The sequence below is a fragment of the Candidatus Paceibacterota bacterium genome (genome assembly GCA_030583745.1).
Classification (GTDB): domain Bacteria; phylum Patescibacteriota; class Minisyncoccia; order Phycocordibacterales; family BOKC01; genus BOKC01.
Genome location: CP129473.1, coordinates 288358 through 403700 on the forward strand (window position 1 = coordinate 288358; position 115343 = coordinate 403700).

Genomic DNA, 115343 nt, shown 5'->3' on the forward strand with positions numbered 1-115343 from the left:
AAATTCCAAACTCGCCAAAAAGAAGAAAAGTCAGCAGTAATTTCTGTCGTATGTTCTTTACCCTCAAGACCACTGACTTTGGAAATTTCCGATACCTGGCCTGCACCAAAATAAAAACCTAAGAAAAAAAATAGTACCGATAAGACTATCGGCTTTAAAAAACTTCTCCTATTTTGGTCTTTATCTTCCATAGTCAAATCATTATTGCAAAAAAAAGAGCGCGCCGCAAGGAGCGACGCGCGCGACAAACTCACTCTGGACTGGAGAAGACCATGAGTGAGACAGGGAGTCCTATCATAAAGACCAAAACCCCAAAAATCCATCCAACGACCGGCTCTACTCCCAGTCCGAAGGTAAAGCCGGTTACAATAGACAGTGCTGTAGAGAAAGCTAGAACAGACAGGCAAATTCTTTGCTTGACCGCCCTCGGCATCTTCGCTGATCCGTGTTTCCTCATCGTATTCTCCTTTCTACTTCTTATTTTAGCACTAAAATATTTTTTGTCAATCTTTTGAAATAAAAGCATACAAGTTAAAATTAAAGCTCTGAAATCTCAATGATTAAATTTTTCAACACTCTGACTCGCAAAAAAGAGAATTTTCGTCCGATAAAAAAGAAAGCAGTACAAATCTACAGCTGTGGTCCGACCGTCTATGACCGCCAGCATATCGGCAACCTTCGTTCAGCGGTCATCTGGGATATTTTGCGCCGGACTTTGGAATTCAACGGCCTAAAAGTCCGGCAGGTCGTAAACATTACCGACTTTGGCCACCTGACCTCTGACGCTGATTCCGGCGAAGATAAGATGACTAAAGGACTTAAAAAAGAGGGGCTGGCCCTAACTCTTGAAAACATGAAAAAACTCGGAGAAAAATACGCCGAGTTTTATCTCGATGATAGAAAAAAATTAAATACTCTCTCCCCTTTCAAGTTTCCCTTTGCCAGCGACCACATATCTGAAGATATTGAGTTCATAAAAAAACTGGAAAAAAAGGGATATGTTTACATTTTAGACGACGGAGTATATTTTGAGACCGAAAAATTTCCGGCTTATGGAAAACTTGGCGGCCTGTCGGAAATTCAAGAAACCCGTATCGGCAAGAATCAAAAAAAGAAAAATCCGAGAGATTTTGTTTTGTGGAAAATGAATGAAAAAATCGGTTGGGATAGCCCTTGGGGCAAAGGTTTTCCCGGTTGGCACATTGAGTGTTCGGTAATGAGCGAGAAATATCTTGGTAAAACTTTTGACATCCATACTGGTGGCATAGAACACATTCCGATTCACCATAATAATGAAATTGCTCAAAGTGAATCGGTAAACGGAAAAAAGATGGCCAACTTTTGGATGCACAACGAACACCTGATAATGCCCGAAGGTAAAATGGCAAAGTCGCTCGGTAACACCATAACGCTAACAGAAATTGAAGAAAAAGGATTTGACCCGCTGGCTTTCCGATATTGGCTTTTAGGCGCGCATTATCGCTCCCCTATTTCTTTTTCTTGGGACGCTCTTGAGGCCTCGCAAACTGCTTTTGAAAAAATTAAAAATCAAATTCAAGAAATCAAAAGTAAAGGAAAAATGTCAGACAGACATTTGAAGAAATTTAAAGAAGCTGTCAATGATGATTTAAATACCCCAAAAGCTCTTGCAATTCTTTGGGAGGTCTTGAAAGATGAAAGTTTAACACCTCAAGACAAGAAAAAAACTGTTCTGGAAATGGATAAAGTTTTCGGGCTGGGCTTGGCGACTCTCAAAAAAGAATCGATCACAATTCCTTCTGAAGTCAAAAGTTTGGTCGAGCAAAGAGAAAAAGCCCGCCGAGAAAAAAACTGGGGTGAAGCCGATAGATTAAGGAGTGAAATAGAAAAGAAGGGTTTTGAAATTAAAGACACAAACAAAGGGCCGGTGATAAAGAATTGCTAATATTTAACATCGGATTCATCAACACGACGTGGGGATGTTAATACAAAAAATATAAAAAAAGCGTCCGACCGTAAGATGCGGGGACGCCTTGTGTCTTGACCATGTGAGTTCGACTAGATGATTTCATTTTCTCCGAGAAAACGTATGACACAGCCGAACTCAAGCGGAATTTCTTCACTAAAATTCTCAAGAACCTTGAGCGTACGGCGCCTCAAAGCATCCAGATCTTGAGCTGTCAGTTCCTTAGCCATCTCATTGTGTGCTGACCTCAGTATTCTTTGAATAAGAGGAGATTTAGGATCATAGAATCCTTGCCTGATAGACAGAGCGTATTCTGTATCATGCCACAACGAGAAAGATGCCTGGAGGAGAAAATCTGGTACTTCCATTCCTCTCACCCCTGCTCTCATCTTCTGATAGCGTTGCCTTCTTTCTAACACAAGAAGGAGAAGTTCATCTTCTGGCTTCAAGGCCATTGATCTGATCATCTTCATTCGCTGACGACCATTTTTTATGAACACTTACAATCTCCTTTCTTCTTTCTGAAGGGAGCTTTTTCTCCAGCACAATGCCAGAGATTACATCTCTTAAAAACCTAGCAGATTACTACCCTCTTGTCAAGTTTTGGATTCCCGAGTTCCAGAAAGCAATTCTTTCTCCGCTGTTTCCAAATCGTTCGGAGCTGTTTGGGAGAGCCAGAATTTGCTTTTAACAACTTTTATTGAGAATTTTCCCAAAAGTGGAATAAGTGTTTGCGGTAAACCATATTCTGTCTTGCCGGGAATTTGGACTAAATCATAATCAAAAATTTCCGGACCTAAAACATAAAGTCCGGCATTTACCAAAGCGTTGTGTTCGTGATGGTGCGCGCCTTCAACAATGTCTTTCAAACTGCCGTCCGGATTCAAAACAACTTTTCCGCCGGCTTCCAAAAAATCAACTTCTTTCACTAAAACCGCCCAATCTTCTTTGAGGCACGCATCAATATCTTCTTTGCAGTAAATATCATCACCCATCAAAACTAAAAATCTTCCTTTTAAAAGGCCTTTCGCCTGCCACAGGGCATGAGCGGTTCCCTTCAATTCTTTCTGCCAAACGTAAGAAATTTTTTTGTCTTTGTATTGGTCTCCCAGAGATTCAATAATCTGTTCGCCGTGATAACCAACAATAATAATTATTTCGTGAATGCTTTCCGGTAACTCATCAAGCTTCCGCTCAAGAAGGGTTTTGCCCAACACTTTTAAAAGTGGCTTTGGAGTTCCATTGGTCAAGTCCCCCATTCTGGTTCCCCTGCCGGCTGCTAAAATTACTGCTTTCCACATATTGCTAACAGCTTTTAAATACTAAAAACGTTGTCGGGTAATTGCCTTATGGTAATATGAGATTAATGGCAAAGCAACCTTTCAACCTAAGAATCCCACCGCAGTCTCTAGATGCTGAAAAAGCCCTTCTTGGTTCAATAATGCTCCGGAGTGATACTCTCTATGAAATTATAGACATCATCGCGCCAACGACTTTTTACGCCAGAAAACATCGCTTGATTTTTGAGGCGATGATGGATCTTTTCAAGAAAAACAATCCGATTGATTTACTCTCGGTCTCTTCGCGTTTGGCGGAGAAAAAAGTGCTAGAAGAAATTGGAGGGGCGAGCTATCTGACAGAAATTGCCAATGGCGTTCCAACCGCCACCAACGTCCGTCATTACGCTGAAATAGTCAGAAAAAAACACATTATGCGACTTCTGATTGAGGCCTCCGAACAAATCGCCAATTTGGGATATGACGAAGCGTCAGAATTGGAAGAAATTTTAGACCGCGCTGAAAAACAAGTCTTTGAAATAACATCCACAGGTAGCACTTTTCGTTTTTCCGAATTGAAAAACGAACTGTCAGAGGCCTGGGAGCGTTTGGATAGATTGCACAATATGAAAGGTGAACACCGCGGAGTACCGACCGGTTTTCCAGAAATTGACCACAAACTAGCCGGCCTACAAAATTCCGACTTGATAATTTTGGCCGCCAGACCGTCAATGGGAAAAACCTCCTTGGCACTTGATATCGCTCGACAGACTGCCGTCAATCATGGAAATCCAGTCGGAATCTTTTCTCTGGAAATGAGCTCGCAACAACTAGTAGATCGACTGCTTGCCGCTCAAGCTCAAGTTGACGCTTGGAAATTGCGAACTGGAAAACTCTCGCGTGAGGAAGATTTCGCCGCTATCCGTCAGTCTCTGGACAAACTCTCCCAAGCCCCAATCTTTATCGACGACCAGCCGGGTAGTAATATCTTAAAAATGCGAGCGGTAGCAAGACGACTAAAAGCCGAAAAGGGCTTGAAGCTTTTGATTGTTGACTATCTTCAACTTATGGTGCCAGTCGGCGCCAGAGCCAACGACAATCTGGTCCAGCAAGTGACTGAAATTTCAAGGTCCTTAAAACATTTGGCGCGCGAACTTGATATTCCGGTTTTAGCACTCTCCCAGCTTTCTAGAGCGGTGGAGTCGCGTGGTGGTCGGCCTCGACTTTCGGATCTTCGTGATTCAGGATCATTAGAACAAGATGCGGATGTTGTAATGTTTATCCACCGCGAAGATAGATACAAAGAAGATTCGGATAAAACCAACATTGCTGAAATTTTGATTGAAAAGCATCGCAACGGCGAAACTGGCAAAGTTGAACTTTATTTCAACGACAAAAAAGCGACTTTCCAAAATATAGATAAAAGTAATTTTGGTGGCGCCGAACTTTCATCTGAAGATTTCTAAAATGACCGAGCAAATTACAAAACTTGCCGAACTTTTTTCGCGTTTCCCCGGAGTTGGGCAGAAGCAAGCCAAAAGATTTGTTTATTTTTTGCTCGGGCAAAATCCGGTTTTCACAAAAAAACTGATTCAAGAAATAGATTTGCTGAAAAAAAGCGCTTCAGCTTGCCACGAATGTTTTCGTTTCTTCTTCAACCCAAATGATAAAAATCTCTGCTCAATTTGTAGTGACGGAAAACGAGAGAAAATTTTGATGATTGTCAGTCGAGATTTGGATATTGAAAATATAGAAAAAGCCGGTGAGTTTAAGGGGCGATATTTTGTTTTGGGCGGCAGTTTGCCGATTTTGGAAAAAGAACCGGCAAAAAAGATTAGAATCATAGAACTTCTAAATTATTTGGAAAAACTGGGACACGGAAAACATGTTGGCGAAATAATTTTAGCGACCGACTTCAATCCGGAAGGTGAAAACACCGCCGAGTTTGTCAAAAAACAAATAGAACCGCTTTCAAAAAAATTTGGCTTTAAAATTTCATCTTTAGGCAAGGGCTTGTCGCTTGGCACCGAACTTGAATACTCCGATCCGGAAACCATTAAAAATGCCCTGAAAAATAGACATTAAAAAAATCCCGATTTTAGCTATATTTTGAGACTACAGAAAAGAAGGAAAGAGAGAAAACTATTGGTTCCGACTGGCAGGGGGTTTCTTTTTCTTGCAACTTATTCCTTATTTGGTAATATCTCAACGGAAAAAAGGAGGGCTTGTGGCTTCTCCGAAAAAAAGGAGGCGAAGATGGGAAAGTCCGGCTCTCTCACAATGGATATCACTTTCGTTGCTTTGATACTCTTTATTTTTGGCGCTCCTGTTTTTTGGTTGCTCCTTGACTCTCCACATCAAGTGGCAACGAGAAAACAACCAGACAAACCACCGGTACTTCAAGAACAACAGCAAATTCAGAAGCCGGAGCCGGAACAGACAGAAAACCCATGGCACCAGTGGGAGAAAGAGATGGTCAAGCTGCTCGGCGGCAAGATCACAAATCTCTCGCCCGAGGACATCGAACGGATGAATTCGGGGATTGATGTGAGCCACTGGCGCCTCGGCGAAGCCGGCGATTTGGTCAGATTCCAAGACGGCTTCGTCTGGGTGGTTGAATCAGTCTGGCCGGAAGGGTTGAATCTCATCACCTTCCGCTCGAGGGATACTCTCGGAATCTTCCTGCCGATCTTCAAGTTCCACGTTCTCTCCGACACGGCGGACTTGATCAGCCGCGGAGATCCGAGCAATCCGGAGGAAGAGTGGCGAGAAGGGGTGGAAGAGCTCTTCCGTCAACAGTTTGACTGGCCCGGAGAAATCCAAAAGCCGTCATCCTAGACCGACGCATTCAACGCGCGGGCGAATTCTCGCCCGCGCTTTTTTTTGGTTGTAGAAAATGACCCGCAGATCCAATCAGCAATGTTTTACACTTGAGTTAAGGTTGAGTAAGCGCGGGGTTGTTTTTTAAATTTTATTAAAAAACCCGACCCACTAAACACTACTATACTATATAGTATGATAGTGCTCTGATTCTATAAAAATTTCGAAACATCAACAAAAATCGGAAAATGATATTTAGACAAAATAATCGATATCATATCCACAACAAAACATATATAAAAATTACATAAAAAGTTCAGTAAAAAAACACATTGCAACGATGGCAAACAATGGCAAACTTGATGTGAGGGCTTGCTAAAAAAAATGTTTTAATATATTACTTAATCCCATGACAACTACACTAGTCATAGTAGAGTCGCCTGCTAAAGAGAAAACAATTTCAAAATATCTGGGCAAGGGCTACACGGTTAAGGCCTCAATTGGCCATATCCGCGATCTGCCAAAAAGTAATAAAAAAGCTATAGATATTGAAGCTGGCTTCGTGCCACATTATGAAATTTCCCCGGGCAAAGAAAGAGTGGTTGCGGAAATTAAAAACTCGGCGAGAAAGGCCGACGAAATTTTGTTAGCAACCGATCCAGATCGAGAGGGCGAAGCCATTGCATGGCATATTTCTAAAGCCGCTGATTTGAAAAATCCTAAAAGGATAGTTTTTTATGAAATTACAAAAGATGCGGTGTTGGAAGCTTTAAAACATCCGAGGAAAATTGATATAAATCTAAAAGAAGCCCAAGAAGCGAGAAGGGTTCTCGATCGACTTGTCGGCTATGACCTTTCTGGGCTTATTTGGAAAAAAGTTCGGTATGGACTTTCAGCCGGCCGAGTTCAATCCCCCGCACTTCGAATAATAATGGAGCGCGAGCGAGAGATCAGAGCTTTTGAATCTCATAAATTTTGGGTCATAACGGCAGACGTATTAAATAAGAATAAAGAACCTCTCACCCTGACTTGTTCGGAAGAACCAACCGATTTTCAAGAGGTTCAAAGAATTCTGGAAAACGGCAAGGTGGCGAAGTGGCGAGTTAAGGAAGTAAAAGAGAGCGAAGCAAAAAGATCGCCGAGGGCACCCTTTATCACCTCAACGCTTCAACAAACCGCGAGCTCGCGACTCGGCTTTTCTCCGGCAAAAACCATGTCCGTCGCGCAAAAACTTTATGAGGCCGGACTGATTACATACATGAGAACGGACAGTACAAACTTAAGTTCGTCTGCTCAAGCCCAAATTGCCAAAATCATCAACGAAAAATACGGTAAAGACTACTTTTCACCAAGAAACTACAAGACCAAAAGCAAATCCGCCCAAGAAGCTCACGAAGCTATTCGACCATCAGATGCCAGCAAAGAAATGGCGGGCCAAAATGAAGACCAGAAAAAATTATATAGACTGATTTGGCAAAGAACTGTAAGTTCGCAAATGTCGGACGCTAAAATCTTGAGAAGCAAAATAACCGCAAAGACCACCGAATCTGACATACCGGAATTTTACGCCACTGGCTCCCGAATTATTTTTGACGGCTGGCTTAAAGTTGACTCGGCTGCCAAAGGAGAAGATCTGATCTTGCCCAAAGTTTCCGAGGGTGAAGAGTTGTTTCTTCAAGAAATCAAAACTGAAGAAAAAGAAACACAGCCGCCGTCGCGTTATACTGAAGCCGGCTTAATTAAGGAATTGGAAAAAAGAGGAATCGGCCGGCCTTCAACCTACGCTTCCATTATTAAAACCATTCAAGATCGCGGTTATGTTGAGAAACGTCCGGAAACTGGCGGAAAAGCCCTGTTCCCCACTGATACGGGCGACGTGGTCAGCACTTTTTTGGAAGAAAATTTTACTCAATACGTAAGCGATACTTTCACCGCGGAGATGGAAGATAAGCTCGACCTTGTCGCGCAAGGAAAATTAAAATACGAAGAAATTTTGGGGGATTTTTATAAACCTTTTCTTAAAGAAGTAAAATCAAAAGAAAAAATGGAAAAAATAACCAATCTGGGGAAAGCGGACGCGAAACTCAAATGTCCAAAATGTAAAAGTCCCATGATTATCAAACTTAGCAAGTCTGGAAAGTTTTTAAGCTGTGAAAAATTCCCAGAATGTAGCGGTGCTAGAACAATTGAAGGTGAGGAACTTCAAGGTCCAAAAGAAACCGGCGAAGACTGCCCAGAATGCAGTAAGGGTCGGCTCATAGAAAGAGACGGTAGATACGGCCGGTTTGTTTCTTGTAATCGCTATCCAAAATGCAAATTTATCAAAAAAGACCCGGAGGCAGAAAAGAAGGCCTCAACCGGTGTCAAATGCCCAGAATGTAATTCGCCAGATGGCGGAGGAGAGCTGACAGAAAAACGCGGACGTTTCGGAGTTTTTTACGCTTGCACAAATTATCCGAAATGTAAATTTACAATCAAATCAAAACCGACCGGCGAAATCTGTAAGCTCTGTGGTTCACTTATGATGGAAGGGACAAAAACAATCCCAGAAAGATGTTCGGATAAAAATTGTCCTAATCATAATCCGCATAAACTAAACAAATAGTCTTCAGGGGAGCACGCAACCTGCGTTGCGTGCGTAGATTGTTTTTGTCGGGCGGAGCGATGCCGAGCGAGCTCGCGAGGCAGCGAGCCGGGGTCGCGAAGTTTTACGAGCGGCGGCGAGTAAAATATTTGTGACCAAAAACAATCCCAGAAAGATGTTCGGATAAAAATTGTCCTAATCATAATCCGCATAAACCAAACGATAAAATACAAAAACCGACCACCTAATTAAAGTATAGGGGGGGGCTTGGGATCGCTCTTCACTCTCCCCTTTCGCAAGTTTATAGTATTATGAAAGAATGATTGTATCTAAAGAACCGAGATTAGAAGAAATTATTTCTCTAACTAGCGGTTTTTCCAAAAAAGACACAGAGCTTCTTAAAAATGCTTTTGAATTTGCTAAAAAAGCTCACGACGGACAAAAAAGAATGTCGGGAGAAGATTATTTTATTCATCCATTTGAAACGGCAAAAATTTTAGCCGAGCTCGGTGTTGGACCAAAAACTATTGCCGCGGGCCTGCTTCATGACGTTTTGGAGGACGCGCTTATCAGTAGAGAAGAGTTTGAGAAAGAATTCGACAAAGAAATTCTTTTTTTAGTTGAAGGCGTAACAAAACTCGGGAAAATTAAATATCGTGGTGTCAAAAGACATAGTGAAAGTTTAAGAAAACTTTTTGTCGCCATGTCACAAGATATAAGAGTTATATTAGTTAAATTAGCTGACCGGCTTCATAACATGCGGAGCTTGGAACATGTTCTACCTCACAAACAAAAGCGAATCGCCGAAGAAACTTTAGAAATTTATGCTCCTATTGCCTACCGCCTCGGAATTGGACAGCTAAAAAAACAACTAGAAGACTTATCTTTTCCTTATGTTTTTCCAAAAGAATACAAGGAAGTAAAAGAGTTGACCAAGCAGAAAAGCAAGGACACCCAAAAACGACTTGAAAAAATTTACCGAGCTTTACAAATAAAGTTGGCAAAAGAAGGGATACGGATACTAAAAGCTGATTTCCGACTTAAAGGAATCTTTAGTCTTTTTCGAAAACTGAAAAAGTACGATATGGATATAGAAAAAATTTACGATATTTATGCTTTGAGAATCGTGGTTAAAGATGTGGCTGATTGCTATAAAGTCCTAGGAGTAATACACGAGTTCTGGCGTCCTCTACCCGGCAGGATTAAAGACTATATTGCCGACCCAAAACCTAATGGGTATAGAAGTATTCACACCACAATTTTTACCGGTGACGGTGGTATAGCCGAAATACAAATAAGAACAGAAGAAATGCACAAAGAAGCCGAGTTCGGAGTCGCTTCCCATATTTCTTACAAAGGGGATGGGAAAAAAAACCCTTGGGGCTTGGCTTGGGTTTTTCATCTCCTACCTTACGTCGGCAAAAAAAATAAGAATGATAGTGAAAAAGAAAAAGATGACATCCCGCTCTGGGTCAAAGAATTAGCTGAATTTCAATCGGAATTTGGTCAGGAAAAATTTGAAGAAGAATTAAAATCTAATTTCTTCAAGGAGCGAATTTTTGTTTTCACACCTAAAGGAGATGTTATGGATCTGCCATTTGATGCCACGCCGGTTGATTTTGCTTACGCGATTCATTCAGATGTCGGTGATCATATGTTTGGGGCAAAGATCAATGGCAAATTTTCAGCCCTAAGTTCCAACCTGAAAAATGGCGATATCGTTGAAATTCTTACAAGACAAGGAAGTCACCCCAGTCAAAAATGGCTCGAAGATGCTAAAACAGCATTGGCGCAGAAAAAAATAAAATCGACATTATCCGATGCCAACAAAAGGTCGGAGTCTAAAAAGGAGTCTAAAAAAAAGCGCTAGACAGAAAAGTTTTTGATAAAATAAATTTCTTCGTTTTCTTTTTCCTCACGGCTTCTGTCATCCAACGGAGCAACCGCTTCTGTTTCTGGAGGTGTGTCCGTTTCAGCTAACTTACCCGCCTCCTCTCCACCCTGAACAACCTCACCTTGAGACGACAAATTAATCTTGCCAGCATTTATTAAATCCAAAATCGTTCCCAAATCTGAGTCAGAAAAGAAATCAATCAAAATTTTTCCGCCAATCTGCTTTTTCTCTATGAGAACTCTAGTACCGAAAGTCTCACTTAGCTCATTCTCCAGAGCTTTAATTTCAGGGCTTAAATCTCTTTTCCTAGCTCTTTCAACAGCAACTCTTCTGGCGATCGCCTCGCTGTCCCTAACTGTCAATTTCCTGTCTATGATTTCTTTAAAAAGAGCTGTTTGTTCTTCCGGTTTTTCAGAAAGCATCATCAGAGGTCGCGTATGGCCTTCAGAGATTTTACCTTGATTCAATGCGTCTAGAATTTCGTCCGGCAAAGTCAGAATTCTGATTGTGTTGGCAACATATTCCCTACTCTTTCCAACTTTCTCGGCAATTTGATTCTGCTTGAATTTGAATTCTTCAGCTAATCGATGAAAAGCTCTAGCCCTGTCCACCGGACTCAAATCCTCGCGCTGGATATTCTCGATAATGGCAAGCTCCAATTTCATCAAGTCCGTATCTTCTGACGCCCTAATTAGAGCTGGCACCTGCGAAAGACCGGCCAGTTTTGCCGCCCTCAAACGCCTCTCGCCAGCGATAAGCTCATATTCCGTTGAAAGACCGCCGTCCGGATGAATAATCTCTCTCCTTGTTACCACAAGGGCTTGAAGTACACCATATTGCCTGATTGATTCAGCCAGACTACGGAGTGCGATTTCGTCAAACTCCCTTCTTGGCTGGAATGGATTTGGCTTGATTTTGTCTACTTCAATCCAGAAAACTGAATTGTTGTAAAATTCTGATGGCTTTGGTTGCATACTATTATTTTTTTATAAGCTAATTTTAGCATAATTCCCTTTTATAGAAAATTGAAATTTACCCTGATTTAATATAATATTTTCATCAGACAAGCTGGAGTGGCGGAATTGGTAGACGCGCACGACTCAAAATCGTGTGGGGTAACCCGTGGGAGTTCGATTCTCCCCTCCAGCATTTTGTACGGAATAGTAAACCAAGAGAATTTGGTCTTTAACTTTGCTATAATTTAAAAATGGATATTTATTTGATTTTGAGAATCCTACATCTCTTGGGATTTGCTATCGGCATTGGTGGCGCCACGGCATCCGATGCCCTATTTTTTAGAAGTCTAAAAGACAAAAAAATTACAGATGACGAATTGAACTTGTTAAAAACTTTGTCGAGGTTGATGTGGGCTGGAATTTCTATCTTGGTCATTTCGGGAGCGGGATTTTTAATTTATTCACACGTCACAACAGGCAGTATACCGCTTCTGTCTAATCCCCGATTTTTAGCAAAACTGACAATTGTTGGTGTGATAATAACAAACGGTGTTGTCTTCCATTCTATTATTCTGCCTTTCTTGTCAAAATCAGTCGGTAAAAAACTAAACAAAAAATCCTTAGGTAATAAATTCATGCTTTTGGTTTCGGCGGGTGGAATTTCAATCGCCTCTTGGTACAGTACTTTTATTTTTGCGATGTTAAAGCAGTTTTCTATGCCATATTTCGTCTGGATAAATATCTACGTTTTAGCTGTTCTCTTGGCGATTACCGGGGGATATTTTGTTTTTTCCTTTAAACTGAAAAATAAAAACGAACAAAAAAAAGCTAATGCTAAAAACATAAATCCAAATCCCCCTAATAGCGGTAACAAAAACAAAACCGAAAAAATAATCTTTAGCGCGCTTGTTTTACTCGTTATTTTATCAGCTGTCTTAATCACAAAACCTTTTGCTACTTCCGACAAAAATTATTATGTTTGTATAGATGAAATTCCGCCATGGTTCCATCCTGAAGTTTTAGAAATAAAAAAAGGAGATACCGTCATTTGGAAACATTGCAAAAATACAAATAAATCAGAAAACGACCGTCACCTAAGAAATACTCTTGAATCGATTTTTTTAAAAAAAATAAACGCTCACGAAGAGAATGGTGGCGACAATTACAAGCATATCCACACCCACCCGATACTGGCGATCTCTGGACCAGAAATTTTTTCTAGTGGCTTTAGACCAATAGGCCACATTGAAGATAAAAACGAATTTTCTTTTAAATTTACTAAAGAAGGAATTTACGAATATCTCTGCCCTACCCATCCATATATGAAAGGAATAATCGCTGTTGGTGAAAAATCCCCAGTAGAATCACTCTGGCCGCCAAAAGAAAAACTTGATCAAAATTTAATGGTTTTGCCGAAAACTCCGGGAATTGGAGAAATTTGGGTTGATACCCAGTTTGAAATAGTCCCCGGACAAAGACATCCAGGAACAATAACCGTTATAGATGCCGAGACTTGGGAAATCAAAAATATAATCAAAGACCATGATTTTAATAACCCTCACAATCTTTGGAATACTCCGGATAACAAATTCATTTTCCAAACCCAGTGGCATCATAATATTGTGACAAAAATAGACGCAGAAACAAAAGAGGTTTTAAAAAACCTTCCGCTTGGTAATGCGCCGGCTCACGTTTTTGTTCACCCCAAGAAAGAGAGGGTTTACTGGACGATAAATAACGAAACGCAAATTATTATTACTGATTACGAACTGAACGTCCTAGAAGAAATTCCAACCTCATTCGGACCACATGGTGTTTGGATTGACCCTTCTGGAAAGTGGATGAGTGTCGCCGCTACTTTAGCAGAGGAAATAAACATAATTGACCTTGAAAAAGAAGAAATAGTGGCGACCTTTGAAGCGCCGGGTTTACCTCTAGCAACACAGATTACCAATGATGGAAAATACGCAATGGTAAGTCTTCTCCTTGAAAACAAAGTTAGGTTTATTGATTTGGAAAAAATGGAAATAGTAAAAGATGTGGAGGTCGGAACTTTCCCAATTTGGGCTATTCCAGAACCGACCGGAAAATATGTTTTTGTCGCAAACACCGGCACAGCCGACATCAGTATAATTTCCCTAGAAAGATTTGAGGTTGAAAAAACCATTCCAGCGGCAGCCGGCGCTCACGGCATTATCTTTGGCAAAAAATCAGGTGGCGGATATTATGGATACTTTTCCAATAAATTTGCCCGCGCCGTTGGCATAATTGACTTAGATACATTAGAAACAGTTGGTTTTATTCCTCTTGGTGAAAATCAATGGGGAGGCAATGGAATTTTGGTAATACCAAACCCTTATGACGAAATTAGTTTCTGACAAAAAATTTGTTGGGTTAATTTTGACTTTGATTATTTTGTTTTGTTTGACTCTGTTTTTGCAGATATTTTCAGCTCCAAATCAAACATTCAAAGAAAGAAATCTGGAAAATAATTTAACGGAAAATGAAAAATTAGTTTTTGTTGGAGAAATGTATTTTAAGCAAAAAGAACCGGAAATGCCAAGAAATGTTCTGAACTTTAAAAAAGGAGAAATAGTAAAATTCTATAATGAAGGAAGTGTTCCCCACACCGTCACGGTAGAGGAATTTGTCTTTGATGAGGTAATTAATCCCGGGGAATCAACTTATTTCTCGGCAGAAAAAGTCATCGAAAATACCTTGGTTACCTGTCGTTTCCATCCAGGTCATCGCTCTAGTCTTACTATAAGCCAGTCGTCGGATTAAATGCTCGGTAGTAAAATAGAAAAAAGAAAGGTTATTGTAATAATAGGCCCAACCGCAACGGGAAAAAGTGGGCTTGCTGTTGAGTTAGCAAAAAAATTTAATGGAGAAATTATTTCTGCTGACTCGAGGCAGGTTTATAAGGGGCTCAACATCGGTACAGGAAAAATAACAAAAAGAGAAATGCAGGGTGTGCCCCACTATCTACTTGATGTCGCTAATCCGAAAAGAAGATTCACTGTCGCGGAATACAAAAAACTAGCAGAAAAAATACTACCATATATGGTAGTGCGAAATAAACTGCCGATAATTGTTGGTGGCACAGGATTTTATATTGAAGCTCTAGTTGACGATTTAAATTTGCCGGAAGTTCCTCCGAATTTAGGATTGCGAGAGAAATTAGAGAAAAAATCTACTGAAGAGCTTTTTAAAATTCTCCAAAAACTGGATCCAAAACGTGCAAAAAATATTGATTACAAAAACCCCCGCCGCCTCATCCGTGCTATTGAAATCGCCAAACATCTCGGAAAAATTCCCCCCTATACCCTAAACCCTAGTGGCTATACCCCACTTTTTATCGGTCTAGATTTACCTGATAAAAAACTCAAGCAAAAAATAAAAAAACGTCTGGAAGAGAGAATAAAAAAAGGGATGATTTCAGAAGCCAAAAAACTTCATAAAAACGGCTTGAGTTACAAAAGAATGGAAGAACTGGGATTAGAATATCGCTTCTTGGCTAAATATTTGAAAGGAGAAATAAGTAAAGAAGAAATGAAAAAACTTCTGGAAACCGCCATCTGGCAATACGCCAAACGCCAACGCACTTGGTTTAAGAGAGATAAGAGAATTAAATGGATAAAGCCGAACGGACAAAATAAAATCGAGAAAGAAATAGAAAGATTCCTAAAAATCTGAGTTCTTTCATTTACCCATTCGTACGAATAGGTAAATGAAAAACAAACTGGATTAAAAATCAAAAAGAAATAGAGGGTTAAAAAAGAGGCGGGTCTCTTTTTTAAATAAAGACATCACCAATTCTGATTTGATATACTTAAACATGATGAGTTTTGAAGGACCAAAATTTAACACCGAGCCCAATAAATCTGAACAAGAACCCTTAAGCGGTGATTTTTTGAAGCAGCAAATTCGTCTTCCGGAAGCAGAATGGGATGAAAGGTTTAGAAAATTAGTTACAAGAAAGATAAAAGAGAAGAAGGATAGAGAATCTAAAGAACCAGAAGAATCTCCGGAAGTTCTTCGTGAAGAATCATACAGACGTTATTTAAAGGTATTAAATTTGGATGAAGAATTATTAAGGGGAAAAAAGATATTAGATTTTGGATCTGGTGAAGGTGAGTTTGTAAAATATCTTATAGATAAAGAAATTACTCAAGAAGCATACGGGATTGATGAGGACCTGGATCAAAATACAGTTGAAGAAGAATTTCAAAATCATTTCTTTCAGGGTGACTTCAGAGACGATCTTCCAGTAAAAGATGCAGACTACATTGTTTCTGTAGGCGCTATGAACGCGGTTTGGACAGATGAAGATGTCAGAGATGTAAAACGTATGGTTGACAAAACCCTTGCCTCTCTTAAAAAGAATGGGGAAATAAGAATAGCTGGTATAGCGGAACCCGCTAAGGCAAACCCTATCGAACTTGAGGGTCTCGATACTACCTTAAAGAGATGGCGCGAATTACTTAAAGATATATCTGAAAGTCAAGGAATAGAATGCAGACTTGAACCACAAGATATCGAGCTTATGGGTGAAGACAATCATATTGCATTGCAATATGTGTTGGTTATAAAAAGAAAGGAAAATTAATTTTATTTAAAATCATCCCGAATTTTCATCCAAATTTTCCCAACCATATTCTCTCCATCCCCTTCTGGACCAATACCCCAGAAGTTATCAACTGGTGAATTTTCTATAATTTCCTTGTTACCTGTTTTCTTCAATATTTCTCGTACATCTTTGTGCTGTTCGGCTTTGGCTTTTAATATTTCTTCCATAACAGAAACTTTTCTGTCGTGCCAGTCACTTGGTTGGTTTGATTTATTTGCATCAGAGATCTCTTTTACAAGATGCGGACTTTTTGCTTCTAAGATTTTATCGGCAATTTCAGCATCGGTTTCAGAAAATTTTTTCCATTGAAAAGCATGCTCGGCGGTCGAAAATTCTTTATCCCAAATATTTATTACGTGTGCTGAAAAATTATCCAGCGGATGAAATGCCGGAGTAAAAAAGTAAACAGCATTATCTGTCTCTTTATTTAAATCTTTATTAGATTTTGGATACATGATACATACCAAGCGATGAAAATTTTTATTTCCTATAACCCTCAAGGATCTTGGACCATTTTTCGTAATTTTCTCTAGCAATTTCTTTTCGCTTTTTTGAACTAATACGATTAAACATCCAGTCTAATTTTTCTTTTACCTCTTCATATCCTTCTATCGCGGCTTTTTCATTTACAAACAATTCAGCATTAGTTTCAAAAAAGCTCACCGAATCTGCATCCATAAGAGCATTCTGTTCTTCATCGCCACCAACTTCATGCTTACTTATTAAATGCCTAACAGTTTTGATAACATCTTCAGAGGATTTTTGAGATTTCAAAAACTTAGCCATAATCTCAGCGCCTTTCTCTTGGTGGACTCTTAAAAATTCCTTATCAAGATAATTTTTTAAATTATTTTTAGTTTTTTCATCTCGAAAAGATCGTTCAATATCATGACTATAAGCAGCAATTTTATGAGCTTCGTTTGCTTCCGGCAAAAATCTTTCAAGCCAAAATACTGTTCTCTCAAAATGAGGTTTCTGCTTCCACTGAAATGATTTGTCCACATACTCAATTGTTTTTGAAAAAAGATCCATATTTAATAGTTTTTATTTTGCGGGTCCAGCAGGACTTGAACCTGCAGTCCGGGATTTGGAGTCCCGTGGTTTACCAATTAACCGATGGACCCTTTCATATACTCTCTGGCTATAGCCAATAAATCTTGAGCCAGACGAGCATCATAATATCGAATATTAGCACAACCTTGATAATTTTTCCTTACCCTCTTTCCTCCATTATTTTTCTTATAGGATTTCATAAACTGACCTTGAGGAATCTTTGTTATTCTTGACCAGAAAGCTTTCTGTGTTTTTTCACTATGATAATTATGTAGATGAATACAAACTCTGAATTTTTTCTCGTTTAAAACGAAAGAAGCTCTTAAAAGTTTTAGAAAAGTAGAAATCAAATTAGGGTCTGAATTGATAAAACCAAAATATGAATCATTTTTTACCCCTTCACACCAATAAATAACAGCGCATATAACCTTTTTTGATTCTTTGTCTAGATCTACTACTTTTAAAATATCTAGAGCTTTTTGTTTTGATTCATCCAGGCGCGCTCTTTTCTTTGCTCTAAGAACTTCTTGGGAGGCAATTTGTCCTCTTGTATATTTTTTTCTTAACAACTCTTTCGCTTCATCAGATAATTCTACGTCCCTTACCCATAAAGATACAGAGCTTTTCGAAACATTTAAGTTATCCGAAATTTCTTTAAGTGAAAATCCTTTTCCCCTCAACTGCACCGCTTTGTGCCTTTCTTTTAATTTCATACTCTGAACCTACTAGTTAGTTCATATTAACTAATTATAACATAATAGATAATACCAAAAAGAGCGATAATTCTCTATCACCCCCCTATTGGCTATTGGCTAAACCCTATACCCTATCCCTATTTCTTGGTTTCTTTATGCACCTGCCTTTTTCTGCAGGTATTGCAATATTTTTTAAGTTCAATCTTCCGCTCCACCAATTTCTTATTCTTGGAGGACCGGTAGTTAATATTTTTGCACTTACTGCAAGCAAGTTTTATTAATCTGTCTTGACTCATGTTACTAGGTTTATTAAGCTCTAGGCTTTAGGCACTAGGAATTTTTATTAAAGCTAAAGAATAATAGAAAATGTCTAAAAAAGCAACTAGATGTATCCGTCCAGCACATATGAGACTGCTTTGCTGATAATATACTAAAAATATACTGCATCGGAATATTATCAAGGAAATTCCTTGATAAGGACATAAGGATATATGATGTTGAATATTATCAAGGAATTTTAAGGATGAATTAAATTATCAAACAATCTATGACGGCCGTCATAGATTGTTTGATGATTTCTGAAACTGGCATGTTATCTTTTTTGAATACATTAAAAAAACTGCTAAAAAAACCTGTATGTATTTTTTTGCAAATTTACATATAAGACTTTAAATTAAAGTCTTATATGTATCTGAACTTATGCACTAGACATAAAATCTTTTAATCAAAGGATTAATTCTAGTGATTATTTCATAGTTTGTGGTGTCAGCAAGCCGAGCTAGCTCGTCAGCCGAAACTTCCTCCCCACTTTGCCTTCCTAAAATCACCACCTCATCACCTATTCTAGGGTTTCGGATTTTGCCTGCCTGCCGGAGCTTTGACGCGGGCAGGGGGTTAGAGTTTGGGGAAATGCCTGATACGTCGACGGCAATCATATCCATAGACACCCTGCCTAAAACTCGGCACTTTTTGCCGCCAACTAAAACCCAACCAATAGACGAGAGCGAACGCGGAAAACCGTGCCAGTAGCCAATCGGGCAAATCGCGACCAAAGAATCTTTTGTGAGCGTCTCGGTTAGGTCATAACCAATTTTTGATCCCTTCGGCAATTTTTTAATCTCCCCCACCACAGTCTTCCAAGACAAAACCGGCTGTAATTTTAATTTATCTTTGCAAAAAGCTTCAACTTCCGGCGAAGGCCAGAGGCCGTACATTGCGATTCCGATTCTCACCAAATCAAAATGTGTATCTGGAAAAATTAAAGTGCCGGAACTGGCGGCTGCATGCTTGATTGGGTTAAATCCCACTTCTTCAAATGCATTAACCCACTTTTTGAATTCTTCTAGCTGACTGTAAGTATATTTTGGAAATGAAGGGTTTTTGGCCGCCGCAAAATGAGTATAGAGACCCTCGATCTCAACATTTAAGGCCTGACGATTGACTTTTAACTGGTTGAGAATTTTTGGCAAATCAGACACAAAAAACCCCTGACGTCCCATTCCAGTATCAACTTTTATATGAAGCTTTGCCGGCTTCTTTACCTTTATTTTTTTTAAAGCATCTAAAACTTCAAAAGAAGGGACTGTGATACTGATATCATTTTCAATCGCCAGCTTTAACATTTCTGGTAGAGTGTGTCCAAGAACCAGAATCGGCTTTTTGATTCCGGCTTTCCGTAAAGCAAGGGCTTCAATGACCGAGTCGACACCGAGCCAATCAATACCGAGCCAACTTATTTCTTTCGAAAAGTCAATAATTCCGTGTCCGTAAGCGTTTGATTTAACGACAGACATCAAGCGACATTTTTTTGGAACTATTGAGCGAAAAACTTGATAGTTATTTTTCAGAGCTTTTTTATCAACTTCTATCCAAGTCCTCAATCCAGCTCTTTTTCTTTTATCCATAATTAACACCAATTTATCAAAAAAACGGTTAACAAACAACAAAGCACCCCCGCGTCTCGGCGGGGGTTTTCAGAAGAAACAAACCAGAAAGAAAATGGTTGTGATGGAAAAACCGAGAAAAAGTCCGAGGATAAAGCAGAACTTCCCTCGGTGTTTGAAGACTCTGTCATACCGCGACCGATCCTCTGTATAATCCATATTTCTTTCCTCCTTTCTAAAATGGAGAGTACCATAAAAAAACCGAAAAATAAAACGAGTCAAATTCTGGTGCACGATATTAAAGATAGTTCGAACGCATTTCGCCGCCGCAGGCGGCGGGGAGGCCACCAAAAAATCGGAGCGGCTTCGCCGCGCACTTTGACAATTTCACATGCTTCTTTTGCGGCAAACTATTTTGAGTTCGCGAAGCGAACACAATTTCAGTATAGAAAATTTTTAATGGGCTGAAAAGAAAAGACCCGTCGCAAGTTGTTAGCTCACGACGGGTCAATGACCTTGTGGAGGAACGTCCGTTTCAGCCACGCCTGTCGAAGATCTTGACAACCTTCTTCTGCTCCGAGTTCCACTCCCAGCGTTGGCTGAGGTTGTCCTCGTTGTGCAGACGACTCATGGCGAGGTCGAGCTCGGCGATGGCGAAACTGATCGCGCGATCGCTGAACGGCTGTACCACTCCTTCGTCGGCCGGGCAAGGCTCGAACTTCCAGCCACTTGCGGTGCGAATGACCGAGTTACACCCGAACTCCGAGTACTCTGGGTGCCGGCCGACCAGTTCGTGATTGCCGCAGTAGAACACGCGATCCCACTTGCCATCGTTGTCGTAGTCGTGCCCTGTGATCCCGACGTAGCTCGGACTGTCGACAAGCCTCAGATGAACCAGTCGACGGAAACCGTAGCCATGATCGGCTTCGTCGATCTCCACGTTGTAGGCGATGTTCTCCGACTGGAGCTCTCCGTGATAGAGATTCCAGGTCACGAGATGCTCGCCCCGCTCGTCGATGACCGCCGTGTAGATCATGGCACCCACCGCGACGACGAGCGCGATGGCGGCCAGGCCCAAGGCCAGATTGTTTCGGTTGCGCATGGCATACCTCCTATCGTTTGGAATGTGCTGGCGATGAGTCACCATGACTCATCTATGAACCAAAATAAGCTTAGCATAAAACATTTTCTATGTCAAGGTCGAGCAGATAAACAAAAACAGCCCTCTTGGGCCGTTAAGATGAATTCAAAAAATTTCTTTTTTCAACCGAGAACCGCGTTTTAAATTTCGTGCCCAAAGAGCCGTACGATTTAATAGCCGAGGCCGCGAATGCGGCCGAGGCAAACTTGACTTTTCCATTCTGGTGCGCCGGGTAGGATTCGAACCTACGTAGCCCTAAGGGCGACAGATTTACAGTCTGTTGCGATTGACCACTCCGCCACCGACGCAAAAAGAACAAAGAACACTAAAAAAATACTATAAGTTCAGAGAAAAGACAATTAAATTTTAATTTCTTAGCTTTAGCTCTTTGTTAGCGCCTCATCCATAAACGGGCTTTTTTCTACCAAACTCCCCTTTCGGCCTTTTTTGATGTCAAACTTAAATTCCTTGTTCAAGACATCAACCACCACAAACCCACCCCTAACCAAACCTTTGGAAATAATTAGTGAAGCGACAGGAGAAAGAATCTTGTTCTGGATCAAGCGCCTCATCGGCCGAGCGCCGTACTGTGGGTCAAAGCCGATTTCTGCCAAATATTCAATCGCCGCCGGGGTTACTTCAAGTTTAATCTCTTTCTGTTCAAGGCGTTTCGCAATCTCCCCAACTTGAATTTGTGCAATTTGCTTTATAGCTTCTTTGCTTAAAGTGTCAAAGACAATAATATCGTCCAGACGATTCAAAAATTCCGGCTTGAAATGATCTTTCAAGCTTTCCAATACTTTTTCTTTCATTTCTTGATAATTTCCAAATCCATCTTTCTCACCGCCAAAGCCAATTTTTTGCATCCGATCAATATATTGAGCGCCGACGTTAGAAGTCAGAACAATAACGGTATTTCTAAAATTAATTGTCCGACCTTTGGCATCGGTCAGTCGTCCGTTGTCTAAAATCTGAAGCATGATATTAAAAACTTCCGGATGAGCTTTTTCAATTTCATCAAATAAGACAACGGAGTAAGGCCTGTGTCTTATTTTTTCAGTAAAAGTTCCGCCTTCTTCAAAACCAACGTAGCCCGGTGGCGCGCCGATAATTTTTGAAACAGAATGTTTTTCCATATATTCCGACATATCAACTCGAATCAAAGCTTTTTCATTGTCAAACATAAACTCAGCGAGGGCTTTGGTCAATTCAGTTTTACCAACTCCAGTCGGACCTAAAAAGATAAAAGAACCAATTGGTCTTTCCGGATCAGCAATACCGGCGCGAGAGCGTTTGACGGTATCGGTGATTCTCTTTACCGCTTCATCTTGACCGATAATACGATTTTTCAACCAATCTTCCATCCTATTCAATTTTTCAGCTTCCGCTTCAAGCATCTTTGAAACCGGCACTCCAGTCCAACGAGAAACAACCTCGGCAATATCAGTTTCAGTAATTTCTTCTTTTAAAATCCGGCGGAAACTTTGGAGTTTCTTTAGACGCTTTGTTCTTTGATCCAACTCCTTTTCTAGAGCTGGTATCTTGCCGTATCTAATTTCGGCCACCAGAGTTAAGTCCGCTTGGCTTTCGGCTTTTTCGGCTTGAATTTTCAAATCATCAATTTCTTTCTTGACCGACTTCATTTCCGAAACTGTTTCTTTTTCATTTTTCCACTTTAGCTCAATCTCAGAGGTTTTTTCTTTCAAATCTGCAATTTCTTTTTCTATTTCTTTTATTCTGGCTTTGACCTTGCTACTTTTGGAGTCTTTGGAAGACTTGGCTTCTTTCGTTAGAGCCTGTCTTTCTATTTCTAGCTTCATTATTTTTGACTGTGCTTCTTCAAGAATTGGCGGCATATTTTCCAAAGAAATTTTCAACTGTGAGGCCGCTTCATCTATCAAATCAACCGCCTTGTCTGGCAAAGATCTGTCAGTGATATAGCGACTTGAAAGATTGACAGCCGAGATAATCGCGTCATCAGTTATCCTAACACCATGATATAGCTCGTACTTTTCTTTAAGACCACGAAGAATTGTAACAGCATCTTCGATTGAAGGTTCGCTGACAAAAACCGGTTGAAAGCGCCTGGTCAAAGCCGGGTCTTTCTCTATGTATTTTTGATATTCTTTCAGGGTGGTCGCGCCAATTGCCCGAAGTTCTCCTTGCGCAAGCGGAGGTTTCAACATATTTGACGCATCAATTGATCCTTCGGCTGCGCCAGCACCTACAATTGTATGGATTTCATCAATAAAAAGAATTATCTTACCGTTTGAACTTTCTATTTCTTTCAGAATTTTTTTCAACCGATCCTCAAATTCTCCGCGGTATTTGGTTCCGGCAACCAAAAGCCCAAGATCCAAAGAAACAAGCTCTTTGTCTTTTAATGATTCAGGCACGTCGCCTTTTGCAATTTTTATTGCCAAACCTTCGGCAATAGCGGTCTTGCCAACTCCGGCTTCTCCAATCAATATCGGATTGTTTTTTTTCCTGCGAGACAAAATCTGAATTATTCTTGAAATTTCAATATCTCTGCCAATCACCGGATCTAATTTGTTTTCCGAAGCCATTTTCGTCAAACTTCTAGTATATTTCGGCAAGAATCTGTATTTTTTAGTCTGACCAACATCAGTAATCTTGCTATGACGTAATTCCTCAAGAACTTTCAAAACCCTGTCTTTGTCTATTTTAAACTTAGACAATATTTCTTTAGCAACAGACGGCACCTCGCAAGCGGCAATAAACAAATGTTCCGTTGATACAAATTGGTCGTTTAAGCCCGAAGCGATTTTTGGGCTCAACTCTATGGTTTGAGCCAGCTCCGGAGTTATGTAGATTTGATAAGAAGGCGCCATGGTTGTTGAGCCTTCCGGCGCTTCGGTCGCGTCCAGAATAGAATCTGTCAAAAGAATGGTGTCCACTTCCAAACGCTCCAAAATTGAAAACACGATACTCTCTTCCTGCAAGATTAAAGCGGCCAGCAAATGAAGCGGGTTCACATGATTTTGACCTCGCTCAATTGCCATCTCGTGAGCTTTTCTGATGGCTTCTTTGGCCTTAGTTGTAAATTGATTGAATGGCGGCATATTTAAAAAAGATTAAAACAAAAAAATCTTAATCTAAATTGTAAGTTTTTTTAATATGTTTGTCAAATTTAATAATCTAATCTAGTTAGTTTCCTTTTTCAGCTTTCAATACATTTATCGGAATAAAAATCGAACCTCCTACTGAATTTAGACCAACGACTTCCCCCTTCAGATTGACTATAGGGCTCAAACTCTCGTTGTTCAAAATATCAGTTTCAATTGAAGAAAATTTTGAGACCGCACCTTCTTCGTTTCTAGACAAACTCAAAATCCGTCCGATTGAGACAGAAGTCTTAGATTCTCCCCTCATCGAAATAACCGTTTGTCCGAGCTGAAGACTGTCTGAATTGGCCAAAACCGCCGGCTTCATTACCGAATCTCCCGGCACCTGCTCGGTCTTAAAAAAAGAGAAGTGTGTAGTATTGAGAGTGCTGTTGATTTTGGAAATTGAACCATCTGGCAAAACCGCTTCGAAAAACAAACCTCCTGCGGTATCAAGCTTGCCAGTCGCAATAAGCCCGTCTTTGTCCAAAAGCAAACCCAAACCGACAAAAACTTTTTCTTCGCCAGAAACTCTAAAGATTCTCACCAAACTCGGTTCGTTATTAGCAATAGCTTCTATAACCAAATCCTCCTCTTGAACAACAACTGTCACTTCTCTTGTCACCACATCTCTAGTCTGTTGAGGCACAATCGTCTCGACAGTTCTCTCAACGACTCTGTTTACTGTTTGAGTTACGGTCGGCGGAGCTTCTACTAAAAGAGAGTAGGTCATAATACTTGTTGCGACTGAACCAACAAAACTGACTAAAAGTGCCAATAAGATTATTTGGTTTTTATTAAGATCTTCCATATTTTAAATTATAGCAAAAAACAAAAAAAGATATACAGTGTTTGCAAACCCCTAATCCAAAATCTGTTGATAAATTAATGTTTTACATTTAAATCGGCAAAGGATAAAATACATTCCATAAAAATGGAAAAATTTACAACACTCAACAACGAAACATTCTTTATTTTGGCACTAGCATTATCATTCGTCGTCGTGTTTTCGCTTTTTTTATGGATTTGGCGGTTAGAAAGAAAAATTAAAAAAATTTTGGGCGGAGGAGTGAGCGCAAATATTGAATCTGTAATTCTAGAAAACCACAAAAGAATAAAAAGGGTGGAAGAGCAACAAAAAGTAACTATCGAGAGATTAAGTCTGATAGAAAACAAATTAAGAAAAAGTGTCAGGGCAATAGAAACCATCAGATTTAATCCTTTCAAGGGGGTTGGTGTTGGTGGTAATCAGAGCTTCTCTTCGGCTTTCTTGAACGAAGATGGGGACGGATTAGTCTTGTCAGGACTATACTTGAGAGATCGGGTCTCAATTTACGCCAAACCACTAAAAAACCTACAAGCAGAATTTGAACTTTCCGAAGAAGAAAAATTGGCTATTAAAAAAGCTCTGGACTCTACTAAAAACTAAATACAGGTTTTGCGAATTAGGTTTTTCAAGCCGATTTTTGTTATTGGACAATAACACTAAAAAATGTAAACTCTATTGAATATGCCCGAAAAAAAACAGAAAAAACAAGGAACGAAACAGCGCTCGCCTATTGTTGTGGTTATGGGGCATATTGATCATGGCAAATCAACACTTCTTGATTACATCAGGAAAACCAAAATTACAGAAAACGAAAAAGGTGGAATAACACAACATATGGGTGCTTACGAAGTTGAAACTGCACCAAACAAAAAAATTACTTTTCTAGACACCCCGGGGCATGAGGCCTTTCAAGCCATAAGATCGCGAGGGGCCAAAGTCGCTGACATCGCTGTATTGGTTGTGGCGGCAGACGACGGCGTCAAACCCCAAACCCTTGAAGCACTGAAGTGTATTCGCGAAGAAGAAATGCCCTTTGTCGTCGCCATCAACAAAATCGATAAACCAGACGCAAATATAGAAAAAACAAAAAATGATCTAGCCGAAAACGAAATTTTTTTGGAAGGATTCGGCGGAGATGTGCCTTTCGCCGCCATCTCTGCAAAAACCGGAGAAAATATAAACGAGCTTTTAGATTTACTCTGGCTTATGGCTGAAATGGAAGAATTGAAGGGTGATCCAGAAATCTTGGCCGAGGGCGTTGTTCTTGAAAGCCATTTAGATCCCAAAAAGGGTGTGGCGGCGACGCTCGTCATCAAAGACGGAACTTTAAAAAAAGGATTGTTTGTTGCGACTAGCGAAGCGTTAGCCCCGGTCCGAATTATGGAAAGCTTTCTTGGAGAAAATATTTCGGAAGCCAGTTTCTCAAATCCAATTAGATTAGTTGGCTGGAATGTAATGCCAAAAGTCGGAGAAATTTTTAAAGCTTTTAAAACCAAAAAGGAAGCCGAAGTGTTTATTATCTCATCAAAATTGATTGGAAAAAACCCCGACCGAAGTGAGAATGGTGCAAGAGAGCAAAACAGAAAAACAATAGTTCCGGTAATAATAAAAGCTGATACCGCCGGAGGTGTCGAAGGGGTTGAACATGAATTGAAAAAACTTGGAAACGAACATCTGGAGTTTAAAATTTTAAGCTCCGGAATCGGAATAATAACCGAAAAAGACGTGCAGAAAGCCACCGCCGGGCAACAAAAAGGCACAATAATCGGCTTTAACGTAAAAATAGACAATTCGGCAAAAAATTTGGCGGAGAGGGACGAAATAATGATAAAAAATTTTGAAATAATTTATAAAATCACTGAATGGTTGAAAACTGATCTCTCGCAATATTTGCCGAAAATTGAGGTAGAGGAGATCACGGGTAAAGCCAAGATTCTTAAACTCTTTGGCGAACAAAAGGGACGCCAAATAGTCGGGGGAAAAGTTCTGGAAGGAGAGATTCCGGCTGACGGACTATTTAGAATTATCCGCCGAGAAAATATTTTAGGAGACGGTCGGATAAAAGAATTACAACAGAAAAAAGAAAAATCTGGAAAAGTGGAGGCCGGCAACGAATTCGGAGCCCTTTTGGAAGCAAAACAGGAGGTAGCCGCCGGTGACACTTTAGAAATTTATAAGAAGGTCTTCCAGACAATAAAAATCTGATGCGGCCTTACAAAAAAGAAAAGGTGGAAGAGATTTTGCACCATGCGGCCGCTGAATTTTTTAGAAAAGAATCAGGACCGCAATCGCTTTTGACGGTCGTTGGTGTCAATTTTGACGAAAAGAAAAAAAGAGCAGTTATTCTTTTCAGTATTTTGCCTGTAGAAAAAACAAAATCAGCAATTGATTTTATTGAGAGACAGAAAAGAGATTTTATTGACTATTTAAAGAAGAATACAAAAATGAAAATTATTCCGTTTATTTCTTTTGAGTTGTCACCAATAATTGCATAAGTTCAGATACATATAAGACTTTAAATTAATCTTATATGTAAATTTGCAAAAAAATACATACAGGTTTTTTTAGCAGTTTTTTTAATGTATTCAAAAAAGATAACATGCTAGTTTCAGAAATCATCAAACAATCTATGACGGCCGTCACAGATTGTTTGATAATTTAATTCATCCTTAAAATTCCTTGATAACATTCAACATCATATATCCTTATGTCCTTATCAAGGAATTTCCTTGATAATATTCTGATGCAATATATTTTTAGTACGTTGTCAGCAAAGGGGTCTCGTATGCGCTGGACTAGTACAATAATTTGACTATCGGCTTTTTGCTCAATAGAATAGTAACTGTCGATAGGTGGTGGCGTAGACAAGTGGTAAGTCAAGAGTCTGCAAAACTCTTATGCGGCGGTTCGATTCCGCCCGCCACCTCATGTGCCCGGGTGGCGTAATTGGTAGCCGCAATCGACTTAAGATCGATCGCCGTAAGGCATGCGAGTTCGAGTCTCGCCCCGGGCATCAGACCGCCCATAGCTGTCTTGGTAGATATGAAGTTAGGTAACCGCTATAGCTGTCTTGGTAGATATGAAGTTAGATGACCGCCCATAGCTGTTTTGGTAGATATGAAGTTAGATGACCGCCCATAGCTCAGTTGGCAGAGCAGTCGCCTCTTAAGCGAACGGTCGTAGGTTCAAATCCTACTGGGCGGATAGCCATGATTTAGAGTTTAGAAATTAGAAATTAAGTTTTGGGCGAGTGGCGTAATTGGTAGCCGCGCTGCGCTTAGGACGCAGTGGAGTAATCCGTGGAGGTTCGAGTCCTCTCTCGCCCATAAAATATCAAAAAAAAAGAAGGCCACGCGAGGTGCGTGGCCTTTAGGGTTACGTTGTTGCTTCAGGAGGTTACGAACCGCCGGACCTGGAGGTGGCACCGGAGTTGGAGTCGGCATTTCCACCTGCTCCGCCCTGTCCCGTGGCCGTGGCAGACGACCCACCTCCTTCCTGTGTCACGTTCGTCCTCGCGGGGCGAAGCACGTATGCACCACCCACAATTCCTGCCGGCATTGCGACAGACTCCAGGATGCTCCGAGAATTAGCGTCCGAAGCGCCGAGATGCCAAGACTCCCCTGTAAGTTCGTTGAGAAGGTGGCTGTCGAAGCGCTTCAGTCCCGGAGAAAGGAGACCAGCCGGGGAATTGCTCTCCACCGTCTGATGCCACAAACTCCAATGTCGAACAACTGGGATCATCATCTGAGACGTGGTTTGAGACATGCCCTGAGACATGCCTTGGACGTCGGCGTAGTTTTGGAGAGTGTCCGGGTTCGAGTCGTTGTTGGTGTTGTTGTGGGCCATGCCCCTGGCTTCTGCCAGGTCCACGGCAGAGAAAAGCTCCACCGGACGATGAGCTGTGACCGTAGTGGAACATCCACTCACGACGACAGTCACGATCAGTCCGAACAGACAGACAACAATCTTCATCATCACTGATCTCCCTTTCTTTTGTTCTGTTGATTCTCTTTTCAACTCCACACGATGTGGATTCTGAATGGTGGAGGCCATCTCCGCCACATACCTTCTACGAAAAAAATGAAGCCCTCGTCAAACTCACGAATCGGCACGTCTTTGAAGATCAGTTTTTCTTCGGGAAAGTTGTCGTGAGTAAGTACCACCATTTTTGCCCTCCGGTCATTTAGGGTCGGTGGTGACTGAGAAGAAAGTGTTTCGGGCTTCACCTTTTCATTCAGCCGGTTTTCTAGACGACTGACAGCTGAGTTGACCTCGGCGATTTCTTGCCGAAGCTTCTCCTGCTCTGCCCGGTCGCCTTGGCCGGCAACGCTTAGAGCAAAGACGTCGCTAAGTTTAGTGTTGATGTCTTGTAGTGTGCCGGTGAGAGCCGAGAGATTTTCCCGAATTTCTCCGAGAGAATCCTCGACGCTTCCCTGCTGACCTTGGAGTTGCGAGAACTCCAACGCCAGCTGATTGACCCTGATCGTGAGATCCTGAACGGACTTCGCGATCAGGTCTTCTTCCGGTTCCGGCTCAACAGCCAGAGCTTTGACTTCTTCGGACTTCTGCTCTACTTGATCTTCTTCCGGTTTCTCCTCTCTTTCTGTTTCCCCCTCCGTCACTTCGGACTTCTTCTCGTCCTCCGATTTGGACGCGGTTGCTGACTCCGCAACCTTCTGATTCGCCGACTGGTCAAAATCCGGGGCATTAACATACCCCAAAACAGCGACACAGAGCGCCACAAGCGCTCCAAAAACCCGAGTGAAATCCCTCATTTTTCCCCTCTTTTTTTCTCTTTCTTGTGTTAGTTTGATTCAAACTTCCGGTACGCCCAGAAGCCTGATTTATGCAACAACGTCAATGTCCATCCAATAAAGAGTATGCGCCTTTGTTCATAAAAGTCAATAGACAAAAATTTGACTTTCATAAAAACATGATATACTATTGTAAGCAGTAGTTCCTTGACGTGAGGAATTTATACACACAGATTCAGATTTGCCATAACAACGGCAAGAAAAAAGGAGAGAATCATGGAAAGTGTCGTGTGGTGGTTGGATCTGATTGGTAAGCTAACCCTTGTGATCATAACCTTTCTACTCCCTCTTTGGTTCATTCTTCTGGCTAGGTGGTTAGCCAAAATTGGCGAACAAATCCCGTACCTGCAGTTCTTCACAGTCGTCAACGAGGGAGAAGCAAAAACAATAACAGTCAACGGAAAGTTTGACAGAGCTATCATGTCATTCACTGGTTACGCTTTCAGGTGGCAGGTCTTCTCTAGAGAAGAGGAAATTGACTTTACACCTGACGAACTTAGGTGGGCCAAGGAAAGACTGACAGAAGAGAATTCAACATTCAGTTCCCAACCGAAAAGACAGCAAGAATCGTTGAGCAGAGACTGGCTCAAGAGGGAAGCTGTCGGGGAGCCAGGGCCCTGGGATGTCATCCGTCTATCAGAAAACCTAGAAATTCGCAGAGGTCAACTCATTCTTCTCTCTAGTTTACCCTTTATAGGCAAATTGGTCGGTGGTCTTCGCTGGGTGGGAATCCTGCCCGGAATCTCTCACAGAGTCTATCAGATGCCCCGCTTTGCTTGGGCATCTGTCGAATACCGAAAGGATGAGCAAGGAAATCCTACCCACGACAGGGTTGTCGTGCCCAAGGAAATGTCGAGCTACGAAGTAGTGTTTGTCAAGAGAGATGTCTATCCTGTCATCCTTCGACCAGCAATTGTCGATGAGGGTGTGCAAATAAACCTTGTAGTACTCCTGCAAATCTGCAGCAGAAACCCCTTCAAGACCATGCATCGTATTGAGCACTGGTTTGAATCTGTCTCCAACAGAGTGCAAACTAGGTTGAGAGAGTTGGTTGGCCGAAGGGGGCTTAAAGAAGTCTACGGCAGTGGACCGCAACCCCTACTTGCCGAGGCGCTCTTACGCGAACTTCAGGACATCATTACAGATGTAAGGATTAGATTCGGAATCCAGATTGACGCTATAGAAATCTTCTCTGCTGAATTCGCTCGAAATACCGACAACGACATCTACATACTCCCCTTCAAGTCAGAACAGGAGGCACAAGGTATCAAGATCATCGCGAAGGCACGAGAGGAGGAGGCTAGGTTGGTGTTGCGGGCAACAGAACAGTATGGCGGAAGAGAAGCTGTAGAAACTCGACTCCTGACTGGACCGGACTCCAAGGTAACTACGGTTGTCCAGAAAGGCGCTATTAACGTAGCTCTTCCCCCCTCGTCTCCACCCACCCCGCCGGCAACCGGCGGTGGGACGGGAACCTGAATCCTCACTTCACGCATCGCTTCTCGCCCCGACGCACTCGCGTCGGGGCGTTTCTTTTTATTGACTTAACAAGTAAAACATGATAACATTTATAACGGAAAGTTCGTTGCCAAAAACATCCACTTTGTCAGTGTAGGCAAAGTAGAATCGTCGAAACATGTGCAAGAAGAAAGGAGTGCGAGATGAACATCACCCTTGCGGTTCTCGGAGTTTTGTTTTTCATCTCGATGCTCATAGTCGGGATGGAAAGATTCGTAAACTGGAAACATCCTGGAAAACAGGGCGATCGGAGCAAAGGAAAAGGAAGGAAAAGGAAGTCGGATCCCAAACGCCTGAACAGAAAAGTTCTGATTGGTAAGATTGCTGTCTATATTGTCTTCTTTGGGCCAGCATTATTTGTTTCAATGGCCATATTCTTCCAACTCTTCCACGAGAGACCCGATCGAGAAACAGCCTTCAGTGTGTGGGCTGTCGTTGGCTTGGCAGTTTTATTTACTCTCATCATCTTTGTTGCGGTGTTAATAACACAACGACAGGGGAAATCGGCAATCAAGTGGGCAATGATCGCAACTATGATAGCCCTACCAATCTACCTTGTTTGGTACTTCCTAGATATCCACACAACAACTTGGATTGTGATGCTGTACGTAGTAAAAATCCAAGTCGCAACTGAAGAACTCGAGTCAGAACACAGGAAAGTCCTGTGGTGGATCACAACAACCATCATCGCCCTTGTGGTCTTCTTCGCATTCTGGTGGCTCTCCAAACTCTTCAAAAAGAAAGTGAGGTCAGAAGACGGAACACGTCGTGCAGGTGTTTTCGAAAACACCTGCAGACGGGTCCTAAAATACGACGTAGGTTCAACCACGCTCTTCCGGTTCTTCGCAACCGGACTTGTGACGCTTGTCATCATGATCGGCGTCCACTTCCTCGCACAAATCTACTGGCCGGATAGCTGGAGCGGGTGGCGAAGAAGCGGGGTTGAGTTGTTCTGGATTCCAAATCTGGCAATCCTCCTGTTCTTCCCGCTAATCATCACGTTCCGCCGCTGGGGTTGGCTGCCGGCGTTAGCCATTGTCGGCATTACAGTGCTTGGTGTCCTCTCCAGCTTGGACTGGCTATCAAGCACGACGTCGACCGACAATGGCAGACACAGATCGACGGCAACCCAACCGTCTCAACCACAAGAGTGGCTCTCTGTCGGAGAACTGCGAGGAAAACAGAGCGTCACCACTCTACGAAACCTCTACTACGACGAATACCAGCTGTCGTACGACATCTGGTATCCCGACAGCAGGGGGAAGCGTGGAGAAGCGAAGCTCAAAAGGTGCATCGAGGACGGCAAGTACTACGGCACCTTTGAATACCGAAACCCAAGAGGAGAGGGCGATGTCTGGCTGGAAGAGATTCCAGATAGGCCCGGGCACTTCAGGGGTCAGTCCTGGAGTGATTACACTAACGGCGAAAGGGTCTGGTTCGAGATCAGACCCAAGTAGGCAACGATAACTACACGCAAGCGGCGAGCATCATGCTCGCCGCTTTTTCAATTCTATATTTTTTCGCACCAGACGTTTGATTTAAGGAATTATGCCTCCCGGCGCTGAAATTCCGAAAGTTCCGAGAATAATTTTGATTATCCCAAAAACGGCCACCATAATGAAAAGTCCGATAATCCCCCAGAGCATATGTTTCTTACCGGTCGCCCTTTTTTCTTCACTTTCCATTCCAGCAACAAACTGCAAAATACCCCAGAGAAAAACAAGACTGGCAGTAGCCAAAAGCAGAATAATCAGCGGATTAATAATGACCTGATTGACTTTGTAAATAATTTCGATCATTTGTTTTCAAGGCAAGAACCCCGCCAAAAGCGGGGTTCTTCAGAAAAATCTTAAAGTCCTGGAATCGCTGGAGGAGCGGGCGGTTGTCTTTCCGGAAAAATAGTAATCAGAAGGTTCACAATTCCCCAAATCGCAACCATCACAAAGAAAGCAATAATACCCCAAATCATGATTTGCTTACCTTTTCCTCTTTTTTCTTCGTCACCGGCAGAAGCCACAAACATCATCAAGCCCCAAAGGAAGAAGACCAAAGCTAAAGCGATAATGACCCCTGTAACAACATTCAAGAATCCCTTGAAAGCGTTCAAGAAATTACCAACTTCGCCGAATTGGGCATTTAAGACAGCAACCGGAAGAATAAAAAGAAATCCGGCCGGCAAAACCCATGCTAATAATTTTTTCATTTATTTTGTGAATAAAAAAACAACTTTTAAATTTTAACGACCTTTTAAATTTTAATACGATTAAACATTTTATTCAACCGCAGTTTTGCACAAAATTACCTTGGCAAAACCGGAGGAATAAAAATCGGCGGTAGAGGTGCCCCAGTCGGTAGAAAAATTGAAGCTAAAAGTCGAACTATACCCCAGATTGCGATCATCACTGCAAGAACAATAATCCCCCAGAGCATCTTTTGTTTCCCTTCAGACCTTTTGTCCTCGCTTCCGGCATTCAATACAAACAAGGCCATTCCCCAGAGAAAGAAAATAAGCGCTAAAGCGATAATGACCTTGACCAGAATATTTGCAAGAGCCAAAAAATTAACTAGAAAAACAACAAACGGACCATAGTGGTCAAAACCGGGTATTCCAAGAAGATACTGGCAAACATCTTTTGGTATTGCGCCCCAATTGCAAAGAATTTGAATCATATTTATAAATTATACGATAATTTTAAAAATTATTCTGACTTTTAATCTATCTAGGGATGGGCGACAGTCCGAATCCTAATTGCAAAGCCCACATAATCCCGCCAATACCAACCATTATCACCAAAGCTACGATCCCCCACAACATTCTTTGCCTCCCTTCCCTTCTCTTGTCTTCATTGCCGGAATTCAAAATAAAAACCGCAGCGCCCCAAAGAAAAAACGCTAAAGCAAAACCCATAATGGTAATAAGTAAAAGATAAAGTGGTATCCAAGCCCAAGCCAGAAGAGACTGAATGGTCGGATTTTGAGCCGAAACAAGAGCGGGCGAAAACAAAAAAAATATCGCCAAGAATTTCAAGTGTTTATTTGTAATAGAATATTTCATTTTGTTCTTAATTGGGGTAAAAATTTAAATTCGGAACCAAGAACGCTGGCGTATAGAATCCCAACCAAAGCCCAAGTTGAAACGGCAATAAAAAGCGCGATAATGCCCCAAATCATCAAAGTCTTTCCACTCTTTCTCTTGTCCTCTTCATCGGCTTTCAAGATAAAAATCGCCAATCCCCAAAAAAATATTACAAAAGAAATAAAGATTACGAGGGGCGCGGCTAAAGACAATATGTTTAAAACTATATCCGCAAATTCCTGAAAATTTCTTGGGGTTCTCGGTTGAAGTTGCGCGCTCGCAATATGTGGCAAAAAAAACAAAGTTGACAGAATAAGTGAAAATTTTGAAAACTTCTTCATTTTATTTTTTTGGACATTCTAATCCCGGAATATCAGAAATCAAACAAATTGTATTTTTTATACCCTCGGAAATCACCAACGCGCCGAGTAAAACAGCAATACCAACAACCGTCCAAGTCAGAGATTTCTTGGCGGTCTTCAACTTGTCTTCATTGCCCTGCGCCGTAACAAAAAGAAAGCCGGTAAAGATCAAAGCCAAGACCGCTATCACAGCGCCAATCGGCAAAACAATATCTCTCAAAATCAAGTTAAGAAGACCAATAAGAGTCATTTTTGGGTCCTTGAACGGCGACTCTATGCCGGGAGGATTTGCGGGCTCGGTTATGTTGGCCAAAACCGGATTTACGAAAAATAAAATTAGAAAAATGGAAAACAAACAAAGAGAAACTGCCGAAAAAAAATATTTACTTTTCATTTTCAACATAATTATATCACGATTATTTGTTCGGTCTTAAGAGCTGAAGAAGTGAATCTTCCCGTAACAGAGTTGAAATAATAAGCCAGACAATAAGCCAAGCCGCCAAGACAAGAAAAAGACCAATCGCCACGTTTTTAAAAATCTCGTGGGCTTTCTTGATTTTGTCTTCACTGCCCGCTGCTGTCAAATATAGAAATCCGGCATAAGCAAAAGCGATGGCGGAAAGAGGTAGAGAAATTATAATCAAAAAATTCATTACGTTTTGTGCCAAAATCAAAAGCTCCGTCCAACCGCAACCTTCCGGCGGACAGTTTGGAACCAATCCCCCGCCACCCTGCTGTGATTGCTCGCTTTGCGGTTCAGATGGGGGTGGAGGTGTTGATTCGCCAACTCCGTCTCCAGCATCGGGTAATATTTGCCCTGTCGCTAAGAAAGGCAAAGGGGTAAAAACAAAAACCAGAGTAAAAATTATAGAAAAAAATAAAAACTTCTTCATTTAATTTATCTCAAAATCAAATTAAGTTCTTGATGAGCTCTTTGAACGGCGTCGCGAACTACCGCTCGGCCACCAGTAACCGATTCTATCATGTTTCTGAAGATATTCGACACTCTTGTTTTATCCGGCACTGGCCAAGTCTTTGAAATTACAGCGCTTTGATAAAAAGTCTCCATAAAAGCTCTTTCCGGTCGCAAGGAAAGCAGGTCTCTTCTTGCTGGCGGCAAATTCCTAATCTGACTGAAAGCTCGGGAATTATCTTGGCCGGAAAGAATTGAAGCTACTCTGAAAGCTCCGGCAATATTTCTAGAGCGGTTACTTATCGCAAGACCCTCCATTTTTCCATAGACAATTCTATTATTAACACTTTCGGCTTGGGGTATTAGAGCTACGTCAAAATTAAGGTTAGGATTTCTATCGCGAATTTCAAAAAGTTCGGAAGCAAAACCAAGATAGATCGCTAAATCCCCAGCAACGAAAAAGTCTTTTGACTTGGGCAGGGCGCGGTTCCAGCTATAAAAAGGTTTTAAAGGGTTTGAAAATTCGGTATAAAAACTTAAAGCTCTTTCGGCCGGTAGGGCCGGCAGACCTCTTGCCTCGTCGAGCGTGCTCGTCAAAACCCCGTTTGACTTTTTTTCGGCTATCGGATTTCCGGCCTGCATAATAAGTAAACTCAAAATCTCAAAAGCGTGGTTTATGTTGGTAAACTCACCTAAGGCCAAAGCGCTTCTGGTGATATTAAAATTTGGGTCTCTTCTCGTCAGTGCGGAAGAGATATCATAAAACTCATCCCAAAACGAAGGTGGCTCGATCAATCCGGCAAAGGTAAAAATGTCTCGATTCCAGTACATCACCATAGGATCAATTGAGATCGGCAAAGCCCAAACCCCTTCTTCAGACAAAAAAACTTCAGCGCCCTCAATGAAGGATTTTTTGAAATCTCTTTCCGAAAAACTAGCAAGAGGAACAGCGAAAATTCTCTGTTTTTGCTTCAACAAATTATCACTGCTAACAAAAAACAAGTCTGGTCCGGCGTCTTTTGCCAATGCCTCAAGAAGTTCCTGGTCAAATGTCTCCGGCCTCTTTTCTTCGTAACTTATTTTAATTTCTTCGTTTTGGTCTAGACCGGTAGCTTTAAGGACTTCAGCAAATTGGTTTCTCGGCATCGCTCCCCACATTAAAACCTCAATAACCGCAGTCCTACTCCCACTTCTTGCCATCGCAAAAACCAAAATGCCGATTATGAAAAAAGCGGCAAAAACACCAAGAACAATTAATTGGAATTTAGAAATATTTTTCATGTCAGATTTAGAAATATAATAACACGACTACAATTTCCTAAAGACTAGACCATAATGATGCTCTCCGACATCCGATAACACTCTCTCTAGTACAAAACCGTTTCGGGAAAAAATCTCCTTGGCGACTTCCGGAGAAACCACGCGACTTTTCTCCGGCCCAAGATTGCCAAAAGAATCAAGCCAGTCAATAAGATAAACTTTGCCTTTACCTGTCTTTAAAATTCTTTTGGTTTCCTGAACAAAACTCTCTTTGTCTTCAATTTGAAAAAAAATGTTTGAAGCGATAGCGACATCAACAGAATCATCAACAAGATGTGTCCCGCCCAGCTTTTCAACGTCACCCCAAATTACCTCAATGTTAAAAATCCGTTTTTCTTGCGCGCGTCTTTTCAAGCTTGTTAAGACATCTTTCTGGATATCAACAGCATAAAGCCGGCCTTTTTCTCCAGCGAGTAAAGCTGCCAAAAGTGAGTATTCCCCAGATCCGCAACCTAAATCAACTACGCAAGTTCCGGGCAAAATCTGGAATTTTTCTATATTTTTCTTAGGATTGGTAAAAGGCATTCGGTTTTAATTATACTAAAAAACCAAAAACCGTCTTTAAATTTATTAACAATAGAAAACTTTTACAAGCAAATTGAAGACGCGATTTTGTCACCCTCTCTAAGCTTCATTATTCTAACACCTTGAGTCTGTCGTCCAAGAGTCGGAATCTCGGAAAGCGCGGTTCTGATGACCTGACCTTTTTGTGAAATAGCAACAATTTCTTCCTCCTCTTCTATAACTTTAGCAGTGATAAGTGGTCCGGTCTTTTCAGTAACCTTCGCTGTCTTAATCCCCGACCCACCACGCTTCTGATTTTTGTATTCTTTTAAACTGGTTTTCTTGCCGTAACCACCGCGACTGACAACAAGAATTTCCGGATCTTTATATTCTTTCTTTGCGACCTGCATAGCAACAACGACGTCGTTTTTCCCGAGTCTAATGGCCCTGACACCGGTTGCCCCTCGCCCCATATCTCGAAAATCAGATTCTTTGAATCTGATTGACTGACCTTTGGAAGAAACAACAACCACATCGTCGCCCACACTAACAAGCTCAACCGAGACAAGTCTGTCGCCGGACGGTAGTTTGATAGCGATAATTCCGCTTCTTCTGACATCGCTAAAACTCTCGGCTTTGACTTTTTTGGCAGTACCACGCTCGGTTATCATAAAAACTGAAAGTTTTGAAACATCCTTGCCTTTCTTCAGAGGTAGAATGGAGGTTATTTTTTCATCGGCTTCAAGCGAAATAAAGTTCATAACCGACTTGCCACGAGTCGCCCTTCGGCCTTCTGGCAGTTCGTACATTTTAGTCTTGTAGACCTTGCCTTTGTCAGTAAAAAATAAGACGTCATCGTGAGTGGAAGCTGTCAAAAGGATTGTTACAAAATCTTCTTCTTTGGTATCCAAATCAATAACGCCGACCCCACCGCGTTTTTGTCTTCTAAATTCTTCCGGGTTGGTTCTTTTGATATAACCTCCAGCCGTCAGAACTAGAGCATTTTCTTCTTCCGGCACCAAATCTTCAACTGAAAGATTCTTGACTCCGCCCTTAACGACCTTTGTCCTCCTCTCGTCTCCATGCTTTTCGGCAATTTCTTTGATTTCGTCTTTGATAATTTGCAAAATCATCTTCGGACTGGAAAGAATGGATTTTAATTTTTTAATAAGCTCTTGGGTGGTTTTCAAATCCTCTTCTATCTTTTTTCTTTCCAGACCAGCTAATTTCTGAAGGCGCATTTCCAAAATTGCCGTGGCTTGTATATCAGAAAACTTGAACTCCTGCTTTAGTTTCTTGTGTGCATCCGTAACGTCTTTTGAAGATTTTATAAGCTTGATTATTCGATCTATATGATCAAGAGCTTTTTTAAGCCCTAGAAGAATGTGCTCTTTTTCTTCTGCTTTTCTTAAATCATATTCTGTTCTCTTTCGAACAATCACCACTCTGTGTTCAGCAAATTCTTCAAGCAATCCCTTTAAGGAAAGTGTTTGAGGCACGCCTTTAACCAAGCCGACTGTATTGTAATGGAAAGTTTCTTCCAGTTGGGTGTGTTTATAGAGATAATTCAAGACATTTTGAGGGTGGGCGGTGTTTTTCAAATCTATTACAACCCTAATGTCTTTTGTTGATTCATCGCGCAAGGCCTTAATACCTTCAATTTTTTTCTCGCGAACCATGTCAGCAATCTTCATTATTAAGTCGGCCTTATTGACGCGATAAGGAATTGAAGAAATGATAATCTGCGACTGGCCGGTTTTGTTTTCAACAATTTCCGCTTCGCCTCGAACAATCACCCCGCCTCGGCCGGTGGCATAAGCATGATGAATATCTTTTTCGTTGAAAATAACTCCGCCTGTTGGAAAATCAGGCCCCTTAACAAATTTCAAAAGATCTTCGGTTGTTGCATCTTTGTTGTCAATTAAATAAATGGCCGCCTCTGCTACTTCCCGCAAATTATGTGGCGGGATATTGGTCGCCATGCCAACAGCAATGCCAAGCGTACCGTTTAAAAGCAAATTCGGCGCGGCGGCCGGCAAAACAGTCGGCTCTTGCCTTGTGCCTTCGTAATTCGGCCTCCATTCAACCGTCTCTTTTTCCAAATCGCGTAAAAGCTCGCCGGCGATTCTAGACATTTTGGCTTCGGTATATCTTGGTGCCGCAGCGTTGTCGCCATCAATTGAGCCAAAATTTCCTTGGCCGATAATCAACGGGTAGCGCATAACAAAGGGTTGTGCCATTTTCACCAACGCTTCATAGACAGCAGTATCGCCGTGAGGATGATAATTACCAGTTACATCTCCAGTAATTTTGGCTGACTTTCTAGTCTTGGCACCAGCTGAAAGACCGATCTCATGCATAGCGTAAAGAATTCTCCTTTGGACCGGCTTTAGGCCGTCTCGCACGTCCGGCAAAGCGCGCGCGGTAATAACCGACATCGCATAATCCAAATACGATTCTTTCATCTCCAAAGTTATATCGCGAGAAATAATTCCGGAGTTTTCTGCTCTTAAATCATCTTGTAATCCTTTTTTTTCTGGCTTTTCTTTTGGCATAAAATCACTTAAAGTTTTTAATCAAGGACAATGACTTGACTGTCATCAAGACTTTTCTCTTCTGTTGTCGAAACACTCTTTTCAATTTCCTCAAAAACCTCGGCTTGCTTAGCAAAAAAGTCAGTCATAGCCGATTTTAAGGAAGCAAAGTTTTGCTTGGGAATTTCAAAAGTCTGGCTGAAATTTTTCCGTAACGTTGAGAAAGGTGTATTACCATACTCGCTCTCTTTTGCTTTGGCCAAGGATTCGTTTTGAGACCGAAAGTCTATTATCCAGAAAGAAAATATTACTAGGGTTATAAAAAAAGAAATAACAAAAGCGATGGTTTTCTTTTGCCGTTGCGAACTGTTTGCAATCTTTCCAAAAAAATCTTCGTTCATTTTTAAGAAAATAAAATTAACCTTGAGATAAGACAACGATCTCGCCCTGCTTACCGACTAAATCTTTTTTCCTCAAAGACAGCTTTTCAACCGGCTTCAAATTTTCCTCTCCACCTTCTTTCAAAAAGGTCTTCAAAGAATTTTTGTCGCCATTGAAATTGAAATGGATCGGAATAATTATTTTTGATTCCAGTCCGACTGCTGTCTTATAAGCTTCAGCGGCGCTTAACACGCCATCCCCGCCAATCGGTATAAAAAGTATATCAACTTCTTCTTCTAAAGCGTTGAGGTGGTCTTTTATATTTTCAGAACTTATGGCACCAAGGAAACAAATCGACGTCTCTTCCAAAATCACGTTATAAAATGTATTTGGGCGTTTTTTATTTTTATAAGAAGAAAAAGACGGAAAACCGCGAACAAAGACTCCTCTGAATTCATATTCTCCGGGTCCATTTATGACAAAAGGTTCCTTCTCCCCTCTCGCCAACGATTGCCAACCGTTAAAATCGGGGTCATTCAAACTGATAAAAGCCATATCGGCGCCAAAGGACGACGATTTGTAGTCGGAAGATTTGGAAACAGGGTTAAAAGCAATCGTAATGTCACCAAAGGTTATTTTGACAAATTCTAAACCGTGGTAAGTGATTACCATGCTTAAATTATAGCATACCGCTATTTTAAAATACAGATAGAAAGGCCTAATTTTATCTTTTGACACAAATTAAATAATCAATATAATGGTATAACTTGTCCCAAAAAGACATATAAAAAATGACCCAAACAGCCACTTTAGAATTAGAGAGAGAAGAAACATCAGAAGGCAAGACTAGGAAATCGGTTTCCGAGGAAAATTCTATTGGAGACGATGATAAGTCATTGACCAGCAAATTCATAAGCGAAATCTCAAACCCGCCGGCTGTTGGTGACCTTGTCGATGGCCAGGTTATAGACGTCTATAAAAATTCAGTTTTTGTTGATCTCCAACCGTTCGGCACAGGAATCATTTACGGCCGAGAATTCAATATCGCAAGAGACATCATCAAAAATGTCAGTCCTGGGGACAACATCAGCGGAAAAATAATAGACCTTGAAGAAAAAGATGGTTATTTTGAAATTTCATTAAAAGAAGCTAGGCAAGCAAAAGTTTGGAGCGAAGCTGAAGAAGCTATAAAAAGTAAGAGTATTTTTGAGCTCGTTGTGCAAGAGGCAAACAAAGGTGGCTTAATGCTGACCTGGCAGGGAGTAATCGGATTTCTACCAGCTTCCCAGCTTAATTCTGAACATTATCCGCGCGTTGCAGATGGCGACAAAGACAGGATTCTTGAAGAATTGAAAAAAATGGTTGGTCAGAAACTTTCCGTCTCAATCATCAACGCCTCGCCGAAAGAAGGAAAATTGATTTTTTCTGAAAAAAGTCCAGAGTTGAAAAAGAAGATAAAGATTATAGAAAAATATTCAGTCGGCGACGAAGTTGAAGGAGAAATTACCGGAGTTGTTGATTTCGGAGCTTTCGTTAAAGTTGAAGAAGGTCTTGAAGGGTTAGTACACATTTCAGAAATGGATTGGGGTTTGGTTGAAGATCCAAAACAAATGTTTAAGGTCGGTGAAAAAGTCCGAGTTAAAATCATTGAGGTCAAAGACGAAAAAATATCACTTTCAATCAAGGCCCTAAAAAAGAACCCTTGGACCGAAGCCGAGAAAAAATACAAAAAAGACGACATTGCCACCGGAGTTGTCATCAAATTCAACAAGCACGGAGCTTTGGCTTCAATTGAAGAAGGGGTGGCCGGCTTGGTGCATATCTCCGAATTCGGCAATGAATCAAAACTCCGCGAAAAATTATCTTTAGGCAACAGCTATAAATTCAAAATCACTCTGTTTGAACCAAAAGAACAAAAAATGACTCTCTCTTATATGGAAGCGCATCCGGAAGAAAAGCCGGCCACAAAAGATACGGTAACAGCTAAAGAATAAAATTTTATTTCTAATTCCACTTCCCCATTGCTTTCGGGAGACCTTCGGAAATTATATCTTCAATCGCCAAAACTGATTTTTTTGAAATTTTTTTCAGCTCATCAATTTCTGGTTTTCGAAATTTTCCTAAAATAAAATCAATTACCGCTTTTTCACCTTGCGGTTTTTTCAGTTTCCCGCTCGGAGTCTGTGGAGATATGCCGATTCTCAATCTACCGAACTCTCTGGTTTTCAAACTTCTCTCAATTGATTCAATCCCCCTGTGGCCGCCAGCTCCCCGATTGAAAGAAATTTTCATTTTACCCAACGGCAAATCCAAATCATCGTAAATAACAATCAGGTCTCGAGCTTTTTTGACTGAAGTCACAAAAGAAGCGGCAGAGATACCAGATTTATTCATAAAAGTTTCTGGTTTGATTAAAAGAACTTCGGTTTTTCCGATTTTACCTTTTGAAATCAGGGATTTGGACTTCTTATCAATTTTCCATTCGGGAAATTTTGCCGAACGATGAAAAAAATCGACAACCATCCTTCCAGTGTTGTGCCGAGTCTCCTCATACTCTTCGCCGGGATTACCCAAACCAATTATATAAATCATCAAATATAGAATACTTGAAAAAGTTAAAATCTCAAATTAAAAAAATGAATTTTAACCACTAGAAAAACCAAGAGGGCTGAATGTTTATGTCAGACTCGGCACTCGAGCTTGCGTTATTTTTTTATTCGTATAAAATGGTCTGCAAGATGACGGAAGAAACTCCTCAAGTACATAAAAAAAGCGGTTTTTTTAAAGAGTTAGTGAAGTTTACCTTAATCGCTTTCCTCATCGTTGTCCCTTTCAGGATATTTATCGCCCAACCATTCATAGTTAATGGTGCCTCCATGGAACCAACCTTTCATCCGGGTGAATATTTGATTGTAGATCAGCTAACTTACAAGGCGTTTAGCCAGCCAAAGCGTGGAGAAGTCATAATTTTCCGCTATCCGCAAGACACTACAAAATTTTTTATTAAAAGGGTTGTTGGTCTGCCCGGAGAAACTATCGAAATCAGAGGAGAAAATATCAGAATCAGCAATTCTGATTTTCCTGAAGGATTTCTCCTTGACGAAGATTATCTTTCATTCAGAAAACAAGACAACTTAAAAACAAAATTAAAAAGCGACGAGTATTTTGTAATGGGAGACAACCGACCCCAAAGCTCCGACTCAAGAATCTGGGGTCCATTAAAAGAAGAACTGATAATCGGTCGACCGCTTGTCCGACTGTTTCCAGTCAACCGGCTTCAGTTCCTACCTGGAAGTTTCAGTTTTCAACGATAAATAAACAAAAATGTCATCCACCAAAATAAACAAAAAAAATAGTTTGATTTTGGAGGAAATAGACAAAGCCCTTGAAACGGCGATGTTTTACGGTTTCGTGCCAATCAAGAAACCGAGAGTAACTAAAGAAGATTCGGTATTATCCGGAGATTGCAATGATTGCATCGCTGAGCCAGAAATAGGAAGCGAAATGGAGAGGAGTCACAGACTGGAGAACAAAATCAGAATCTTAAGAAGTTATCTTGACGGGCACTTTCAGAAACTCCCGTCGCCGACAATGGTCTGCTATAAAGAAACAGTGGGCAAACAAAACACCGAGTCTGTTCTAAACCTTTTGATTTTAGGTCAACTTGAGAGTATCGCAGAGGCGATTGCTATAAAAACCGCCACATCCCTTTTATCTCAACATGCTCAAAATCTGAAAGTTGAGATAAATCATATCGGCGATCGAGAGTGTTTTACTAAATTTGAAAAAGATTTCTTCGGTCATTTGAAAAAAAATCTGGACAATACGCCGGGCAACCAAATACAAGACTCCAACATAAACAGGGTCTATAGAAAATATAAAGAAAACGAAAATCTCAAGAGCTTCTGGAATAGCGCCCCAAAACCACTCGATTATTTAGACCAGATAAACATCAAGCATTTCCGAGAAATTTTGGAATATCTTGAACAACTTGAAACCCCCTATGACTTAAACCATTTTTTAATCCCAAACTGGGAAAATTGTCATCGAACTATTTTTAAAATAAAAGACGGGGAAGAAGTTCTGGCATTTGGATTGAGACATCAAAACATCACCAGAAAATTTGGAGTCAGAAAAGACGTGCCAATGCTTTATGTCTCGGTGAAAGACCGTGGCTACAAAAATCAAAAACTGAAAAATATAAAACAATTAAGACCAAAAATATTTTTGATGCATTTAGGCAATAAGGCCAAAGCCAAAAGTCTTATAGTAGTGGACACATTAAGGCGTGCCAAAATTCCTCTATTTCACGCCCTGACCAAAGACCAAATTTCAAATCAGCTTACTATCGCCGAAAGTTTAAAATTCTCACACATTCTTATTATCGGAGAAAAAGAGGCGGTTGAAAATTCAGTAATTGTTAGAGACGCAGAAAGCCGAACACAAGAAACAGTACCAACCCAAACCCTAGTAGGCCACCTAAAAAAGATCGGGGCGTCTTAGAACACTGGTTTGCTTTTAAAAAACTACTGTGGTAGCATATTGCACCTATGTCTACAAACGTTGAAGTTTCAAATTCAGGAACAGAAAATAGTCTTGGCCTGCTTAAAAAGTTCACAAGAAAAGTCCAGGGGTCGGGTGTTTTAAAACGCGCCAGATCAATCAGATACAAGGCCAGACAACTATCCGATTTCAAAAAGAAAAAAGCAACTTTAAAATCATTAGCGAAGAAAAAAGAAGTTGATCGCCTTATCAAATTCGGAAAAATTCAAGACACCAGAAATCGACCGGGTAAAAGATAGAATGTTTGAAATCTCCAAAAAAACCAGAAGCGAGCTACCCATAGGAAGCTCGCTTCTTAAAAAAACAAAAGAAATAGTGGTCGGCAAAAAATACGATCTTAGTCTGGTATTAATAGAAAACAATCTGTCCAAGAAATTGAACAAAAAGTTTCGGGGCAAAAACCGGCCGACAAATGTCTTGAGTTTTTCGCTTTCAAAAAATTCTGGAGAAATTTTCTTAAACCTACCGCTCATTAAAAAGCAGGCTGTCTCGTACGACTTAAGCCAAAAAAATTTTTTGCTTTACCTTTTTATCCACGGCCTACTTCATCTCAAAGGCCTTGAGCACGGAAAAAAAATGGACCGACAAGAAAAAATATTGGCCTCCAAACTCAAAATAAGTATTCCACAATAAAAGCTTCTTTGGCAGAAAATTCAAAATTTCGCTTTCGTGAGCATGGTATAATTTTCAGGAAAATAAAGTTGCGTCTTTAAAGCAGCTAAGTTTTTGAATTTTATCATGGCAAAAAATTTCGTCGTCGGATTTGATGTTGGTACTCAAAATATCCGTATTGGAATTTCCAATGCAATACACGGAGGAGAATTGGTCTTGCCGAAGATAGAAGGTTCCGGAATTTACCCAGCGAAAGGTTTGCACAACGGTTATGTCTCTGAAAAAGAAGAGCTCGTGGAAGCATTAAAGCACGCCAGAAACGACATCGAAAAGAGATTCAAGTTTAGAATAAAAAAAACTTTAGTGTCGGTTGGTGGAATCGGCCTAAATAATATTACGGTTTCGGCAGAAACCGCAGTCTCCAAGGGTGACTCGGAAATTACTGAACTTGATGTAGAGAGATTGTCTGAATTATGCGAGGAAAACATACCGAAACAATCAATAATCAACAGAAAGATCCTTCACTCTATTCCCCTATCATACAAGATCGACGGCAAGCCGACTCCAACTGGAAATCCAATCGGAATGAAGGGTGTTAAGTTGGAAGCTAAATATCTCTTTATCACCGTTCTAGAGCAACATCTGAACAATCTGGTGGACTCCTTTGAAGAAGCTGGGATTGAAGTCTCCGAACTTGTAGCAGGACCAATTGCCGCTGGAATGATCTTATTGTCAAAAAGGGACAGAAGGGTTGGTTGCGCTCTTGTTAATATCGGAGCCGAGACTGTCTCGATAGTCGTCTACGAAAACGGTATCCCTGTGTCACTTGAAATAATTCCGGCCGGCTCGAACAACATCACAAACGATATTGCTTTGGGTTTAAAAATTTCTCTTGAAGAGGCGGACCACATAAAACAAGGCGGGCTGACAACGACCGTTTATCCAAAGAAAAAGCTAGAGGAAATCATTGATGCCAGACTATCTGATATTTTTGATATGGTGGATTCTCATCTAAGAAAAATAGGTCGGAGCGGACTTCTGCCGGCCGGCATAACATTTTCCGGAAGCGGCAGTCAAATCTTCGGACTTGAGGAGTTGGCAAGAGGATATTTGAATCTGCCAACCAGAATCGGAATGATACCAAACAAAAATTCAAAAGAAAGCGGAAAAGATTCTTCTTGGGCATCTGTCTATGGTCTTTGCTTAATCGGCCTCGGCTCCGGCGAAGATGATGAAAGAATGGGGATGTTTTTAAGGAAAGTCGGTTTAAAATTAAAGAGGACAATCAAGCGCTTCATGCCTTAGAAAACAGAATTTGCCATTTTCAAAAGATTTGCTAGTATTATGAAAATTAAATAAACCTTAAATAATATGCCTCAAATTAAACCTGAAGTAGAAGCTTTTGCCAGAATAAAAGTCTTGGGAGTCGGAGGGTCCGGCAAAAACGCAATAAACCACATGATCAACTCCAAAGTCAAAGGGGTTGAATTTATCGGTATCAATACTGACGCGCAAGATTTGCACAATACACTGGCAAAAAGAAAAATTCACATTGGTAAAAACTTGACTCGTGGACTCGGCACTGGGATGAACCCAGAGCTCGGTAGAAAAGCAGTTGAAGAAACACAAGAAGAAATCCAGGAAGCAATAAAAGGTGCTGACATGGTTTTTATCGCTGGCGGCATGGGTGGTGGAACTTGTACCGGTGCCGCACCCCGAATCGCGCAAATTTCAAAAGAGCTCGGCGCTTTAACTGTTGGAGTCGTAACTAGACCATTCTTCTTTGAAGGCCAACAAAGAATGAAAATTGCCGAGCAGGGTTTAAACGAACTTAGAGCGGCGGTTGATGCCATCATCATAATCCCAAACGACCGACTGCTTTCAACAATCCAAAAAGATACGACTGCCAAAAACGCTTTTGCAATGTGTGATGATGTCTTAAAACAAGCGGTGGAAGGAATCTCCGACCTCATTACCACCCCTGGGGTTATAAACACAGATTTTGCCGACATCAAAGCCATTATGGAAAATGCTGGACCGGCCCTGATGGGAATCGGCACAGCAACCGGAGAAAAAAGAGCTGAAGAAGCCGCTAAGGCCGCTATCAATTCCCCACTTTTGGAGCTTTCGGTAAATGGAGCCAAGGGTGTCTTGTTCTCCATTGCCGGCGGAGATGATTTAACAATGTTTGAAATCCAAGAAGCGGCAAAAGTTATCACCGAATCGGTTGATCCAAATGCCAAGATAATTTTCGGAACAGCAAGAGACGAGAAACTCAAGAAAAACGAAATAAAGATTACAGTCATCGCTTCCGGTTTTCCAGAAAATTCAATCAAAAAAACACTTTTTCAAAGTAACGAACATGAAAACGGAGTAAAAGGCAAAATTTATAATTCCCTACCAAGCATGAGCGCGACAAAAGAAAGCCCAGCGTCTAGCGAAGAGAAAAAATCTCCTGTGATTGATGACGACGACGATTGGGGTGCCGTGCCAGCGTTCTTGCGTCGTTCTAAAAAATAAAAAGATGATATACGACCTTGCCATAATCGGCGGCGGTCCGGCTGGTGTTGGCGCCGGAGTTTATGCCGCCAGAAAAAAGTTAAAAACAGTTTTTATAACTACAAATTTTGAAAGTCAGAGTACCGTCTCTCCAGATATCCAGAACTGGATAGGTACGGTCTCTATTTCTGGTCAAGATCTGGCAAAAAATTTCAAGAAACATTTGGAAACTTACGCTGGAGATGTTGTTGATATAAAAGAAGGAGAAACAGCTGTTTCGGTTAAAAAAGAAAATGAAGTTTTTGTCGTAAAAACAACCAAAGCTGAATATTTTGCAAAAACCATTCTCATAGCAAGCGGAAGCCAAAGACGGAAGCTGAAGGTACCCGGCGCCGAGGAATTTGAAAATAAAGGTATTACTTACTGCGCTTCCTGCGACGGCCCAATGTTTTCTGATAAAGATGTCGTGGTGATTGGCGGTGGTAACGCTGGCTTTGAAACTGCCGCTCAACTTTTAGCTTACACCAAGAGCGTTACGCTTTTGCATCGTAGTCCAGATTTTAAAGCAGATCCGGTTACTGTTGAAAAAGTCCTAAAAAATCCGAAAATGAAGGCCTTGAAAAATGTTGATATATTGGAAGTAAAGGGTGAAAAATTTGCCAGTTCAATAGTCTATAAAAGCGATGAGACTGGCGAAGTTGTTGAGATGCCGGCGGAAGGAATTTTTGTTGAAATCGGTTTGGTACCAAATACCAATTATCTAGAAGGTTTCCTTGAGCTTGATCAATACAAAAGAATTCCAATTGATCCCCTAACCCAAGCAACCAAAATTGAGGGCGTTTGGGCAGCCGGCGATTGCACCAATGTTTTATACCACCAGAACAACATCGCCTGTGGCGACGGAGTTAAGGCGCTAGAAGATATCTATCTCCACCTCCACGCCTAGATTTTTTGATCAAGACAACAAACTCAAAACCTCCACACTATTTAGCGAAAATTTATAAGCTAAATACAGGGTTAGTATCAGCGCCAAAAGCAAAAGTCCATAAACAACGTGCTTCCAATGATGCTTATGAATTTCAATAAGCAGGGCAAGAATTACAAAGAAAAAGACAATTGCTCCTAAAACGATATAGATCACGGTCAAAATTAAGGTCGGACTAGATAACAATTTTTCCCAAGTTTTTGAATAATCAGCTGACAATTCAGACCGAACAATCTGTTCTGAATTTATAACCTCTTCGCCAATTTCGGCGTCGCCGACTTCTGGAGACTGAACAGCAACAAAGCTTTGACCTACCCGCTCTTCAGTGAAAATTTCCAACGGTTTTTCTTCCACTACTGCCGACTGGACTTCACTTGATGGCTCTAAGACAATATTTTCCGAACCTTCAGAATCAGCTAAGGCCAAAACTGGCGGAGTAATCAATCTCTGACTTTTCGGATGGCCAAACATCTGCACCACAAAAACCGTCTCTCTGCCTTGGTAAAAACCTCTGGACGTGGCAATACCTATTTCGCTAAATTTATCATTCAAAATATTTGCTCTATGACCCGGTGAATCCATCCAAGCCCTAACAACGTCACCTGAATCTGAAAAGTGGACAGCTAAATTTTCGCCGGCATAAAGAAAATCGTATCCTACTTGGCCAAACCAATACCAAGGTGTTAAACCATCAGGACTGTTGTGAGCAAAATAACCGCGACTTGCCATATCATCGGCCTTAAGCTGGGCAACCGTTTCAAGAGTTGGATTTAATTCCAAAAGTCCCACGCGATTGACCTGTCTATTGTTGTTAGTTAAATCAACTAAAACTCTTGGCAGGATTTCAGCCAAAAAACCGCTTTTAAAAACCACCAGTCTATGAGACACTGACGCAAAGAAAGAGAAGACAATTAAAAAGACCAAAACTGCGATGGAAATCTTAATCCAATTACCGATATTATGTTTATTACCCTTATTATCTACCATACTTTTAAATTATAGCACAAAAACACATCAAGAACAACTAACTTTTTATCCCCCGCCAAGTTAAAATTTATGGATATGAAAAACAATCCTTTCAAAAATTATTTGGAGCGAATGAGCGAGATATCGTCTCTTTTAAATTTAGAAAAAAAATATTTTGAAAAACTGACAACACCGGACAAAATTATCAAGAAAAATATTTCTATAAAATCATCTTCCGGTCAAAAAAAGATTCTTGCTTACCGAGTCCAATGGAACAACGCTAGGGGTCCGTATAAAGGCGGCATCAGATTTCATCCGGAAGCTGACTTAAACGAGGTCAAGACACTTTCGGCTTTGATGGCTCTTAAGTGTGCCGCGGTTGGCATCCCGTTTGGCGGAGCAAAGGGCGGAGCAGCTTTCGAACCAAAAAAATTCAGTAAAAAAAATATTGAAGAGATTTCCAGAAAATGGGTTAGAGAAATGTATAAACATATAGGAGCAACAAAAGACATTCCGGCACCGGATGTCTATACTAATGCCGAAATTATGGGCTATATGCTAGACGAATTTGAAAGAATCAAAGACAAAAGTGAGCCAGCAGCTTTTACCGGAAAGCCCATAATCCTCGGTGGAAGCTTGGGGCGAGACAGCGCAACAGCCCAAGGTGGAGTTTTTGTTTTAGAAGAATTGATAAAAAAGATTTGGCCAAATAAAAGATCTGGATTAAAGATAGTAATTCAGGGTTTTGGTAATGCCGGCTCGCAAGCCGCCAAATTACTTTCTGAGTCCGGCCACAAAATAATCGGCGTTTCAGACAGTCGTGGTGGGATATTAAGCCACACAAATCTTGACCTCAACAAAATAGAAAAAATAAAAAATTCCGGAAAACCAATAAAAGACTTGTATTGTGATGGGGAGAAATGCGATAAAAATAAATTAGCAAAAGACCAAGTTGAACTAGTCTCAAACGAAAAGCTTCTGGAAGCCGACTGCGACATCTTGATTCCGGCGGCGCTAGATAATCAAATAAACGCCAAAAATGCCAATAAAATTAAAGCCAAGATTATACTTGAACTCGCCAACGGTCCGACAACCACTGAAGCTGATAAAATTCTTGAAAAGAAAAAAATCTTAGTGATTCCTGATATTCTGGCAAATGCCGGCGGTGTTACGGTCAGCTATTTTGAGTGGGTGCAGGGCTTACAAAACTTTTATTGGGCCAAAGAAAAAGTCCGTTCCGAATTAAAAAATATTATGGTCAAATCTTTCGATGAAATTTATCAAATTTCTAAAGAGAAAAAACTTTCTTTAAGAAAAGCTGCTTATTTGTTGTCGGTCAAAAGGATCGTTGAAGCAATGAAGGCCCGAGGAATTTAGAAAAATTTATTATAAAAACGGAGGGTACAGGATTTGAACCTGTGAGGGGACAAGCCCCAACCGCATTTCGAGTGCGGCGCTTTAGACCACTCAGCCAACCCTCCAAAGACCTTCCCTGCCGACAGGCGGGTAGGTTTAATTTATACTTTTTTTGCTTTTTTAGCAAAAAATGCTATTATCTCCCTTGCCTTTTCTGTGTGTATAATTTTTGTTGGTCTCATGACGGCCCCGTCGTCTAGCCCGGTCTAGGACATCAGGCTTTCATCCTGAAAACACGGGTTCAAATCCCGTCGGGGTCATTGTAAAGGCGCGCTTAGCTCAGTGGTAGAGCGTCTCGTTGACGTCGAGAAGGTCCAAGGTTCAATCCCTTGAGCGCGCACTAAATTATGAAAATACTCTCCATCGAAACGTCTTGTGATGAGACCGCGATTAGTATCGTTGAAGCCAAAGGTAACATAAAAAACCATCAGTTCAAGGTGCTCTCAAACATTACCCTCTCTCAAGCAAAATTACATGCCAAATACGGCGGGGTCTTCCCTAGTCTTGCAAAAAGAGAACACAGCCGAAATCTTGTTCCAGTACTTCAGAAAGTATTGGAACAAGGTTTCGGAAAACATAAATCACAAACTCCAAATTACAGACAAATCACAAACTCCAAATTACAGAAAATTAAACAAATCCTAAAAAGAGAGCCAGAATTATTAGAACAGTTTTTAGAATTTATACCGACCATCAAAAAGCCGGCGATTGACAAAATTGCCGTTACTTACGGGCCGGGGCTAGAGCCAGCGCTTTGGGTCGGAATAAATTTTGCTAAAGCTTTGTCAGAAGTTTGGTCAACCACCAAGCGGATTCCAGTGGTGCCGGTAAATCATATGGAGGGACACATCGCCTCGGTTTTGCCGTTGCAAAACCGAGGAAACTCTAAATCCGAAACAAACTCAAAACTCAAAAAAAAATTAGAGATTAGAGATTCGAGCTTAGAATTTCCGGCAGTGGCTCTTTTAATATCTGGAGGGCACACTGAATTGGTCTTAGTTAAAGAGTGGGGAGATTATAAAATCTTAGGACAAACAAGAGACGATGCGGTCGGAGAAGTTTTTGATAAGGTAGCCAGAATGCTAGACCTTCCCTACCCAGGCGGACCCGAAATCTCTCGACTTGCGGATCAGGCGCGCAACCTTAAACCAAAAATAAAAAATCTTATTAATTTCCCAAGACCGATGATAAATTCACCGGATTTGGATTTTTCATTTTCGGGGTTAAAGACTGCTGTCTTATACCACTTGCAAAAATATCCAGCAAAGACAACCGAAGAAAAAAGTCTTATCGCCGAAGAATTTGAGTTAGCAGTAGTAGAAATATTTTTAAGAAAAATTAAAAAAGCAATTGAACAATCAGGAGCAAAAACCTTGATTGTCGCCGGCGGGGTCTCTGCCAACAAATTTATAAGGTCAGAAATTGAGAGAAAGTTTGGGAAAGAAATTGAAATTTTAATTCCGGAATTTGAACTTTCCACCGACAACGCTCTGATGATCGCCATTGCCGGATATTTGAAAATACTAAGAAAATCAAAAACCCCGAAAAACATCAAGGCCGAGGGTAACCTCTCTTTTAATTAATGACTTAATAATTAATGACTTAAGCACTAACTTGGCTTTTGCGCAGACGCACAATACGCCAGATAGATAGAATCGCTAAGACCACAAAAACTATCGACAGAGGACCTACGATACAGTTCAGAGAAACAAGCATAAACCCGAATATGAAGACCGATAAGCCGGCGGTAAATATTACCAATTTCTTGGTAAGAATCTGTGAGCGCGTAATCGTTAGATTCATAGAATCCCTTAACGTCAGGAGGTGTGATATGAGCAGTAGAATAATTATGGTGAGCAAAAATAATACCGTGCAACGTGCTCCGTCGCTTAAGTTTTGAGGCAGACTTAAAGCCGAAAGTGCCAAGCCCCTCAAACGACTTTGCAAGCTCGAATCAAGCTCCGTGTCCTTTATAGAATCTATGTCCTTTATAGAATCATCATCTTCTATGACTTCTTCAGTCAAAGCTCCCAAAATCACTTCTAGGCCTTCCCCGGGCTCCCTGCCGTCAGAAAATCTATCTGTTTGAACAAAGTCTGTATCGGTAAATCCGAGACTACCCGTAGATTTTAAGCTCGCCAAAAAATTCCTGAATTCCGCAATTTCAACAAGTTGAGAAATAGTCAAAGGATAGTTTGTCTGGCAAACTATCTCGTTTATTTTTTTACTGGTTGTTATGTAAACAAAACCTGTACCGGCTTCGTGTCCCCATGGCCAGAGAATTTCATTAAAATATCTTTCTTGAAATATAACTACCGCATCAAAAGTTTGCCTGTCAAAAAAACCTGTCACGGGCAAATCAACAAAACCCTCAAGATACTTCAAAAAAGCTTGTAATTTCCTTACTTCTGCAGGGTCGTTGTCCCAATCAATATGCAGATGACCAATGAAAAATTGGCACTGTTCAATAGTTTCGCCCAAGACTTGTGGAACTGGCACAGTTCTAATAAAACCACCCGATCTACTGCTTCCACCAGATGGTGGTGGAGGAGGTGGAGGTGGAGGAGGAGGAGGAGGAGGGGGTGGAGGAGGTGGATCGTCAGAAACTGTCACAGTCGCCGTATCTTCAGCTGTTTCGTCTATGCTGTTTTTGCAGATGACCTTGTAAGTCGTGGTTGCTATCGGGGAGACAGTGACATTGCCGGAAGTCTTGTTGTCGGTATTAAAATTTGTTCCGGTGCAAGATACCGCGTTTTCTGATTGCCAGGTTAAAACAGAGCTCTCTCCTTTCTTGATGTTTTCTGGATTAGCTGTGAGGTTGACTGTGGGCGGTAGAGGGTCATCGTCTTCGTGAACTGTCACAGTCGCCGTATCTTCAGCTGTTTCGTCTATGCTGTTTTTGCAGATGACCTTGTAAGTCGTGGTTGCTATCGGGGAGACAGTGACATTGCCGGAAGTCTTGTTGTCGGTATTAAAATTTGTTCCGGTGCAGGATACCGCGTTTTCTGATTGCCAGGTTAAAACAGAGCTCTCTCCTTTCTTGATGTTTTCTGGATTAGCTGTGAGGTTGACTGTGGGCGGTAGAGGGTCATCGTCTTCGTGAACTGTCACAGTCGCCGTATCTTCAGCTGTTTCGTCTATGCTGTTTTTGCAGATGACCTTGTAAGTCGTGGTTGCTATCGGGGAGACAGTGACATTGCCGGAAGTCTTGTTGTCGGTATTAAAATTTGTTCCGGTGCAAGATACCGCGTTTTCTGATTGCCAGGTTAAAACAGAGCTCTCTCCTTTCTTGATGTTTTCTGGATTAGCTGTGAGGTTGACTGTGGGCGGTAGAGGGTCATCGTCTTCGTGAACTGTCACAGTCGCCGTATCTTCAGCTGTTTCGTCTATGCTGTTTTTGCAGATGACCTTGTAAGTCGTGGTTGCTATCGGGGAGACAGGGGTACTTCCAGAAGTTTTACCTTCAGCGTTAAAACCAACTCCAGTACAAGACACAGTATTTTCAGACTCCCAAGTTAGAATTGAGCTCTCTCCTTTGTCAATTTCTTCGGGGTCGGCGGTGAGGTTAACGATAGGAGCGCTTGCTATAACTTCAGCGTTTATATCACAATTAGCATCTGTGGTAGCTGTAACTTTTACCATCCCCTCTTTTGTCCCGGCAGTATTATATTTTTTCTCAACAGTCAAAGTGTTTCCGGACAACCCATCGGTTCCACTCCATTCAATCTGCATACTTGGGTCACCAAAAGCGCCAGAATCCCACAAAACAGTATCCCCAGCTTGCACTTTTATATCCATAGAGCACTCGGCATAAGCAGAAGCGCTGTATAATTGGGCTGGCTCGGAAGTAAAAGCAAAATAACCCCAAACAGTAAAACTGAAAAGAAAAACAAAGCTAAAAGCCATCGCTAATCTAAGAATTTTGTTATCCCTCCTTTCGGTTTTTGGATTAAGACAGAAATAAATTTTTTCTTGAGAATTCATAGATGTAATGATATGTTGTAACAATATACTAAAAAACACAGAAGTCAAGCCAAAATTTGTCTTAAAATAAGGATTTTTAATAAATGTCCTTTATAAAAAATAAATGTCCTTTATAGTCACCGTGGCTTGTTCACTATAAAGCTTTTTGGGGATTAAATTAAAAATAGATTTTTGTCCTTTATAATGCTCTTTGTCCTTTATAGAAATTGTTAATCTCACTGGCATAAAAACAACAAAGGAATACGAAAAATAATCAGAGATGATGAAAACTGATTTTAACTACCAACGACAATTCATGATATCTTTAAATGAAATGGAAAAAATCAACGAAAAGTTTTTAAAACCATACGAACCAAAAAACACTGAAGACAGAGTGTATAAACGGTGGGAAAACAGTGGTTTTTTTAACCCTGACAATCTCCCTTCTGAAGACCATAAACTACCCAATACGAACTATTCAATAGTTATAGCCCCACCAAACATAACCGGCTCTCTTCATCTTGGCCACGCTCTTGAAAATGTCCAGTCTGATATCCTTATTCGTTTTTATCGAATGAAAGGTCGGAAAACACTCTGGCTTCCGGGGATGGATCATGCGGGAATTGCCACCCAAAATGTTGTTGAGAAATCTCTAAAAAAAGAAAATTTAACTCGACACGATCTTGGCAAAGAAAAATTCCTCCAAAAGATTTGGGAGTGGAAAGAAGAATATGGCGAGACCATCCCAAGTCAATTAAAAAAACTCGGCTGTTCGCTTGATTGGTCACGAATACGCTTCACAATGGATGAAAACTATCAAGAAGCCGTGAAGGTCGCCTTCAAGCATTACCACGAAAAGGGCCTGATTTATCAAGGCGACCGAGTTATAAATTGGTGCGTCAAAGATCAGACCGCCCTTTCTGATTTGGAAATTGAATACGAAGAAGAAAAATCAAAACTCTGGTATTTGAAGTATCCGCTTTCTGATCAAAGTGGTTTTGTAACTGTCGCGACCACAAGACCGGAAACCATGCTCGGTGACGCGGCAATTGCCGTCCATCCAGAAGACCTAAGGTACAAAAACTTAATCGGTAAAAAAGTTCTGCTTCCAATTCTCGAAAGAGAAATCCCGATTATCGCTGACGACCAAATTGAAAAAGAATTTGGGACCGGTGCGGTTAAAATTACACCGGCACACGACATTTTTGATAGCGAGGTTGCCGAGCGACACTCCCTTCCCTATTTTAAAATCATAAACGAAGTTGGAAAAATTATTGACGTTAGCGAAGAATTAAACGGAAAAAAATTTAGCGAGGTTCGAGAGCTGGTCATCGCAAAATTAAAAGATTTAAATTTAATTGAAAAAGAAGAAGATTTCACTCACAATGTCGCCAAATGCTACCGTTGTGGCAAAACGATTGAACCCCTGCTTTCCAAGCAGTGGTTTCTAAAAATGAAGCCCTTGGCTGAAAAAGCAATAAAAGCGATCGAGAATGGCGAAGTGCGATATCATCCAGAAAAATGGTCTAAGGTATCCCTTGACTGGCTTTATAATGTAAAAGATTGGTGTATCTCGCGACAAATCTGGTGGGGACACAAAGTCCCTATTGAAGGAAGCGAGGATACTTTTGACACTTGGTTTTCTTCGGCGCTTTGGCCTTTTGCAAGCTTAGGGTGGCCTCGTCTCGCCAAAGCTTCAGCGGAGGCGGACCATAAAAATGACCTTGAAGAATTCTACCCAACCCAAGTTATCACTTCTGCTCGAGATATTTTACACCTCTGGATTTCCAGAATGATTTTTTCGGGGCTCGAGTTTACCGGCAAAGTGCCGTTTAAGGATGTGGTTATTCATGCCACAATCCTTACTAAAGACGGAAAAAGAATGAGCAAGTCTCTCGGGACCGGTATTGACCCTTTGGATTTGATTGAAAAGTACGGCGCCGACGCACTGCGTTTCGGTCTGGTCTATCAAGCGCTCGGTGGTCAAGATATTCGATTTGCTGAAGACCATGTTGCGATGGGTAAAAAGTTTTGTAATAAACTCTGGAACATTTCTCGCTTTGTCGTTAGTAAAACTGGGGGTAAAATAATAAGTGATGAATCTCAAATTCCGAACGTAACAGAAGATAGCGAAGAATTCAAAATACTAAAACTGCTTGAAATCTGCAAAAAGGAAGTGTCCGAATCAATAGAAAGTTTTCGATTCGGCGAAGCAACTCACCTAATTTACGACTTCGTCTGGCGAGAATTTGCTGATAAATTTATAGAATATTCAAAAGAAAAAGAAAGTGAAACGACAAAAGCAACTTTGTCATTATGCTTGTCCGAAATTTTAAAAATACTTCATCCTTTTACACCGTTCATTACCGAGGAGATCTGGTCTGTAATAAATGAAAATGAAGAAGACAAAATGCTTATTTTGGAAAATTGGGAATAAATAATTGGGAATAAATATAGAATAAACATAAATGACAATTAGTACTGGACTTTTGTTCTATTCGATAGTTGGAGGGCTTTTCCCGGCTCTGCTCTGGCTTTGGTTTTGGCTTCATGAAGACAGGAAAAATCCTGAACCGAGGCGAATCCTTGTGTGGACTTTTGTCGGCGGAATGTTCTCCATAATTCCAACGCTTGTACTTCAATTGTCCTTAGAGTGGGTCTCAAGCGACATAGTAAGTGGACTGTTTTTGTCGTCTCTCATTTTTATCGTCTCATTTCCTGTTATAGCTAACGCCGCAATCGAAGAAATTATGAAATTTGTAGCTTGCAATTTCACTGCTCTCCAAAAAAAAGAAAATAATGAACCGATTGATCCGGTAATCTATATGATTACGGCGGCTTTAGGTTTCGTCGCAGTGGAAAACTCGTTGTTTATTATAAGCACTTACCTTGGCGCGCCAATTGGCAAAGAGTTTGTGGCAAGCGCGATTGTCGGCAATGTCCGATTTATCGGCGCCAGTCTACTTCACGTTGTTGCTTCAGCTACAATCGGAATTTTTATGGGTTTGGCCTTCTACAAAAGCCGGAAAGTAAAAATAATTTTTACTTTAATCGGGTTAACCACAGCCATCGTATTGCACAGCTACTTTAATTTTCTTATAATAAAAGGTAATGCTGGCCTCCTGTTCTCTTTCCCTCTGGTCTGGGCCGCGATTATCATCTTAATCTTCTTTCTGGAAAAATTAAAAGAATAAAAAATATGATTAAAAAAAGATCTCTAATTGAGCGTTTAACCGGAGCGGTGAGAGTTGAAGAAGATGAGAAAGATTTTGATTCAGAAGAAACTCTAGAAAAAGAGGAGAAACTGAAAATCGAGGAAGACGATGGCGAGGGCCAGCTTTCAGTTGATGTTTTCCAGAACCAAAATGAAATTGTGATCAAGACCATGGTTGCCGGAGTCAGATCCGAAGATCTAGATGTATCTATCACGCGTGATATGGTAACAATCCGTGGGAAAAGAGAGGAGGAAAGAAATGTCTCCGCTGATGATTATTTCCATAAAGAGCTTTACTGGGGAAGTTTCTCAAGAACCATACTTCTACCTCAAGAGGTTGATATAGAAGCCGCCGAGGCAGTTGAAAAACACGGAATGCTTATTATTAGGTTGCCAAAGCTTGATAAAGACAGACAAGCTCGACTCAAGGTAAAGAACGGATAAAAAAATTAAAAAGAAATAACGCCCGCAAATCAACACGGGCGTTTTATTTGTCACTGGTATTGTCGGCGACGGGTTGTAGCAGATTTGTATCAACGGTAATCTGACTTTCATCGGTCAATTGATAACCGTTTTCAGAAAGCCACTCCTCCACCCTGTCCACATCCACCGAATCAAAGACAGCTTGGAATCTTGAGGTCTCTCTGCTAATCCAGCTACTGGGTTGAAAGAGTTCTATTGTCGTATAAGCGATAGCCGAGTTATGGAGAAAGTTCAGAAGAGGTTGGATACCAGCGCCGCTGATGACAGTCAGTACCATTTTGTTCCCATCCATTTTTACTCCTTGCCGATTACTCGGTAGTTTGAGACAATAAACTTAGAAACAGACTCAGATAGAACATTATTCCTAAATTAGTATAAAACTTCAGAAAAAATAAGTCAAATTTCCGAGGGGCGCGGGCTCGGCGTCAGCTCACTAATTCCACGCCAAAAGGCGGGTCATAAATGGCTCCCAAAAAGCCGAAAAGTTTTGTGTTGGTGCCGAGGGGCGGGCTCGAACCGCCGACCTATTGCTCTTCAGGCAAGCGCTCTACCAACTGAGCTACCTCGGCATATTTAATCTGTACAGAACCTCAATATACTAATTTAACTTTACATAAGAATCAAGCTTGATTTCTTACTTACTATACAAAAATTAGGAAAAAAATCGCACACCTTAATTCCCTTTTACTAACCAGAGTTTCCAAAGGAATTCTTAAGCTCTACCACTTGATTAAAAATATCCTTAAATTCCTCAAGAAAAGGTTGTAAATATTTATAAAGTCCAATACCAAGGCCGATAATAATCAGCCAGTAAGCCACCCGCAAAAAACTTGAAAAGCGAATCGATCGGCGCATAGCGCGCAACATCTTGTTATTTTCTCTGGTATATTCTAATGTCTTTTCTAGAAGTTCTTTTTCCTGCGGATTCATTTTTATTTAATTTGTCTAAAAATTTTAACATAAAATAAGTTGTTTGGGTATGGTTATTGATTTCAATAATTTTTACAAATTTCTAAAAGTTTTCTACTCATATCTCAATGCCTCAATCGGACTTTTTTGTGAAGCCTTTCGCGCAGGATAGAGTCCGAAGACAATACCAATAAATGTCGAAACACCGAGACCAAGAACAATAGCTGTAATTGAAATTGAAAAAGTCCAGTCCAAACCTAAAAACCGGCTTATTGCCAAAGATATTAAAAAGTAAATTGATACGCCAAGAATTATACCTAAAATTCCACCAATAAAAGTCAGGATTACCGCTTCAAGTAAAAACTGCTTAAGAATGTTTTTTTCAGTCGCACCGACAGCTTTTCTCAATCCGATTTCTCTTGTTCGTTCCGTTACCGAAACAAGCATAATATTCATTATTCCAACGCCACCAACAAGAAGCGAGATGGCAGCAATAGAAACCAAAAGTATTGATAAAACTTGAGTAATTGCACCTATCGTCTCGGCCAAATTTTCAGCCGTCTCAACATGAAAATCATCTCTATCTGGATCAGTAATACTGTGAGAATTTCTTAATGTGGTTTTTATATCACTAACAGTTCTTGCTATCGCTTCTTCAGAATCAGACTCGATTATAAACCGATGAAAATATTTAATACCAAAAATATACTGCTGAGCGGAGCTGTAAGGGACAATCATCATTTGATCAAAATTAAAAAAAGATTTCTGGCCGACCTTTGGCAAAACACCAACCACTCTAAAATTTCTATTTTTAACGCGAATCCTCTCTCCTAAAGCATCATTCAGTCCAAAAAGTTTTTCTTTAACCTCTGAACCAATCACCGCTACTTCTGCCCGTCTCCGGACATCATCATCTGTAAAAAATGCCCCCTTTGACACCTGTAAATCAAAAATCCGACTGATGAGGTCAGTCGCGCCAAAAATGGTCAATCGATAAGTTTCGCTTCCAAAAGAGGCTGATTCGCCACCAAAAACCACGGGCATTATGCTATTTAAGTTTGGAACGTTTTCTTTGCGTTGCAAGAGGGTAAGATCTCTTTCAGTCAATGAATCGCTAAAAATTTGGGCAAAATCCGAAGGGCCTGTCGGTTGTCGGCCTGGCAAGACTGCGATAGTTTTTGTTCCAAGACCTTGAATTTGCGAAAGAATCAGTCGTTCCGCGCCCCGACTTACAGACATTACCAAAATTACTGCGGCAATTCCTATAACAATACCAAGAATCGTAAGAAGGGTTCTTACCTTGTGGGATCTCAACCCTGAAGAAGCAATTTGAAAATGATGCTTAAACTTCATTTTATTTTTTGAATCCAACCCCTACAATGTGTCGTTTTTCAACCCTCCTGTCACTTTCTAATCTGCCATCTTTGAGAGTTATGATTCTCTCAGCATACTGTGAAGTGTAGGTCTCATGAGTCACGAGAATAACTGTTCTACCATCTTCAGTAGAAAGTTTTTGGATGATATCCATTACTAATTGCCCAGATTTTGAATCCAAGTTTCCGGTCGGCTCGTCAGCAAAAATGATCTGCGGATTGCAAACTAATGCTCTAGCGATTGCAACACGTTGTTTTTCTCCACCAGATAATTTGGCTGTGGGATAATCCCTTCTATGCGAAAGACCAACTGATTCTACGGACTTTTCGACAATTTCATTCCACTGGTTTTCTGGAATTTCCGAATACAAAAGAGGTAAACGAACATTCTCAAAGACACTATCTCGTGCCAAAAGATTAAAAGATTGAAAAATAAAACCAATTTGATTATTTCTTAGTTTTGCCAATTCATCTTCCATAAAACCACCGACAGACTTGCCGTCAAAATAAAATTCTCCGGTGGTAAAACTATCTAGAAAACCCAGAATATGAAGCAGGGTTGACTTACCAGAACCGGACGGTCCCATAATCGCTAAAAACTCCCCCCTTTTGACTTCAAGGTCAATACCAAAAAGAGCACGGGTCTCAACACCATCTGTATTAAAAATCTTGGTCAACCCACTAGTCTTAATTAAAGAACTCATCAAAAAAATTATTTAAATCAAAAAGAAATTACTATCCTATCCCCCTCATTAAGACCTCTTAAGACTTCCACATTACCATCAGAGCCACGTAAGCCGGTTTGGATAAAAACCTCATTTGTTTCGCCGTTATCTCTGATTACCTTCACAGCTGACTGGCCATCTTTATTAAAAACCGCTCTCTGTGGAATAACTAAAACATTTTCTCTTTTATCTGTTAAAACCAGAAGATCAGCTGTCATTCCAGACTTAATACGCGAATCTTCTGATTTGAATTGAAAAGTTACTTTATATGTTGAAAGACCCTCTATAATAGTTTCTGCCGGGTCTATATCTGAAACTTCCGCCTCAAAAAACACCGAGCCGGCGTAAGCATCAAGAGTCAAAGTGGCATGATCTTTAATTTTGATTTTAGCAATGTCGGCTTCTGGCACATTCGCCTCAATTTCAAAATTAGATTCGGAAATTAAAGAAACCGCCGGAACATTCGCTGAAATTAATTCTCCAACATTTCTATTGTGTAAAGAAGTTACCACCCCGTCAAAAGGCGCTCTTAAAAAATGATCAGCAAACCGATCGCGAGCGGCTTCCAAATCATTCTGTCGCCCTCTGATAGAAAGCTCCTGAGCCCGCAAATCAAGTTCGGTGCCAAAAACTTTTTCTTGCTGGTCTTTAATTCTCTGTCTGATGGAAAAGAGTAAGATTGTGTATTCATCTAGTTTTAAGGATAAATCCGAAATTTCATCGCGCTGGGTTTCTGTTGTAGCAACTGAAATTTTATTTGGGGTCAAGTTTTCTTCGGTAATAATTTGCCTATAAAGCACGATTACATCTCTAGATTCCCGAATAAAATCAGCAGTTGAATTTATAGTCTCATAGGCCTGGTCCAAAAAAACCTCCAGAACGGGTAGCGGAGAAAATCGGCTAATTTGCTTATACTGATTGAAGTTGTTATTAATTTTTTGTCGAATCGTAAGATATGAGGGTTCGTATTTTTCTGTTCGGAAATGCATGGGGTAATAAAACCGAACAATCTGATTGTAATAATCAATATTGCCTTCTGTCTCGCTAAACCTTTTTTCAAAGGCGGTCTCCAAATTTCTTATTCTGTGTGGCACTTCATCGTAGATAACGTTGAACAAACCGAAGGCCTCCTCAAACAATCGGCGTAGTTCGGCTTCGGCCGATTGCCTAGTTGACAACCGGCTGGTTTCTTCCCGCCTGATACGTTCTAAAGAAAGATAAGCATCTTCTAAACTTATCTCAGCGTTTCTAACATCCCTACTTGCATCTCTAACATCCAACTGCATTAGCACTTCTCCGCGAGAGACTTGTTGTCCGATTTCAACCGGAATGGAGGCAATCCTGCCAGACAAATCAAAAGAAAGATTGACAGCTAAAGCCGGCTTAACTCGACCAACCACACTAACTTCTTGTTTTAAATTCGCTATTTTTACAGTAGCAGTATCTAGGGTCTCGTGTTGACGATTTAAGAGAAAAAATAAAGAACCAATCAAAATTAAAGCACCGGCTATAAAAATAATTCCGCCGGGTTTTTTGAAAAAACTTTTCATAATCTATGATATTTTATCAGTTAAATCTATAAAATCCATCAGTCAGCCAAATGCGCGTGATCGTTATATATCCACAAACGCCACGCTGGTTTTTCCTCAAATCTATCGCGATATTTCAAAACCGTCAGCCCTGTATTTTCCATCTCTGCGGACCTTTGAAAATTTCTGAAAATTTCACCAGAGAGAAATCTTCCTATCAAAACCCTTGCAATAATCGTTCGCAGAAAATACCCGTGGGTAACGACAACAATTGGATTTTCTTTCCGATTAGATAGAAATTCTAGAGCTCTGTCGGCACGAACAATTAAATCATCAAAATTCTCTCCGTCTTCCACTCTCACCCCAGAGGTGTACAAGCTCTTCTCCCAATCTCTCCAAATTATTCTAGCTGTTTTGTCTTCATATGGTTTGCCATTTATACTTGTCGGTTTTTTTCTTTCTATAAACAAATCTGAAAACTCAATCTCCTTGCCTGTGTTAATTTTTATCTCCTCAGCTGTCTGCCTTGCTCTTTGAAATGGGCTTGAAACAAGTAATTCAAAATCAAGTTTAGAAATCCGCCCGGCAATAATTTTTGCCTGCTTTTCTCCCAAACTACTTAAAAGCGACTCGGGAGATTGAAACACCGCAGAGACATTGTCAGCACTTTGGGCGTGTCGGATTAAATAGACTGTTTTCTCTCGGTTCATTACAAATCTATTGGTTTAAAATGATGCACTCACCTTATTCTTTTTCAAAAAATGTAACAGACCGAAAATCTTCGCTTTAAAATCTGAAAAATTTAAAATTAAATATAAAGCCCCGGAAAAAACAGTGAAGAATGCGAGGTCAGCCAAAATCATATTTTTAAAAAACGGCAAAGCTAAAATATAAGCTGTTATTAAACCTTCCAAGGTTTGCGGATACATTGGCGAAAAAGCCCAGACAGCAAAGTTGGTCAAAATAAAGAAAATTGAAGCACCGGCAAGCGGCCCCAAGAAAAATCGCTCCTTTCCTCCGCCTAAAATTTTAGAAACTCCAAAATACAAAACAAAACCGAGATAAACCGAAATCATGACTCGCCAATCGTAAAATCCGATAAAAATATCGCTTAAAAACAATACGGCCGGCGCAATTAAAACAGCCAATCTGCTTTTAAAAACCAGTCCGGATATTAAAGCCAGAGCGCCTACGGAAGTAAAATTCGGCGGATGAGGTAAAAATCTTAAAACTACCGAAAAAATAATTATTGCGGAAAAAAATATAAAAATTTTTAAATACTTTTTGCTCATGAATTTATTCTGAATTTTGTCCATTTAACCCTATTGGGGGTTAGACAGTAAATTACGATCTCAATTCATTGTTACGTTATTACGTCAAAGCGACACCAAAATCTAATACGAGGTTAGTTTCCAAAGCACGACATCCTCATCTTCTAAATTAAAATTGTCTGCTGATACTTCGGCATATTCATTATTAACCCAATATTGCCAAAATCGGCTTTCAGTTGAGGGAGATCCGGCGATACTATTCACCAAAACACCCAACCCCTCATAGGTTTTATAATCTATCTCAAAATTTTCTGACTCAGCACATATTTCCAAAAGATCGAAGACAGTATTTTTAGATTCTTCCAAAGTTGTACGACAAACAATTATTCTCTCTCCAGAATCCACCATTAAGCTGGTTTCAAGTCCTCCTTCCGCCGGTTGTGCTACTCGATCGCCTAAATCTAAATTTAAAAAAGTTAAAGACAACACAAAGCCGACAATCAGGCCAAAAATAAATATGAATAGTATTTTAAAACTTTGCATAATTTTATGATATTACAGTGTCCATAGTATCTCACAAGTGGTAGGGAGTCGCATTTCCAAATGCTTAAGTGTGGGAGAAAAAGTCGAAGAAAAAATTGACATTGAGTTTTGTAAAAGAGGACCTACCTGAAGAACAAATTCTATAAAATTTTGAGAAAAATGCAAAGACCCCTTTCCCGTTCTCGCCCTACGCCCGTCAGTCTTGCGCTACGCTACAAACTGCCGGGCTTGGACTCGAACCAAGATAAACGGATCCAAAGTCCGTTGTCCTACCATTAGACGACCCGGCAATATTAACTAGCGACTAGGGTTTAGGCTCCACCAGCCAGCGGAAGGGTTTAGCACGCTAGCTTCTACAGAATATAGAAAAATTAGCTGATTTTCAAGGTTTTTAATGCAATAGCGCGAAAATTAACACAAGAGAGAGGCGCCTCGGCCTTTCGGCCGAGACGCCAAAACTCTTTTTCTTTATTTCGGAAAAGAAAACTATTCAACGATGATCATGCCAACCTGACCAGATTCACGATGTCCCGGCACAGCACAATAGAATTCAAAAGTCCCGGCTGTGTCTGGAGTAAACTCAATAACATTGACTTTACCTTCTTCCAAAGCAACGTTAATATTCCACTCGTCCAAGGTAAAGGTGTGAGTGCCCTGACTTGTGATCTCAAGACGGACCGGTTGACCCAATTTTAAATTAAAAACATTCGGTTCAAAGAAAAACCCACCGGAGCGCATTGAAATAACCCTGACTTCCTCGGCCAACATTTCTTCAGTATCGCTTTCCTCAACTGGCATTCCCTCTTCAGCAATACCTTCGGCCATTTCTTCGGTTTCTAATTCAGATGGAGTTGAAACAGTTTGTGTTAATAATAGGTAGCCCACAATGAGAATGAGAACTACAACAACCAGAACAACAATAGTTTTATTCATAAGCATTAAAATTAACTTTATAATCCCACGCCAAAGACGCTTTATATTTTCATATTATCATAAAAACAATTTAAATCAACATGAAATTAAAGCATCCCCTCGACAGGAATCGAACCCATATCTCTCCCTTAGGACGGGATTGCTCTATCCATTGAGCTACGAGGGGTTAAAAGGTCAATAAGCAAACACAAACCAAGAACACTAACTGTTCCAAGTTACCATAAAAAACAAAAACCTTGAAGCTCAAGGTTTTTGTTTTTCAAAATGTCGGTTCCTTAAATTCCCAACATATTTTTAATCTTGCCTTCGTCAAAGCCGATTATCATTTCTTCGCCGATAAAAATTACCGGCACGCCCATTTGTCCGGATTTTTCTACCATCTCTTTTCTCTTCTCCATATCCTCGGCAACATTATAATCAGTAAAAGGCACATTGTTTGCCTTGAAAAATTCCTTGGCGGCGTGACAAAAATGACAGGTTGGGGTTGAGTAAACAAAGACTTCTTTCATAAAAATAAATCATTAAATTAATAATAAGTTTTGCTATTTTAACATAATGAAATTTTCTGCCAACAAAAAACTGCGAATATAGAATCTATATCGATGCGAGTAGGGAGAATCGGCGCCAGCTCACTAATTCCCCGCCAAAAGGCGGGGCATAAGTGGCTCCTGCCCGGGCTCGCCTCCTTCGACTCGCTCCGCTCGCTCAGGATGGCTCCGCCTTTCGATTCCCCACGCGGGCAAAGCAGTTTGCCCGCTCTACACTATCTCACTACGTTCGATGCGAGTAGGGAGAATCGAACTCCCGTCTTAACCTTGGGAAGGTCACGTCATACCACTAGACCATACTCGCAACACCAACACCATACTATTCCGACTCCAAAACTCGAGCAAGAAAAAATGACTGGATTAGTCTCTAGAACCAAAAAACCAACCGAAGTATTTCTTGAAAAACCCGACATCTGACACCTCTTCAACAACTTGGATTTCGGGCTCAACGATAACCGCCAAACTCTCGCCCTCTCTAACGAAATCAAACTTTCTAACAATTTCTTTCTCCTGTCCGACCGTGCTCTGAATTTCTTCAATAGCAGAGTTCAAAAACGCTTCTCTTTCCTTCAATTCTTCCAACTGCCGTTCGGCTTCTAATAATTGCTCGCGCGCTGAAAAATATTTATTAAGCATGTTCCAAGTCGGCTTGGCTAGAATCACTATCAGAAAAATTGATAAAATAATCAGAATCTGGGTCTTAAAGCTCCGTCTTTTCCTCTTTTGGGCTTGAAAATTAAGCATTAATTAGTATTATAACAAGATATGTTATTCCATAGAAAAACAAAAAAGATTGTCAGAATTTTGAGTATTGTTTTGGGCGTGCTCATCATCATAAGCATGGTTGCTTTCTTTACACCTATGCCGTTTTAAACGAAAGAGAAGTAAAATTACTCTTTCAACATTTTTAAGAAAATTTCCTGCGGAATGTTAACCTTGCCCATTGATTGGAGCTTCTTTTTTCCTTTTTTCTGCTTCTCCCAAAGTTTGCGTTTACGAGTTATGTCCCCACCATAGAGGTGGCCAGTTACATTCTTCTTCAAAGCCGAGACCTCTCTCGAAGAAATTATTCGACCCTTGGCTTGCGCTTGAATTTTTAGAGTAAAAAGCTGGCGCGGCAAAATTTTGTAGAGTTTTTCAACGGCCTGCTCGGCTTCTTTCGTCAAAGCTCTTTCGGAAACTATTTTAGTGAAAGCCGGCACCGACTCGCCGGCCACTAAAATTTCCAACTTGACGATATTAGCCAAGCGTAAATCTTTAAGATTATAAGAAAAGGAAGCGAAGCCAGAAGTCTGGCTCTTAACCTTATCAAAAAAATTTCTCATTAATTCCCGAAGAGGCATCTCAATCTTCAAAGAAATTCGGTCATCACCAAAATTCTCCGAATTTTTTATCTGGCCTTCGTGTTCAAAAACGAGCGACATCAAATTATTTAGAAAGTCAGACGGAACGATAATCTGAACATCGGCCCACGGTTCCAAAACCCTGTCTATCAAATGTTCCGGCGGAAAAAGTGAGGGAGAATAAATTTCTTTTTGTTCGCCGTCTCTAGTTTTTATCTGGTATTTAACAGTCGGCGAGCCGATAACAATATTAAGACCAAACTCTCTTCTTACACGTTCAGTAGCAATCTCAAGATGAAGCATGCCCAAAAAACCACACCTAAACCCACGTCCCAGGACACCCGAAGATTCTTCTTCAAAATCCAAAGACGAGTCAGAAAGTTTCAGTTTTTGGAGAGATCTTTTTAGTTCATCAAAATCATCCTGGCTTTCCGGATAAATTGAGGACCAAACTACCGGCTGGGGTTTTTGGTAACCCGGTAAGGGGGGCAAATTGTCGCCAACAAAAACAACTGTGTCGCCAACCGAAGCCACACCCGGCTCTTTTATACCTGTCACGACATAACCGATTTCACCGGCTCTCAAAAAATCTTTTGGTCTTTCCTCTGGGGAAAAAATGCCGACCTCCAAAGCTGAAAAGTTTTTACCGGATACTTTAAAATTAAGTTGGTCACCCTTCTTGACTTCCCCACCAACAACCCGCACATAAACCACTACACCCTTGTGGCTGGAATACTGAAAATCAAAAATTAAAGCGCGAAAATTGTTTCCCCCTTCTACTTTCGGAGGAGGTATTTTTTCAACAATTGAATTAAGTAGATTTTCCACGCCCTCACCGGTCTTTCCGGAAACTTCTAAGATTTCTTCTTCTACACATTTCAAAAGAGTGGTGATTTCCTTTTTGACTTCAGAAATTCTGGCAAGCGGAGAATCTATTTTGCTGACTGCCGGAATTATCTTTAGCCCCAAGGATTGCGCCATATCAAGGGTTGTAAGTGTCTGGGCTTGCACCCCTTGTGTTGCATCCACTAAAAGAATCGCGCCCTCAACCGCTTTAAGTGCTCGCGAAACTTCATAGGCAAAATCAATATGGCCGGGGGTATCAATAAGGTTTAGGGTATAGGGTTTGGCGTCTAGGGTATAGTGCATTCGCACTGGGGTCATCTTAATTGTAATCCCCCGTTCGCGCTCAAGCTCCATGGCGTCTAAAACCTGCTCTTTCATTTTCCTTTTTTCAACCGTATTGGTAAATTCCAAAAACCGGTCGGCCAAAGTGGACTTTCCATGATCAATATGAGCAATAATACAAAAATTTCTTATGTTGCTGTTGTTCATTTTTAATTTAAGAGAAGGTTATGTGATTTCTGAATCCGAACGGATAACCTTTGTGCCCCAAAACCGCTTGTGAAAATTCGCCCAGATTTCCTTAATCTCCTTATTATTGAGAACGAGCAGAATCAAAATACCGCAGATGATCCCCAAAAGTCCAGCGAAAAATCCTTGAGAAAAAATCCCAAGCAGAGTGTTTTGGTCTAAAATCGGCGCAAGAAACTGCAGGCCAAGATAAGCGGCAAAGCCCGCAATGATAGACGCAGAGAAACTTTGGAAAAAAACTCTAGAAATTTTGTTAGTGGACTGACCAAAATCAGACTTAAACAAAATCCAAAACATTAAGCTGTTCAAAAGCATTCCCAAAGAAAAGCCAAGAGGTAACATCAAAACAACGACACCTTCAAGACCGCCGACTCTAAATAGAGACTCAATGAAAAAACGGAAAATTTCAACATTTTGAAAAAGCTTTATCAACCCAAAACTTGAGACAACAATCGTTACAGCCGAAATGGAATTTAAAATTAAGGGTTTTTTTGTCATACCAGCAGCATAATACCCTCGAGTAAAAAGAAGGTTCAATCCCTGGGATACAACCGAGACAGAAAATATAGCCAAAGCGGCGGCGGTTAATCTGGTATCCGACCAACTGAATTCGCCAGTGCCAAAGAGAGTTCTGACAATTTGAGCCCGAAGAACAATAAATAAAACCGCAATCGGCATTGACCAGAAAATTATGTGTTTAGCGGCAGTAGTAATCTGGTCGACAAACTTCAGCCGTTCACCGTTAGCGAAAAACCGCGCCAAGGTCGGAAAGGCGGCCAGAGAATAACTAACTCCGATAATTGAAAGTGGGACCGACTGCAAATTGAGAGACAAGTTGAAAATTGCGATTGAACCAAAAGCCAAAAGTGAAGCGAAAGAAAAAAGAAAAAGCAAAGCCAAATGATTGACACTTAGAGCAAAAGTCCTCGGCGCTGAAAGAATTATGACTCTTTTCAGGTCTGGCCACAGCCAAAAATAAGTCGGCTTTGGCAACAGCCCAATCTTTATGACAAAGGGTATTTGAATCGCAAGGTGTCCAAATGCGCCAATAATAACGCCAAAAGCGACTCCAACCACCCCCCACGACGGAACAAAGACAAAAATTCCCAGAATAATTCCGAGGTTATAAACAATCGGACTTAGAGCGTAAAGCAAAAACCTCCGATGGACCTGCACGATACTCGCTAAAAGATTTGAGAAACCGAGAAAAATCGGAGACAAAAGAAGAATTCTAGTCAACAATAAAAGATCGTGAAGTTCGTCTCCGGCAAACCCGGGAAAAATCTTGCCTAAAATCTTCGGAGCTAGAAAAAAGACCGCAGAACAAATTAAAATTATTGCTAGAAAAAAGAAAGTGAAGACGCTGTCTAAAAACTTCCGGCTTTCTTCTTTTTTTTCTAACTTCTCAACCAAAACCGGAATTAAAATAGAAACAGAAACTAGCGAAGCGACGGAAACAAAAAGAAAGTCAGGAATTCTAAAGGCGGCATAATACAAATCAAGTTCAAGGCCGGCACCAAAGTTGTGAGCCAAAAGTCGGTCCCTCAATAAACCGAGAATTTGAGAAAGCAGAGCAAAAAAACCAAGCAAATAAGCGGCCTGATGAAGGCCGTTTGATTCCCTATGAATAAAATCCCAAATACCTTTTACCATTTTATTCTTGAATTGGCAGGCCGTCCCGTTCTTCTGGAGGCGCTACAGAAAATTCTTCGGAGTTGGTTTCAAAGGGCTCGTTTCCTTCTTGTAAATTGGAGATAATAAACTTAATCTCTTCGTTTGAAGGAAAACTCTGTTCAAGAATCCTGAAGTGTTCCAGGGCTTTAGCCGTGTCTCCAAGTTGAGCCAAGCTTAGACCAAGAAAATATCGGGCATTTGCGTATTGAGGTTCAAGCGAAATCGCAACATTAAGAGCTTCTTTGGCATTCTCAAAATTATTGTTTTGATAATTTAAAAGCCCAAGCTGGAAATAACCAGAAGGTTCTTGGGGTGAAAAACCTATAGCTTCCGAAACAGACACTATCGCGTCGTCTAAGTCGCCACGTGCCGCCTTAATTCTAGAAAGCAGAAAAATCGCTTCGCTATAATTTGGCTTTTTATCCAAAGCACTTGAAACATAATTTTCAGCTTCTTCCAAGGCGCCAAGAGAAATATTCAAGCGAGCTAGCATCAAATCCAAAAATGGATTCTGTCGGTCAAAGACTATGGCACTCTGGTACGAGAGGCGCGCGTTTTCGTAATGTTCCGAAGAGTTATCAGCATCAAAAGAAGCCAGAAATTCATAAAAGCCGGCCAGATTAATCCAATTTTCAAAATTTTTCCTGTTGTAGATTACCGAGAGTTCGGCATTATTGCGAGCCGAGTCAATCAGTCGGCGAAAATGCTCTACATCCTTATCGGTCGGATTACTAACTTCTTGCGCCATCTGTGAAGCTTCTAAAATAAAAAATTCGGAGAGATGCCGACGGAAAATATCATTCCCAGAAATTTTAACCGATCTTTCAAGCAAAACACCGGATTGTGCGATTTTACCTGAAGACAGCTCCAAGACTCCTTTTTGAAAATTGGAAGCGGCGAGGGTTTTTTGAATTACTAAAACTGCAGTTGCCAAAGCAAGAGCGGCAAATATCGACAAGATGATCAAACTGATTGACTTGTTTTTTCGTCCAGCAGAAGAAGACAGGTCAAGACAGAAAGATTTTGGAATCTCATCTTTAAAAATTGAAGTCAGAAACAAACCAGAAAAAAAAGCAGTCATTATAAATAAGGCCGGTCCTACAGGATAAAAAATTGCAGAAAGCCACAAAAAACCGCTCGCGAAAAACAAAGTTACAGAGAGCCAGTCTTCCTTGTTGTTCCAAACTTTCTTCACGCCTAGCCAAAAAAATAAAAATAGGAAAGACATCCAAGTCAAAAGACCAAGAGAGCCAGTGGTAACGGCAAAAGTCGGCAAAAGTCCGACACCGTTATGAAATTCAGCATTCCAAAAAGCAGTCAGATTTACTTCAGACGGTTTCCATTGTCGCCACTGAAAAAGAAAACTGTTTGGACCGGAACCCAGCAAAAAACTTTTAAAATCAGAGCGGAGCGTATGTAAAAAAACTTCCTTGGTGGAACTCCAGGACGGCTTTACGTCAAGATAATTGATTCCCAAAGACGTCTGGACATTCTGTCCAACAAAACCGCCAATCAAAAAAAGCAGGGCGATAAAAAATAGAGCTAAAATTGAAATCTTGGAAACGCTTTTTTTAGATAAAAACCTCTCCTTTGTCACCCCATCAACTAAAGTTGTTGCTGATTTTTTATCGCTTACGGGAGATTTGAAAAAATAAAAAACTAAGAAAAGGATTACAAAAAACGTGGTCAAAAGCCAAACAATCGATATATTTATCAAAAAAATAAACAAGAGACCGATAAAAAGTGTGGCTATAGCCAATTTACTACCAAGACCGTGAAGATTTTTAAGGATTGTCTCTAGAAGCACCAAAGAGATAATGACCGATAGGCCGGCAAAAAATCCGATCTCATTCCAATTACCAACCGGGGTTGATGTTTTTTGACTAAAAGTCTTAAAGCCAAGAAATTCAAGGCCTGGGATAAGAAGAAGAATCTGATAAATAAACAACAAAAGACAAACCAAAAGAACAGAAAAAATTACTTGCGGTATTTTTTTTCTGTCTCTAAAAAAGAAGAAGGATAGAAAAAATACAGACCAAAAGAGAAAAATAAAAATAAAAGTTCCGGACTCAAAACCGTAACCGGAAAAAGAAAGAGAAAAATGCGCACTAAAGAGCGAAGAGAATAAAAAAACCGCGAGAGAGAATATTGGGATGATAAAAATCGGATGAAAAGGTATGACAAGTTTAACCTTATTTCTCATTAAATAGACAAGAAGCGCTAGTGCAGAAAAAGCAACACCTAAAGACAGGACCAGGGCTTTGACAAAAAAAAGCGGCACGATATTAAGAGGTGCAAAAGATATTGGCAGTAAAATAACCGAAAATAAAAGGACCAGAGAAGGAATTTCCAAAGATTTTTGATTTTCTACAGCTCTCTCCATATTGTTTATTTTAACAGAAAAAAGACAAATGAAAAACGCTTCGGTTAACCGAAGCGTTTTTCATTTTTGGTTTTGCATCTATAAGCCGAATTCTGTATCCCGCCCCAGTTTTGATTTTTAGAAAATTCTATCAACCAAAACTGGGGCAGAACGATAGCTATTTATCTGGTCCCGATGTTGCCATCAGGATCTAGCGGCACTTCTACCAATTTTGCCCGCCGTAGGTGGTGCAAAATTAGCAGACACGGCCTTGCACGCGGGTAAGGATTTAGCCGTTTCACTTCCCGCATTACTGCGGAAACTCGCCCAGTCCCAGTTTTGAATAATCAAAAAATTAATCACTCAAAACTGGAACTGGGCGGCTCGCTCCTTTCGGAACTCGCCGTCTCTGCTCGCACCTCTTGGATTGCTCCAGACGGGTGTTACCCGCTACCTTTTTCCGCTCAAAGGCGGAATGCGTGTTCGGACTTTCCTCACTCTGATTAAAATCAAAGCGCAACTATCCAACACAAAACTATTTAGATTATATCATAAATATCTAAAAAAAGACAGCAAATCAAGGTAAATAATTTAAAAGTTCCGACAAATCATAGCCAGCGTTGTTTAATCCGACCAAAGAAACTGTTACGGTTTTTCCCGCTTGAAGAAGTGATTTGGTGGTTTGCCAGCGCCACGCTTGAACACAAGCATTTTGTTCATCTTCATTGCTACAAGTGCCGTCAGGTGGAAAATTAACAAGATGAATCGCTCGGCCACCAGCGGCAATAACTTCATCCTCGCTGAAAAAGTTCTTATTCCCTTCTCTAGCAATCCAGGCACGCTCCAAGGCCACCACGCTGTAACCCAAAAGATGACTTTGTTCCCTTCTGAAAATAGATTCGACAAATGGCTCAACGCCTCGACTTCTTAGATAAGAAAAATTAACTGACAGGGCCGAAGATCCGTTGGGCAAATTGCCAGTCCAGTCATGTCCGAGTCCAATAAAACCAGAACTTACTATGGGGCCGTACCAACGATTAAGGAAACTCCCCTCACAATGTTCGAAAACATAATAAGGGTAATCGGGATCTTCGGGAAAAACATCACACCTCGGAAAACCGATGTATCCGTACAACTTCATTCCGTGCTGATTCGCATAGGATCTTAAAACACTAAAATTTGTAAGACCGGGAACCCTTTGTCCGCCCAATTCTATTTGCTCGAAAAGCATGGTTGAATGCGGACCATTCGGCAAATAAGGCACATCCGGCCAAGCGCCACCGATATTGTGGAACCATAAATCAAAAGTGTTTTAACCAAGAATTTGCCTTATAGGTTCAATCCGGCTGGTGAAAGCGTTCCAACCGGTACTATCGCTGTAAACGGTTTGCGAAATTTTTCCTCTCTCCGGCGCACTTTCGTTTGAAAATCCGACAGGCTGAAAGTTTATCAGTCGTTTAAATGGAGGAGGCGGAGGTGGTGGCGGAGGTGGGGGTGGTGGCCCCGGCGGTGGCGGTGGAGGTGGTGGCCCCGGCAGTGGCGGTGGAGGTGGTGGTGGATTAAAAGCCAGAGGAGGAACAGGGGGAGAGGGAGAATCATATGTCCTTGGAAAGGGGGTGGTCGGTTGTCTATACTGGTCTCGACGCAGAAGGATAGAGAGAAGAGAAGGTGGTAGGGGTTCATCAGAAGGAGTGGTTATTCTATCAAACTCATCGTTTATCTTTGAGATGATGTCTGGGTCGGAGGCAAAGAGGATAAGCCAGGAAGAGACGGCGATTATGAGAAAGCCGTAGAGAGAGATTTTTTCTCTTCTGTTGACTCCAGGTTTTGAAATAGCTCCGGTTGAGAGATACTCAATCGCATTCACGATTAACATCAGGACGGCGACAAGTCCGGAGAGAAGCAGAAAGATATTGAAAGTATCTAGGTTTAGGGTGTAGGTTTCGGGTTGGGCGGAAGAAATATCTGGCGCAGATAAGAGAAGAAATAATAGTGAAATAAAAAAAAGTGTTTTTTTATCTGTCTTGGATGTTTCAAAAAATTAGAAAAGATTAAAATAAGAAAATTTCAAAGTAAAAGGCAGAAATAGTTTAAAAATAACTCCCCCCTTAAAAGTCGTCCCGCCTTTGATCAAAGTTTTGACCGTGTCACTGCCCTCTCCTGGATCCCCCGGATCAACATACGGTACAGCAATCGTAAAAGACACCCACTGTTCGGAACTGGAAGTAAAAATATCAGGATCTTCTGTCTGAATTTCTCTGTGGCGTGTCGCCACAGATGTATCAACACCTGTATTAAAAGAAGTTGGCGATAAATACAAGAAATCCGTGTAATTAGCCGGCGGAGCAGAAACCCTGTGATCGCCATTAACATTCAAATCTCTTGAAACAGTCGCGATCCAAAGATATTTTCTTGAAGAGAGAGCGTTGTGAGAGGGCGGATTGGTATTGGTGCCGTCTCCGCCGAGCCCCGTCGCAGTCGGCGTCCCTCCTCTGTCAATAGCAAAAGATATATGTGTACTCTCTTCGCTCGCCGAAGTGGTGATGGTCAAATCATCAGCACTTCCACCATCAGCTATTTTGTAAAGTATGGCGCCCTTGACGGTATTGGTACCAGAATTTACTTCTTCATCTAAAAGAATCCAATCATTTGTATCGTAACCAGAGAGTGTCGGATTGTTGCCGTGAACAGAAAATACAACTAAAAGTAATTGTCCAGTTTTAACCCCAGCTGGCAAACGAATCGCATGGCTAGTGGTATCTCCTCCGGAACGACCCCAATTTCTGGCTCTAATGGTTGGAAAACCTTCAGTTGCGTCAATAAGATAGGTAACATGAACTGCGCCGCCGCGACCAGTTCTTTGGGTTGAAGTGTTGCTACCACCACCTGAACCATAATATCTGTGATTTTCCACTCCAGCACCACCAGAACCGCCGCCACCGAAATAATTACCGCCGCCGTTTGGTCCGGACGAGCCGGCGCCTTCCGTTCCGCCTCCACCACCACCGGATTTTCCGGAAGTTCCTTGATTACCGTTTCCACCATCAAAACCAAAGTCCCCTATTCCGGCGCTAGCTTTGCCTCCACCACCACCATTTGTTCCGCCACCAAAACCACCCTGCGCATCAAGATATTTTGTGCCACCTCTCTCTACCGTTGTACTAGCCCCATTGTTCCCGCCAGCAGCACCTCCGGACCCAACCGTTATCGTATATTCTTGTGCAGCTTCAACAACCATAGTGGTTGACATAAAAGCTCCGCCACCACCAGCTCCGGCATTTTGAGAACCACCGCCACCACCAGCCCAACCTTCAAAAGTTACTTCCGTAACTCCGGACGGCACTGTAAAAGTGCCGTTTGAAGTAAATGTTTCCACTCGCAGATGTCTTAAAGTCTCGGCTTCAGTAAAAAGTTTTGAGTAGGAAAAAATCGCAGTCAAAACAAAGACTGTGATTAGAGTAAAAATAATTTTTCTTTTGAAACTTTTTTGAGACTTCATAAGTCTTTTTGAAAAATCGGAATTTATAACTCTTCTTCTAAATCTAGCTCTGTTTCTGGTTCACCCTCAACAATCTCATTTTCCGGGCCCGCCCCAACACTAACTTTCTCTTCGTTTTCTTCACTACCGGTCTCTTCTTTTGATCCAATCTCATCCGCTTTGAAATCACCTTTGTTATCCGAGCCAACTTGATCATCCGGATAATCAACACTACCACCACCACTTTTGAAAATTTGACATTCGCCCGGTGCTGAATTTACAACTCCACTGTTTATAGACAAACAATACGGCTCGCCGGTTATTGTATCGAATAAAGTTATACCTGCCGGATTTTCTCGGTTGCCGACCGTCAACTTTTCGGCAATCAAATTTTTGAAATAGGCAAATCCATCCTGGATTTTAACACCAAGCATTTCAAAGTTGGTAAGAATATAATCAAAACCAAAACCGCCGGCATTTCCACCCTTTACAAAAGCTTCCAGATCAGAAATTCTTTTTTCCAAATTCAAATCACCCTCACCAAAATAAAAGGTGTTGTTATTTATAAAAGTCATAATCTTACCGACTTCCCCATTAGAAGAAGGTGTGAAATCTTCAAGCGCAACACCAACAACTCGGCCGGGTTTTGTGGCTTTCATCCCAATCCCAAGTCTTGATGACGAGGTGATGTAATCTCCGGCTTTTATCGGGCCGTTTTCGTCTGAAACCTTAACCGGCACCCGACCCATAACCCCAACCGGTATGTCATTTGTCTCTTCAATCCGGTAAGCTGTCGGGCTTTTGGATAGCGTACCAATAATACCCGGTTTTGTTGAATAAACGCCCACTAAATTTGCCTGATAAACACCGTAAGATTTTTCAACCTTGCCGGGTTCCAGCTTTGAAGCCACAACAATATCCCCCGGCTCGTATTCGGTCTTTAAACCAACAACAGTAAAAGCTTCGGCGTAGTCGGCCGGATTTGTAAGCGAGCCGTCAATTGCCACGTCGCCGTCGGAATCAACAGTAAATTTACGATTTATGACATCTCCGGTTGTCGTCGCAATTGTAAAAAGATAGGTATTGGCATTTGGCTGATTTGAGACAATTGTAAAATCTGCATCTGGAGTAGAAGTACCAACTCCAACTCGGACTACGTTGCCAGTTGCGCTTGTTTCAAAAACAATGTTACCAGCTGTTGCCGTACCAATATGAGTAGTGCCGTTATCCAAAACTGAAAACAAAGTGGTTGAAGCATTATTAACCAACTCAAAAATTCTATTCGTGCCAGTACCGACCCCCCAGACCGTGAGCTTGCTGTAAGGTGTTGTCGTGCCAATTCCGACATTACCACCAAAATATGATTTGGTTGTACCACCAGTATAAATAGCAAAACGATTATTACCCCGAACAATCTCGTCTATTCTTAATCCATAAACATTTGTCATAGTTCCAGATCCGGTAGTTGAAGGACTTCTAACTCTTATTCCAGAATAATCGGTAATTGCACCGGAACCACCCAAATACCAAATTGATTCTTCTATCTGCAGTCCAATATATTCAGTAATTGAAGCGTTATTGACTGTTAAACTACCTCTTTCACTCCAAACCGAAAGTCCTGTTGCCAAAGATATAGTTCCAAGTGCAGTAGAACCAAAATGTAATCCAACTCGTCCACCGGACAGACCACCAGGACCGGTTGTTAAAGTTAAGGCACCAGAACCGCTGTGCTTAGCAATTGACTGAAAAGCCATATTGGAACCAGAGTTTGAGCTAGAGCCAGTAAAATCTACTGCTGTTAGAAGGCCTCGCCTTTCTCCACTTGTGCCAGTTATTCCTTTAATTGTAACCAAGCGGTCAGTGTCGTTGGTGGGGCTGACGGGAAGATTTGTGGTGGCTCCGCCAAAATGAGAGTAGGTATTCATATTCCTTGAAACCTCAAGACCTCCCTCAGCTGTTAATTTGCCACTGACATAAGTCAGATCGGCAGATTCTGAAAGAATGCCGTCTGTGCTAACAAAAGGAACTCGATTGCTGGTAAAGGGGGTTCTAAAATTTCCGGTAAACCGAAGGTTTGTGAAAGTTGAAGTGGCATTACTAGAAGTGGCTGTAAAATATTCAGCAACCGCTTGTCCGACAACAGAAAGACGAGCGTAAGGGGAGGACGTGCCGATGCCAAAATTTATGCCATCAAAAACAAAACCGTCGGTATCCGTCAAAGCATTACCCGAAGAATTGGTGTGAATAATCCTGTTTGCGGTAAAAGATGATTGTGTGTCTGTTAAACCAAGAAAAGTTGATACCCCACTTCCACCACCAACACACACGCCATTTACCGCAAAACATCCGGTACGAATATCTATGCCGGAGCCAAAAGTTGAAGTCGCGGTAGTAGAAATATTTATCGTGTCAGGGCCAGTGTTGCCTAAAGAAAAAATTGTTCCCGGAGTAGTTGTGCCAATACCAATGTTCCCCAAGAAATATCCAGTTCCATCTTCAAGAAAAGCAGCCAAAGTAGTTGAAGAATTGTTGGTTAACTCAAAAAGCCGGCTTGCACCAGTGCCCGAACCCCAAACTGAAAATCTGGAGTAAGGAGACGAGGTGCCGACTCCAACATTACCATTAGAAAGTAGCGCCAAAACAGAAGCCGAGCTTTGCCCGATAAATTCAGCTATTTTACCGGCGCCACTTTGGGTAATTCTTAAAAATGTTGAAGCGGTGGAGGTTGAGTTTTCGGCATCGGAACGCAAAAATTGTGATGAGTTTAAGCCCGACAATTTGCCAGCTTCAAAAGCTGAGGGCACTGTGCCCAAAATTTTTCTCGGGGACATTTCATCATCGCAACCAGAAAGTCCAGACGTTCCACAAATCTCAACACCAAGGTAAAGAGTTTGGTTGAAGTTGACCGTTGAAAGCGGAGTGGAACTGCCAAGCATGACACTAAACAATCCATCGGTTACAGTTATCCGATCACCAGAATCTATACGGATTTCTTCCCAGATATTTGTAGTGGTAGCGCTAGTCGCAGTAGTATATAAACGAAATTTCATTATATAGTTACCATCAGGTACCGCCAGATTATTAGTGTCTGTCAATTTGCCTTGATAGTTTATCTGCGAATTAAAATCAGCATAAGAGACAAAAGGCAGCAAGAAAAAAAATCCTGAAAAAACCAGAAAAGTATAAATCCGAATTTTTTTTCTAAGCAATATTCTCATAATTTATTTTAAAAATCCTCGGTCGAAATTTCCAAGCAACAAACAAAAGTATAAAAAGTAAAGATAGCCAGAACGTAATAGGTAGCCAAGGAAAATTCGGAAACGCGATTGGTGGAAAAGGAAGAATTGATTTCAAAATTCCGTTTATCTTTCTTAGACCGCGATTTTTATGGTCAAGAACGGCGACATGAAGACCAAAAGTCCCCTCTTCACCAAGTGGCGCAATGCTTGCCTCATAAGCGCTTCTATTTTCGTTCACCCGAAGCAAAAAACTAAAAACCAAAGATGGGTCAACAGGGTGAGTTAGAGTAACAGTAAGAGTCTTTAGAACCTCCGGTACTTTTTCGTAAGGTAGGGAAACTTTCAAAGCTCTATCGCCATTTACAACAACGATATTACCTCTTTCAAGCTTGGCGATTTCGTCTCCTTGAATAAATTTGAAGTCTCCGAGCGTCAATCCCAAAAACATCGAATCAACACTCGAACGTGGCAAATCAATCACTCCGGCAAACGGCTCCGGTGGAATTTCTCCCGGGATCAAAAGCTTACCTCTGACCAAAGCACCAGAAGAATAACGACCGCTTTTGTCTCTAACAAAAACCGAATAAAAATAGTCTGTGCGTTTTTCAACTTTTGAATCAACAAATCTCTCCCCTCGGCCTTCATAAACTAAATTTCCGTCAAAAGGATCTTTAGGGAAAAATTTTGGCGAACGAATAATCCTGATATTCTCAAAATTAACTGAAGGATTTTTCCAAGTCAAAATTATCTTTTCCTCATCCGCAAGAGCTCTTAAGTTAGAAACATTGAAAGGAAATTCGGGAAAAGAAATAGTCTTAAACTGCTGATTGTCCAAAATAATTTTCCGACCGAGCGCATCAACAATCTCTAATCGGAAAAAATACAAGACGCCGGGGTCAAGGTCCAAAACAGTAATTTGATGATTCGTCTTAAAAACAGAAGAGGCCAGAGAGCCAATTTCATAATCCGGAGTTTTACCCCAAAATAATACCGTTTTTGAGGGGATATTAGTTTCCAAATTTATGACTGCTTGATATAAATCCGGCTCTACGGAGAAATTTAAGACTTTCAAAAAAACATATTGACCTGTTTGACCGCGAGCTTGTTCTTCTTCCTCCTCTTCATCCAAAGGAAAAGTGGTGGCTGAAGCAGGATCAGATAACGGGCTGTCAGCCCCGGAGGTGTCAAAGGCCGAAACTTTGTAAGTATACAAAGTGTTTGGAGAAAGACCGGTGTCGCTATAAGAAGTTCCAGAAGTGGTATCAATCTCTACGTCATCCCTGAAAATTTTATAACCATTTACAGGCAGATCACCCTCAACCGCCGCATCCCAAGTCAAATTTATCCCTGAAGTGGAAACAGCAATAGCCGAAAGATTTTGTGGCGCTTCGGGTGGATTTTCTACAGTAATTATCTGACTGACCTTGAACTGACTTTCAGATTGTGCAGAAACAATTAAAGCTAAGAAAGCAAAGCTGGCTATTAAAATCTTTATTTGGAATGTAAGAAAATTTAATTTCATATATTCAATTTAAAGAGTGACGGCGGTTAAGGTTGTGGTCGCTACGTAAGTATCCGGCAAAAGAATCGGGTTGTGATTTGCAGAGACTATTGCCCTGAAACGCAGAGTCGAAGTCGCGCCGGAGATCGGTGTTCTTGATGTCGTACTAATTATCGTCCTTGGTGTGGTGGTCGCCGAAATCCAGCAGTTATCGTCGGTTTCAGTTGAGCCGGTGTTGCAGGCATTCGAACCATTGTTCCTAAATGCGGCCACAATTTCACCGGTTGTTGAGGCATTGATGGTATAAGCAAACGCCGAAGAATTCGCTGGTGCCGAATTAAAATTAAAATCCGGCACCTCCGGAGTAGCGGTGTTTAGATGAAAAATGGTACCAGCATTTTCATTTCCAATCATGCCGTCATCAGAATCGGTTTTTATGGTGACAGAGAAACCAGCGGCATTATCGGTCTTTACAATAAACTGAGCACCACCATTTGAAGTCCCCCCAGTCAATCCGCCCAACGCCGGAGACAAAGTGATATCGTCAACAGAAGTAATTGATATAAACACCCCCTGCATTTGCTGATATCCGGCTTTGAGTCTATAAGACGCGCTTTCAGAAATACCGGTTGCCAATTCACCAATCGTACTTTCTTCAAAATAATTTGCACTTTGAGACCTAAGACCGCCGATATTCAGACTATCACTCTGCACTCTATAGCTATTACTCTCCATCACAAATGCACTAACTTCAATATAAAAAAACACGGCAAGCAACAAGCTAAAGAAAAGTGTTGTTATTGTTGCGTTTTTCTTTTTTTTTTGGTTTCTTTGAAAAGACATATTCCACAGCTTGTCCACAAAATTAAATCTTTTGAAACTTGTCAAGTCTTAAACCATTTGCTAGCTTTAGTACAACAAAAGACCTCGTAGTTAGAGTTTCAATTGGTCTTGGGACCCGCTCGGGTCTTTTGTTTTTTTGTAATATGTTATCTTTGTTCATCCATTGGCTTTTTTCTAAATTCAAATCTCTTGGTTAAAAATCTAATAGTAAGAACCAAAATAAGCACAATGATAAGGAAAACAAGTATTAATTTCCAAGGCAAAACAAAAAATATAAAACTCTCTTCATCAATGATGTCGTTATAACTACGGTTTACAAAAGCGTGAGCATTGTAAACACCGAAAGCCCATCCCGTTTCCCAGACAACCTCTCGCAAACGCAAAGAGTCAGGCATAGAAAACCAAGGATCCATCTCAATTACTTCAACCTCTTTACCAAGAACGTTATTTATCCGAATCTCGCCATAAGGAGCAAGGTGGATACTTCCGGAATTCTCAAACAAGATTTCAAATGGTACCGGAGTCGAACCAAAAATTCTTTTCCCGGCTTTTGTCCTAAAGGTTTGCATTTCCCCCTCCTCATCTACCTCTCCCGGTATTCTTACAAAAAAGAGAGTACCGATTCTTGAAATGATGGCTGCCCCACCTCTGACATCTCCGTCGCCTCGCTCTGACGGCTTTGACACTGTACTGATTACAACACTGCCGTATCGACCCCCAGGTTCTTCATCATAAGGAATTGAAACTGTTATTGGGATTCTTGCCCTCTCTCCGTGTTTCAAAGAAAATTCAAAAGCTGGCACTTTGATGTAATCTTTCAAGGAATAGGGGCCTCTTTCGCTCCCCAATAAAATAACTGTCTGGTCAGAACTCCTTGAACCGGTAAAATCTTCTATTTCTATGAGAAAGATCCTTTCCTCACCCATTCTGTTTGTGACATCCAATTTGAAATTTCTGGTTTCTCCAGGAGTAAGTGAGGCATCAAATTTTCCAGGCCCAACAACAAAATCACCGAGAACACCAACATTTTCTCCTAAACTTTCAATGCTAATTTCTGTATTCCGAACGAAAGTATTGTTTGGCTCTTGAGAAAATACTGTTGAGGCCGGAAAAATCAGCGCAAAACTCCCAAGCAATAAAGCTGAAAAAACAAATAATATTAACGCCGGTAAACTAAGTTTTTTATCTTGAAATTCAGAATTCATATTAATTTATTATTTCATTGTTGCGGTCAGCGTGGTTGTCGCAGTATATGTATCAATCGGCAGAAGCGGATCCGGATTCTCTCTTACTACCACTCGGAAAAAAATAGTTGAGGTCGCGCCGTAAAAATCAGTGTTGGTATTACTGTCCAATATCGTAAATGGGATTGACGAAGTGGCGGAAATCCAACACTTTAAAGCCGCTTGATTAGAACCTGTGTTGCAAGCCGAACCATTATCCTTGAATTTTGTCGCGAGATAATCGGTAGAAGAAGCGTTTACGGTGTAGGCAAATCTAGCCGTGTTAACAGCAACCGTCGTATCATCAAAGTCAAAATCCGGAACACCAGGTGTCGTCTCTACAAGATGTGGAATGACTCCAGCGGTCGATTCTCCCTCCATCCCGTTTGTGGAAGAGGCGGTTAGAGTTACGGTCCAACCAGCAGTATTATTGGTCATAACCACAAATTGCGTCCCACCATTTGAAGTTCCACCGGTCAAACCTCCAAGAGAGGGGCTCAAAGTCACATCCGACGGCGCGACCTTAAATGTTATTTCAGCAGTTATGCTCTGGCTTATTTCAAACTGTCCGGAACCTCTTGTTATGTTTGGTTCAACATAAGCAAAACCAATTGGCACCAACAAAGCAGAGACCATCGTAATCGCTAAGCTTTCTTTGAATAATTTTTTGAAACTAGTCATCTTAAATTTTGAATTAATAAAGCTAATAATAAGTTGTTTGTTTCTAATAAATTCGACTTTTTTGTTTTTATCTTTCATCTTTAAAATTAATTAAACTTCTAATTTGAAAACAAATTTTAACACACTATTTTTTGGGAACCATCACATAAAAATATTCCTCTTCGGTCGGTTCGGCAAAAACTGGTTTTATTACTCCGGCTACCCCACTCTCATCCGGCACAAATTCAATCTCGTCAGAAAAAGAATCTCTCAAATAATTTTTTACCTTGGAAAAGGCGTCAGAGTTTTCATTACTGTGAATTGGGATAGTCACAACTCCTCTCTCATCTAATGTCAAAGAGGAAAAATTATTTTCTGCGACAGCATTATCTTTTTTTGCGATTTTATTTTTAGAACTCAAGAAAGAAAAGGATTTAGAAAATTTTTCAAAACCACTCTTCATAACAAATTTAAAATTATCCGAACCTCTTTTGACTGCATCTTTTATGGACGAGCTTGAAAATTCGGGATTCACAATTTTTATTAGATCAGTCGTCATGGATTGAAAACTATCAGCAACAATCGGCTCTCCTTTTTTCAAGACATTAGCAACATCAAAAACCAAGACAGAGACCGAAACAACAACAAAAACTGCAATAAAAAAATTGGAGACTGTTCTTTGTAAAGAAAAGTTTCTAGCTAGTCGATCAGCTATTAAAGACTCACTTCTTAAAGATTGAAAAACTATCTTTTGATTATCGTCAAAAAATCCTTCCGATTTCAGACTAGTTGTCTTGAGTTCTTTATTAGATACTTCACGGATAAGCGGGGACGATTTCTTCCTACCTGATTTCAGGTGGTTAATAAGAGAGCTTTCTTCAACAAACCAAGTCCTGCTAACCAACCGACAATCCAGTTTACCTGCTCGACAAAGCTGTCCGAGATAATCAGAATTATAGCCACTTTTTTTTGAAACTCGGCTAGCCGAGATATATTTCTTGCCTTCTAAATTTAACTCTTTTTCCACCACTAAATTATAATGCAAAAAAGTCTTATCATTAAACTAAAAAAGAGATATCTGTGGATAAATCACCGAAGAAATATTTCTATTGGGTGTAGTAACAAAACAAACCAGATCTTTTAGAAAACACTGTAATTATCTTAAAAAATCACAGAACACCCTGAAGGTGTGATGTTACCCGACAGTAATCACCTGATCGATTGTCCTAGTCAATTAGTCAAACAATTTAATATTTAGATTAAACATTAATAAACAATACTTATTGTGGATATTTTGATTGACAATCTTATTAAGGTTTTATAACCTATAATCAAATGGAGAGAAAGTTTATAACTATAAAACAAGCATCTGATATTCTTGGAGTCTCAACCCTAACCCTTAGAAATTGGGACAAGAGTGGTAAGTTTAAAGCTCTAAGGCATCCAATAAACAACTATCGGGTTTACGAATTGTCAGAAATAGAGAGATTAATTTCCGAGATGAAAAACGCCAACAACCAGAGATTCGGTAAACGGACGAAAAAACTTGAAATAAAACACCTGGATTAATTAAACCAAGAGATCTAAGAATAAATCCTTCAAGACCTGCGGATTTCCAGCACCTCTAGTTTCTTTCATCCCTTGCCCTACCAAGTATTGTAAAACTGATTCTTTTCCACTCCTGTATTCCTCAACAACCTTTGGATTCTCTTCTATTATTTTTCGAACAATTTCTTTTAATTCTCCCTCGTCACTTTTCTGTAAAAGATTATTTTCTTCCGCGATCTTTTCTACATCGCCACCCTCGCCTACGAGAATTGCAAGAATATCTTTTGCACCACGCGAAGATATTTTATTTTCCTTGACCATCATCATTAATTTGATGAACTCAAGATGATCTATGTCTAAATCTACTCCCCGCTTCGCAAGCCCCACCATATCTGAAGTTATGTAGTTCACAGACAACTTTACGATTTCAACGTCACCAGAAAACTTTAAGATTTTTTGAAACAGACCATCAAAAAATTTATTGCGCGACTGGAGGAAAAAATTTATGTCTTCAGTTTTTAATCCCAAATCTTCATACCTGCCCCTTTTCTCCCAAGGCAATTCTGGAATTTCTTTAAGTAACAGTCCCCTATCAAATTCTGGAATTTGGCTTATGTAGAGCTTAGGTAAATCTGGATCTGGAAAATATCGATAGTCGTGGGAAGACTCTTTCGCTCTTTGAACAAAGGTCTCTTCCTTTTTCTCGTCCCACCCTCTAGTTTCTTGTTGTACCCGACCCCCGCCTTCAAGCAGTTCAATTTGCCTTTTTATTTCATATTTAATTGCCTGCTCCACACTCTTGAAAGAGTTTAAATTCTTTACCTCAACCTTAACCCCAAGTTCTTTGCCAACACCAACAGAAATATTTGCTTCAATTCGCATTTCACCTTTTTCCATATTGGAATCAGAGGCTCCGAGATACTGCAACAAAAGCTGTAATTCTTTAGCAAAAGCAGAAGCGTCTTCTGCCGAATGTATGACCGGTTCGGTAACAAGTTCCAAAAGAGGAAGCCCTGCTCGATTGAAGTCAACAAGACTGTATTCGCCACGCTCATGTAAGGATGTCGCCGTGTCTTCTTCAAGATGAATTCTTGTGAGACTTATCTTGTTTATTTCCCCACCAGAAACCAGTGGATACTTATACTGACTTATTTGATAACCCTTTGGAATGTCTGGGTAAAAATAATTTTTTCGGTCAAACTCAGTAAAATCCGCAAGGTTTCCACCAACAGCAAGACCGACCTTCAAAACATGTTTGACGGCTTCTTTATTTATTGTCGGCAGAGTCCCCGGTTGTCCGGTGCAGATCGGACAAATATTTTTATTCGGCTCGGATTCATCCGGATTATTTTTGGAGTTGCAGAACATTTTAGTTTCCGTCTTCAACTCCGCATGGATTTCCAAACCAATTGTTGGAATATAATTATTCATTATTTAGAACATCGCTACTGCGATATTCTAGCAAAGAGATGGAGTGCAACCAAACCTTCATTCTCACAAAAGTACCGAAACAAAAAAGAGTGGGGGCTTAGGAACCGAGAATTTCAGCATGTTAGTTTATTTTTTTAAAATAAAAGCTGTATTTTTTTAATTTTGAAAAATTAGAGCCAACTCAAGAAAAACTTAAGGGAACCGTGAATTTAGTATGGGAGTTTTGAAATAAATATTAAGGTTTATTAATCTTATTTTTTGCTCTTTAACGCCTTTTTGGCAAGCTCGACAGCAGACTCTTTTGATTCAGCGACTACCAAAAAGAGCTTCTTATGGCAAAAGGAAGCCCCTTTCACACCACTAGCGACTTCCAAATCCTCGCCTTTCAGGCCACCCCAAGACTGTGGAAAAGTCACCCTGCTTTCAAAGCCAAAACGATTTTTCTTGACTGTTGAGATGTTCCACCTTCCGTCACTACTAGGAAATATTACAAATTTTGGTTTTTTGAAATCAAACAAAAAATCCTTCCAAGGATAGTATTTATCAAAAATAATAATTTCTTTATTCTTGCTATTTTTATATGTCCTTAAAACTATTTTTTTAGCAATTAATACAGATTTGGTTTTTTTAATCTCTCTTAATAGTATTTTTTCAGCGACCCTAACAGCTTCGGCAAAAAGCCGATTTTGATCTTCGTCTTCGTTCCAGACCGAATTGAAAGACAAAATAAAGTTCGCTACTCTGTATGGACTAAAATCAAAAACCGGTTTGAGGATTTCAATACCATTATCTTCGGCGTCAATTGATTGAACTAGATTTTTGTCAATTTCTTTGGCAACAGAAGCATTGCCGCAAATTTTCGGACCATATTTTTTCCAAACCAATCCGAAAGAAGCAAATGGTATACCATTTGATCTCTGGCCAGCACCAGTTGCTTGATGGTGGTCGAAGTTCCTCCGGCCGTCATATTTCATACCCACGTCAACCAAGATGTCCCCTTCTTTCATCAAATCTTCATCTCTAGTTCTAACAATTCTTATTTGACCTTTGAAGAAAATCTTCAAAACAGCCACAGCGAAAACATCGTCAGCGTGAAAAGAACCGTTGTGAGTAATTACTATTTTTTTTTTGTTTTTTGATTCTCTCGCCATTTTAAAAACCGGAAACGTCCATAAGAACAAAATAAATCTACTCCTTATTGGGGCTTTTCCTCCCCTGCGCCGTTCTTATTCCTTGAGACTCTTCGGAAAACAAAGACAGCAATTACAAACACAACAACAAACAGACCGAATATTTCTATCCCACTTATCAAAGATGCATATTTATGATAGAAAGCATTAGCTTGCCAGCCCAATGGAGCTAACACCAACACCTTAACAAAAGTACCAAGAAAAGTAAAAAACAAGTAAGAATAAATGTTAAACCTAATTAAGCCGCAGGTAAGAGATATTGAGAATGTCGGCACAATCGGAAAAACACGGAGACCAAAAAGAACGGATTCATCCCAAAAACTATTCTCAAATTTTTTCTCAAGCTTTTCAACGTTCTTCCAAGATAAATTAAAAAAACCGCCCCATTTATCCAAAATTGGCTTACCTAAAAAAAACCCAAGATAATAAATAAAAAGTGAGCCGATCGTAACCCCCAAAGCCGCCGGAACTGCTAAAGTAAAAATAAGTTTTTGAAAAAAAATTACTGAAATATTTTCTGGTAGAAAAAGAAAACCGGAAGAAAAAACTACAACCGGAGTTGAGATCGGCGGAATAATCTGGGCAAAAAAGGTTGCCATAAAAACCCCAAGACCACCGAGCGGTAAAAAAATATTTTGAACTAAATTTATGGCAGACTCTAAAAATCCCGATATCATTTTAATATTTCCATACTCTTGTCTATTATGTTTTCTTCATCAGCAAAGATAAACTTACCCCTGAATTTCCGACCGGCAAAAAACAAAGGCAACCAATAAACGTCGTCCGGCCACATTTGTCGAAACGGTATTTCGTCTAGAAAAAACCACTTCGGCTTCATCTCTTCAGTCTCCCTCTCTTCTCCGGAAAATTCAAATACCTTAAAAACACTAACCTTCGATTTCTCCCCAGTATTTTTGAATTCAAAAAACAACTCTCCAACCTCTTCTATCTTTAAAGGTTCAATTCCAACCTCTTCTAAAAGCTCCCTTTTAACTGATTCTTCAATTGATTCTCCATCTTCCACCTTACCGCCAAAACCATTCCAACGACCAGCTCCAAATCCTCTTTTCTTATAACCCAAAAGAACCCGCGGATGCTGATAAACTACAGCGAGAGTCAGAATCTTTTCTCCTGGTTTTGACATCAAAATATTTTACCACCCTTTTCAAAATTTAAGTGGAGTAATTATAAATTTAACTGCCGTGACACTTTTTATATTTTTTACCACTCCCACACGGACAGGGGTCATTCCTACCAACTTTTTCGTCTGTCGATTTTTTTCCGGTTTTTTTTGAACTTGAGTCAACAGAAGAAGATTCCGGCCCAGACAATATTAATTTACTAGGAGATGGTTTCGGAGAAGTGGTCGTCTGCGTGTTAACTGATGAAATCGCGGAAAAAACTTGTTCTTTCAAAGTTCTTTCCATTTCTTTAAACATCCTCAGACCTTCTTTTTTATACTCAACTAAAGGATCTCTTTGCCCATAAGCGCGCAGATTAACACTCGACCGTAAATAATCCATTGCCTCCAAATGATCAACCCAAAGAAAATCAATACCTTGCAAGACTAGAGATCGAACCGATAGGAAAAAAGCTTCTTCGCCGAGTTCCTGCTTTTTCTTAGCTGAAACATCACCAACTTCCGGGGCAACTTCCGCAACACTACCTAGAAATTCATCTATAAATTGCCTGTCTCCGGAGAGAATTTTTCGGCGTCTGTCATAGACGATTTTTCTCTGAAAATTTAAAACGTCGTCATATTCCAAGACATGTTTTCTGGCATCAAAATTAAATCCTTCTATTTTGGTTTGAGCCGTCTCAAGAGATCTTGTTATAAGGCGATTTTCAATCGGCTCATCTTCAGCAATTCCCATTCTACCCATCAGTTTCTTGACTGTATCTTTGGCAAAGACCCTCATCAATGAATCCTCAAGAGAAACAAAAAACTGTGTTTCTCCAGGATCTCCTTGTCTTCCGGAACGTCCTCGAAGTTGATTATCAATTCTTCTGGCTTCGTGACGTTCAGTGCCAAGCACAAAAAGCCCACCAAGATTTTTGATTTCCTCGGAATTTTCTGGGGTTCCCGGGTTACCGCCTAATTTAATATCGACCCCACGACCAGCCATGTTGGTCGCAATCGTTACTCCACCACGCCGACCGGCCTGGGCGATAATTTCACCTTCGCGCTCATGATTCTTAGCGTTTAGAATCTCGTGTGGCACACCGGACGTCCTCAAATATTCGGAAATCATTTCATTTTTCTCTATAGAAATGGTACCGATCAAAACCGGCTGACCTTTCTGATGAAGTTCTTTAACTTTTCTAGCAATAGCTTGAAGCTTTCCTTTCTCTGTCTGGAAAATTAAATCGTTTCGGTCAATCCTTTTCGATGGTCTGTTGGTCGGAATAGCAATCGTATTCAAACCATAAACTCTGAAAAACTCTTCCTGCGAGGTTAAGGCAGTTCCAGTCATTCCGGAAAGTTTTTTGTACATTCTGAAATAATTTTGGAAAGTAATTGAGGCGAAAGTTCTTGATTCTTGTTGGATCCGCACACCTTCTTTAGCTTCTATGGCCTGATGAAGTCCGCCAGACCAACGTCTCCCGGGTTGAAGTCGACCGGTGAAGTGATCAACAATTATTATTTCTCCCTCTTTCACAACATAATCCACGTCCCTCTCAAAGAGAGCTTTAGCTTTTACAGCGTTTTCCAGATGATGCACGAGTTTTATACCTTCGTCGGTATAGATATTCTTAACACCTAAAAGTTTTTCGGCTTTATCTATCCCTTTGTCGGTCAAAGTGATAGCTTTAAGTTTTTCATCAACTTCAAAATCTTCATCGCGCTTCATCTGCCTTACCAATCCGGAAAAAGTTCGATACAAATTTTCGGCCTCTCCAGATGGAGCGGAGATTATAAGCGGGGTTCTGGCTTCGTCTATGAGGATTGAGTCGACCTCATCGACAATTGCATAATTGAAGTCCCTTTGTCTAACATTTTGCAAATCATACTCCAAATTGTCCCGTAGATAATCAAAACCAAATTCGTTGTTAGTGCCGTAAGTAATGTCTGCCAAATAGGCGTCCTTTCGACCGCAGGGCTTTAAAAATTCATGAACAACTTTAAAACCTCCGACTTCATCTCTTTTTTCATCAAGTTTTTTTTCATCATCTTTATGCGCCGGATCATAGAGATAACTTGCATCATGATTAATACAACCGACACTCATGCCTAAAAAATCATAAATCTGACCCATCCAAACTGCGTCTCTTCTGGCAAGATAATCATTCACAGTCACCACATGAACACCCCTACCACTAATAGCGTTTAAATAAGCCGGCAGTGTTGCAACAAGAGTTTTACCTTCACCAGTTTTCATCTCAGCAATATCCCCCTGATGTAAAACAACCCCGCCAATCAACTGAACGTCAAAATGTCTTTGATTCGAAACTCTTTTAGCGGATTCTCGAACAGCGGCAAAAGCTTCGGGCAACAAATCATCCAAAGTCTCTCCTTGACTAAGGCGATTCTTAAATTCCGCGGTTTTTAATTTCAGCGCGTCGTCTGAAAGTGAGGAAAAATGGCTCTCTAAAGAGTTTATTTTTTCGATCTTCGGCAGAATTTTCTTTATAATTTTTCCGCTCTCGTCACCCAAAATCTTCTTTAAAAACGGCATAATTGAGAATTCTAGCATAATTCCGTCTTCTAATATAGACAATACAAAAACTCCCACGCTTCTGGCGTGGGAGTTTTTGAAAAGCTCGCCAAACTATCTTCTTCTGCGAGTTGATCTTTTGGCTGGTCTCTTAGCTGTTCTTCTCTTGCTGGTTGTTCTCTTAGCAGTAGTTCTTCTTTTTGTTGTTCTTCTTTTTTTTGTTGCCATTTGATTATTGTTGGAAAGATTATTCCAACAACAATTACTTTTAAAAGATGTCTTGTTGATCTGGAAAAACAATTCAACAAGCTCCGACCTCTTTTAATTATCGTTCAAACAAAAATAAAAACAACAATTTAAATTTCAAAATTGGGGATAACTTACAAAAATAATTTCCAAACTTGCAAAAATTAAAAATCAAATTCACCAACTAAAATAATTTCTCTCTCCAAAGTAATTCCGGTTTTTTCTTTCACATCTTTAATTATCTTGTCAGTTGTATTTTTGATTTCAGAAGACAAAGCTTCACCAAGATTAACTACAACTAGCGGTTGGTCTTTAAAAAATTCGACCTGCCCAAAAATTTTTCCTCGAAGGTTGAAAACTTTATCCAAAATCCAAGCCGCCGGAATCTTAAACTCTCCGCTTTGGTTTTCAAAGTAAGGTAAATCCGGATAATTCTTTAGTATCGATTCCAATTTTTCTCTACTAACAATCGGATTTTTAAAAAAAGACCCGGCAGTGCCAAACTTGTTAAGATCTGGAAACTTCCGACCTCTGATATAAAGGACTGCTTCTCTTACCTCTTTCAAGCTTGGCGAACGATCCAAAAAATATTCTTTCAAGTCTTTATAAGACAAATTGGGTGCACCTTTTTTCTTTAAAGAAAAACAAACGCGGGTGATAATCAAACTCCCTACACCCAACTCTTTAAAAATACTTCCTCGATAAGAAAAACGGCAATCCCCCTTGGAAAGTTTTTTGATTTTATTGTCTGCCCTATCAAAAACTTCAACCCAAGAAAGATGGTTTTTGATTTCGGATCCGTAAGCGCCGATGTTTTGGACTGGCGCCGCTCCAACCGTGCCGGGAATTCCGGACAAATTTTCCAAACCATAAAGACCCCTTGAGACTGATTGTTCAACAAGTTTGTCCCAAGACTCACCAGCTGAAGCCACAACATCAATCTCCTCGTCACGTCCTAACCATTCAATTCCCTTGAGACTGATTTTTATAACAAGACCCGGAAAACCGTTGTCCGAGACTAGAATGTTTGAACCGCCACCTAAAACAAGAACCGGCAATCCTTTCTCTTTGGCAAATTGAAGTACGTCTGGCAATTCATCTACCAAATTTATCTCTGCGAAATATCTTGCTTCGCCACCTGTTTTAAAAGTATTGAAAGATTTAAGAGATACGTTTTCCTTTATCATAAAACAACGCCAAGTCATGACCGGCCGCTGCGAGCTCCAAAACAAATGTCTTATATGAGTGCTAACGGCCGGCCATGACTTGGCACAGTCATTATAGTATAACAAAACAAGCATAAACGAACAAAAGGGTACGAAAAACCCGCCGTGAAGCGGGGTTTTCGCAGACATTCGTTTATTTTGGAGTGCGCTACGCACTCACACTTCTCTAGTATATCAGAAAACAAAAAAAATGCAACTAATTTGCCAAGAGCCCGGCTCCCCTGCCGGCTCGAATCTCGGAAATGGCATAATCAGCAGTTTCCTTAAAATTCGGGTCAATCTCAACTATTTTCTCCAATTCTTCTATGGCTTTCGGCCAATTTCTCAAAGACAGATAAGAAGCGACAAGGGCTTGGCGCGATTCTAAATTTTCCGGCTCAAACTCAACTCTCTTCTGCCAAATTTCTAAAACTTTTGAATACTGTTTTATTTCCGCTAAAGTATTCAGGAGTCGATCGTCAAAATATTTGACGGAGTCAGGTAATATCTCCCATTCAGAATTAGCTTCCGATAATCTGTCGTTTGCAAGAAGAGCCATCAAGTAAAATGTTCTGGATTCTGGATTTTCCGGCCATAAGTTTTTTGCGGATTCCAACACTTCCATCGCTTCCTCGAACCGACTGGCAGAAAACAGGGTTGAGGCAATTTCAAAATAAATACTTTGTTTTTTTGGTGAGAGTTTAGAAGCTCGCTCCAGCATCTCAAGAGACCTGTCATATTGCTCCACCTGCCTGAAAAAAACTCCGGAAGATATCAAAACTCTTGCATCAAGCGGAAACCTTTCTGTCTGAACAGATATTCTATCTTGAGCTAAGTTGAAAAAATCAAGCTTCAACTCTTCAGGGTTGTCGCTAGCAATCACCATAGACGCCTTGTTTAAAAAATGAATTAGCCCCTCTTGATTGCCAAAAGTATTGTAACTAAAAAATTTCTTGAAATGCTCTAAGCTGTCTTGATTTGCTGTTTGAGGATGTATGGCATCAATAATCGTTTTTGCCGCTAGTATTGGCTTGTAATGAAGAAAATAACCTGAAATAAAAAACACGGCGACAAGAGCAGACAAAATTATCGTCTTGGCGTGAGCAAAAGACAGACCGGCAAACGGTAGTTTTATTGATTCCCCCGGCGTGCTCTTATAGCAGATAAAAGCCAGAATTGAGAACAAAAGAATATAACTCGTCAAATTATCAAAATCAAATATCCCCTGAAACAAATACGCGGCTAGAAATCCGGACAAAACACTTTTTTCTAAAATAGAAAAATTGGGTGTTTTCCAAAGATAAAAAATAGAAGAAAAAATAATCAATAAGAAAAATAGAAGCGCCAAAATCCCACCGGCAACAAGCCAGTCAAGATAAACATTATGAACGCGATCAAACCATGGCTCATGACCATACATTGCCGGATTGTAGTTTTCACTAAAGATGTGGATAAAATTTTCCTGACCATAACCAAGAATCGGCCTTTCTTTAAAGCCCTCAATCGCCATCGGCCAGACAAAATAGCGTCCCTGTTCTTTTATCCCCTCAAGAGAAATAGTGGAAAACCTGGATAGAACTGGGCTCTCTTTTACAAAAGACGAGTCTTTGAAAAACCAAAACGCTCCAAGAAAAACCAATAAAAGAAGCAATAAAACTAGAGATTTTTTCCTAAGACTTTTATGCTCTTTTCCAAATACAAGTAAGAGAAAAAATGTGACTGCTAGGCCGAAAATCAAAGCTAGAGTTACACCTCTTGTCGCGGTGTTGTATAGAATAAAGACCTGCGTCGCAATCAAAAACAAATAGAGATATCGATAGTTGTCGCGCCTCTGAAAGAAATAAAAAATCCCGATAAAGATATGGAACATTAAATAAACTGCCAAATAGATAGCGTTGCCAAGTGTTCCGTCCAACCTAACCCCACCTTGCCTTATATCAACCGACCCCACAAGCTGAAGAAAGCTATAGAAACATATGATTGCACTTGTCACTAAAGAAACGTGGAAAAATATCTTCCAGTCTTTTTCTTTCAGAACCGAGATCATAACTACAAACAACCCAACCAAGTAAAATAGGGTGATCAATCCTTCCATTCTTTCAAAAGTTGACCAAAAGCTTCTATACGGGTCAATCCCGAAAACAGCTGAAAAGACAAGAACTACCAAAAAAGAAACGGTTGAATACAAAATCCATGATTTTTTTGGTAAATATTCTTTATTTAAAAATACAAGACCAATCCATGACAAGAAAACAATACTAACAATTATCCTGAAAGCAAACGCCTTACCGGTTATAAAAGGAAAAAACAAGGAATAGCTTATAATAAGAGGGATGAAAGGAATCAACATTAATCCCGTCACAACAAGAGTCTTTAAAATTTTCTCCGAGTTCATGAGCCCAATATATCATGAAAAATTAAGTGCGGATAGTATGTCATAATACAAACGTAACCCGTTAAAAATCCTCGCGGGATAAAGCATATGAAAGAAAAAATCTACAACATTCTTCGGTGGAGTGAAAAATATACCAAAACCGACATGGTTTATTTAACCAAGGGTGGCTCTTGGCTTGCTCTTGAGTACTCCTTTCAGGTAGTCAGCAGTCTTTTCTTGGCGGTTGCCTTCGCTAATCTTTTACCCAAAGAGGCCTTCGGTACTTATCAGTTCATCATTGCTATGGCATCTATCGTCAGTGTCTTTACATTAACCGGTATGAGTAGCGCCATTATGCGCTCAGTCGCTCGCGGCACTGACGGTGCCTTACGCTACGGTCTTCAGCTTAAACTTACCTGGAGTATTGGTATTGTTTTAGCATCAGGTGGTCTTTCACTCTATTACTTTTTTAACGACAACCAAACGCTGGCAATAGCTTTTTTGATCGTCGGCGCCTTTCAGCCTCTAATCTCCAGCTTCAAACTATATGGACCCTTCTTAGTCGGTAAAAAAAATTTCCGGGAAAATTCCACGCTGAATATTCTGCAGAAATTATTGCCATTTATTCTTCTGCTTTTGGCTCTATTTCTCACGAAAAATCCGCTTATCATTGTTGCTGTCTATTTTATTGCCAATGCTACCTCAGTGATTTTTTTGTATCGGTACACTGTTCGGAAATACAAACTGACAATTACACCCGATCCGGAACTCAAAAGCTACAGCAAACACTTAAGTTTTATGGAATCATTTTTAAAAATTGCCGGACAGTTGGATAAAATTCTTATGTGGCATTTCCTCGGAGCCGCTTCGGTCGCAATTTATACAATTGCACAGATGCCTGTATCACACATAAAAGGTTTATTTAATTTAGGTCACTCACTTACCTTTCCAAAATTTGCTAAAAAAAATTTAACAGAGTTAAAGATAATATTACCTAAAAAAATAACTAAATATTTTTTTATTTCAATTATCACCGCTACTGTTTATATAGTGTTTGCTCCATTTCTTTTCTCAGTTTTCTTTCCAATATATTCCGAGTCAGTCTTTTATTCACAATTGCTAGCCCTTGCCATTCTTGTTGTACCAAAAACATTCATAAATCAATCTTTCATTTCCCACCAGATGAAAAAAGAGTTATATATATCAAACATTAGCACCTCAATAATTAGAATAATTTTAATTGCAATTTTACTACCAATCTATGGTATAACAGGAGCAATTATTGCCTTAATTATCGCAGAATTTTATGAAACAGCTTTATTATGGTTTCTTTTCCGTCGTTTACGATATCCTAGGGAAATTTGACTAACATCTAATCTATAAAAAAGATCTCAGCCGATTATGACTGAGACCTATACTAGTTAGCTCTCTCCCAGCAGGAAAGGCGAGTATCTTCTTCAACTCTTCTGAAACCGATAGACTCGACAATCCTGATGTGGTATTCGTACAGTTCAAGCGAAAAACCAAGTATTATCGGCAGAATCTAAATAAATTTATTTGTTTTCCAAAATAAAAATATAATTTGGCGAGTATTCTCCGATTGAAGGTAATTGTGAGGCAATTTTATTAATCGGGTGTAAATAATCTGGTTCTTTGTTCTCCATTTTTGCAAGTTTAGCATAAACAACCCTAGAAATAATGTAGTATAAACTGCCGATGTTGTTTGCTTCCAAAAACTTAAAATTCTTTTTTGAAAAAGAAATGAGTTTTCCTTCTGGCATATAAAAATTGTGCCAACGAACTTTAATTGGAAAGAGATCAAATGTCTTTCGTAAATCATTCAAGCGATCTAGTCCCTCAAGAGTATTCTCGCAAAGAATTATTCTTCCTTTCTTTTTCAACAATTTCTTCATTTCTAAAAGAGAGTGTTTCTGTTCCTCCCAATTAAGTAGGTTAATCAGACATCTTTCAGACACAATAAAATCAAACTTTTGGTTTTTGAGAAATGGCAAATCTGATAATTCCCGCACATCTCCCTCCTCAAAATTTACTCTTACTTGAACAGATTTTGAAGACTTGTTAGCAGCTTGGCGTGCATACTTTATCATTTCGCCAGAATAATCTACACCGACGAACGAAGACTTTTTAAATTTTTCGGCAAATTTAATTGTTGAATATCCATTTCCACAACCAATGTCTAATACTTTTGTGCTATCTCTTAAATAGTCTTCTATTCTGTTAACTTCCAGTTGGCGATAAAAACTATCTGGTGCAGTAGCAAGCTCAGATTGTTTATGCTCAATTGCCATGTTATCCCAAAACTTTTTTATTTCTGTATCTCCTGTTTTTTTCATAAAATAAACTTATCTTAATCTGTTAAATCCCAACTTAAGGGTGTTCCTTTTTCAATATCTGTCTTTGCTTTTTTATTCAAAATCTCATCATAAAATTTTGGAGGCAAGCCATGTCCCGGTCTTATGGATCGCACATTTTCTTTGGTCAACTTTTCCCCTTTCTTTATGTCTTGAACCGCAAATAAAGATTTTCTAAATATTACTGATCCTACCTCCGCCGTGCCGGGACCGTCTAAAACCGATCCCAGAGCTTTTTCCGCTTGGCGAATTGAAGACACTAAATTTTTGAATTCTTCAGGCTCAAGTGAAAAACCGGCATCTGGACCTCCATCTGATCTTCTAAGGGTAAGATGTTTTTCAATTATCTTTGCCCCTAGAGAAACCGCCATCTCTGATGCCATGCTACTTAAAGAGTGATCAGAGAGACCCGTTACTACATTATATCTTTTTTGCAGGTCAGGAATAGTTGACAGATTCATATCTTCCGGTTTCGTCGGGTAAGAGCTTATACAGTGCAAAACTGCGACATGAGGAGTTCCTGCCTTTTTTAAGGTTTCCAAAGCCAGCTTAATTTCTTCGCTCGAAGCCATACCGCTTGACATAATCACAGGCTTTTTTGTACTACCTACCTTTTTAAGAAGTGGAATATCAACGACTTCAAATGAAGCAATTTTATAAATTGGAACATTCAACTCCTCTAAAAAATCTACGGATGTATTATCGAAGGGCGAGGAAAAAAACACTAAACCTAATTTCTCAGCATATTCTTTAAGCTTCGGATGCCAATCCCACGGTGTATAGGCTTCGCCGTACAGCTCATATAAATTTTTTCCATCCCAAGGTCCTCCTTTAATTTTAAAATAATCCTTATTTGAATCAATGGTAATCGTATCCGGAGTATAGGTTTGAAGTTTGACCGCATCCGAACCTGAAGCGGCGGCGGCATCCATTATTCTAAAAGCATTGTTTATGTCTTGGTTGTGATTACCTGATATCTCAGCCACGATAAAAACCGGGTGGCCGTTTCCAATAAATCTTACACCTTGAGAGTCATTAAAGCTGAGCATGTTTTTTTTATATTGACCTTTAGACAAATCTTCCAACCCCTTTTTTTCTCTCTCTTGCCAAACTTTCATATTAGGATTGCTTTTAAATTTTTCAATCTCAATTATCCATTTTTCATAATCGCTTGCAAGTAAAACATTCTCAGCAGATTCAATATAAACTAAGTCACTTAATTTTTGTAATTCCGTAAAATGTTCTATAAATCCCTTCACTCTAGAGGCCTGGTATTCATTAGTAACAACGAAAACATCTGTATAATGATACTTTTCTATAAAGTATTTAATAGCAAACAATTGTTCTACGGTGTCATTAGACCTACGCTCTTTTATAATTTTTTCCTTAGGGACTCCTAGCGTCTCCAATTCAAGAGCAATCAAATCACAAAGATCGGGTCTGTTTATTTCGTCGTTTTTTACACCTCGGCCTCGGCCTCCCGGAATAAAAATTAGTGCTTCCGGATTTTTAATATATAGTTCGTATGTCGCTTTTATTCTCAGAGTACCGCCTGGGGCAAGATCAAAATCCTCGTTAGTAAAATATCCTGTACTCACCCATTTCCCGTCTTCCTTTTTTATACCTGCACTTAAAATAACAATTACTTTTTTCATAAAAACTAACGTACTTTAAAAATATCGGTAATAAGCCCGCCCTCAATTCTTTTCTCCAGAGTTTTATTTTCTATGAGAGTTTTAAGTTCAGCAAAAGTCCTATCATAAGTTTTTAATAGTTTTTCCATTTGAGGTTTTGTGTGTGAGAAACTCATATTATGCTGGCCATACCAGAGAAAGCCAGCTTTAAGAATTTCTTGCTGAAGATAGGTTTTTATTTCTATAGCCGAATATTCATAACTATCTTTTATCATAAATAAATTCCAACAGGGCTTGCCTTTAACTTGAATAAATTCAGAAAGACCGTGCTTTACAAGAAGCTCATTGGTATTATCTTGAAGATGTTTTCCGAGTTTCCAAATATATGGAATAACTTTTTTCTTTTCCATTTCTTTTATAGTGGCAATTGCTGCAGCGATTGAAAGGGCTTCCCCACCCTGAGTAAAAGAGTAAAAAATTTTGTCAACTGTTTGCATATATTCTCTTTTCCCTACCAAAGCCGAAATCGGCATACCGTTTGCCATTGATTTACCGAAACAAGCTAAATCCGGAGTTACATTAAAATATTTTTGTGCTCCACCTAAAGAAAACCTGAATCCACAAATAACCTCGTCAAAAATCAAAAGTGCGCCATTTTTATGAGCCACTTTTTTTACCTCTTCCAAAAAACCCTTTTCCGGCTCCACATAATTCATCGGCTCCATTATGACTGCCGCAATCTTGCCGGGATATTTTCTGAAAAGCGCTTTAAGAGAATCTATGTCGTTGTAATAGAACTTAAGTGTTAGATTTTTTGTGGCTTTCGGCACACCCAAATCACGAGTAGTTGAACCAATATACCAATCATGCCAGCCGTGGTATCCGCATACCGCAACATAATCCCGCCCTGTATAAGCACGGGCAACCCTTATCGCTCCGGTCGTGGCATCCGATCCATTTTTTCCGAATCGCACCATTTCGGCGCAAGGTATATGTTTTATTAAAAGCTCGGCCAATTCATATTCCAAAGGAGAAGGTAAGGAAAGAATGATTCCTTTTTTTAGTTGGGCTTTAATTGCATTGTCCACCGCCGGATACTGATAACCTAAAACCACCGGCAAAAGAGCGTTTATCATATCTACATACTCATTTCCGTCCACATCCCAAATTTTTGCGCCTTTAGCATGAGTAGCAAAAAGCGGTGCTTGACCTTTGATAAATTGAAGGTGGCTTTTACTGAAAGTTTGCGAAGCGAGAGGAATAACTTTCTCCACCCTTTTGAATAATTCGCTACTTTTCTTTAATTTGAGTTTCATTTTTTTATCTAATTTCTAAGCTAAAGTATTAGATATTATACAAAACTTCTTTGCTTATTGAAATTTAAAAAACCAAGAAATAAATTTGACAAAAAAATGATTTTGACTTATGATTAAGTCTGTTGTTCTTCGTCGTCTCATTTACCTGAAATCTTGATCTAGGAGGTGTCCCCTGATATCCGAACAAGTCTTGCGAAAGAGTCTTAGGCGAGAGTTCGAAACTTTGCGTATGAGGAAGGCATACGAGTTACCAGACAACGTACAAGCAATCGTGAACCTGATCGGCGCAGGCAAAAAGTGTGCCGAGGATGTTTCAAGAACTGGTCACGTTGCTCGACTCGTGAGTCAGATTGGAGCAACAGGTTCAGGTCTTCCTGTGGTTTTTCTAAACGGAGAGTCAGAAGAGCTTGAAAATATGGTGGAGCTTGCCGTTCAAGCCGATATTCCGCCTCAGATCATCCGACTCCAAGACTGTGGTCGGAAAGGTGAGGCGAATACCAAAACTCAATTTCAGGCTTTGAAAGCCGACTTGGAGTCGTATGCGCTTTCGCGCATTGTTTTGGTGACAAGCACTTACCATGTTCCCCGGGTCGCAAGAACGGCGGTTAAACACCTCCCGCCGAGTGTCTGGTTTACTGTTGTCTCTGATCTGAACGATATTGAGCTCTACGACTGGGAGGAGAGGGTGGGGAGCGAAATTGAACGGATCATCCGTTACGTCGCAAAGGGAGACATTAGCGCCGAATTGCCGGCATAATCTCCCGACCATAAGTGAAAAGGGGTGTCCTTAACCGGGCACCCTTTATTTTTTGTCCTCTTTTAGTGATTTTAACAAACCTTCATTTCGCACAATTTTAGCATTCTTTGCCATCACCTCTGGATTTTCAAGAAGCAAGTCGCAGTATTCCTTAAATTCAAGCTCATATCCATAATTTTCAATCAAAAACTTAATTACTTCAAAATCTTCGGGGTTGTCGACGGTCAAACGGAATTTTGAAAGATCTTGATCGTTTTCTATATTTACCTTTTTGTACTTTGGATTATTACGGATATACAAAGTTACATGTTCCCTTTCAGATCCAAGCTTGGCTTCTTCATCTGATTCAAGCAAAGATTTTCTAGTGAAGACTTCTACATCAATACCGTCTGGGTAAGTTTCCTTAAGAGCATTACTTGCGTAGTCTGCTTTTTCTTTTTTAAAAGCTGAAACTACTTCGTCTACAACTTCTGGATCAATAAGCGGGCAATCGCCGGTAACGCGAACAATTGTGTCAAACTCTGGATACTCTCTAGCGCAATCGGCAAAACGCTTTAAAACGTCGTTCAAAGATCCGCGAAAATAATTTTGATTGTTCCCGCGACAAAACTCTATAACCTCGTTATCATCTTCGTGATCACTCGTTGCTAAAACAATTTTGTCAATTTTTTCGGATTTTTTAAGGCGTTCCAAAACATACCAAAGCATCGGCTTTCTGTTTATTTCTTTCAAGATTTTGCCTGGTAAACGAGTCGAGCTAATTCTAGCTTGAACAATACAGAGAGTTTTCATATCAGGTATTTTAAAATTTCTTTAGCTTGGGTAACATCGTTAAAAGTTTTCTTTTTTTCCTTTACTGATTTCAAAAAATATTTAACTTCTTCAATATACATCTCGTTTTTATCGTATTCTTTTTCTCCAAAAATTTTCTTTACACTCTTCTCATTTTCAAGCCAGACAATATTCTCATTCCAATCCCAAGATAAATTACCTTTTTCTCCGACAACCCGACAAATTCTATGATATTTTTTAGACAAATAATCACAAGACACTGAACCAGATAAACCGTTTTTAAACTGAAAAATTCCCTTAGCGATATCTTCTGTTTCAATTTTCAAACTACCACTGTGTTCCTTAATAATTAAGTGTTTTTTTACTGGCGAAAAATTATTGATCCAAAACAGAAGATCAAATTCGTGAATATCGTCTAAAACTATCCCTCCGCCCATTTTATTTTTCGCGGCATAGTTTTTTCTGTAATCAGTTCCCGGCCGCCAATATGGAAGATAATATCCGAACTCGTGGTCTACGCTATAAATCTTACCAAGTTTTCCACTATCAATATATTTTTTGATTACCAAAAAGGCTGGATGAAAACGCATATTGCAGGCAACCATATCTATAAGTTTTTTACTTTTTAAAAGTTTTTCCAGTTTAGTTACGCCCTTCAAATCATGAGAAAGGGGTTTTTCAATAAAAAGATGAAGTCCGGCTTCAGCGCATTTAATAGAAGCTTCAACATGTTTATGATTTGGGTTGCAAATAAATGCAATATCAAAGTTACCCAAAGTTTTCTTATCCAGGATTTTTATCTTTAATTTCTGATATTTGATCTTTTTTACATCTGTATCAAAAACAGTAATGTTTTTATAACCAAGAGAAACAAGATTCCTGTAATGCCTCTGCCCAATCGATCCAAACCCGATTATTAGAATTTTTGTATTATTTTTTGTCTCCTGCATGATACATCTTATAAAAAAAAGAATCTGTTCTAGAAAGCAAATCCCCCGGTTTCCCCTCCTCAATAATCCGACCTTTGTCCAAAACTAAAAGATGATCAACATTCATAATCGTTGACAAGCGATGAGCAATTATAAAAAGAGTGGTTTCCCCACGGAGATTATCAATGGCTCTACGTACTGCTAATTCTGACTCATTATCAAGAGCACTAGTTGCTTCGTCAAGGATAAGAAGTTGGGGATTGCGAGCAAAGACACGCGCCAAAATAAGCCTTTGGCGCTGTCCGACAGACAACATCATGCCACGATCACCGACCAAAGTGTCCAAACCTTGAGGAAGTTCTCTTATTAGATCTCTTATATAGGACTTTTCTAATGCTTCAATAACACGCTCGTCGCTTATACTTTCGTCATACAACTTTATATTGCTTCTAATAGTGTCGTGTAGCAAAAAGGGATCTTGTGATACATATCCGATATTGCGTCGCCATTCGTCAAGATCAAATTCGTTTGCTTCTACCCCATCAAGCAGAATTTTACCGGAACCAGGATTAAACAAGCGCAACAAAAGATCAGCTAGAGTGGTTTTACCTGCACCAGAAGAACCAATAATTCCAACCGACGCGCCCTTGCGAACAGTAAAGCTAATATCTTTAAAAACAGGTTCGCGATTATCGTAAGAAAAAGCAACATTTGAAAACTTAAGATCGTTCTTAAAAACAAAAGGTTTGCCTCCTTGAGAAATTTCCTCTTTGGAATTCAAAAGAGCGTAGTGAAATTCAGCGAAATTACTTACATGAGGTACGTAACTTACAAGAGACTGGAGAACACTTTGAATCGATTGGATTTGAGATACAACTCTATAGATTAGGTATAAAAGGACTGCGAATACAGCAAAATTAAACTCTGGCTTCCCGTAAGAAAAAAAGAATGTGATAAAAATTATTAAAACTGCCAGCGGTTGGAAAAAAATTGTACCTAAAGGATAAAGAGCCGAGAAACGCAAACTAGCATCGGTAAAATCAGTTGCAAATTTATCGCTTTGTCTCTGTACAAACACCCTGGAAATTCCGGTTTTAATCATCTTAATCCCGGTCATGAGTTGGTACATATAATGGACAAAGTCTTTTTCAATCTCTATAATCTTTCTTGAATAGCGACGAATAGCGACTAGTACAAAACGCAAAAGTAACATAAATACCAAACCGCTACCTAATGCCACAGCAGTCATTAAAGGAGAGATCATAAAAGCAAACACTATATAAACAACCAGGAGCAAGGAACTGTGAAGCAAACCTATCCCGCGCGATAGAAAATCAATCACCTGGGGAATATCTCGAGACATAATGTATTGAACATGACCGAACTTCTGTTTTATTAAAAACAGCCAATTGGCATTGTAGGCATTCAGCAGAAAGTTCTGTCTAAGTAATATGGAGAGTTTATAGCTTAAAAAGTTTTGCAGAAAAGACGCCACCCAGAGCATGGAAGCTCTGGCTACAAAAAAGAAAAATATTAAAAGCAATAAAACTTGCGGACTTTGATCTACTTGTAGTCGCGAGATTAATCCATAAAAAAAAGCAATTACCTTATTTGGAGCCTCGTAAGGGACACCACTTAACGAAGAAAGAAAAGGAATCAAGATTGTAATGCCAAAGCTTTCAAAAAGCGCTCCCAAAAAAGTTACTAAAAAAATCGGTATGATAAGAAACCAAAATCGACGTAGTAGCTCCGAGATAAACCTTACTGTTGTAGAACTGTTTAGGTATCGTTGAATCATTTTTTAAAGAAATATCTAATCTTTTTTGAAAAAGTCTTTCAATGTTTTTGCTATAAAATTGATATCCTTGTCAGACAACAAAGGGTGAATGGGTAGAGTGATAGCTGTCTTATGATATAAATCAGTATTTTTTAATTTTGTTTTTGCATAGCCATTTTTTCTATAATAAGGATGGGAGTAAACTGCCGGATAATGGAAATTTACTCCAATACCTTTTTCTTTCAAAAAATTATAAAGAGGAAAACGATCTTTTTCTTTTACAGTTCTAATAACATAAACATGCCAACCAGATAAGACATTTTCTGACTCAATTGGTAAAATTATTTCTTTAATGCCTCCGATTAATTTCTCATACTTTTTTACAATCACTCTTCTCTTTTCAACAAAATAAGGGAGACGTTCTAATTGAGACAACCCTAGTGCGCACTGAATATCAGTTATACGGTAGTTATACCCCATTTCTGTCATAACATTAAAACCTTTTTTATCCTTATGGATTCCGTGACTTCGTAATGACAAAAGTCGGTCATATGATTTTTTACTATTTGTTAGAATAGCCCCTCCTTCACCTGTTGTTATGGCTTTCACAGCATGAAAACTCATGACGGTCATATCCCCTATCCCACCAATTGGTTTTTTCTTATAAACGGAACCGAGAGCATGACATCCGTCTTCGATAACTTTCAATTTATACTTTTTGGCAATTTTTAAAATTGTATCCATTTCACAAGCTCCCCCAGCAAAATGAACGGGAACAATCGCTTTGGTTTTTTTATTAATAAGACCCTCTATTTTTGTTTCATCAATATTATAAGTATCAAGACGAATGTCACAAAAGACAGGTTTGGCGCCAACTGCAAGCAACATATTTGAAGTTGCCACAAAAGTATTAGGTGTTGTTATAACTTCGTCCCCTTCCTTTAGACCAGCGACAAGGTATGCGAGATGTAATGCAGCCGTACCGTTTGATACAGCTATCGCGTATTTGGACCCACAATATTTTGCTAAGGCATTTTCAAACTCCAAAACTTTTGGCCCCTGCGTTAAAAAAGGAGATTTTAAAGCTTTAACTACTGCATCAATATCACTTTTGTCTAAACATTGTTTTCCGTAAGGAATCATATAATTTAAAATTTGTATTTTTGCCTAAAAAATCATCGCGGAGTAAGATTAAAAAAACCCGAAAACCTGTAAATTTAATTTAAAGCATTTGTTTTTCTAGCTCTTTTGCTATCTTAAGCAAATCGTTACGGCTCATTTGTAAAGTATTAGTATCGCTGGTAAAGGAAAAATCTGCCGGAATTTTCTTGCCCTTAGTCTTATGTTTTTTAAACCTCAAAGAATTAATGTATTTATGTTCTGGCAATATTACAAAATAGCTATCAAGTTCAAGCGAATGTCTGGCTTCTTCCGCAGTTAGTAGAACCTCATGAATTTTTTCTCCAGGTCTAATACCACTCACCTCTTTTTTAAGATTTGGAGCGATGGTTTCAAAAATATCTTTTATCGACATGCTGGGAACTTTTTTAGGTATAAATATCTCACCGCCTTCCATCTGTTTCAGAGCAAATAAAACCAACTGGAAGGATTCTTCCAGCCTTAACCAAAACCTGGTCATTCTCTCATCTGTAAGACAAATGCTTTCTTTATTTTTATTCTTCAAAAGAATTTCTATGATACTACCGCGACTGCCGATAACATTACCGTATCTCACACAGCTAAACTTTGTATATTCACCAGCGTAGACATTGCTTGCAATAAAAAGTTTCTCGGCACACAATTTTGTAGAACCATACAGATTTACCGGCTGAGCAGCTTTATCTGTTGAAACCAAAAGCACTTTAGAAACACCTTGATCTACAGCGGCTTCAATTACATTTTGTGTTCCCAATACATTCGTCTTTACTGCTTCAATTGGATTGTATTCCAAGGTCGGAACTTGTTTTAAAGCGGCAGCGTGGACAATAATATCTACGCCATGAAAAGCCCTTTGCAACCTTGATAAATCTCTTATGTCACCCAGAAAAAAACGCACACGGTCATCTTTAAATTCCTCAGCCATTACTGACTGTTTTAATTCATCTCGGCTAAAAACAATGAGCTTCTTCAAGGAATGATTTTCTAGAAGATGTCTGGCAAAATTTTTACCAAAAGAACCAGTCCCTCCGGTAATAAGCAAAGTTTTGTTTTTCAAAAAATCGTTTTTTTTCATATTTTATATGGATAAACTTATGATTTCCAAAGTATATTAATTAAACTCCAGCCGAAAAGCTTTTTAATGATTTTCTTAGTAAAGTACAAGCCCCCCTGCCAGAGGAGTCAACTTTAGCGTCTAGCTTATCGTAATCTTGACTGAAAGTAAAACGTCCAACTGGAGTATATATAGCAGTGGAAGTAAAAATTTTAGGATAATCTAGTTTGTAAGTATATACGTTCTTTTCCGGCAAATGATGGTAAAGAACTCGTGTTGGCACATCCGGTGAAAAATCACTGATAATTAGGAAGCCCTCGTTTTTTACTAATCTATCAATTTCTGATACAGATTTTAAAAGTCCATCTCGAGCTATCCAATGAAAAACGAAAGAGACAATCACCAAATCAAAAGAACCTTCGATCGGCATTTTTGATGCCAAAGCTCGTTGTAATTTTAATTTTGGATAACGCTTCTTACCATCGCGAACAGCTTCAGCAGAAGGTTCTACCCCCACACATTCTGCTTTGTATTTTTTTTGTAAATTATTCAACCTCCAACCGTTACTGCATCCAACTTCCAAAATTCGTCTAGGCTTAATACTGTATTCCCCAAGCATCTTTAACACTTGATCTTCACTAGAAACAGAACGCTTTTTGGTAATTTTGTCTTTATTTCTAGTAAACCAATTGTCTCCCTCGTAATCAAAAAAAATACTGTCCTGGTTCATATATGACATCCATATTAGCAAAAAAACACCTTAACAACAAGGTTTTTACATAAGAGTTATTCAATAACCCTATCATAGAAATTATTGGCGTATTTACTTATTTTAGTAGTCCGTAACCTCTGCTAATCCACCGTTTGAGTTGGTAACGACACTGGTGCCGCCTAGGTGGTGTTATAGAAAATAGCACTGTCACAATTTCCTTAGCAACAGAAATTGTAGTTTAAACTAAAGGCTTTTTAATCATTATTCCAAAAATTAATTACATTATTCCACTCATTTTTAAGATTGTCTGATAAATAAATCAAAAATTCCTCAGGATTAGCGTCTTTTTCCCAAGAAATATTATTTTGCAAGGTTTCTAATAATCCTATTGTAATTGCTTCTTTGACATATCTATCGCCATCTTTAAATATGTTATCTATCAGTTTAAATATTGTTTTTAGTTCTTCTTCCTTTTTTTCTTTATAAAGTTTTAAAATGTATCTGGAAAGCTCTGCAAGAATTGTGTAGACATCTTCTTTCTCCCAAACAAATTCCATAAACTCTAAATATCCTCTGAACCCATCAGATTTTTTGACTATGTGGTCTGTTAAATCTCTCTTAGTAAACATTTATTTTTTTATCTTACTAAGTGCATCCTTAAGATCTTTGGAAATTCTGTTTAGAACATTCCTCTCTTGAGAATTCAAACTAGATCCATGTTTATCAAATATATTATCAATTCTATTTAGGGTATTACGCGCCTTTTCAATATGGGTGGAACCCCCAACCGGGTCGCCTGTCTTTGCGGTATGTCTTATTGCGTCTGCCGTGCTACCATCCCCTATTTTCGATCCTGCTCTATAATTATCTCTTATAAGGTTAAGGATGCTTTCATTCTCTACACCTTTCATTAAGGAACGACCCACCATATTAGTGCTTCTAAAAGCATCCCCCAACGCACCAAATACTCCAGGAATAACAGAAACTCCAGCCAAAGCTCGCTCACCCCAACTCAATCCTTCACCAGTAAATACATCTTGACCAGTGCGTGCTTCTTGAATTGCAATAGCATCACTGGAGCCGGGCGCGAAGTTAAGGGCAGTCTGGTAATTATCAACCAGTATCGGCACCAGATGAACATTTGAGGCGATGAACGAAGAGATGGCGATGAGAGCGGGGGCTAGTTGAATAAACTCCCCTCCCGGGTCCACATGTTTGATCGGATTCCCCCTAGCATAACTGTACGAATTATGCAGTTGCGGATCAGAAAGGTATTGCTCTAGTTCAAGGTTGGTTTTGTTCTTTATTTCCCCAGGATTACCTACCGCAAGAAAGACTGGGTCCTGACTCAAGAACCTAGCGGTCTTACCATCCTGATACCTCGCCACCATGTAGTTCAAATCAGTAGCTTCGTCATAGAAGTGCCCGGTGAATTTTCTTCTTTCTTTAAATGTACCTGTCGTCTCGTCTAACTTTATCTTACCATACGGGTAGTAGTCCGTAACCTCTGTTAATCCACCTCTACTGGTGGATTAGCGAAATAATAAATTAAAAAGAAATTTGTTAAATTTTCATGTGGGGAGAACAAAAACCTGTGAGATAATCTAAGGCCTCTAATACCCAATCTTCATCTTTCTCTCTGCCTTCTTTCCGTAGAAAAAGCATATACTCTGTCACATCGCTCTCTAATTGTTTCCGATCATACCCTTCCTTGAGAATCTTAATGAAAAGTTCGCGCATTTTAAGATCAGGGTCCATTTCTGCCTTGAGAGCTTCCTCTATACCATTTATCAATTCTTCTTTCTTTTTCATAAATTAAAGCTTTTTCCAGAATTCTTGGGTAGATTGCATTAGTTTATCAAGCTTGCTTTTAGACATACTGTTAGAAGGTTGTATAGTGCCGTGAGTAGAACTATCTGGAACATATTTAAGACCGCTCGGTAAATTAGAGCATTTTATGCACCATACTGGATCTTTTCCTGTGCCTCCAAATTCTGGTGTGCGTCTATGTATTTGTAGATTATAGGGACTATTAGGACTAACCGACATTCCCCCATCTGCGGAATGAACAAAACCTTTTGCATCTATAGGAATATCCCTTCCTAATCTTACCCCTAACCCTCTCGCGGAATTTTCTACCATCGGAAGTCCGTCGGGACCCTCTTTCATCGCCCTAAATAGAAGCGTTTCTCCAACATCATCCACTTTATTCACCGCCGCTCCTACCGCCTTATTCACCCCCTTAGAAGCGCCTCCACCCGGAGCGACGATTGAGCCGACCAGGATAGCGGCTTCCAGTCCGGGATTTTCAAAATTATCGCTGGTTGGAGCGTAAGCAACATTGGGAGTCAAAAGCCCGATAATAGCGGCTAAAACTAAACCTTCCCCCGTCGGATCAACATACTTTAGAGGATTGTTGGCCACATAACTGTAGGAGTTTAGCTCTTGAGGATTTATCAGTAGTTGTTCCAGAGTTCTGTCGTATTTACTCAAATCCTTTCCGACATCATGGAACATGGGATCTTGTGAGATAAATCTCCCAACCTTCCCATCTTGATAACGGGCGTTCATGTAATTAAGGTCGGTATCTTCATCGTAGGTGTGGCCGGTGTATTTCTTTGACGTTTTGAAAGTGCTGGCTTGTTCGTCTAGTTTTATCTTACCATACGGATAGTAGTCAGTAACCTCTGCTAATCCACCGTTTGAGTTGGTGACAACACTGGTGCCGCCTAGGTGAAAAGTTAAGAGCTCCTATTGTTACTCACGATAACTTTAAAATTGATTCTGCGATTTTATAATATTTCTTGCTATCCCCAGCTATATTTTCATCAAACTGATCTACAAAGACTGTATATAGTTTTTCTCCAAGTTCATATTTATCATCTTCCTTGTTTAACAATGGTATGATAAATTTTTCAACCAGTGGATCATATTCATCATTAGGTGCACCAGTTCTTATAAGATCAACGGGGTCGTGGTTTCGAAAGATGTCTTTTATTTCTTTTATATAATTCTTTTCCATTTTTATTCCGCATATTTTTTAAGAAACTTGATTATATGTGGTTCAAACTGCTTTTTTGAGTAAGTAGTAATAACTTTATTAGTTTTATTATCTAACACAACAGCCGTCTCTTTTGTAAGATACAAAGATCTTCCACTTGTTTGTTCTAATTTAGCGACAGGATTTCCTATGGTATTCAACACATCTTGATGACTGACGCCTCTTGTTTCAGATCTCATGGCTGAATATGGAGTGTATCCACCAAATTTTCCTGCTGTAGGTTCTACAATTTTGCCTAAATCTCCGATTGAATCGCCAACTCTTAGTGATTTACTTGAGTCAATAACTCTCTCAATTGCTTTTCTTGCATCATTAACATCATCCGCCTTCCCTCCAATCCTAGCCGCAAATCCTAATCCCGCCACTCCCGGCAAAGCAGCACCGGCAATATCAGCTCCTAAAGCAGTAATGTTTTCCCTGCTGACACTTCCAGTTCGGGCAATATCTTGACCGATTTTGTATAGATCATAGCCAATAAAGCCGACATCAAGAAAGATGTCAATGAATTCTCCGGTGGAGTCGGTGTGTTTAAGCGGATTGTTCTTGACGTAACTGTACGAGTTCAAGAGTTGCGGATCAGAAAGATACTGCTCTAATTCTAGTCCCGTCTTCTCCTTTATTACCTGTGAATTCCCCACCGCCAGAAAGACCGGATCTTGTGAGATAAATCTCCCAACCTTCCCATCTTGATAACGGGCGTTCATGTAATTAAGGTCGGTATCTTCATCGTAGGTGTGGCCGGTGTATTTCTTTGACGTTTTGAAAGTGCTGGCTTGTTCGTCTAGTTTTATCTTACCATACGGATAGTAGTCGGTTAACTCTTCTAATCCACCGTTGCTTTTGGTAACGACACTGGTGCCTAAGAGATGGTCGGGGTGTAGATAGAATATCTTGGCACTTGCGTCTATAGGCTCTGACATGGAGCCAAATCCCCCAAATCCTCCTCCGCCTGTTTGTAAGACACTTGTTTCAATCGTGGCGATCAGATCGTCGCCTGCGTAGATATGCTTGGTCGGTTTTCTATTTTTGACATCATAATGCCGAGTGATATAAGTGGTGGTGGCAGAGTTGTTTATGGCATAGGTTAAACGATTGCCTTGGGGATCGTAGGAGTAGGTTGTGGTGGTGGCGCCGTTTGAAATTTCGGTCAATTGATTGCGGTAATCCCAAGAGAAAGATGATTGACCGAGAGCGGTTAAGTTTCCATTCTTATCGTAAGTGAGAGTATTGGAAGCGATGGAAGTTACGGCATGAGGATTGGCGTAATTTGATCCCTGGTTGCCTTCATATAAGTAATTCCCTTGATCGGATTTGGATGTGATGTTGCCGATATTTGAATAGGTGTAAGCTTCTGAATAATTTCCGCCGACAGCATCAGTTGTGGAAGCTGAAGTCAGGCGGTGCAGATCGTCATAGGCATAATCAATCATCTTGGCTGTGTTTGTATCAGAGCTGTCAATAATTTTAGTGATGTTTCCTACGGCATCATAAGTGTAGGATAAATCTTGCCAGACATTTTCATTGTAGCGAGTAGTTTTGTTTGACAGGCGGTAGAGCTTGTCAGGATCATAGGTATTTGTCGTTGAAGCGTTATTTCCGTAATGGAGGTAAGTGACTTGACCCAAAGGAGAGTAATCTAGATCGTGCGCCAAGACGCTCGGATATATTGAAGTCGGCTCTTTCCAGGCCACCTTTTCCAATAGACCGGCCTTGTTGTAATCGTAGCTGATAAATGAACTATCCGGGTGGGTAAGCTTAGTTAAATTGCCCTGACGATCATACTCATATTGAGTGGCGTAATTCGTGTTGATAATCTTTTTGGTTTCTTTTTTAACACGACCTAAAGGATCATATTCATTTGATAGAACCATAATTGTAGTTGTGGCACTGCAAAGCTGGCCGATACCGTTCGGGCATGAGTCGTAACCGTATTCCACTTCTGTTCCAGACCAGACGGTGTAATTTTCTGTCAGACGACGATTTAGGTCGTTATATGTATATATAATGTTTTGGCCTTTCGGGTCTGTACTAGAAGCCAAATTACCCGCAGGATCATAATCGTAAGACCAGATACCAAAAGTATTGTCTGTGGGATTATGAAGATCTTCTGCCGTTAAATTCCTACCTAACCCGTCATAGGTAAAGTTGCGGATATTACCTTCAGCGTCAGTAATCTTTGTAAGATTTCTATTGCCATTCCAGTTATAAGTCGTGGTATAGGTATTTGCGTTATTGATTTCTTCAACTTTAACAAGATTATCATATGCGTCTTTGTAGAAATGCTTTACTTTATTCAGCGGATCGGTAACGGTAAGCTTCCAATCGTTATAGGTATTAGCGGTTGTTCCTAAGGCATTGAATATTGTTTTAACTCTTCCCAGAGCGTCATAAGAATGCTCGATGTATAGAGCGGATGTGGTGGTAGCAGGTGTAGAGCTTGCGCCGGTAGAAAAATACGGCAGTGATTCTTTCTGTATTTTACCAATGGCATTGTAGGCAAAATCGCGAACAGAAAAATTATTGAAATCTTCAGCCTCTCTACGTTCTTGGATCACTCTTCCCAGCCCGTCAAGATAAGTATACGCATCAGACGAAGTGGCGGAATTAAGATAATCAGTTCTTTTAATTGAGCGTGGAAAACTGAAGTCGTCGTAGGAAAAAGCGGTCTTGGTGACTAGATTTCCCGGTGAGTCCAAATCCGGCTGTTTTTCTTCAATTATTCTGCCAAATGAATCGTAGAAGACCTGAAAAGTATTTCCGTTAGGGTCTATTATTTCTCGCGGTTTACCTGAAGAATAATCGTAGTACCTTTCTGTTATATGTGATAGCGGATTTGTAGTAGTGGCAGGATATAGATTGTGGAGATCGTAAACGTAAGTTGTTATTTTGCCTCTAGGGTCTTTTTCCTCGGTTACCAAACCGAAATTGTTATAGACTTTTTCAACGCTTATGTAATTGTTATCAGACTTCCAATATTCCGTCTTGGTTCCATTTCCCTTACCCAGATTACCTAAAGACAAATTATCATAGTAGCGGCGAGTCTCGCGAATCTTGTTGCTATTTTGATCAAGTATTGTCTCTACGCTCGGCAAGTAAAACAAAGGTGGCCCACCCGTGCTTGTAGCGTAAGAAATATTAGTGGTAAATTTGTCGGATCCAATATCAGTAAAGGTGCCATTATCATTCCCGCTCACTTCTCCCCATTCAGTTCTCTGACTTATGTTGCCGGTACTGTTGTCATAAGAAAAGCTCGTGGCTTTTTCTCTGTGAGTGCTATTGCCGTCGTAGAGAAATTCAAGAGTATCAGCTAATTTTACAAATGAAGATTTGTTACCCAAGTCAAACCTGTCCCACTTATTTATAGTTTTAGCATATAGATTTCCACTGTTGTCATATTGCTCAACACGATATGGCCTTCCAGCCTTGGAAACATGATCGTTGTATTCTCCGGTGGAAGTTGCAGTTGTATTTCCTTGATGAAAATATGTTTTAGTTAAATTCCCCGCCGGGTCAGTTTTTTCCGTCCTCCCAAAGCCGACAAATTGTCTGAACTGATCAGCGTGATAGTAGTATTCGCCGTCAAAGTAGCTGTAAGAAGTTGTTGCTGTGTTTCCCAAGCCGTCGCCAACTCCCATATTTTTAACAACA

General features: G+C 40.1%; 105 protein-coding genes, 14 tRNA genes, 1 other RNA gene and 3 pseudogenes (2 of these 123 only partly in view). 38 read left to right on the forward strand and 85 right to left on the reverse strand.

What is annotated here, in order from left to right; translation table 11 throughout:
• Positions 1-191 carry the start of a S41 family peptidase gene (locus tag QY304_01510; protein ID WKZ26761.1) on the reverse strand. It extends 1048 nt beyond the left edge of the window, so 191 of the gene's 1239 nt are visible here — the first part of the coding sequence; it begins with the start codon at positions 189-191; the stop codon falls past the left edge of the window.
• Positions 192-250: 59 nt separating this feature from the next.
• Positions 251-526 (reverse strand): hypothetical protein, encoded by a 276-nt coding sequence (locus tag QY304_01515; protein WKZ26762.1) that lies wholly within the window; start codon positions 524-526, stop codon positions 251-253.
• 30 nt (positions 527-556) lie between these two features.
• On the opposite strand from QY304_01515, the gene cysS reads away from it, so the two are divergent.
• Entirely contained in the window at positions 557-1924 is a 1368-nt protein-coding gene (gene cysS / locus QY304_01520) for a cysteine--tRNA ligase (protein ID WKZ26763.1), read from the forward strand.
• Between the two features lie 113 nt (positions 1925-2037).
• Here cysS and QY304_01525 read toward each other — a convergent pair whose 3' ends face one another.
• Both QY304_01525 and QY304_01530 read right to left on the reverse strand, forming a co-directional pair.
• Complete coding sequence (locus QY304_01525) at positions 2038-2418, reverse strand: hypothetical protein (GenBank protein WKZ26764.1); 381 nt, start codon at positions 2416-2418, stop codon at positions 2038-2040.
• 123 nt (positions 2419-2541) lie between these two features.
• Positions 2542-3246, reverse strand: coding sequence for a sugar phosphate nucleotidyltransferase (locus QY304_01530; protein ID WKZ26765.1), 705 nt, complete (start codon positions 3244-3246; stop codon positions 2542-2544).
• Between the two features lie 65 nt (positions 3247-3311).
• Between QY304_01530 and dnaB the strand changes: the two genes are divergently transcribed.
• From dnaB to QY304_01555, 5 genes are all read left to right on the forward strand, one after another.
• A complete protein-coding gene (gene dnaB, locus QY304_01535; protein WKZ26766.1) occupies positions 3312-4688 on the forward strand; it encodes a replicative DNA helicase in 1377 nt (458 codons plus the stop codon).
• Between the two features lies 1 nt (position 4689).
• Positions 4690-5307: a toprim domain-containing protein gene (locus tag QY304_01540; GenBank protein WKZ26767.1), complete on the forward strand. Its 618-nt coding sequence runs from the start codon at positions 4690-4692 to the stop codon at positions 5305-5307.
• A gap of 24 nt (positions 5308-5331) precedes the next feature.
• Complete coding sequence (locus tag QY304_01545) at positions 5332-6060, forward strand: hypothetical protein (GenBank protein WKZ26768.1); 729 nt, start codon at positions 5332-5334, stop codon at positions 6058-6060.
• 391 nt (positions 6061-6451) lie between these two features.
• The gene (gene topA / locus QY304_01550; protein WKZ26769.1) at positions 6452-8647 is read left to right on the forward strand and encodes a type I DNA topoisomerase; all 2196 of its coding nucleotides are present in this window, start codon (positions 6452-6454) and stop codon (positions 8645-8647) included.
• A gap of 298 nt (positions 8648-8945) precedes the next feature.
• Entirely contained in the window at positions 8946-10496 is a 1551-nt protein-coding gene (locus tag QY304_01555) for a RelA/SpoT family protein (protein ID WKZ26770.1), read from the forward strand.
• On the opposite strand, the gene QY304_01560 is transcribed toward QY304_01555, so the two are convergent.
• Positions 10493-11494: a ParB/RepB/Spo0J family partition protein gene (locus tag QY304_01560; protein ID WKZ26771.1), complete on the reverse strand. Its 1002-nt coding sequence runs from the start codon at positions 11492-11494 to the stop codon at positions 10493-10495. The two genes, QY304_01555 and QY304_01560, sit on opposite strands and share 4 nt — an antisense overlap.
• 93 nt (positions 11495-11587) lie before the next feature.
• On the opposite strand from QY304_01560, the gene QY304_01565 reads away from it, so the two are divergent.
• The 5 genes from QY304_01565 (at position 11588) to QY304_01585 (ending at position 16085) form a co-directional block, all read left to right on the forward strand.
• A tRNA-Leu gene (locus QY304_01565) sits at positions 11588-11669 on the forward strand.
• Positions 11670-11727: 58 nt separating this feature from the next.
• Complete coding sequence (locus QY304_01570; protein WKZ26772.1) at positions 11728-13854, forward strand: hypothetical protein; 2127 nt, start codon at positions 11728-11730, stop codon at positions 13852-13854.
• Complete coding sequence (locus QY304_01575) at positions 13835-14260, forward strand: hypothetical protein (protein ID WKZ26773.1); 426 nt, start codon at positions 13835-13837, stop codon at positions 14258-14260. Before QY304_01570 ends, QY304_01575 begins: the two co-directional genes overlap by 20 nt.
• Positions 14261-15172, forward strand: coding sequence for a tRNA (adenosine(37)-N6)-dimethylallyltransferase MiaA (miaA, locus tag QY304_01580; GenBank protein ID WKZ26774.1), 912 nt, complete (start codon positions 14261-14263; stop codon positions 15170-15172).
• 142 nt (positions 15173-15314) lie between these two features.
• Positions 15315-16085, forward strand: a complete 771-nt coding sequence (locus QY304_01585) for a class I SAM-dependent methyltransferase (protein WKZ26775.1) — start codon at positions 15315-15317, stop codon at positions 16083-16085.
• Positions 16086-16087: 2 nt separating this feature from the next.
• Here QY304_01585 and QY304_01590 read toward each other — a convergent pair whose 3' ends face one another.
• From QY304_01590 to QY304_01635, 10 genes are all read right to left on the reverse strand, one after another.
• Positions 16088-16561, reverse strand: coding sequence for an NADAR family protein (locus QY304_01590; GenBank protein ID WKZ26776.1), 474 nt, complete (start codon positions 16559-16561; stop codon positions 16088-16090).
• A 25-nt stretch (positions 16562-16586) separates the two neighbouring features.
• A complete protein-coding gene (locus QY304_01595) occupies positions 16587-17138 on the reverse strand; it encodes a DUF4202 family protein (GenBank protein ID WKZ26777.1) in 552 nt (183 codons plus the stop codon).
• 20 nt (positions 17139-17158) lie between these two features.
• A tRNA-Trp gene (locus QY304_01600) sits at positions 17159-17230 on the reverse strand.
• Entirely contained in the window at positions 17216-17872 is a 657-nt protein-coding gene (locus tag QY304_01605) for a helix-turn-helix domain-containing protein (protein WKZ26778.1), read from the reverse strand. Before QY304_01605 ends, QY304_01600 begins: the two co-directional genes overlap by 15 nt.
• 119 nt (positions 17873-17991) lie before the next feature.
• Positions 17992-18150, reverse strand: coding sequence for a 50S ribosomal protein L33 (rpmG, locus tag QY304_01610; GenBank protein WKZ26779.1), 159 nt, complete (start codon positions 18148-18150; stop codon positions 17992-17994).
• Between the two features lie 408 nt (positions 18151-18558).
• Positions 18559-19758 carry an alanine racemase gene (gene alr / locus QY304_01615; GenBank protein ID WKZ26780.1) on the reverse strand — a complete coding sequence of 400 codons (1200 nt, stop codon included), beginning with the start codon at positions 19756-19758 and terminating at the stop codon, positions 18559-18561.
• 514 nt (positions 19759-20272) lie between these two features.
• Positions 20273-20839: a hypothetical protein gene (locus QY304_01620; GenBank protein WKZ26781.1), complete on the reverse strand. Its 567-nt coding sequence runs from the start codon at positions 20837-20839 to the stop codon at positions 20273-20275.
• A 260-nt stretch (positions 20840-21099) separates the two neighbouring features.
• Positions 21100-21186 (reverse strand) — tRNA-Tyr (locus QY304_01625).
• 72 nt (positions 21187-21258) lie between these two features.
• On the reverse strand, positions 21259-23961 hold the full coding sequence (locus tag QY304_01630; protein WKZ26782.1) for an AAA family ATPase: 2703 nt from the start codon (positions 23959-23961) through the stop codon (positions 21259-21261).
• An 85-nt stretch (positions 23962-24046) separates the two neighbouring features.
• Entirely contained in the window at positions 24047-24814 is a 768-nt protein-coding gene (locus tag QY304_01635) for a hypothetical protein (GenBank protein WKZ26783.1), read from the reverse strand.
• A 123-nt stretch (positions 24815-24937) separates the two neighbouring features.
• Here QY304_01635 and QY304_01640 point away from each other — a divergent pair, with 123 nt between their 5' ends.
• The 7 genes from QY304_01640 to QY304_01670 all read left to right on the forward strand — a co-directional run bounded on the left by QY304_01640 (position 24938) and on the right by QY304_01670 (position 28158).
• Complete coding sequence (locus QY304_01640) at positions 24938-25432, forward strand: DUF4446 family protein (GenBank protein WKZ26784.1); 495 nt, start codon at positions 24938-24940, stop codon at positions 25430-25432.
• Between the two features lie 81 nt (positions 25433-25513).
• Entirely contained in the window at positions 25514-27037 is a 1524-nt protein-coding gene (gene infB / locus QY304_01645; GenBank protein ID WKZ26785.1) for a translation initiation factor IF-2, read from the forward strand.
• On the forward strand, positions 27037-27327 hold the full coding sequence (locus QY304_01650) for a hypothetical protein (protein WKZ26786.1): 291 nt from the start codon (positions 27037-27039) through the stop codon (positions 27325-27327). Before infB ends, QY304_01650 begins: the two co-directional genes overlap by 1 nt.
• Before the next feature lie 359 nt (positions 27328-27686).
• Positions 27687-27758, forward strand: a tRNA-Cys gene (locus QY304_01655).
• A gap of 5 nt (positions 27759-27763) precedes the next feature.
• Positions 27764-27845: transfer RNA gene (locus tag QY304_01660), tRNA-Leu, on the forward strand.
• 118 nt (positions 27846-27963) lie between these two features.
• A tRNA-Lys gene (locus tag QY304_01665) sits at positions 27964-28036 on the forward strand.
• Positions 28037-28076: 40 nt separating this feature from the next.
• Positions 28077-28158: transfer RNA gene (locus QY304_01670), tRNA-Leu, on the forward strand.
• A gap of 70 nt (positions 28159-28228) precedes the next feature.
• Here the strand turns inward: QY304_01670 and QY304_01675 are convergent.
• A complete protein-coding gene (locus QY304_01675; GenBank protein WKZ26787.1) occupies positions 28229-28576 on the reverse strand; it encodes a hypothetical protein in 348 nt (115 codons plus the stop codon).
• A gap of 269 nt (positions 28577-28845) precedes the next feature.
• On the reverse strand, positions 28846-29607 hold the full coding sequence (locus QY304_01680) for a hypothetical protein (GenBank protein ID WKZ26788.1): 762 nt from the start codon (positions 29605-29607) through the stop codon (positions 28846-28848).
• A 255-nt stretch (positions 29608-29862) separates the two neighbouring features.
• Between QY304_01680 and QY304_01685 the strand changes: the two genes are divergently transcribed.
• Both QY304_01685 and QY304_01690 read left to right on the forward strand, forming a co-directional pair.
• A complete protein-coding gene (locus QY304_01685) occupies positions 29863-31125 on the forward strand; it encodes a hypothetical protein (GenBank protein WKZ26789.1) in 1263 nt (420 codons plus the stop codon).
• A gap of 182 nt (positions 31126-31307) precedes the next feature.
• Positions 31308-32621 (forward strand): hypothetical protein, encoded by a 1314-nt coding sequence (locus QY304_01690; protein ID WKZ26790.1) that lies wholly within the window; start codon positions 31308-31310, stop codon positions 32619-32621.
• An 81-nt stretch (positions 32622-32702) separates the two neighbouring features.
• Here the strand turns inward: QY304_01690 and QY304_01695 are convergent, their stop codons facing one another.
• From QY304_01695 to QY304_01750, 12 genes are all read right to left on the reverse strand, one after another.
• Positions 32703-32963, reverse strand: coding sequence for a hypothetical protein (locus QY304_01695; protein WKZ26791.1), 261 nt, complete (start codon positions 32961-32963; stop codon positions 32703-32705).
• Between the two features lie 50 nt (positions 32964-33013).
• Positions 33014-33367, reverse strand: a complete 354-nt coding sequence (locus QY304_01700) for a pilin (GenBank protein ID WKZ26792.1) — start codon at positions 33365-33367, stop codon at positions 33014-33016.
• A gap of 95 nt (positions 33368-33462) precedes the next feature.
• The gene (locus tag QY304_01705; protein ID WKZ26793.1) at positions 33463-33834 is read right to left on the reverse strand and encodes a hypothetical protein; all 372 of its coding nucleotides are present in this window, start codon (positions 33832-33834) and stop codon (positions 33463-33465) included.
• A gap of 46 nt (positions 33835-33880) precedes the next feature.
• Entirely contained in the window at positions 33881-34219 is a 339-nt protein-coding gene (locus tag QY304_01710) for a hypothetical protein (protein ID WKZ26794.1), read from the reverse strand.
• Positions 34216-34581 (reverse strand): hypothetical protein, encoded by a 366-nt coding sequence (locus QY304_01715; protein WKZ26795.1) that lies wholly within the window; start codon positions 34579-34581, stop codon positions 34216-34218. Before QY304_01715 ends, QY304_01710 begins: the two co-directional genes overlap by 4 nt.
• A gap of 1 nt (position 34582) precedes the next feature.
• Positions 34583-34996 carry a pilin gene (locus tag QY304_01720; GenBank protein ID WKZ26796.1) on the reverse strand — a complete coding sequence of 138 codons (414 nt, stop codon included), beginning with the start codon at positions 34994-34996 and terminating at the stop codon, positions 34583-34585.
• A gap of 22 nt (positions 34997-35018) precedes the next feature.
• Positions 35019-35495, reverse strand: a complete 477-nt coding sequence (locus QY304_01725) for a pilin (protein WKZ26797.1) — start codon at positions 35493-35495, stop codon at positions 35019-35021.
• Between the two features lie 5 nt (positions 35496-35500).
• Positions 35501-36796, reverse strand: coding sequence for an extracellular solute-binding protein (locus QY304_01730; protein WKZ26798.1), 1296 nt, complete (start codon positions 36794-36796; stop codon positions 35501-35503).
• 27 nt (positions 36797-36823) lie between these two features.
• Positions 36824-37360 carry a class I SAM-dependent methyltransferase gene (locus QY304_01735; protein ID WKZ26799.1) on the reverse strand — a complete coding sequence of 179 codons (537 nt, stop codon included), beginning with the start codon at positions 37358-37360 and terminating at the stop codon, positions 36824-36826.
• Positions 37361-37422: 62 nt separating this feature from the next.
• Positions 37423-39894 carry a DNA gyrase subunit A gene (gene gyrA / locus QY304_01740; protein WKZ26800.1) on the reverse strand — a complete coding sequence of 824 codons (2472 nt, stop codon included), beginning with the start codon at positions 39892-39894 and terminating at the stop codon, positions 37423-37425.
• A gap of 17 nt (positions 39895-39911) precedes the next feature.
• Entirely contained in the window at positions 39912-40274 is a 363-nt protein-coding gene (locus QY304_01745) for a hypothetical protein (protein ID WKZ26801.1), read from the reverse strand.
• A 16-nt stretch (positions 40275-40290) separates the two neighbouring features.
• Positions 40291-40926 carry an MBL fold metallo-hydrolase gene (locus tag QY304_01750; protein ID WKZ26802.1) on the reverse strand — a complete coding sequence of 212 codons (636 nt, stop codon included), beginning with the start codon at positions 40924-40926 and terminating at the stop codon, positions 40291-40293.
• Between the two features lie 119 nt (positions 40927-41045).
• Between QY304_01750 and QY304_01755 the strand changes: the two genes are divergently transcribed.
• Positions 41046-42248 carry a S1 RNA-binding domain-containing protein gene (locus QY304_01755; GenBank protein WKZ26803.1) on the forward strand — a complete coding sequence of 401 codons (1203 nt, stop codon included), beginning with the start codon at positions 41046-41048 and terminating at the stop codon, positions 42246-42248.
• Positions 42249-42258: 10 nt separating this feature from the next.
• Here QY304_01755 and pth read toward each other — a convergent pair whose 3' ends face one another.
• The gene (gene pth / locus QY304_01760) at positions 42259-42846 is read right to left on the reverse strand and encodes an aminoacyl-tRNA hydrolase (GenBank protein WKZ26804.1); all 588 of its coding nucleotides are present in this window, start codon (positions 42844-42846) and stop codon (positions 42259-42261) included.
• Between the two features lie 80 nt (positions 42847-42926).
• On the opposite strand from pth, the gene lepB reads away from it, so the two are divergent.
• From lepB to QY304_01795, 7 genes are all read left to right on the forward strand, one after another.
• The gene (lepB, locus tag QY304_01765; protein WKZ26805.1) at positions 42927-43568 is read left to right on the forward strand and encodes a signal peptidase I; all 642 of its coding nucleotides are present in this window, start codon (positions 42927-42929) and stop codon (positions 43566-43568) included.
• Between the two features lie 10 nt (positions 43569-43578).
• Positions 43579-44757: a His/Gly/Thr/Pro-type tRNA ligase C-terminal domain-containing protein gene (locus QY304_01770; protein WKZ26806.1), complete on the forward strand. Its 1179-nt coding sequence runs from the start codon at positions 43579-43581 to the stop codon at positions 44755-44757.
• 47 nt (positions 44758-44804) lie between these two features.
• Positions 44805-45056 carry a hypothetical protein gene (locus tag QY304_01775; GenBank protein ID WKZ26807.1) on the forward strand — a complete coding sequence of 84 codons (252 nt, stop codon included), beginning with the start codon at positions 44805-44807 and terminating at the stop codon, positions 45054-45056.
• Between the two features lies 1 nt (position 45057).
• Complete coding sequence (gene ybeY / locus QY304_01780; GenBank protein WKZ26808.1) at positions 45058-45450, forward strand: rRNA maturation RNase YbeY; 393 nt, start codon at positions 45058-45060, stop codon at positions 45448-45450.
• 105 nt (positions 45451-45555) lie between these two features.
• The gene (locus QY304_01785; protein ID WKZ26809.1) at positions 45556-46734 is read left to right on the forward strand and encodes a cell division FtsA domain-containing protein; all 1179 of its coding nucleotides are present in this window, start codon (positions 45556-45558) and stop codon (positions 46732-46734) included.
• A 66-nt stretch (positions 46735-46800) separates the two neighbouring features.
• Entirely contained in the window at positions 46801-47949 is a 1149-nt protein-coding gene (ftsZ, locus tag QY304_01790) for a cell division protein FtsZ (protein ID WKZ26810.1), read from the forward strand.
• A gap of 4 nt (positions 47950-47953) precedes the next feature.
• Positions 47954-48874 carry an FAD-dependent oxidoreductase gene (locus tag QY304_01795; protein WKZ26811.1) on the forward strand — a complete coding sequence of 307 codons (921 nt, stop codon included), beginning with the start codon at positions 47954-47956 and terminating at the stop codon, positions 48872-48874.
• Between the two features lie 9 nt (positions 48875-48883).
• Here QY304_01795 and QY304_01800 read toward each other — a convergent pair whose 3' ends face one another.
• Positions 48884-49900: a CAP domain-containing protein gene (locus QY304_01800; protein ID WKZ26812.1), complete on the reverse strand. Its 1017-nt coding sequence runs from the start codon at positions 49898-49900 to the stop codon at positions 48884-48886.
• 75 nt (positions 49901-49975) lie between these two features.
• Between QY304_01800 and QY304_01805 the strand changes: the two genes are divergently transcribed.
• Entirely contained in the window at positions 49976-51256 is a 1281-nt protein-coding gene (locus QY304_01805; protein WKZ26813.1) for a Glu/Leu/Phe/Val dehydrogenase, read from the forward strand.
• Between the two features lie 18 nt (positions 51257-51274).
• Here QY304_01805 and QY304_01810 read toward each other — a convergent pair.
• Positions 51275-51360 (reverse strand) — tRNA-Ser (locus QY304_01810).
• A gap of 120 nt (positions 51361-51480) precedes the next feature.
• Between QY304_01810 and QY304_01815 the strand changes: the two genes are divergently transcribed.
• The 3 genes from QY304_01815 (at position 51481) to tsaD (ending at position 52878) form a co-directional block, all read left to right on the forward strand.
• Positions 51481-51555 (forward strand) — tRNA-Glu (locus tag QY304_01815).
• Positions 51556-51563: 8 nt separating this feature from the next.
• A tRNA-Val gene (locus QY304_01820) sits at positions 51564-51635 on the forward strand.
• A gap of 7 nt (positions 51636-51642) precedes the next feature.
• Entirely contained in the window at positions 51643-52878 is a 1236-nt protein-coding gene (gene tsaD, locus QY304_01825; protein WKZ26814.1) for a tRNA (adenosine(37)-N6)-threonylcarbamoyltransferase complex transferase subunit TsaD, read from the forward strand.
• A gap of 19 nt (positions 52879-52897) precedes the next feature.
• Here tsaD and QY304_01830 read toward each other — a convergent pair whose 3' ends face one another.
• Entirely contained in the window at positions 52898-55279 is a 2382-nt protein-coding gene (locus QY304_01830; GenBank protein WKZ26815.1) for a hypothetical protein, read from the reverse strand.
• A gap of 313 nt (positions 55280-55592) precedes the next feature.
• Between QY304_01830 and QY304_01835 the strand changes: the two genes are divergently transcribed.
• The 3 genes from QY304_01835 to QY304_01845 are packed head-to-tail and all read left to right on the forward strand — an operon-like array spanning position 55593 to position 58916.
• Positions 55593-57695 (forward strand): valine--tRNA ligase, encoded by a 2103-nt coding sequence (locus QY304_01835; GenBank protein WKZ26816.1) that lies wholly within the window; start codon positions 55593-55595, stop codon positions 57693-57695.
• 31 nt (positions 57696-57726) lie between these two features.
• Positions 57727-58452, forward strand: a complete 726-nt coding sequence (locus tag QY304_01840; GenBank protein ID WKZ26134.1) for a PrsW family glutamic-type intramembrane protease — start codon at positions 57727-57729, stop codon at positions 58450-58452.
• Positions 58453-58457: 5 nt separating this feature from the next.
• A complete protein-coding gene (locus QY304_01845) occupies positions 58458-58916 on the forward strand; it encodes an Hsp20/alpha crystallin family protein (GenBank protein WKZ26135.1) in 459 nt (152 codons plus the stop codon).
• Positions 58917-58959: 43 nt separating this feature from the next.
• On the opposite strand, the gene QY304_01850 is transcribed toward QY304_01845, so the two are convergent.
• From QY304_01850 to QY304_01985, 28 genes are all read right to left on the reverse strand, one after another.
• Positions 58960-59232: a hypothetical protein gene (locus QY304_01850; GenBank protein WKZ26136.1), complete on the reverse strand. Its 273-nt coding sequence runs from the start codon at positions 59230-59232 to the stop codon at positions 58960-58962.
• 216 nt (positions 59233-59448) lie between these two features.
• Positions 59449-59524, reverse strand: a tRNA-Phe gene (locus tag QY304_01855).
• A 118-nt stretch (positions 59525-59642) separates the two neighbouring features.
• Positions 59643-59885, reverse strand: a complete 243-nt coding sequence (locus QY304_01860) for a hypothetical protein (protein ID WKZ26137.1) — start codon at positions 59883-59885, stop codon at positions 59643-59645.
• Between the two features lie 93 nt (positions 59886-59978).
• Positions 59979-61217, reverse strand: coding sequence for an ABC transporter permease (locus tag QY304_01865; GenBank protein WKZ26138.1), 1239 nt, complete (start codon positions 61215-61217; stop codon positions 59979-59981).
• A 1-nt stretch (position 61218) separates the two neighbouring features.
• A complete protein-coding gene (locus tag QY304_01870; GenBank protein WKZ26139.1) occupies positions 61219-61941 on the reverse strand; it encodes an ABC transporter ATP-binding protein in 723 nt (240 codons plus the stop codon).
• A 17-nt stretch (positions 61942-61958) separates the two neighbouring features.
• Entirely contained in the window at positions 61959-63512 is a 1554-nt protein-coding gene (locus tag QY304_01875; GenBank protein WKZ26140.1) for an efflux RND transporter periplasmic adaptor subunit, read from the reverse strand.
• A gap of 38 nt (positions 63513-63550) precedes the next feature.
• Positions 63551-64201 carry a histidine phosphatase family protein gene (locus QY304_01880; GenBank protein WKZ26141.1) on the reverse strand — a complete coding sequence of 217 codons (651 nt, stop codon included), beginning with the start codon at positions 64199-64201 and terminating at the stop codon, positions 63551-63553.
• Between the two features lie 15 nt (positions 64202-64216).
• Positions 64217-64783 (reverse strand): hypothetical protein, encoded by a 567-nt coding sequence (locus QY304_01885; GenBank protein ID WKZ26142.1) that lies wholly within the window; start codon positions 64781-64783, stop codon positions 64217-64219.
• 102 nt (positions 64784-64885) lie between these two features.
• Complete coding sequence (locus QY304_01890; protein ID WKZ26143.1) at positions 64886-65305, reverse strand: DUF4430 domain-containing protein; 420 nt, start codon at positions 65303-65305, stop codon at positions 64886-64888.
• A gap of 219 nt (positions 65306-65524) precedes the next feature.
• A tRNA-Gln gene (locus QY304_01895) sits at positions 65525-65595 on the reverse strand.
• Between the two features lie 196 nt (positions 65596-65791).
• Positions 65792-66238: a cupredoxin domain-containing protein gene (locus QY304_01900; protein WKZ26144.1), complete on the reverse strand. Its 447-nt coding sequence runs from the start codon at positions 66236-66238 to the stop codon at positions 65792-65794.
• Between the two features lie 94 nt (positions 66239-66332).
• Positions 66333-66404, reverse strand: a tRNA-Arg gene (locus tag QY304_01905).
• Positions 66405-66513: 109 nt separating this feature from the next.
• Positions 66514-66747 carry a glutaredoxin domain-containing protein gene (locus tag QY304_01910; GenBank protein ID WKZ26145.1) on the reverse strand — a complete coding sequence of 78 codons (234 nt, stop codon included), beginning with the start codon at positions 66745-66747 and terminating at the stop codon, positions 66514-66516.
• A gap of 272 nt (positions 66748-67019) precedes the next feature.
• Positions 67020-67090 (reverse strand) — tRNA-Gly (locus tag QY304_01915).
• A gap of 56 nt (positions 67091-67146) precedes the next feature.
• A complete protein-coding gene (locus QY304_01920) occupies positions 67147-67530 on the reverse strand; it encodes a hypothetical protein (protein ID WKZ26146.1) in 384 nt (127 codons plus the stop codon).
• 146 nt (positions 67531-67676) lie between these two features.
• Complete coding sequence (gene lepA, locus QY304_01925) at positions 67677-69464, reverse strand: translation elongation factor 4 (protein WKZ26147.1); 1788 nt, start codon at positions 69462-69464, stop codon at positions 67677-67679.
• 18 nt (positions 69465-69482) lie between these two features.
• Positions 69483-71156 (reverse strand): lipid II flippase MurJ, encoded by a 1674-nt coding sequence (locus tag QY304_01930; protein ID WKZ26148.1) that lies wholly within the window; start codon positions 71154-71156, stop codon positions 69483-69485.
• A gap of 1 nt (position 71157) precedes the next feature.
• On the reverse strand, positions 71158-73560 hold the full coding sequence (locus QY304_01935; GenBank protein WKZ26149.1) for a tetratricopeptide repeat protein: 2403 nt from the start codon (positions 73558-73560) through the stop codon (positions 71158-71160).
• 65 nt (positions 73561-73625) lie between these two features.
• Positions 73626-74075, reverse strand: an RNA gene (gene rnpB / locus QY304_01940) — RNase P RNA component class A.
• Between the two features lie 41 nt (positions 74076-74116).
• Complete coding sequence (locus QY304_01945; protein WKZ26150.1) at positions 74117-74680, reverse strand: hypothetical protein; 564 nt, start codon at positions 74678-74680, stop codon at positions 74117-74119.
• Between the two features lie 171 nt (positions 74681-74851).
• Positions 74852-75406 carry a hypothetical protein gene (locus tag QY304_01950; protein ID WKZ26151.1) on the reverse strand — a complete coding sequence of 185 codons (555 nt, stop codon included), beginning with the start codon at positions 75404-75406 and terminating at the stop codon, positions 74852-74854.
• 174 nt (positions 75407-75580) lie between these two features.
• Positions 75581-77038: a hypothetical protein gene (locus QY304_01955; protein WKZ26152.1), complete on the reverse strand. Its 1458-nt coding sequence runs from the start codon at positions 77036-77038 to the stop codon at positions 75581-75583.
• 23 nt (positions 77039-77061) lie between these two features.
• Positions 77062-80235 (reverse strand): hypothetical protein, encoded by a 3174-nt coding sequence (locus QY304_01960; protein ID WKZ26153.1) that lies wholly within the window; start codon positions 80233-80235, stop codon positions 77062-77064.
• Positions 80219-81778 (reverse strand): fibronectin type III domain-containing protein, encoded by a 1560-nt coding sequence (locus QY304_01965; protein WKZ26154.1) that lies wholly within the window; start codon positions 81776-81778, stop codon positions 80219-80221. Before QY304_01965 ends, QY304_01960 begins: the two co-directional genes overlap by 17 nt.
• A 9-nt stretch (positions 81779-81787) precedes the next feature.
• On the reverse strand, positions 81788-82600 hold the full coding sequence (locus QY304_01970; protein ID WKZ26155.1) for a hypothetical protein: 813 nt from the start codon (positions 82598-82600) through the stop codon (positions 81788-81790).
• A 146-nt stretch (positions 82601-82746) separates the two neighbouring features.
• Positions 82747-83805: a hypothetical protein gene (locus tag QY304_01975; GenBank protein ID WKZ26156.1), complete on the reverse strand. Its 1059-nt coding sequence runs from the start codon at positions 83803-83805 to the stop codon at positions 82747-82749.
• Between the two features lie 9 nt (positions 83806-83814).
• On the reverse strand, positions 83815-84582 hold the full coding sequence (locus QY304_01980; protein ID WKZ26157.1) for a hypothetical protein: 768 nt from the start codon (positions 84580-84582) through the stop codon (positions 83815-83817).
• Between the two features lie 46 nt (positions 84583-84628).
• Positions 84629-85528: a hypothetical protein gene (locus QY304_01985; protein WKZ26158.1), complete on the reverse strand. Its 900-nt coding sequence runs from the start codon at positions 85526-85528 to the stop codon at positions 84629-84631.
• A 290-nt stretch (positions 85529-85818) separates the two neighbouring features.
• Here QY304_01985 and QY304_01990 point away from each other — a divergent pair, with 290 nt between their 5' ends.
• Positions 85819-86052: a MerR family DNA-binding transcriptional regulator gene (locus QY304_01990; protein ID WKZ26159.1), complete on the forward strand. Its 234-nt coding sequence runs from the start codon at positions 85819-85821 to the stop codon at positions 86050-86052.
• Here the strand turns inward: QY304_01990 and gatB are convergent, their stop codons facing one another.
• From gatB to QY304_02025, 7 genes are all read right to left on the reverse strand, one after another.
• Positions 86053-87462 carry an Asp-tRNA(Asn)/Glu-tRNA(Gln) amidotransferase subunit GatB gene (gatB, locus tag QY304_01995; GenBank protein WKZ26160.1) on the reverse strand — a complete coding sequence of 470 codons (1410 nt, stop codon included), beginning with the start codon at positions 87460-87462 and terminating at the stop codon, positions 86053-86055.
• 251 nt (positions 87463-87713) lie between these two features.
• Positions 87714-88613, reverse strand: coding sequence for an MYG1 family protein (locus tag QY304_02000; protein ID WKZ26161.1), 900 nt, complete (start codon positions 88611-88613; stop codon positions 87714-87716).
• 44 nt (positions 88614-88657) lie between these two features.
• Positions 88658-89329, reverse strand: a complete 672-nt coding sequence (locus QY304_02005; GenBank protein WKZ26162.1) for a VTT domain-containing protein — start codon at positions 89327-89329, stop codon at positions 88658-88660.
• Positions 89326-89796 (reverse strand): 8-oxo-dGTP diphosphatase, encoded by a 471-nt coding sequence (locus QY304_02010; GenBank protein WKZ26163.1) that lies wholly within the window; start codon positions 89794-89796, stop codon positions 89326-89328. Before QY304_02010 ends, QY304_02005 begins: the two co-directional genes overlap by 4 nt.
• A 49-nt stretch (positions 89797-89845) precedes the next feature.
• Complete coding sequence (secA, locus tag QY304_02015; GenBank protein ID WKZ26817.1) at positions 89846-92329, reverse strand: preprotein translocase subunit SecA; 2484 nt, start codon at positions 92327-92329, stop codon at positions 89846-89848.
• A 389-nt stretch (positions 92330-92718) separates the two neighbouring features.
• The gene (murB, locus tag QY304_02020) at positions 92719-93741 is read right to left on the reverse strand and encodes a UDP-N-acetylmuramate dehydrogenase (GenBank protein ID WKZ26164.1); all 1023 of its coding nucleotides are present in this window, start codon (positions 93739-93741) and stop codon (positions 92719-92721) included.
• A gap of 235 nt (positions 93742-93976) precedes the next feature.
• Positions 93977-96154, reverse strand: a complete 2178-nt coding sequence (locus tag QY304_02025) for an O-antigen ligase family protein (protein WKZ26165.1) — start codon at positions 96152-96154, stop codon at positions 93977-93979.
• An 87-nt stretch (positions 96155-96241) separates the two neighbouring features.
• Here QY304_02025 and QY304_02030 point away from each other — a divergent pair, with 87 nt between their 5' ends.
• Positions 96242-97498, forward strand: coding sequence for an oligosaccharide flippase family protein (locus QY304_02030; protein WKZ26166.1), 1257 nt, complete (start codon positions 96242-96244; stop codon positions 97496-97498).
• 188 nt (positions 97499-97686) lie between these two features.
• Here QY304_02030 and QY304_02035 read toward each other — a convergent pair whose 3' ends face one another.
• The 4 genes and pseudogenes from QY304_02035 to QY304_02050 all read right to left on the reverse strand — a co-directional run bounded on the left by QY304_02035 (position 97687) and on the right by QY304_02050 (position 101455).
• Positions 97687-98487, reverse strand: a complete 801-nt coding sequence (locus QY304_02035; GenBank protein ID WKZ26167.1) for a class I SAM-dependent methyltransferase — start codon at positions 98485-98487, stop codon at positions 97687-97689.
• 14 nt (positions 98488-98501) lie between these two features.
• Positions 98502-99554 carry a pseudaminic acid synthase gene (pseI, locus tag QY304_02040; protein WKZ26818.1) on the reverse strand — a complete coding sequence of 351 codons (1053 nt, stop codon included), beginning with the start codon at positions 99552-99554 and terminating at the stop codon, positions 98502-98504.
• A 195-nt stretch (positions 99555-99749) separates the two neighbouring features.
• Positions 99750-100160: pseudogene (locus QY304_02045) on the reverse strand (YdcF family protein).
• A gap of 5 nt (positions 100161-100165) precedes the next feature.
• Positions 100166-101455 (reverse strand): aminotransferase class III-fold pyridoxal phosphate-dependent enzyme, encoded by a 1290-nt coding sequence (locus tag QY304_02050; GenBank protein WKZ26168.1) that lies wholly within the window; start codon positions 101453-101455, stop codon positions 100166-100168.
• 229 nt (positions 101456-101684) lie between these two features.
• Between QY304_02050 and QY304_02055 the strand changes: the two genes are divergently transcribed.
• A complete protein-coding gene (locus tag QY304_02055; GenBank protein ID WKZ26169.1) occupies positions 101685-102212 on the forward strand; it encodes an ElyC/SanA/YdcF family protein in 528 nt (175 codons plus the stop codon).
• A gap of 45 nt (positions 102213-102257) precedes the next feature.
• Here QY304_02055 and QY304_02060 read toward each other — a convergent pair whose 3' ends face one another.
• From QY304_02060 to QY304_02120, 13 genes and pseudogenes are all read right to left on the reverse strand, one after another.
• The gene (locus QY304_02060) at positions 102258-103004 is read right to left on the reverse strand and encodes a glycosyltransferase family protein (protein WKZ26170.1); all 747 of its coding nucleotides are present in this window, start codon (positions 103002-103004) and stop codon (positions 102258-102260) included.
• Positions 103001-103954 (reverse strand): Gfo/Idh/MocA family oxidoreductase, encoded by a 954-nt coding sequence (locus tag QY304_02065; protein WKZ26171.1) that lies wholly within the window; start codon positions 103952-103954, stop codon positions 103001-103003. Before QY304_02065 ends, QY304_02060 begins: the two co-directional genes overlap by 4 nt.
• Positions 103935-105731, reverse strand: coding sequence for an ABC transporter ATP-binding protein (locus tag QY304_02070; GenBank protein ID WKZ26172.1), 1797 nt, complete (start codon positions 105729-105731; stop codon positions 103935-103937). Before QY304_02070 ends, QY304_02065 begins: the two co-directional genes overlap by 20 nt.
• Before the next feature lie 15 nt (positions 105732-105746).
• Positions 105747-106853 (reverse strand): UDP-4-amino-4,6-dideoxy-N-acetyl-beta-L-altrosamine transaminase, encoded by a 1107-nt coding sequence (gene pseC / locus QY304_02075; protein WKZ26173.1) that lies wholly within the window; start codon positions 106851-106853, stop codon positions 105747-105749.
• Between the two features lie 79 nt (positions 106854-106932).
• Positions 106933-107943, reverse strand: a complete 1011-nt coding sequence (gene pseB, locus QY304_02080) for a UDP-N-acetylglucosamine 4,6-dehydratase (inverting) (protein ID WKZ26174.1) — start codon at positions 107941-107943, stop codon at positions 106933-106935.
• Positions 107944-107983: 40 nt separating this feature from the next.
• Entirely contained in the window at positions 107984-108652 is a 669-nt protein-coding gene (locus QY304_02085; protein ID WKZ26175.1) for a class I SAM-dependent methyltransferase, read from the reverse strand.
• 236 nt (positions 108653-108888) lie between these two features.
• Positions 108889-109263: a hypothetical protein gene (locus QY304_02090; GenBank protein ID WKZ26176.1), complete on the reverse strand. Its 375-nt coding sequence runs from the start codon at positions 109261-109263 to the stop codon at positions 108889-108891.
• Positions 109264-109845 (reverse strand): pre-toxin TG domain-containing protein, encoded by a 582-nt coding sequence (locus tag QY304_02095; protein WKZ26819.1) that lies wholly within the window; start codon positions 109843-109845, stop codon positions 109264-109266.
• Positions 109843-110118, reverse strand: a pseudogene (locus QY304_02100) (RHS repeat-associated core domain-containing protein). Before QY304_02100 ends, QY304_02095 begins: the two are co-directional and overlap by 3 nt.
• 79 nt (positions 110119-110197) lie before the next feature.
• Entirely contained in the window at positions 110198-110446 is a 249-nt protein-coding gene (locus QY304_02105) for a hypothetical protein (protein WKZ26177.1), read from the reverse strand.
• A 3-nt stretch (positions 110447-110449) separates the two neighbouring features.
• Positions 110450-111298 (reverse strand): annotated as a pseudogene (locus QY304_02110) (RHS repeat-associated core domain-containing protein).
• Positions 111299-111395: 97 nt separating this feature from the next.
• Positions 111396-111656: a hypothetical protein gene (locus QY304_02115; protein ID WKZ26178.1), complete on the reverse strand. Its 261-nt coding sequence runs from the start codon at positions 111654-111656 to the stop codon at positions 111396-111398.
• Positions 111657-111658: 2 nt separating this feature from the next.
• Positions 111659-115343: the 3' portion of an FG-GAP-like repeat-containing protein gene (locus QY304_02120; GenBank protein WKZ26179.1), read on the reverse strand. 2801 nt of this gene lie beyond the right edge of the window; 3685 of the gene's 6486 nt are visible here — the last part of the coding sequence; its start codon lies off the right edge, out of view; the stop codon is at positions 111659-111661.

Bases quoted from the DNA above. Each gene is read 5' to 3' on its own strand.
- pseI (WKZ26818.1), bottom strand. From the start codon at position 99,554: ATGCTCAGCTTTAATGACTCTCAAGGTGTAAGATTTATTGGAAACGGC.
- QY304_01725 (WKZ26797.1), bottom strand. From the start codon at position 35,495: ATGAAGAAGTTTTTATTTTTTTCTATAATTTTTACTCTGGTTTTTGTT.
- ftsZ (WKZ26810.1), top strand. From the start codon at position 46,801: ATGCCTCAAATTAAACCTGAAGTAGAAGCTTTTGCCAGAATAAAAGTC.
- QY304_01690 (WKZ26790.1), top strand. From the start codon at position 31,308: ATGAACATCACCCTTGCGGTTCTCGGAGTTTTGTTTTTCATCTCGATG.
- QY304_01870 (WKZ26139.1), bottom strand. From the start codon at position 61,941: ATGAGTTCTTTAATTAAGACTAGTGGGTTGACCAAGATTTTTAATACA.
- QY304_01795 (WKZ26811.1), top strand. From the start codon at position 47,954: ATGATATACGACCTTGCCATAATCGGCGGCGGTCCGGCTGGTGTTGGC.
- secA (WKZ26817.1), bottom strand. From the start codon at position 92,329: ATGCCGTTTTTAAAGAAGATTTTGGGTGACGAGAGCGGAAAAATTATA.
- QY304_02050 (WKZ26168.1), bottom strand. From the start codon at position 101,455: ATGAAACTCAAATTAAAGAAAAGTAGCGAATTATTCAAAAGGGTGGAG.
- QY304_01530 (WKZ26765.1), bottom strand. From the start codon at position 3,246: ATGTGGAAAGCAGTAATTTTAGCAGCCGGCAGGGGAACCAGAATGGGG.
- QY304_02025 (WKZ26165.1), bottom strand. From the start codon at position 96,154: ATGAACTCGGAGAAAATTTTAAAGACTCTTGTTGTGACGGGATTAATG.
- infB (WKZ26785.1), top strand. From the start codon at position 25,514: ATGCCCGAAAAAAAACAGAAAAAACAAGGAACGAAACAGCGCTCGCCT.
- rpmG (WKZ26779.1), bottom strand. From the start codon at position 18,150: ATGAGTCAAGACAGATTAATAAAACTTGCTTGCAGTAAGTGCAAAAAT.
- QY304_01980 (WKZ26157.1), bottom strand. From the start codon at position 84,582: ATGAAAGATAAAAACAAAAAAGTCGAATTTATTAGAAACAAACAACTT.
- QY304_01735 (WKZ26799.1), bottom strand. From the start codon at position 37,360: ATGCCTTTTACCAATCCTAAGAAAAATATAGAAAAATTCCAGATTTTG.
- QY304_01695 (WKZ26791.1), bottom strand. From the start codon at position 32,963: ATGATCGAAATTATTTACAAAGTCAATCAGGTCATTATTAATCCGCTG.
- QY304_01750 (WKZ26802.1), bottom strand. From the start codon at position 40,926: ATGGTAATCACTTACCACGGTTTAGAATTTGTCAAAATAACCTTTGGT.
- QY304_02005 (WKZ26162.1), bottom strand. From the start codon at position 89,329: ATGATATCGGGATTTTTAGAGTCTGCCATAAATTTAGTTCAAAATATT.
- QY304_01945 (WKZ26150.1), bottom strand. From the start codon at position 74,680: ATGAAGTTGTACGGATACATCGGTTTTCCGAGGTGTGATGTTTTTCCC.
- pth (WKZ26804.1), bottom strand. From the start codon at position 42,846: ATGATTTATATAATTGGTTTGGGTAATCCCGGCGAAGAGTATGAGGAG.
- QY304_01830 (WKZ26815.1), bottom strand. From the start codon at position 55,279: ATGAATTCTCAAGAAAAAATTTATTTCTGTCTTAATCCAAAAACCGAA.
- gatB (WKZ26160.1), bottom strand. From the start codon at position 87,462: ATGAATAATTATATTCCAACAATTGGTTTGGAAATCCATGCGGAGTTG.
- alr (WKZ26780.1), bottom strand. From the start codon at position 19,758: ATGGATAAAAGAAAAAGAGCTGGATTGAGGACTTGGATAGAAGTTGAT.
- QY304_01745 (WKZ26801.1), bottom strand. From the start codon at position 40,274: ATGAACGAAGATTTTTTTGGAAAGATTGCAAACAGTTCGCAACGGCAA.
- cysS (WKZ26763.1), top strand. From the start codon at position 557: ATGATTAAATTTTTCAACACTCTGACTCGCAAAAAAGAGAATTTTCGT.
- QY304_01880 (WKZ26141.1), bottom strand. From the start codon at position 64,201: ATGAACCGAGAGAAAACAGTCTATTTAATCCGACACGCCCAAAGTGCT.
- QY304_01885 (WKZ26142.1), bottom strand. From the start codon at position 64,783: ATGAGCAAAAAGTATTTAAAAATTTTTATATTTTTTTCCGCAATAATT.
- QY304_01680 (WKZ26788.1), bottom strand. From the start codon at position 29,607: ATGAGGGATTTCACTCGGGTTTTTGGAGCGCTTGTGGCGCTCTGTGTC.
- QY304_01875 (WKZ26140.1), bottom strand. From the start codon at position 63,512: ATGAAAAGTTTTTTCAAAAAACCCGGCGGAATTATTTTTATAGCCGGT.
- QY304_01595 (WKZ26777.1), bottom strand. From the start codon at position 17,138: ATGGATCTTTTTTCAAAAACAATTGAGTATGTGGACAAATCATTTCAG.
- QY304_01585 (WKZ26775.1), top strand. From the start codon at position 15,315: ATGATGAGTTTTGAAGGACCAAAATTTAACACCGAGCCCAATAAATCT.
- QY304_02070 (WKZ26172.1), bottom strand. From the start codon at position 105,731: ATGATTCAACGATACCTAAACAGTTCTACAACAGTAAGGTTTATCTCG.
- QY304_02085 (WKZ26175.1), bottom strand. From the start codon at position 108,652: ATGAACCAGGACAGTATTTTTTTTGATTACGAGGGAGACAATTGGTTT.
- QY304_01920 (WKZ26146.1), bottom strand. From the start codon at position 67,530: ATGCTTAATTTTCAAGCCCAAAAGAGGAAAAGACGGAGCTTTAAGACC.
- QY304_01560 (WKZ26771.1), bottom strand. From the start codon at position 11,494: ATGCAACCAAAGCCATCAGAATTTTACAACAATTCAGTTTTCTGGATT.
- pseC (WKZ26173.1), bottom strand. From the start codon at position 106,853: ATGATTCCTTACGGAAAACAATGTTTAGACAAAAGTGATATTGATGCA.
- QY304_02090 (WKZ26176.1), bottom strand. From the start codon at position 109,263: ATGTTTACTAAGAGAGATTTAACAGACCACATAGTCAAAAAATCTGAT.
- QY304_01865 (WKZ26138.1), bottom strand. From the start codon at position 61,217: ATGAAGTTTAAGCATCATTTTCAAATTGCTTCTTCAGGGTTGAGATCC.
- QY304_01910 (WKZ26145.1), bottom strand. From the start codon at position 66,747: ATGAAAGAAGTCTTTGTTTACTCAACCCCAACCTGTCATTTTTGTCAC.
- QY304_02030 (WKZ26166.1), top strand. From the start codon at position 96,242: ATGAAAGAAAAAATCTACAACATTCTTCGGTGGAGTGAAAAATATACC.
- QY304_02060 (WKZ26170.1), bottom strand. From the start codon at position 103,004: ATGAAAACTCTCTGTATTGTTCAAGCTAGAATTAGCTCGACTCGTTTA.
- QY304_02105 (WKZ26177.1), bottom strand. From the start codon at position 110,446: ATGAAAAAGAAAGAAGAATTGATAAATGGTATAGAGGAAGCTCTCAAG.
- QY304_01935 (WKZ26149.1), bottom strand. From the start codon at position 73,560: ATGGAGAGAGCTGTAGAAAATCAAAAATCTTTGGAAATTCCTTCTCTG.
- QY304_01555 (WKZ26770.1), top strand. From the start codon at position 8,946: ATGATTGTATCTAAAGAACCGAGATTAGAAGAAATTATTTCTCTAACT.
- QY304_01965 (WKZ26154.1), bottom strand. From the start codon at position 81,778: ATGAAATTAAATTTTCTTACATTCCAAATAAAGATTTTAATAGCCAGC.
- QY304_02000 (WKZ26161.1), bottom strand. From the start codon at position 88,613: ATGGCGAGAGAATCAAAAAACAAAAAAAAAATAGTAATTACTCACAAC.
- QY304_01805 (WKZ26813.1), top strand. From the start codon at position 49,976: ATGAAAAACAATCCTTTCAAAAATTATTTGGAGCGAATGAGCGAGATA.
- QY304_01730 (WKZ26798.1), bottom strand. From the start codon at position 36,796: ATGAAAAATATTTCTAAATTCCAATTAATTGTTCTTGGTGTTTTTGCC.
- murB (WKZ26164.1), bottom strand. From the start codon at position 93,741: ATGATAAAGGAAAACGTATCTCTTAAATCTTTCAATACTTTTAAAACA.
- QY304_01775 (WKZ26807.1), top strand. From the start codon at position 44,805: ATGTCTACAAACGTTGAAGTTTCAAATTCAGGAACAGAAAATAGTCTT.
- QY304_01575 (WKZ26773.1), top strand. From the start codon at position 13,835: ATGACGAAATTAGTTTCTGACAAAAAATTTGTTGGGTTAATTTTGACT.
- QY304_01890 (WKZ26143.1), bottom strand. From the start codon at position 65,305: ATGCAAAGTTTTAAAATACTATTCATATTTATTTTTGGCCTGATTGTC.
- QY304_01900 (WKZ26144.1), bottom strand. From the start codon at position 66,238: ATGAATAAAACTATTGTTGTTCTGGTTGTTGTAGTTCTCATTCTCATT.
- QY304_01800 (WKZ26812.1), bottom strand. From the start codon at position 49,900: ATGGTAGATAATAAGGGTAATAAACATAATATCGGTAATTGGATTAAG.
- QY304_01960 (WKZ26153.1), bottom strand. From the start codon at position 80,235: ATGAGAATATTGCTTAGAAAAAAAATTCGGATTTATACTTTTCTGGTT.
- QY304_01685 (WKZ26789.1), top strand. From the start codon at position 29,863: ATGGAAAGTGTCGTGTGGTGGTTGGATCTGATTGGTAAGCTAACCCTT.
- QY304_01675 (WKZ26787.1), bottom strand. From the start codon at position 28,576: ATGATGATCCCAGTTGTTCGACATTGGAGTTTGTGGCATCAGACGGTG.
- QY304_02035 (WKZ26167.1), bottom strand. From the start codon at position 98,487: ATGAAAAAAACAGGAGATACAGAAATAAAAAAGTTTTGGGATAACATG.
- QY304_01630 (WKZ26782.1), bottom strand. From the start codon at position 23,961: ATGCCGCCATTCAATCAATTTACAACTAAGGCCAAAGAAGCCATCAGA.
- QY304_01850 (WKZ26136.1), bottom strand. From the start codon at position 59,232: ATGGTACTGACTGTCATCAGCGGCGCTGGTATCCAACCTCTTCTGAAC.
- QY304_01525 (WKZ26764.1), bottom strand. From the start codon at position 2,418: ATGAAGATGATCAGATCAATGGCCTTGAAGCCAGAAGATGAACTTCTC.
- QY304_01650 (WKZ26786.1), top strand. From the start codon at position 27,037: ATGCGGCCTTACAAAAAAGAAAAGGTGGAAGAGATTTTGCACCATGCG.
- QY304_01710 (WKZ26794.1), bottom strand. From the start codon at position 34,219: ATGAAATATTCTATTACAAATAAACACTTGAAATTCTTGGCGATATTT.
- QY304_01930 (WKZ26148.1), bottom strand. From the start codon at position 71,156: ATGGTAAAAGGTATTTGGGATTTTATTCATAGGGAATCAAACGGCCTT.
- QY304_01570 (WKZ26772.1), top strand. From the start codon at position 11,728: ATGGATATTTATTTGATTTTGAGAATCCTACATCTCTTGGGATTTGCT.
- gyrA (WKZ26800.1), bottom strand. From the start codon at position 39,894: ATGCCAAAAGAAAAGCCAGAAAAAAAAGGATTACAAGATGATTTAAGA.
- QY304_01770 (WKZ26806.1), top strand. From the start codon at position 43,579: ATGTCATCCACCAAAATAAACAAAAAAAATAGTTTGATTTTGGAGGAA.
- ybeY (WKZ26808.1), top strand. From the start codon at position 45,058: ATGTTTGAAATCTCCAAAAAAACCAGAAGCGAGCTACCCATAGGAAGC.
- miaA (WKZ26774.1), top strand. From the start codon at position 14,261: ATGCTCGGTAGTAAAATAGAAAAAAGAAAGGTTATTGTAATAATAGGC.
- tsaD (WKZ26814.1), top strand. From the start codon at position 51,643: ATGAAAATACTCTCCATCGAAACGTCTTGTGATGAGACCGCGATTAGT.
- QY304_01835 (WKZ26816.1), top strand. From the start codon at position 55,593: ATGGAAAAAATCAACGAAAAGTTTTTAAAACCATACGAACCAAAAAAC.
- lepA (WKZ26147.1), bottom strand. From the start codon at position 69,464: ATGAACAACAGCAACATAAGAAATTTTTGTATTATTGCTCATATTGAT.
- QY304_01590 (WKZ26776.1), bottom strand. From the start codon at position 16,561: ATGTATCCAAAATCTAATAAAGATTTAAATAAAGAGACAGATAATGCT.
- QY304_01620 (WKZ26781.1), bottom strand. From the start codon at position 20,839: ATGCGCAACCGAAACAATCTGGCCTTGGGCCTGGCCGCCATCGCGCTC.
- QY304_02065 (WKZ26171.1), bottom strand. From the start codon at position 103,954: ATGCAGGAGACAAAAAATAATACAAAAATTCTAATAATCGGGTTTGGA.
- QY304_02010 (WKZ26163.1), bottom strand. From the start codon at position 89,796: ATGTCAAAACCAGGAGAAAAGATTCTGACTCTCGCTGTAGTTTATCAG.
- QY304_01605 (WKZ26778.1), bottom strand. From the start codon at position 17,872: ATGAAATTAAAAGAAAGGCACAAAGCGGTGCAGTTGAGGGGAAAAGGA.
- QY304_01955 (WKZ26152.1), bottom strand. From the start codon at position 77,038: ATGAAGTCTCAAAAAAGTTTCAAAAGAAAAATTATTTTTACTCTAATC.
- QY304_01720 (WKZ26796.1), bottom strand. From the start codon at position 34,996: ATGAAAAGTAAATATTTTTTTTCGGCAGTTTCTCTTTGTTTGTTTTCC.
- QY304_01700 (WKZ26792.1), bottom strand. From the start codon at position 33,367: ATGAAAAAATTATTAGCATGGGTTTTGCCGGCCGGATTTCTTTTTATT.
- pseB (WKZ26174.1), bottom strand. From the start codon at position 107,943: ATGAAAAAAAACGATTTTTTGAAAAACAAAACTTTGCTTATTACCGGA.
- QY304_01845 (WKZ26135.1), top strand. From the start codon at position 58,458: ATGATTAAAAAAAGATCTCTAATTGAGCGTTTAACCGGAGCGGTGAGA.
- QY304_01970 (WKZ26155.1), bottom strand. From the start codon at position 82,600: ATGTCTTTTCAAAGAAACCAAAAAAAAAAGAAAAACGCAACAATAACA.
- dnaB (WKZ26766.1), top strand. From the start codon at position 3,312: ATGGCAAAGCAACCTTTCAACCTAAGAATCCCACCGCAGTCTCTAGAT.
- QY304_01975 (WKZ26156.1), bottom strand. From the start codon at position 83,805: ATGAATTCTGAATTTCAAGATAAAAAACTTAGTTTACCGGCGTTAATA.
- QY304_01540 (WKZ26767.1), top strand. From the start codon at position 4,690: ATGACCGAGCAAATTACAAAACTTGCCGAACTTTTTTCGCGTTTCCCC.
- QY304_01635 (WKZ26783.1), bottom strand. From the start codon at position 24,814: ATGGAAGATCTTAATAAAAACCAAATAATCTTATTGGCACTTTTAGTC.
- QY304_02115 (WKZ26178.1), bottom strand. From the start codon at position 111,656: ATGGAAAAGAATTATATAAAAGAAATAAAAGACATCTTTCGAAACCAC.
- topA (WKZ26769.1), top strand. From the start codon at position 6,452: ATGACAACTACACTAGTCATAGTAGAGTCGCCTGCTAAAGAGAAAACA.
- QY304_01715 (WKZ26795.1), bottom strand. From the start codon at position 34,581: ATGAAGAAGTTTTCAAAATTTTCACTTATTCTGTCAACTTTGTTTTTT.
- QY304_01860 (WKZ26137.1), bottom strand. From the start codon at position 59,885: ATGAATCCGCAGGAAAAAGAACTTCTAGAAAAGACATTAGAATATACC.
- QY304_01785 (WKZ26809.1), top strand. From the start codon at position 45,556: ATGGCAAAAAATTTCGTCGTCGGATTTGATGTTGGTACTCAAAATATC.
- QY304_01990 (WKZ26159.1), top strand. From the start codon at position 85,819: ATGGAGAGAAAGTTTATAACTATAAAACAAGCATCTGATATTCTTGGA.
- QY304_01515 (WKZ26762.1), bottom strand. From the start codon at position 526: ATGCTTTTATTTCAAAAGATTGACAAAAAATATTTTAGTGCTAAAATA.
- QY304_02055 (WKZ26169.1), top strand. From the start codon at position 101,685: ATGAGGAAGGCATACGAGTTACCAGACAACGTACAAGCAATCGTGAAC.
- lepB (WKZ26805.1), top strand. From the start codon at position 42,927: ATGTTTATGTCAGACTCGGCACTCGAGCTTGCGTTATTTTTTTATTCG.
- QY304_01705 (WKZ26793.1), bottom strand. From the start codon at position 33,834: ATGATTCAAATTCTTTGCAATTGGGGCGCAATACCAAAAGATGTTTGC.
- QY304_01640 (WKZ26784.1), top strand. From the start codon at position 24,938: ATGGAAAAATTTACAACACTCAACAACGAAACATTCTTTATTTTGGCA.
- QY304_01755 (WKZ26803.1), top strand. From the start codon at position 41,046: ATGACCCAAACAGCCACTTTAGAATTAGAGAGAGAAGAAACATCAGAA.
- QY304_01840 (WKZ26134.1), top strand. From the start codon at position 57,727: ATGACAATTAGTACTGGACTTTTGTTCTATTCGATAGTTGGAGGGCTT.